Raw genomic sequence first — 115343 nt, forward strand, 5'->3', positions numbered from 1 at the left:
AACTTATAAAGGAAATCGGGAAAGACAATGTCATTGGCATCGCACGTACCCCTGAAAAGGCAAAAAATCTGGGCATTGAAATCCGTAAAGGAGACTACAACAATCGACAGGATTTCGATAGAGCCCTACAAGGGGTTGACACCGTTCTTTTGGTGTCGGGTATGGATAAACCCGGAAATAGAATTCAGCAACATAGAAATGTAATAGATGCCGCCAAGAAAAGCGGTGTTCAAAAGATAGTGTATACCAGTATCGTAGGAGATGAAGATAAAAACGCATTTAGCCCCATAGTACAAAGTAACAGGCAGACAGAAAAAGACATTCAAGAATCCGGTCTTCTATGGGCAATAGGTAGAAATGGAATCTACATTGAGCCAGATTTGGAGTATATGGACACCTATGTAAAAGAAGGTGAAATAAGGAACTGTGCGGGTGAGGGGAAATGTGCGTATACCAGCCGGGAGGAATTAGGGTCTGCCTACGCCAAAATGCTCATCGAAGAAAAACACAACGGCCAGGTTTTCAATCTTGTGGGCGAACCCATTACCCAGAGTGAACTTGCAAATAAAATAAACCAAGTTTATAATACGAATCTCAAATACAAGCCGGTTTCGGTAGAAGACTATGCAGCTGAAAGAAAAGAAGAATTAGGCGACTTTTTAGGAAGCGTTATTCCCGGTATTTATGAAGGAATCAAGAGTGGAGCAAATGATGTTCCTTCCGATTTTGAAAAAGCTGCCGGAAGACCCCATAAAACTGTTTTAGAGATGATTCAAAACTATATAAATTGACCAAAACCGGGAAGTACAAAGCTGTCTCTGTAGTATATAAACCCTGCAACTGAATAGTGAAGAAAAATGGTTTATTGAATATGAAACCGGAAGGATTTTTCAGGGACAGACTGGTGTCCATCATTGGCTATCGCTTTAAAGTAGATTCCCTGACTATGAGATTTGTTTGAATCTCTACAGTTTTCGTTGTAATATCGTTTTTAGGGTTTTCAATTTCGCCGATTAAAAATTTTACGGCGGTACGTCCTATTTTATTCCCGGGTTGATCTACAGTAGTGAGTTCCGGTTGGATTATGGTTGAATTTAACGAGTTGCTAAAACCTACTACCGCAATTTCCTCCGGAATTTTTATATTTAATTTATTGAGCGCTTTGATGGCCCCGATCGCCGCATTGTCTGTAATGGCAAAAATTGCATCCGGTCTTTTCTTCATGCTTAATAATATGTTTGCCAAACGCTCACCGTGAACCATTGAAATATCTTCAGTACTAAGAATTATCTTTTCATCGACAGGGAGAGCATGTTCCCGAAGAGCCCTCAAATACCCCTGATATCTTTTTTCGGAATTATAGGAGTTCTCGGTTTCTTTCATGATGGCAATACGTGTTTTTCCAAGATTGATAAGATGTTCAACCGCATTAAAAGCTGCTTCTTCCTCATTGATTACTATTTGGGTACAGGGAACTTTATTTGATACTTTATCAAAAAGTACCATAGGTATGCGATTTAAAATTCCCAATATTTCATCTATATGGGTGGTCTTTCTTGCCAATGACATTAAAATTCCATCTACCCCAAATTGGGTCATGGTATTCAACATTTCAATCTGCTTTATTTCATTGTTCTTGGATTCTGAAATTATTACACGATAACCCTGAATTTCTGATTCTGCCAGTATACCTTCCAATATTGTAGATGTGAATAAATGGGAAATGCTAGGCACTATAACCCCTAATATATGGGTTTCCTGTGATCGGAAACCTCTTGCAAACAAATTTGGCGCATAGTGCTTTTGCTTTGCCAACATTTTTACATTCTTTTTCGTTTCCGAATTTATATCGGGGTGGTCGTTCAGGGCTCTTGACACCGTTGAAATAGACAATCCAAGCTCCTCGGCAAGTTCCTTTAAGGTAGTATTTCTTTTTTTACTCATTTATATATCACACTAAAATTGCAAACGTTACCGCAAACGTTTGCATAAGTTTTTTGCAGTTTTTTTGTAAAAACACTATGCGATTCACATAATTTTAACTCCATATTAGCAATTTAACAATTTTAGAGTTGAACTAAATATTAAAATTCAATAATCATGAAGAAAATTATTTTTTTAGTCATTGGTCTATTAATGGGTACGGGAAGCTTTGCTCAGACCGAAATTACGGGGACCGTAACGGACAATTCAGGGGTGCCTATCCCTGGAGCAAACATTCTTATTGTAGGAACTACTTTTGGAACCACATCAGATTTTGATGGTAACTATAATTTTACGGTGGATATCATAGGAAGCCAAATTCTAAGGGTTTCATATATAGGGTTTTCAACTTCAGAGAAAACCATAGAACTCGACGGAACTTCTATAAATGTAGATTTTGTGCTTCAATATGGTGGTCAACAATTAGATCAAATTGTATTGACAGCTTCTAGTACGTTCAGATCACAAAAGCTAGCTCCCTTGTCCATTAGTTCTTTGAAAATGACCGAAATAACAAAATTATCAGCTAACAGCCAGGCTGATATCCTTAGAAGTGTTCCCGGTATTACTGCGGAAGGTGGCGGTGGGGAAACTGCTACCAATATTTTTGTCAGAGGTCTGCCCTCCGGTGGACAGTACGTGTTTAATCCATTGCAATATGATGGTATGCCCCTGATGAGCACTTTCGGGTTAAATTCTTCTGCTCATGATGTATATGCAAGACCAGACATAGGCTTTAAAGGCGTTGAATTTGTTCGGGGTGGGGCCGCAATATTATATGGAGCAGGTTCGGTGGCCGGCATAATTAACTACTCCAGTAAAACAGGGGATACCAATCCGGGTAATATCTTAAACCTGGAAGTTGCTGATCAGGGAAGGTTAAAAACAGATTTCTACAGTGGTGGCAAATTAGGAGGGGAAGACTCCAATACATTTTATGCTTTCACCGGGTTTGTACGTAAAGACCGGGGACCTATTGAAACAGGCCTTACCACCAGGGGTGTCCAGTTTAGAGGAAATATTAAGAAAAAGTTTGATAAAGGCTCGTTTATGTTGCATGGTCAATATATTAACGATAATGCACAATTCTACCTTCCTTTGCCACTAACTGGTGGAAGCAGGGAACGTATTGCCGGTAATGATGGAGAACCTGTAGAGCAATTGCTTACAGGTGAGTTAGCCAATACGTCTTTCAAAACCCCTGGCGGAGTATATGAAAGTCCTATAGCTGATGGGGTGTCAACTACAGGTGGGTACTTGATGGGAGACTTTAATTATGATTTTGAGGACGATCTTCGTTTAAAAGCAAAGATGAGATATGCCAATTATGATCATAATTTTGCACTGTATGTTGGTGGTAGTGGAGATAACGGGAATCCTATTACTTTGGACAATTATGTAGAAAGCATAGCTCCCGGCAATCAGGGCTATACCGCATTATATCAGGGAGGTGCAGGTTCGCAGATCAACGGTTCAGACCTGGTTATAGATAATTTACATGTAGATAGATTACGGCCGATGACAGATTACTCCGGGGAGGTTTCCATGATTAAAACCATTACTACTGCTAATGATGGAAGTCATAATATTACCCTGGGAAGCTTTGTAGCGCGCACGGAAGCTGAAGACATAAATTACCAATATCGTGTTTTAACCGAGTTCAATAATAATCCCAGATTGGTAAACCTTAGTTATACCGATGCCGCTGGGGATAATGTCATCTATTCGGAAGGTGGGCTTTACAACAGGATAGGTCAAACGGCCAATAACTTCCTTTCACAAAATAGATTAGCCTTTTATCTTACAGATGAAATGATTTTCGACCGATGGAGATTTGATGTTGGCTTTAGGTGGGAGTATACGGAAGGAGAAAATAATAGAGGCGGTATTTACTCGGAAACTGTCTATGATAATCCCGAATTGACAACAGGCTTAAGTGATGTACAATCTGCTGACGGTGCATTCTTAAGAACTAAAGTAAGAGCATCAGATTGGGCTTTGGCTCTTGCCGGCCTATACGAACTCACCGAAACTACTAATCTCTACGCGAATTTTTCAAGAGGATATTTTTTTCCACAATTAAGGGGTTTTGCACCGGTAGCCGGAATAGAAGAAAGTATTTATGAACCTGAAAATATCAATCAGTTTGAGCTTGGTGCCAAATTTGGCAATGAGAAACTCTCAGGATCTATCGCAGGATATTATGTAGGCCTTAAAGACAGGGTTCAAATTATTCAGGCAATCGAGGAAGGCCGTCTGGTAGATCAAACGCGGTCTGAACAAAACACAAAAACCATTGGTATAGAGGCTACCTGGGATTATAGAATTACCAATACTCTAAGTTTTGTAGGTAGTGCTACTTATCAGGACCATGAAATAACTAAAAATATTGACGTCGATTTAGTAAATGGGGGTTCTACAGAAACCAACGTTGGTAACAAATTGGGCAGGCAACCCAACTTTCTGGGAAATGCAGGATTATACTTTGATAACCAAAAAGTTGACGCCAGTTTTAACCTTAACCACACAGGAAAGAAATTCACCGATAATGTGAACACCATCGAGCTGGATGCTATTAATATTGCCCGTATTGGAGCGGGATACACCTTTGGTAAACCTGATAACGATGAATCGTTACGGATAGGCTTTTCAGTATTTAATCTTTTTGATAGTAGCGGTATTACTGAAGGAAATCCAAGGGCGGGAGCCACAGGCCAGAGTGAACAGGACTTCTTTGTGGGGAGGCCCATATTACCAAGAAGAGCTTTCGTAACGGCAACCTTTAATTTCTAAACAAGTTAAGTTAGTATTTTAATTCATATATGCGTTGGAAGTTCATGCTTCCAATGCAACCTTAACCATATAACTATGAAAGAAAATTTAATCAATAGCGCGATTGATGTTTTAGACGCCAATTTTCAGAAGGGCGGCTTTACCATACCAAGCGAGGGACTTTATCCTTTTCAATGGAAGTGGGATTCCGGTTTCATTGCCATTGGGTTATCCCATTATAATATAGAAAAAGCAAAAGCCGAAATTAAAACCCTGCTAGATGCTCAATGGGAAAACGGGTTTATTCCCCACATTGTTTTCCATAATGAAAATAAATCTTATTTTCCTGGAGCCGATTTCCATAGGTCTGAACTACACCCTTTATCCTCTAAAAAATTTAAATCAACGGGCATGACACAACCTCCCGTGACGGGCTTCGTCTTACAGGAAATGTATCGAATAGCTGAAGATAAAGAAGATATGCTGAATTTTATTAAAGACAATATTGATAAGGTCTATCAAAACCATGGTTATTTTTATAAGCATCGTGACCCGCAGGACGAGGGCCTGATGTACATCTACCACAACTGGGAATCAGGCACCGACAACTCCCCGGTTTGGGATGATATCTGGGATACTATGAACCCTCCGGAATATAATTTTGAACGAAAGGATACCACCCATGTCGATGCTTCCCAACGCCCTTCAAATCGAGAATATGACCATTATTTGCATATTATAGAAATCGCTAAGGAACATAACTATGACGACGCGAAAATAGCCGAATTATCTCCTTTTCTGGTTCAAGACCCGCTTTTCAACGCGATGTTGATCAAATCTAACCAGGCATTACTTGAACTATACGAATTAATTGGAGGAAAAGAGGCTGAAAAACTGAACCTGAGACAATGGCAGAAAAAAAGCATTAGTAGGTTCAATCAAAAATTATTCAATAAAGAATTGGGTGCCTATGTACATTACGACCTGAGAAACGAAAAAGCTATTCCTCTTGTTTCATCATCCTCTTTTTCACCACTTTTTGCTGGGATACCTGACCAGGAAAGGGCTGAAATTTTATTGAAAACAATGTTGGATAAATTTGGGGGAGATGATAAATACCTATGTGCTTCCTTTGACCCCACCGATGAAAGGTTCGATCCAAAAAAATACTGGAGAGGCCCGGTTTGGATCAATATGAACTGGTTGCTTTACTACGGTCTTAAAAATTATGGATTTGCGAAAGCTGCAGAACGTATTAAGGCAGATTCTGTGGAATTGATTGAACGAGATGGATTTTTTGAATATTTTGACTGTCGAAAAGAGACCGGAGAATCAAAAAGAACCGGATATGGGGGAAATAATTTCTCCTGGAGTGCCGCACTTTTGATAGATCTTTTGAAGAATTAACAATCATATTTATTTCAATAGGGAAAGTGTTTTTTTCAGAAGAGTATAATCCTGAAAAAAAGTTTTCACCATTCAACCCGTAAATAAATTATTTTAGTGAAATACCTGAAAAATAGTAGTGTTGTAGCCATCAGGAGCAATTTATTTTAAAATAAGATAAACCAATGAATTATTTAGATTACATCGTTATTTTCGTTTATCTGGTCGGTTTTTTAGGCCTTGGCTTTCTATTCAAAGAAAATAATAGCTCTGGAGATTATTTTCTGGGGGGAAGAAAAACTTCCTGGCTACCCTTAAGTCTTTCCGCTATGGCCACCCAGCTTTCGGCCATTAGTTTTGTATCGGCTCCTGCTTTTGTGGGTCTAAAAGATGGGGGTGGTATGCAATGGCTCACCTATGAATTCGGGGTACCCTTAGCCATGGCATTTTTATTGATCGCCCTGTTGCCCACCCTTTACAAATCTGGAATAATCAGTGTTTATGAATATCTGGAAAAACGTTTCGATGCTTCTTCAAGATTGCTTATAAGTTTTGTTTTTCAGATTAGCAGATCGGTGGCTACGGGGGTGATGGTCTATACCATGGCTTTGATCCTGCAGGCTACCATTCAGTTAGATTTTTGGATATCGATACTAATCATTGGCCTTATTACCATGATCTACTCTTTCCAGGGAGGAATGAAAGCGGTTATTTGGGGCGATGTAATTCAAATGAGCATTCTCTTCCTGGGCATTATCATCTGTTTATTTTATGGATTTAGTGAACTTGGCGGTTTGGATAATTTCCTAACCCATGTAGACCAGGATCGGATTACCGCTATCGACTTTAATAAATGGGGATTTAACAATGCCGATGGCAATGATGAATTTGGTTTCTGGCCGATGGTTATCGGGGGCTTTTTTCTATATGCTTCTTATTATGGAACAGACCAAACACAATCGCAACGATTGTTATCCTCAAGCAGCATGTCTAATTTGAAGAAATTGATGATGGCCAATGGTTTGCTACGGTTCCCTTTTACATTAACCTATTGCATTATGGGTCTTGTTTTAGGTACCTTATTAATGCAGGATGTAGGTTTTCAGGAACAAATAGAAAGCGTTTACCAGGCCAATATTTCTTCTTTGCAAGGTAAAAAAGCTGATTTGATGGTGCCGGTCTTTATCATCAAATATTTGCCCAATGGGGTTATTGGAATATTAATAGTTGCAATTATGTCGGCGGCCATGTCAACCTTAAGTTCTACGGTTAATTCCCTTTCAGCTGTTACCATGGAAGATTTTGTGAAACGTTTTAAGCCTGGTATGCCAGATATGAAGTATGTCTTCTATTCAAGGTTGTTATCTATATTCTGGGGACTCGTATGTTTGTTCTTCGCTTTTTTTGCGGGTAATATCGAAGGGACGGTTATTGAAGTTATCAATAAGATCAGCTCCGTTTTTTACGGACCTATTTTGGCTGCGTTTATCCTCGGTATTCTTACTAAAAAGACCCATGCACTTGGTGCCAATATCGGGATTGTAGCAGGGGTGTTATTCAATATCTATTTATGGTTGTATGTGCCCCAGATATTTTGGTTCTGGTGGAATGCCCTGGGTTGCGTGGTGACCATCCTAATAGCTCTCGCAGTAAGTTATACCGTTAAAAGAAAAATCAACGAAGGCCTGGAGGTGGTTTATTATTCCGGTAAAAAGGAGGTTTTGATCCTGGTGGGTTACTTTATTGCCATTGTTTTGTTCAGCTGGTATTTCCCTCATCTTTTAAACTAAAAAACTTCACTATGAAATTCGTAATAGCCCCCGATAAATTTAAAGGTTCCCTCACCGGTTTTGAATTTTGTGATGCCGTAGAGGAAGGTTTAAGTATGGTATTTCCAGATGCCGAAATCTTAAAAATGCCCCTGGCCGATGGCGGCGATGGCACCATCGAGGTCGTTAAACACTATCTAAAGGGTGAAAAGATAATGATAACGGCCAACGACCCATTGTTTCGCCCTATTAAAGCTTCTTATTTATATTCCGCTGAAAGTAATGTCGCCTATGTAGAAATGGCAGAAGCATCGGGCCTTAATTTACTTAATAAGCAGGAGAGAAACTGTCTGTACACTTCAACCTTCGGTACAGGGGAACTTATTCTAGATGCATTAAAAAAAGGAGCGAAGGAAATTATTGTTGGGGTTGGTGGAAGCGCTACCAACGATGGCGGTATGGGAATGGCAAGCGCATTGGGTTATCAATTCTTAGACAAGAATGGTCGGGAATTGAAACCAATTGGTAAAAATCTGGTGGAAGTGGCAAAAATAGATACCTCAAATGTACCTCGTAAACTGCAGGAGGCTAAAATTAAGGTGGCCTGTGACGTTTCAAATCCCTTTCATGGAATGAAGGGAGCGGCAAAAGTTTATGCCGCCCAGAAAGGGGCTTCCTTAGAAGAAATTGAAAGCCTGGATAAAGGCTTACGAAATTTTTCAAAAATTATAATGGAAAAGTATGCCATTGAACTTCAAAAGATAAAGGGTTCTGGAGCTGCCGGTGGTATTGGTGGTGGGGCTATTGTTTTCCTTAACGGTAAATTGAACTCGGGTATAGAAATGATTAAGGAGCTCGCTAATTTTGATATAGCAATTAAGAATACCGATTGGATTATAACCGGAGAAGGAAAACTTGATGAACAAACATTATCCGGAAAAACAATTAATGGGGTTGTAAAGTCTGCTAAACTCAATAATACTCCCGTAGCCGCCTTTTGCGGATCCATTGATCTCTCCATTGAGCATCAGCAGAAATTAGGAGTAATTTATGCAACTTCAATTGTCCAGGGCGTTTCTAATTTGGACCAGGCAATGAAATTTAGCTTTCCTAATCTGGTTTATACAACATATAACTTTGCGAATTTTTTAAAATTTACTTATAAGGGAAATTACATCCGTTAAAATTTGTTTTTTTTACTTGAACTATTTGGACTTGTTTGGAAGAATTGAAAAATAAAGGGAGGGAATAGCAAGAGGGTAACGGGCAAAGCCACGTTACAATCCATTTCCCCTTAGTTTTGATTTCATTTAATAGTAAATAGCGATGAATCGTATGAAATAAAAAAATCCCTTCAAACTTTTTTACTAAAAAATGCTCACAGCCCTGTAAAATCGGTGAAATTTTTACTAAAAAACATCATTTTTAGAAAATAATTCTTACGAATTGTATGGGATATAATATCAAAGAACTTATTGGAAATGTTAGTAGATTTTAGTTAACAATAAAGAACGTTTACCACATTTCTTTCATTTCGCTAAATGCTACATTTCAGAAAAAGAGGTTCACTAAAAAAGTCTTGGACAAGAGCCAAAAAGTTATTAGTAAAATCACTGTAAATATAAGGTTGCAAAACTTTTTGACTCAAGTCCGCCAGATTTGAGTACAACCCTATTGGATAAAAAATTATCCCGATCTGCATTTCAATATCTTTCTACCTATTCTTGCCTTACCTTTTGATTCTAAAGAAACAGGATTTGAAATTAGCGGCCTGCATAAAGCCGCTTTGCTTTTTATAAGGCCTTTCCTAATTCCAATTCCTGAAATGGAATGGAATCAAAAGGTAAGGCGTACAGCTCTGAAAGAAGTAAATAAAAATAAGTTGAAAAAATCCTTTTCATTTAATCTTACTATGTTCTTTCATAGATAAATGAACCACTATGGACTCAAAGTCCATAGTTTCTGGGTAGTGACTTAAAGTCACCGCTACGGTCAGTCTTCCAAAATGAAATTTGTATTCTCCCCATCGTCTGGTCTTCGATGATGCTCTAGATATTCATTGACCATCTCATCAGTTATATTTCCTGTGCTCCAACAGCCATAACCGATAGCCTAGAAATGCCTTCCCCAGTAACGTTGCTTCAAGACTGGGAACTCTTGTTGAAGTTTCCGAGAACTTCTTCCCTTTAACTTCTTCACCAGAGTACTCACACTTATGAAAGGACGATATTCCACATGCATATGGACGTGATCCTTTGAAACCACACCTTTTAGGATCACAACATCCTCAGCTTCACAAATCTGGATCAAAAGGTTACGGCATCGAATCTTAATGTCCCTTATTAAAACGGGATAGCGATACTTGGTGCTCCATACAATATGTGCACTCAAACATGTTACCGTATGTCCATTACTTCGTTGATGGTCCGGCATAACATCAAAGATACACGTTTTTAGAAGCTAAAGCGAAATGCACTAAAGTGCATAGTTTTAACTATTTTTGAGACCAATAAAAAGGAAAATGCCCCAGGTAAAAAAAGTAAATGAAGTTAGCTAAGGTTTATCCTTAAACATCTCCTTTTTCATTGCAACCACCGGGAGCAATCAAGATTGTGCCCACAGGCACACATCTTGCATTACTTTCAATTCTGAAGCACCAATATTGAAATTGGAACAAATCCTTTATGGGCTAACCTTCTTTTCTGACCTTAACATTTTTTCATAGAACAAACATAAGTCTTGGGTTCCTTTGCTCATATGGTTATTTTCATTGTCAGTTTCTACCTCTATTTTACTAATAGGGGTCATCATATTCAATAGTACTATTTCTGGATCAAAACTTTTTAATCCTTCAGGAGTGATGTCCAATATAATGGCAATCTTCCGTATGGTAGTTTCATCAATACAGGTGCGTTGCTCAATTTTACTTACGGCTTGTTTGCTAATTCCACCTAATGATTTACCTAATACAGCCTGGGACAGCCCCCGCAATTTTCTAATCCTTTCAATCTTGTGCCCAATACCCATAGTCCGTTTTTCTAAAAATTTTAATTAATGACTTTCCTAAATTTTTCTTTTTCACAGGCCAACAATCGCTTGTAAAGCTCAACGATTTTCGCTTCTAAGTCCATCGTAATATTTTCTTGTTTGGAAATGGGAAAAACCTGTTCATCTGGATAATTGATTACCTTGAACATTTTTGCCCTATCAAAATTCTTGATGAAAGAAGCTGTGACCTCCAGGGCATCGGCAATATCGATTAAAAGGTCCTCGTTTATTTTATGGCATTTTTCAAGTGCTGAAATAGCAGTTTGATTTAAACCCAAAGTCCTGGCCAGGGCATCTTGCTTGAGGCCCTTTAGTATCCTGATTGTCGCAATGTTATTTCCAATACTCATTGTATGATTTTCATTGTTGACATCTTTGAATTGCTATAGCTTTATTTTATTCCTTTCCAATAAATTTTTCAATAGTTCAAGAATGTGTTTCTGGGTTTCTAACAGTTCTTTTTGCAATATGATATCTTTTTTCCCGTGATTGCTTTGGACAACATCGAGGGGTTTGTTTGGGTTGGATAACTTATTATTTAATTCCTTGTACTGCAAAATATATAAGGGATCGCATTCCATTATTTCAGCTATTTCCACCAGTCGATTTAAGGTAATATCAGTAATGTTATTCTCTATATTACAGTATGCGCGTGTAGATATACCCAAGCAACTTGCCACATAGCTTCTTTTATAATTTCTTTCTCTTTCCCGTATTTCCTGGATGTTATCACCTATTTTCATAATCAGGGTATTTTGATTTACTATGTAAATAAATAACCCGAAATCCTTTTAGCGAACCAATATGAATTGTATCCTACCAAAAATGGATTGTTTTTTACCAAGCCGGAATGAAATAAAAAGATTGATTATATTTGATATTATGACAACAGCTACCAAACCCAACCATATAGGCAGAAAAATTGCCCGCATTCGTGAACTTCGGGGAATGAAACAGGAGACCCTCGCTGAAGAATTAGGCATTAGCCAACAAAGCGTTTCCCACTTGGAACAAAGCGAAACTTTAGATGACGATAGAATTGAAAAAATAGCAAAGGTTCTAGGTGTTTCTAAGGAAGCTATTGAGAATTTCTCAGAGGAAGCAATTTTAAACATTATTGGTAATACATATAATGTTGATAATTCCTCAGCCGTGAATTATGGTTGTACAATTAATCCATTAGAAAAACTTCTTGAATCTTACGAGGAAAATAAGAAACTTTATGAGCGTTTGGTCCAGGCGGAGAAGGATAAAGTTTTATATCTCGAAGAGCTTTTGAAGAAAAAATAATTTTATATTTTTCATAATTGAAAAGCCTTGTCGATATTTTTCGATGAGGCTTTTTATCTACCGTATTTCCTTTATCCTTTCCGAAGTCATTGTATAATTGTTTAAATCTATTTGAGCTTTTCTTAATAGAAAAGGAGGTCATTTATTGTTAGGAGTTAAGGATGATGGCACGGTACAGGGAATAATTGAGGATTGTGTGCAGGATATCAATAATAATATTGTAATGATGGCTAACAATCCCCAAAAGCTTGGAATCAGATTCTATTAGAGCACACCTTTGAAAAAGTCACCGGAATAGCAATGTGATCCTTGAACATACAAAAATTGAAACTATCTTACTTAAAATTCAGCCTCTTTAAATCTTTCTGATGTTTTCTTTTTATTAATTTTACCGAATGCAAAAATACTTTTGGTGGTTAATTACCTCATTTTCCACTGATTTTTTTAATAGGTTAAATTTGCCATCAAATGTTTGAACTTGGTAAGCTTTACATTCCAACCCAATTGGTTTTTGATCCCGTAACTAAAACAATATCCTTCAGAATGTCTGAAATTTATTCTGAAGCTTATTTTGATAAGATTCAATATTCGTTGGAACTGAAAATACTGGGTTCTGAGGTGGTCATCTCTTATTATGGAGAGGATGATACTTACCTGTTTCAGGTTTTAAACCTGGATGAGGATTGTATTGCCTGTGGCTCGCTCGAAAATGCAAGCCTCGGTGCCATTCAGGAAAAAGCTTTAAAGGTGCTACAAGGATATATGTTAGATCCAAAAAAAGAACTATTCCATCTTTTTAATGAGATGGAAGGGGAATTTCCGATAAATTAATCAGGGCTAACGAAAGCCTTACGGTAGCCCCAATAGATCCTTTTTTATGAGTTTGGCTTTTTCTTCTTTGCCATTTTTTCTTCCAAATTGGCAATATCGCTGCTGAGTTTTTTTTCCAGTACCCTCGCATAGATTTGCGTGGTAGATAGCTTGGAATGTCCTAAAAGTTTTGAGACCGTTTCAATCGGTACGCCGTTAGACAGGGTCACTGTGGTCGCGAAGGTATGCCGAGCAACATGAAAAGTTAGCTTTTTATTTATTTTTAGTTTACCAGCAATTTCCTTTAAATACTGGTTCGTTTTCTGGTTAGAATACACCGGAAGAATATAACCAGAGCATGCGCACTGGTCTTTATATTTTTCAATGATCTCCATAGCTTTTGGAAGAATAGGAATTTTAACCGGCTGTTCTGTTTTTTCTCTTGCCGTAAATATCCATTTTCGGCCATCGATTCCAAAGACAATATTTTCCGGTTTTAAATTCTTTGCGTCAATCCAGGACAAACCTGTGTGGCAGGCAAATACAAAAACGTCCCGTGTTTGCTGCTGAGTTATTCTTCCAAACTGGTATGCTTCCAGCTTTTCCAATTCATCCTCACTTAAAAAAGCTCTTTCAGCTTTCTTAAACTTCAATTGAAATTTAGCAAAGGGATCTTTATCTACCCATTCCAGTTTCTGAGCAAGGTTAAGCAATTTCTTTAAACGCTCCAGGTGCTTCATTACACCATTATTAGTGAGAGCCTTTCTATCTCTTTTTGGTTTGTAATTTCTGAGAAAATGCTCAAAGTCGGTAATAAACTGGTAATTGATCTGTTTCAGGAAGATATCCTCGCTTTTAAATCTTGCCTTTAAAAATTTGTAGAGGTATCGTTCTGTGGTGTAATAATTTTTCATGGTTCCGTACTTCAAAACATTTTTCATATTCTTAGTATGGTAATCCAATAATTCAGAAAGCTTTTTAAAAGAATCATCTGCACCTAAATAACGGGCTTTGATCATTCCTACATTTAATAGCTTGTTTTCGTTTTGAAGCTGGCGGAAGGATTCATAAATTTTGTTGTAAACCCGATCCAGGGAATTATTTACCTGGATGCTTTCTGCGCTACACCCTCTAAGACGACTTTTGCGCTCATCCCAGAGATTTAAGGTAATTCTACGTTGTAAACTTAGTTCTACTCGCTCTCCATTTAGGGTAATTCTGGCATAAAGGGGAGCCTTACCATTTTTGGCTTTGCTGGATTTTGGGATAAAGACAATCCCAAAGGTCACCGAATTTCTCATAATACTCGTTTTCAAGGTTAAACAAATGCGTGAAAACGAAAGTCAAATCAACTGTTAGGGCAAATAGCCCTAAATAATAAGAGGTCACCGAATCGGACTCATTTTATATGATTTCCCATCAAATTCTATGAGTGACCAAAAACGACAAAACCTTGATAATCATAAGATTAACAAGGTTTTGATGCCATTTGATAATGGTCTTGGTCGGGGTGGCAGGAAGCTTTTGAGGCTTCTTCAGCCTTCTAAAACCGCGACTTCGTATCTTAAATTCTGGATATATTCACCGAATCATTCACTAAACTAGAAAGAACTATAGGACTAATATAATTTGATCGTCTTTAGTGTTATAAAGATATAAAATTTAAAAGAAATTAAAAATGCCTCTATCGACCTTGCTTTATCATCGGAACGGTCTGAGATTGTTTTGAGGTTTTCTGTTCGGTTTCTGATGAGCCTATCAAAAAAGTAAATAATAAAATTAATATTAGTACAAACACCCATAAATAATTTTTTTTAAACCACTTGAAAAATGATTTAAATCTGAAAGGATGATAAATTTCCTCAAAAAACTCTGCCTTCAAAACCATTAAGTCTTGTTCAAATTGGTCCTGAACTTCTCCACAGAAATTTCCGGCATCTAAGTACCCCACACAACAATCGTATGTAGAGTTAATATAATCGGTTAAATTATTGGCCGTTTTAGGATACGGCTTGGAAACGAGTAAAATAAAATTGAATTCTAATTTTCTTTTTTTAAGCGCCAACTCTTCAAAAAGTAACGTTTTATTCTCTAAAGAAGTGTCTTTAGATATCTGTTCTCCAATTGAAATCGTATCGGTTAATAATTCCCCAAAAAAATTATTTATAGAAGAAATATTTGGTTCCAATACCATTTTCATATACCATTCTTGAGAATTTCTCTTCCTTTCAACTATAGAGTCAAGTAATCTGCCTATAAGAAATAGCGAAATTAAAACAGTGGAGCTAATTAAACTTGGCAATATTAAATCGCTATCAATACCAAGAATGTTTAAAATACCGCTAATAATCACTTACTTAAATTACTTTTCTTAAAAAGCGAAAAGCTATTGCTTTTATTCATGGTATTTCTTGCATTACGCAGGGCATCCTCAATATGTCCCTTTAATATTTTCTCTATAACAGGATTATCTTCCTCTATTTTAAATTTATATTTTTCCTTAAACTTTTCAGATCCTAAAGTTTTAATACTTGGGAAAAATAAACCTAGAAAAAATGATGGATTTATAGAACTTGTCCCTTTGGGAATAATAACGTTAATGTTTTCCTCAGAGGTATCTACACTATCCAAATCTAGTTTTTCTCTCACAGATTTCCCCTGTGGCCTCCCAGTGAACAAGGTGCTCTTTCCACTTTTATATTTAGCTAAATCTATGATCATTTCCTAATCTTTCTCTCTAAATGTGATTTATTTATATATAATTTTACGACTAAAAAAGTTCCTGGAAAAGAATTTTGTAATTTTTTAAGATGAGAATTACTTGGGGGCAAATTTAAATCATTATTTTCATTTAATGCCATTACATCAATACCCTTAATGGTTTTAGGTCTAAGCTTATGATCACATTTCAGAAAAACATCCCCTGAATAAACTAATAAACTCGGCTTTATATTTTTATCCTCTTTAACATAATCTCCTAAATTTATAAACGACTTAAGTATTTTCATAGTACCTGTACCTCGATCTTCATTTTCATAATTTAATCGGCTTATTCCCTCTTGAAGAGCATATAAGGTAAACATTTCTTCCTTACCAAAAAAATTATGACCATTCATTTGAGTTTTTACCTCCTCATACATTTCTTCCATTTGACGATATGTTTCTTTGTTAAGATTTTTGTTGTTTTCAAAACCTGAATAAATAGAATAACCAAAATTTAAAAATGCTAGATTTATTTCACTTACAAAATCGTCATCAACATTGTTATTTTCAGATTGGAAAATGTTTCCGCTTACATACCACGTATCAAACTCTGAATGATCCTCCGCATTATTTAAAATTTCGGAAATAATTCCATCTAAATAGGCTGAATTGTCTGTATCTAAAGAAAACCCATGTTGTTTTAAATTATTATTAATATAATTTCTTATCATTGTTGCAGCAGGTCCTTTTTCGTTCTCCATATAACTCTTTTTAGTTTTTTGTCCACGGATAAAATTTAGTGTAGAGAATGGTTTAAAAAAAGCTTTTGTTGCCTTTGCTTCGGGAAGTAAATAACCAGCCATCAACCTTAAGTTAACATCATTAAATTTTGAAGGTTTTATATATATATCAGGTCGTGTTTTCTTTATTCTTAAACTGTTGTCTAGTTTTTCAAAAAAATCGGTATATTCAATTAGAATTACCAGTAGGAGAAAAATACACGAATAATCGACTTCCTTACATTTAGTAAAATCTATTGTTACCGATTTTCCTTTAAAAAATGTAATAGATTGACGGATTTTCGTAATTGTTTTAAAAGACGAAGAATGGAATTTTTCTAATACAAAATGTTTTGGAATGACAATTTCAGATGAAGGAGATTCACTTTCTCCTATGCCGTTTTTATTTAAAAAATTATCTAGAGGAAAAGTTTTTCTAGCAATGAGTTTATCTTCATGTTTTAATAAACCTATATCATTATAATAATTGGGTTCTAGATCATATAGTCCATGATATCGTTTATTTCTTTTTCGTTTTTTATTTTCCCTTTTAAAATTTCTTTTCTGACCATTCTTATACTTAATCTTATTTTTAATTTTTTTCAAATTATTTAAAATATAAATTTGTGAAATTCAATTTCCAGGTTACTTTTTCAACAATTTCTCCAAATAAGCAACTTTATCCTTCTCAGCCTGAATCAAACGCTCATAAAGTTCTACAACCTTATCTAAAGGGTTAAAATTACAAATGTTGTGCGGCCCAATTGGACCTTGATTTATACTATTATCACTAAAATTATTGAAATAATTAAAGACAGCATCATCTGAAAAATTCTCTATAGCTTCTTTAGTTACTCCTAAAACTTTAGCCACACTTTCCAGTTTTTCGTCTTCCAGGGTTTCACTTTTTTCAAGGCTGGAAACACTTTGTTGGCTAATGCCTAGTTCTTCGGCAAGGGTTTCCTGTTTCATTCCGCGTAGTTCACGAATGCGGGCAATTTTGCGCCCTATATGGTTGGGTTTGGTAGTTGTTGTCATAATCTCAAAGTTAAGAATTCATTTTAAAGTTTTAAGACATTTCGTAAGTGGTAATTTACAGGCTACCGGCTGTATTTTACAAGTAAGCCTGGTTCGGCACGAGGACTAATTTTCAGAATTTGATGCCAGAATCACTAAAATTATCGGGTTAACAATGAAAATTTCTGCCCATAACTCCAAATATATAGAAAATGCATCAAAACCAGTTACGGAAACCGTATTCGCAGAAATAAAAACTTTTAAATCATTATAGTTATGAAAATCGAAAACATACCGCAGCCCTTAGTGAAGAGCCTCATAGAAATAATCAGGTCGTTGGTAAGGGTTCATTCCATTTACTGGATTGGCGCAACTAAAAACGACAGTTCATCGAGCTATTTGTTTAATTCAGAAGGGAGAGACAAGTTTAACCAACAGTATGAATTCACATTACTTGTAATCAGCTACGCAGAAATACGCGATCCCAAAACTTTTATGGGCGAGGTGTTTAATAAAATGAAGGAGCAGGTGAAATTATATAGCATCCATTATTCCTATAATGATATTAAAAGGCGCTTAGAAGCAGGCGATAATTTTTTAAGTCGGGTGCTTTTGCCCGGGAATTGTTTATTTCAGGAAAGTCCTTTATCCCTAACAGGCTATTGTTACCACCCCAGGAAATTTGAAGAAATTAAAAAGGTATGGGAGTTTAGATTGAACAGGGCAGCTTACTTTGAAGATAAAACAGATACTATAGATATGGTGAATGATGAAAGTGCAAGGATGGTATTGGTAAGCCAAAATATATTGCAAACCTGTACTGCAATCATCTGGGTTTATTGGGAATGGAAACCCCATTATTTTGAGCTCGACCTGCTTTTAAACCTTTGTAAAAATTTTAGCAAAAGCCCACGTATAGTTTTGCCAAAAAAATCGTTCACTTCAAAAAAGGTGTATAGCCAGCTCTGCCATGCACAGTATAATAGCAATTTTAAAACGGTAGATGACGTAAGCATGGAAGACAGTGATTATGCCAGCAATTTAGCCGAACGTTTTTTAAGAAGCGTTCGTAAGGAAGGAAATAAAAAACTTAAGGAACTTGAACTTCTGCATAATGCAGAAATTAAAAATGATACCTAACGCAAGATGTGTGCCTGTGGGCACAATCTTGATTGCTCCCGATGGTTGCAATAAAAAAGAGATGTTTACGGGGAAAAGTCCAAATTAGAACAATTTACTTTTTTCATCTTAAGCATTTTCCTTTTGCTGTTGAGAAGTAAAAATATTGTAGATCAGGAAGAATAGGTCATTCTGCTATTTTTATTTACTTCTTTCAGCGCCATCGCATTACCTTTTGATGCCATTCATCTTCAAGCTTTGAAATTATAGAGGAGTTATAAATAGCTTATTAGCGGTTTATGCACTCCGGTTAATTTCAAAGCTTGTTTTTTAGCAGCAAAGGGTAAGGTGAGGTAAGAAGGATTTTAAAAGAAACTCTGAAATCCTGATCGGTGAATTTTAGTTACTGCCTGGCGGACTTGAGTTAAAAAGCTTTTGGGAATATCTTATTTACCAATTCATCTTCAAAGCTTTTTATCTCGTGTCCAAGACAATTTATAATGAACCTCTTTTGCTGCAATGGAGCTAATGCGAAGTGAAAGGAAAAGTGGTGAATGGGTTTGAATTTAAGTTTTCCGTGAAATTTGTCGCAAAAAACCACCTATTTACAGGGGGTGCGAGAGAATTTGTCGCAAATTCCGTGAAAAATGACAGAAGGAAAATACATATTTAATTGAAATTCAATGTATTGCGATTCAGTAACATCGCACAGCGTGTTACCCTCTTGCTATTCCCCCTTAGTTTTGCAATGTTGTTTATCTAGAGATATTTAAAACATTATAAGTTTCCGTTTTTATACTGATATTATCCTGGAAATATCCATAACTAATTCCAAATAATAACCATCAGTTAAGGGGTAAATTATACTATATTCAAAGTTTTAAGAGTTATACTTTATTTGATAAAATCTTTTTTCAGTTTTTTTGGGACAGGCATCAGATGGAAATTAAGGTTTTAAGACCTATTAATGGGAGTTCAATACATCCTTTTGGTTAAAAGAAAATTTCAACATTTTAAAGGGTAATTGTATATAAACATATAATTATCCTTTTCTTTTAAAGATAACGAAAATTTCGCCTAGGTTATTCATAGGTCTATTTGATTCAAGGGATTATTAAAAAACTCACATAAAGTTTTATTTCGGCAAGTTCCAGACAGGACATCCACCTCTTGGCAATGGCTAGAGGAAATTCAGAATAAATACCAAAAATGCAGTATTCGAGAACCTTAGGTATTTTTACGTGGAAAGAGGTAACGGGAATTAATCCCGTGTCTCCTCTCTCATTCATTTAAAATACCTCGCTAAATTAAAAATGGATTTAATTATTCGTTTTTGCTCACCACCCCGGTCTGGTTAAGAGCCGCTTTCAGGCCGTGGGCGAGTTTCTCGGCTGGGCCCACTCCCCAATAATGTAGAAAGAATATTCTTGGTTCTTCATGCACCATGTGATTATGTAATGCCACTACTTCAATGCCGTTTTCTACAAGGGCTTTTATAACAGGGGCAACTTCATCGGCAAGCATGGTAAAATCTCCTGCAACAGCAGCTTTTTCTGGAGTCCCCTGCCAGCTGGCCCAGGTATTAAATCCCATAAAAGTACTAACAGAAGCTTCCTGCTCCCTAAGGTCAACATCTGGTCGCCCTATTGTAATCTTATAAACTCCATTGTTAAGATTACCTGAATGTCCTATAATATTATCTATTCTATCAGTATTCAGCGTATTCTCGACTTCACTAGATTCGGAAGCTGCAGGATTCCCACCACGCACTTCCACAACCTTATCGAATAAAGCTTTTACTTTTTCTGCAAGTACTCCTTCTTCACCCATACCTCCAATATGCATGTACATGACATTGGGATTATTCCTCACAAAATGATTATGGATAGCGGTAATAGTCAATCCCTGCCTTATTACTTCTTGTTGTACCGGCAGCAAATCATCTTCAGTCACCACTATATCGCCCATGACCATTGCTCCGTCTTTAACAGGTGAAAATGCTGCCCAGCTGCCTAGTCCCATCGGGGGGATGATTTTAAAACCATCGACCATTATCTCTAGATCATTTTGGGGAACTACTACTTTATATTCCCCATTGTTTTCCGTGCCCTCAATGCCAATAACCTCCTGGATAGCTGTAATATTCAGGGGATGCGGCTCCATATCTTCCTGTTGTTCGATCTCCTTTTGTTTTTCAGAAGATGGGCGAGAACTGTCAGCATTCTCTTTCTTACCGTCATTGCCATTGCACGAAAGCAATAAAAGAACTGTTGAAATCAATACGTATTTAATTTTCATAATGCTTGTTTTATGTTTTAAATTCTTCTAATCAATCTAATATTTTTATACTGAAATTATCAAAGTAAGTTATAGCATCTGCTTTGGTCCATAGCCCCACCTTACCAGCTTTAGTGAATGTAGTATATTTTACTTTGAATAACTCTTTATTATTCAAATAGATGGTAAATCATCACTTTCACTATTAATTCCATGCTGTTCCAGCTATCACCTAAAGAAGGAACATCTAAGGCGTAGGTTTTTCCTTTTCCTACAAGGAGCAAATCTGTGCGTTTGCCATCTTCTACTTTGTACACACCACGTTATCTTCGAGTGTATTTGCCCGTACTACATAATAATTGTTTTTATCCATAAAACGCCACCCTTGTCGTGATTTGCCGGTTACACCTTTTAAACGTACCCTAAGTGCCATATCCTTTGTTATTATGCTGTCATTGACAATAGGGTTACAGCACATAATCAACCTAATTCCTTAAATATGAAGAAATAGATGATACCTGATAAAACACTGATCAGGATAGTTTTCAGCATATCCCATTTCAAAATGAAATATACAAAAGAGGCTATTAGAGCAATAATTAATGATCCAATATTAACTGTGCTCCATTCGGGAATCAACCACCTTGCTCCGTACAGATATTTTTCGTTAACCTCAGAGAAAAGGGTGTGGATTGCAAACCAGACACCCAGATTAAGTACAACCCCTACTACGGCAGCTGTAATTCCTGAAAGTGCAGTGGTTAAACTTTTATTGCCCCGAAGGTATTCTATATAAGGAGCGCCTGTAAAAATGAATAGAAAGCAAGGTATAAAGGTAACCCATGTAACCAGCAGGGAAGCTAAAATTCCAGCTGTTATGGGATCGAGAGAGCCGCTTAATCTATAGGCTCCCATGAAGCCTACGAACTGTACCACCTGTATCAGCGGACCCGGCGTAGTTTCGGCCATACCCAGTCCATCCAACATTTCACCGGATTGTAACCAGCCATAATCTTCAACCGCTTTTTGAGCGATATAGGCTAATACAGCATAAGCCCCTCCGAAAGTTACAACGGCCGTTTTACTGAAAAATAGGCCTTCCGAGAAGAAAATATTTTCGACCCCAATCACCAGGCCAATGATCAATAGTGGTAGAGACCATAGCGTTAGGAAAATAAAAATGGTTTTTAATGTTTTTTTTAAAGACGGCCTTACGGGTTGGATTTTGCTGTCAATCAAGGCATTTTCATCATTATCCTTGTCTTTATCTCCTTCAGCTAAGTAATGGCCTTTAATGACATGGAATTTTTCTTCCCAAAATTTTCCGCCAATAAAACCTGTCAATCCCGCTGCTACTATTATATAAGGAAAATCTACCTCAAAGAAAAATATAGCTATAAAGGCCAAAGCCGCCAAAACAAACATGACCTCATTTTTGATGGCCTTTTTACCTATTTTAATGACGGCACCAACAACTATGGCTAAGACGGCAGGTTTAATACCGAAGAATATAGCTTCGACAATACCAACATCTCTGTAAGCAGCGTAAAGAATACTGAGAATTAGTATTGAAACAAATCCAGGTATTACAAATAAAATACCTGCAGTTAACCCCCCTTTCGTCCTATGCAGCAACCACCCAATATACGTGGCCAGCTGCTGGGCTTCCGGCCCAGGCAGCAGCATACAGTAATTGAGCGCATGTAAAAAGCGGTTCTCACTTATCCATTTTTTTTCTTCGACCAGAATTTTATGCATCACCGCAATCTGCCCGGCAGGTCCACCAAAGCTATAAATGGCTACTCTAATCCATACTTTTATGGCTTCTTTAAAGGGTAATTGTTCCATTAAACAATTTTTATGGCATTATTATATCGTTCTGCTACATTATCCCAATTAATGATATTTAAAATAGTATCGACAAAATCCCCTCTTTTATTTTTGTGTTTCAAATAATATGCATGCTCCCACACATCAATAACCAATAACGGAATTACGCCCCACTGGGTCAGTTTCTGATGATTCTCACATTGCAAGATGGTTAGCGATCGGGAAAAGGGTTGATAACCCAAAATACCCCAGCCGCTTCCTTCTACGCCTTTGGATACTTTTGCTATATATACTTGGAGCTTTTCAAATGAGCCGAAATCTTTTTCTATCTGTTTCAATAGTTCTGCTTTGGGCTGTGTTTTTTTATTGGAAAGGTTTGTCCAGAAAATGGTATGTAGCACGTGGCTTGAAAAATGATACGCCAGTTTGCGTGTCCACAAATCAACCTGGTCTAAATCTCCTGACTTTAGGTGTTCTTTTATTTTAATCAAATCTTTGTTTGCACCTTTAACTGCTCCACCATGATGAAATTCATAGTGTAAGTGAAGTGTTTCTTCGTCCATATGTGGTTCCAAAAATGTTTTGTTGTAAGGAAGTGATTTCTGGATGAAGTTACCGTTTTTGTCGACCAACTTATCTATTCCATTTTCAGTCACATTCTGCGAAAAAACATTGTTAGTAGGGAGTATGGTTGCTCCACCTAAAATTGCTGAGTTCCTTAAAAAATCTTTTCTGTCCATAATTTTTTCTTTTATATGATTAAAATGCTATTCCTACTTGAAAACCAAAAGTTACTGGAAAAAGGTAAATCATTACCGAATCTAAACGGAATGGGCGTAGCGAGGAAATAAGTTACTTTTTCCTTTTTAATTATAGGTCTGTTTATAACGGCTGTAAAACCATAACGGCCGTTGGTATTGAATGCAAGCCTGGTTAAAAAATTAAAACCTCCAATGTTTCGGTAGATAACACCTGGGTGAAAAAGTAATCCGGTTACCCTACTCGCACGATCATTAAAAGAAATCATAGGTGCAAACTCGATACTGTAAGCTATTTTGTCCCTCTGAAGAAAATTTATACCAACTGGAAAGCCTACTGTATAAATGCCATCAAAATTAAAGTGTTTCCCGTCTTTTGTTATAGTGGCAATAGGATGCATAATACTAAAATAGTTTTTTATTTTAGGATAATTTGTTTCTTTATTTTCTACCTGTGAAAAAACAATTTTAGGGGTTAAAAAGGATAAAAGCAAAATAAGAATGATTTGGTTCCCGGCTCTGTTCATTATAGTTTCATGATTTTATTATATGCAAGTATATGAATGGAATCTGTAGAAATTTGGGAAGCTGATTGGTTACCCGAAATTCACTTCAAAAATGTGCAATCCTTCTTCTTCATAATAATGAAGTCCCCATCCACTCGTTTCAGCTACCTTTAGAGCAATGGCTAATCCCAACCCCCAGGTATTGGGATTACTGGATTGTTTGTAAAAACGGCTGAACAATTTATCCTTCTCTAATACTTTTCCTATTTCTTGCTTTTGCCCGGTATTGGCAATAATGAGCTTGTTTTCCATTATTTGAACGCTTACCATTCCATTCTCAATATTATGCAGAAAGGCGTTTTTAAGTAGGTTCTGTATCAGTATCTCCGTAAGCATAATATTTCCCTGCACTATCAAGCTATCTCGTGTTTCGGCTTTCACCGATATATTCAAGGCGGCTTTATGTTCTTCATAAAATTCCATGGATCGGCTTAAAATTGTTTTAATATCAACCTGTTCCGAAAGGATAAACTGCCGGTTTTCGATTTTAGATAAGAGCAACAGAGTTTTACTCAGTTTTTTTAAGCGTTGTGTTGAACCGATAATGCCTTCCAAAATTTCCGCCTGCTTTTTTGAGAGTTCAGCCTGCCCAATGAGTGCCTCCAGCCTTGACTGGATAATGGACAAGGGCGTTTGCATTTCATGTGAAGCGTTTTCAATAAATTGCTTCTGGCTTTGAAAGACTTCAGTATTTTTTCGGACCAGCTCATTCACAGCTTCATTCAGCATCCGGAACTCATCAATATTTGTAGATGGTAATTCAGGTATTTTCTCTTTATCAAAGCGCAAAAGCCGGAGCCTTTCGAGCATTTCAAAAAACGATTTCCATATTTTTTTGGAGATAATACGTTGGGTTAAGTAAAAAGAAAGCGCCAAGCCCATAAATAGGCTGCCGAGTGTAATGGCAATGGTACCTATCATTTCTCCCGCTTCCAGATGTGGCTTTATAATTTCCAGCCGGTAGTTATTATTGTGTAATTTCACATAAGCTGTAAGCTTTCGGTACTCATCAAACTCATCATCAACAGGCTCATAAATAAGAGTGTCAGTGTAGCTTTCATAGCTTTTCTGAAACACCTTCTTTTCAACAGGAAAAAAGGTAAAATCGTCTAGTGGGTTATCCTCTTTAAAAGGAGCTTCAGGATTATCTTCTAGATAAGCTAGCAAGTTGACTTTGCGGTTGTTCAACACTTCATCTACATTTTGAAGTACATTCCAGCTAAGTACCAAATAAAACAATATCGAAAAAATCCCGAACAAGACGAGGAAATACAGCATTTGAAGGCGGGATGTGTAGGTAAGCAGCTTCATAAAGCCTGAATTTGATAACCTACCCCATAGATGTTATTTATTTCTACTTGTGCCCCGGCATCTTTCAGCTTTCGTTTGAGGTTCTTAATCTGAGAAAACAAAAAATCAAAACTCTGGGCCTCATCTACATAATCACCCCATACGTACTCTGCGAGCGCCATTTTAGAAATAATACGTTTATTATTGTTAATGAGGTGGATGAGTATAGCATATTCTTTTTTAGTAAATGAGATTGGCGTAGAAAAGTTATCTATTCTCACTAGGTATTGGCCTAGGTCTATTACCATATTGGCAAAGCGGATAGGCTTATTGGTTTTAAACTGTTTCCTACGAATGACGGCTTTTATCCGGGCATTAAGTTCTGAAAAATAAAATGGTTTTATCAGGTAATCATCAGCTCCTAATTCGAGGCCAGTTAACTTATCATCTAGGGAATCTCTTGCAGAAAGAATAATAACACCATCAGTCTTATCTTCTTTTTTAAGAATTTCAAGAATTTCGAACCCACTGCCATCCGGTAAATTAATGTCTAGAATTAGACAGTCATAATCGTATAAATAAACACGTTCTTGGGCTGTTTGAAAGTTGCCAGCCGAATCATATAAATAGCCTTCTTTGGCCGCGAAATCCTCAAGGCTTTTTAACAGGTACGGTTCATCTTCTACAATCAGTAATTTCATGTTGATACAAAGTAAGAAATTAATTCTGTAGAAATACTGTCTGAGCAATATCTTCTTCGCTTCAGTTCGATCTCAAAATCCATTGGCAAATAAAAAAAATGATCGGCAAAGAACACAATAACAGCTGAATCACAGACCAAAGGTTTTTAATAAAACGCCTCCCAATTTATTAACCGGTAGAAAGTAAAAAATCTGAGCTAGGTCGATTCTTCAATTCATCTTTTTCTGCCTTTTATTTATTATTACCTGATCCAGATTAGAAATATCAGAACTGAGTTTATCCTCTAAAACCCGGGCATAAATCTGAGTTGTGGAAAGCTTGGAATGTCCCAGAATCTTAGAAACTGTTTCAATAGGTACGCCGTTTGAAAGTGTTACAACGGTTGCAAAAGTATGTCTGGCAGAATGAAAAGTGATTTTCTTTCTAACCCCTATGGATCGCATAATATCTTTCAGGTACTTATTCATTTTTTGATTAGAAATAACAGGGAAAATTACTTGAGAATCTTTAGAAAGATTTTCTTGGAGATATTTTTTAAGAATGTTATTTGCGGTATATAACAGAGGAATTTTTACAGATTGTTGGGTTTTCTCTCGCTTGGTATATATCCAATCCTTACCATCCATTCCCTTCACTAGTTGATCAGTAGTGAGTTCTTTTAAGTCGATATAAGATAACCCGGAATAGCAGGAGAATAAAAACATATCTTTTACCCGTTCTAGGGAAGGTGTGGTAAATTCCGTTTCTTCTAACTTATGAAGTTCCCAATCGGTTAAAAACTGTCGGTCATTTTTTTCGAACTTAAAATCATAACTTCGGAATGGATTCTTTTCCAGCCATTCTAATTTGATAGCCAGGTTTAGCAGTTTCTTTAAGCGTTCCAGGTGTTTCATTGTGCCATTTGTACCGCAGGTTTTTCTTTCTTTTTTAGCACGGTAATTTCTCAGGAACATTTCAAATTCTGTAATAAACTGGTAGTTGATTTGCTTCAGGTAAACATCACTGGTTTTCTTTTTTTTCTTTAAAAACTCCTGTAGGTATTTTGAAGTAGTATGGTAATTCTTCAGTGTTCCCCATTTCAGGACATCCTTCATCTTCTCATTATGATATGTTATAATGTCCTTGAGGGTTTTATGTTCTTCGTCCAAGCCCAGGTAAGAAGCCTTGACTTTATCGGCAGTGAGTAAATTATCTTTATCCAGAATGCTCTTTTGGGTGTCCAGCAATTTGGAATAGACCTGGTCTAAATAACTGTTTAGAATTTTAATTCGGGGAGAAGTTCCTTTTAGCCGTCCTTTAGAACTATCCCATTCATTCACTGAAGTTTTCCTTTTCAGGCTCATTTCAGCGCATTTTCCATTGACCGTTATACGCGCGTAAATGGATAATTCTTTTTTGTTCCGGTTAAGTCTTCTGGTAAAGAAAAGCACGGAGAATGTAGTAAAATGTGGCATTTTTAACGTCTTTAAGTGAAACAATTATTTGTAAAGACGAAAGTCAAATCAACCGTAATGTTCTTCTAAGATAGTGAAATGCTGGAAAGAATGTATTCACCGAATCATTCACTGGATAGGGTGATTTCATATGATATCAAATAACATCATAAAAACAAAAAACACTGAAAATCAATAGATTAACAGTGTTTTTATATCCGTTTAAGTACGGTTCGTCGGGGTGGCAGGATTCGAACCTGCGACCTCCTGCTCCCAAAGCAGGCGCGATGACCGGGCTACGCTACACCCCGAATAATTTAGCTTCGCTAAATATTCAAAATTCAATATTTCAAGTTCCGGATTCCTTTTTACTTAACGAACCAGGCACAGTTTATCCCGAATTCACTTCGGTGCTACACCCAAAAAAGAGCCAAGCTCTTGAATTCAAAATTTTAGATTCCAGATTACTTTATAGTAAATAGTTCGGGAACCAGCGGAGTTCGAGATTTAAAATCCAAAATTTGAGATTTAGGATCTTAAATTTTAAATTCCTGTAGCGGAGAGTATGAGATTCGAACTCATGCGACAATTGCTCGTCGACAGTTTAGCAAACTGCTCCATTAACCACTCTGGCAACTCTCCTTAAATGAACTTGGCAAATAATTTTGCGGTTGCAAATGTAACTTTTACTTCCAAACCTTCCAAACCATTTTCAGCTTTTTTGACTTTAACTTAAGAATTATTTTACCCAAATCTTTTAAACTTCAGAATTTCAATTTAATAGCGATTTTCCAATTTAGAATTTAAAACCTAAACGTATTCCTCCCCAGTTTTGTAATGTACCGGTGCGAAATTCTTTGGTAATAAAACTACGCGTATATTCTAAATATAGAAACCCCGCTTTTAATACCAATCCGTAGTCGACCTGAGCCTTTATTTTGTAGATATCATTGAAAGGAATGGTATAGGGGTTAGAATTATTAAAAAGCCCTCCCTGAAGGCTAGCGTCATAGCCTACAACTATTAACTTGGGGTTGTGATAAAAATAAAGTTGAAATTTCCCTGGTTGATTTTGGTTTAATACAGATTTAAATACACCAAGTGTACTCGTGTAACCTATGGACGCATCTGTAAATAAGCTGCCAACTCTCAAACCCAAATCGGAATACACCGTCACAAACTTACTTAGTTCAAATAGTTTCTTTTCATGATTTAATTCATAATTTATAATAACATCGTTATTCACCTGATTTCTCCAGCCATAAGGCACCCAATTACCCGTGGCTTCATGTATGAAAACCTGGCCCTCCTCACCGTAAGCGAGAGGTCCTAAAACCCCTAAACTCAAGGAGGAATAAAGTACTGATTGTTTCTTGTGATTGATGTTCAATTGAAAGGACTTAAGATATAATGCAGCGGCAAAAGGCCTTTCACCATATCTAATTTCCTTACTGCTTATCACTTCCGGGGTAAATGCTGCCTGTTCTATAGATATTCCATTAATCTTATTTTCGGAATAATTTAAAAATAAATAGTTAACTGGATTTTTTTGAAAAATAGGATCAGCAATCTCAAGACTTATTCCCTGGGTATAATTATCATCGGAGTGTGCGAAAAAATCATTATCGAAACTAAGTCTGAAGTAAGACTCCTTTAAAATATGTCGATGGATTCCATTATTTTCAATCTTCTGTGCGGTAATACTGTTGGAAAACAACCCAAGAATTAGCAAAAGAATGGTAAAATATATTTGATTGAGAACCTTCAAAAATTTGAGCTAATTAATTTTATCGAACACTATGAGGTCATGCAAACCTTTTAAAGCTTTTTCATGATTACGCACAAATGGATTTTTTTGATCCCAAACATAACCCGCCAGCACTGAACAAATTTGGCTTTTAAATTGTTCATTTTGGTTGTGGTGAAAGAAAATTTCCTGAAGATCCCCATTATACCAGGCTTTTACATAGGTAGAGAAGACATCTACACCTTTCTGAATATATTCTGAATATTCTTTTTCCCAGTTTATTAATTTTCCGCTTAATTCTCTTGCTGCCAGTTTAGCTGAAAGTAAACCGGTTTCTGTGGCAAAAGCAACTCCGGAGGAAAAAACCGGATCTAAAAATTCCGCAGAATTGCCCGTTAATGCAAATCCTTCTCCGTAAAATTTTTCAACGCTTCTGGAGAAATTTTGCTGCATCACAGGATCAAAAAGAAAATTTTCATCATGGAACCTCCCTTTAAAATTCTTCGAAGTCTTCAACATTTGTTGAAACACATCTTCGCTATTTTTAGTATTAAAATTTTCAAACCATGAATTCCTGCCCACGAACCCCAGACTGGAAATTCCATTAGAAAAAGGAATATACCAAAACCATACACCGGTCTCAATGATTTCAAAAACGATTTGTTCTCCCTGAATGCCTTCTGGCCGATTGCTTTCTTTTATTTGCGTAAAAATAGAGGAATGATCCTGAAATTTTGGTGGTTTATTCAAACCCAGATAATCGGCTAAGACCCTGCCATTTCCACTGGAATCAATAATAAATTTGGCTGTAATTTCAGTCATTTGGCCCAATTTATCTTCTATAACAATCCTCCAGTTTTTATCATTTCTCACTAAAGATTTTATTACAGTTTCAAAATATATTTTAGTGCCCTTTCGTTGGATCTCTTCAGCAAGAACATGATCAAAATGATCTCTGGGCACCTGCCACGTCCAATCCCAGCCATTTCCAAATTTGTTGCTGAAATCAAATTCTACCAACTGATCATTTCTCAAAAAACGGGCGCCATATTTCTTTTGATAGTCCTGTTTTTGTAAAACATCCAGGAGTCCTGCTTCTTCAAAATTATCCATACACCTTGGTATTAAACTTTCACCAATAGCATATCTTGGAAATTTTTCCTTTTCAATCATCAAAACTTTATGCTCAGTTTGCTGCAAGTAACCGGCAGCAACCGCACCTGAAGGACCCGCTCCAATTACCATAATATCGGTAAATTCCTGCTTCATTAAATTTTAATTCTGTCTAAATATACTACATTTGTTAAAAGCTTTAACAGCGAAAATATTCCCAATTTCGATTAGTTTCTGATTATGCTTGAATTAAAAAATCCCCTTGATTTTTCTGAATTTTCCCGTGTTGTTTTTGATAATGAGGAAATTAAAATAGATAAAGCAACTTTAAATGTGATAACCGAAAGTTATCAATTCCTTTCAGAATTTTCCAAAAATAAGGTGATTTATGGCGTTAATACTGGTTTTGGGCCAATGGCCCAATTCCGTATCGAAGAGAGTGACACCAAACAACTTCAAAAAAACTTAATTAGAAGCCATACGGCAGGTTCTGGGGAAATTTTATCCCCATTATATGTAAAGGCACTCATGCTGGCGAGATTAAACACACTTTCGTTAGGGAAGTCTGGAATAGACTTTTCAGTGATTGAATTATTGCAAAAATTAATCAATCTTGAAATCTATCCGGTGATCTTTGAACATGGTGGAGTAGGGGCTTCCGGAGATTTGGTACAACTAGCTCATCTCGCTTTGGTATTAATTGGGGAAGGAGAGGTTTTCTATAAAAGTGAAAGGTCAAATACTGCTGAAGTTTTTGAAAAACTTCACATTGAACCTGTCCAAATCCATATTCGGGAAGGCCTTGCTTTGATGAATGGAACTTCAGCCATGACTGGAATTGGCCTGATCAATTTCAAATATGCTGAACGATTATTGGATTGGAGCATCTTCTGTTCAGCCGTGATTAGCGAAATTGTACAAGCCTACGATGACCATTATTCTCTGGAACTGAATGAATCAAAACTTCATAAGGGCCAGCGAAAGGTGGCTGAAAAAATGAGAAATCATCTTGCAGATTCCAAACTTACCCGGGACAGGACGGAGCATCTTTATGGGGAAAACCAGGATCAAAATAAAGTTTTTTCTGAAAAGGTCCAGGAATATTATAGTATTCGTTGTGTACCCCAAATACTGGGGCCAGTTTATGACACGTTGAAAAACGCAGGAAAAATTCTAATGGAAGAAATAAACTCGGCCAATGACAATCCTATCGTGGACGTAAAAACCAAACATGTGTATCACGGCGGAAATTTTCATGGGGACTATATTTCTCTGGAAATGGATAAAATGCGGCTTGCCGTAACCAAAACTTCGATGCTCGCAGAAAGACAATTGAATTATCTTTTAAATTCAAAACTGAATGATATTTTGCCCGCTTTTGTAAATCTTTCCACGTTAGGACTTAATTTCGGAATGCAGGGCGCTCAATTTACTGCCGTTTCCACAACTGCTGAAAATCAGATGCTTTCCAATAGTATGTATGTACACAGTATTCCAAACAATAATGATAATCAGGATATGGTGAGTATGGGCACGAATGCTGCTTTAATGACCAAAAAGGTGATCGATAATAGTTTTGAAGTGATGGCAATTCAAATGGCTACGATCATCCAGGCTTTGTATTATCTCGACTTCGGAAATAAGTTATCTTCTAAAACCAGGTCAAAGTTTAAAATATTAAATAAAATGATCGCCCCAATTAAAGAGGACCGACCTTTATATGCTGAAATTGCAGACTTAAAAGACTATTTAAAAGAAAACGATGCCTACTAAAAAGAAATATGCGCTCGTAACCGGTGGTTCTCGTGGGATAGGAAAGGCTATTTGCCTGCAACTGGCTTTAGATCTTCAATATCACATTTTATTAAATTTCCATTCAAATACTACCGCTGCAGAGGAAGTAAAGGCTCAAATCGAAAAACTAGGCCTTTCCTGTGATTTGCTGCCCTTTGATGTTTCAGAAAAAGAACAAACTGATCTGGCTATTCAGCAATGGAAAAATGAAAATCCCGATGCGCACATAGAAGTGTTGGTCAATAACGCCGGGATCACCAAAGACGGACTTTTTATGTTCTCGAATCATGAAGACTGGCATAATGTCGTAAAAACCAGTCTGGACGGATTTTATAATGTTACCCAAAATGTTTTAAAAGATATGCTGCGAAGTCGCTATGGCAGGATCATCAACATTGTCTCCATTTCCGGCTTAAAGGGAAATCCCGGCCAGGTGAATTATTCTGCCGCCAAAGGCGCGGTAGTTGCTGCAACCAAAGCACTCGCCCAGGAAATCGGGAAACGTAAAGTTACCGTAAATGCGGTGGCCCCAGGCTTTATAAATTCTGATATGACTAAAGATATTTCCGAAGAAAAATTTAAGGAACTTATTCCGTTAAACCGCTTTGGCGAACCCCGGGAGGTAGCAAATCTTGTAACTTTCCTTGCTTCTGAAAAATCTTCGTATATCACCGGGGAAGTGATCAATATTAATGGAGGCATATACTCGTAAGGCGCATGGCAATTTGGAAAGGTACATCCAGAGGGACGCTAACCGGCTTTAAGATCTATGTTTGGATCATTAAAACCTTTGGACTTTATCCGGCTTATTTCGTCTTATTATTTGTCGCAGCCTATTTCATTATTTTTTCCTTCAATTCCACCAAAAGCACTTATTATTTATTCCGAAAAAGATTGGGATATCCTCCTGTTGCCGCGGCATTAAATGTCTACTGGAGTTATTTTACTTTCGGAAGGATCCAATTAGACAGGATTGCCATTACTTCAGGCTTAAAAAAGAAATTTACCTTCGAATTTGATGGGATTGAATATATTCAGAATTTACTAAAGCAGGGGAAAGGCGGGATATTGTTAACCGCGCATATAGGAAATTTTAACCTGGCAAAACATTTTTTTGAAGAAAGACATGCTGAAGCAGTAGTGAACCTGGTCATTACAGATTTTGAACATCGCCAGATCAAATCCTATTTAGATTCTGTTACTGGAAAACCTGACGTAAAAGTAATCGTTCTGAAAGATGATCTCAGCCACATCTTTCACATGAAAAAAGCCCTGGAAAACAATGAGTTACTTGTTTTTGCGGCAGATCGGTTTTTGGAAAATTCTAAAACTTATGATGTTGAATTTTTGGGTAAAAAAGTAAAATTTCCTCATGGACCTTTTAAATTAGCGGGCAGAAATAAAATCCCGGTTTTGTTTGTGCATTTAATGCGCGAAAAGAATTTTCATTATCATTTTTTCGCCCGGCCTTATAATCCTGAAAAATTTACATCCAAAGAAATTTTAAAATCTTATCTTGAAGATCTTGAAAAGATGGTGAAAAAATATCCGCACCAATGGTATAATTATTACGATTACTGGAACGATTTTAGTTAATTTATGGCCGAAAATTTACTTGTACAACCCATTACTTCCAAAGAAGAGATCATTAAGCTGATTCCACAAAAAGAACCATTTGTTTTTGTGGATACGTTATACGAATACACAAATCTTACCGGTATAACCGGTTTCACCATTCCAAAGGATCAATTATTGCTTGATGGTGAAAAGCTTTCGGAAAGCGGGGTGATCGAGCATATGGCACAAAGCATGTCTTTACATCGTGGTTACCAGGGTTCACTTTCAGGACAAACCAAACCCAAAACAGGATTTATTGGGGTCATCAAAACTGTCGAAATTTTAGCCTTACCCAAAGTTGGGGAAACGCTGAAAACCTATGTGGAAATCCTCCATGAGATTATGAATGTAACTTCAGTTTCTGCCAGGACCGAAAATGAAAGGGGAGAAGTGATCGCTACTTCAGAAATGAAAACAGTGACTGTAGAATGACTCCCGGTTCTATTTCAAATTCCATAAAATTAAAAGTACGATTTCATGAGTGCGATCCTATGAAAATCGTTTGGCATGGGAATTATTATAAATATTTTGAAGAGGCCAGGGAAAAATTTGTCCGCCAACATGGTTTATCCTATTTAAATGTCGAGGAAAAAGGCTTTTATACACCTATTGTAAAAACTGAATGTGAATACCTTGCTCCTTTAAAATATGGCGATGAATTTGAAGTTTTCGTTACCTATGAGCGAACACGAGCTGCAAAATTGATCTTCCATTATGAAATTAAATTTGAGGACAAAGTAATTTGTAAAGCAAAAACCATCCAGGTATTTACCGATATGAGTAATAAACTGGTTTTATATCCGCCTGAATTTTTACAGGAATGGAGAAAGAAAATGGATCTATAAATGAAAAATTTCCTTTTAGCCGATTCTATCATTTCCCCGCTTGGCTTTGGAACTGAAGCTAATCTTGAAAATTTAAGAAATTCAAAGTCGGCGTTGCAGCTCCAACCTGCAAACAATCGATTTCCTAATGGCTATTACGCCGGAATAATTGATGAAGATGTTCTAGATGTGAACTTTGAAAAGATTGGAAAAATCAGCTCCTTAACCAAATTGGAGAAAATGATGATCCTGGCTATACAGGATGTTCTAAATTCCTCTGCGATAGACCTTGAAAATTTAGGATTGGTCATGGCCACCACCAAAGGAAATATAGATTTGATTACCTCAAATAACTTTGAAGGGGATCGAGTCCAGTTATGGAAATTAGGAGAGGTGATCGCCAGTTTTTTTAAAATTAAATCGAAACCTATAATCGTTTCCAATGCCTGTATCTCGGGGGGATTGGCAGTGAAAGTTGCTAATGACCTTATACGCGCAGGAAAATGTAAGCACGCATTGGTCGTAGCTGGTGATCTGGTTTCAGAATTTGTCATGGCTGGGTTTCAATCCTTTCAGGCAATTAGTCCGTTTCCCTGCAGGCCTTTTTCAAATGATAGGGCGGGTATTAGTTTGGGAGAGGCCGCTGCAGCTTTGTTGATTGGGCCAAAAGCTAATTCCCATTCGAATATTCAATATGTAAATGTGTGTACGGCCAATGATGCCAATCATATTTCCGGGCCAAGTAGAAATGGAGAAGGACTTGTCCAGGCCGTTTCCAGGGTTTTGGAAAATTCAAATTTAAAATCAGACTGCCTGGACTATATTTCTGCCCACGGTACTGCTACAATATATAATGATGAAATGGAAGCCATCGCATTCAATCGTTTGGGTTTACAGGAAGTTCCGCTAAATAGTTTCAAAGGCTATTACGGTCATACCTTAGGTGCTTCTGCACTTATAGAAACAATTTTAACCAAACATGCTTTGCAAAATAACGAGCTGTTAAAATCTTTAAATTATACTGCAGCGGGAGTTTCAAAATCATTAAAAATCATTAAAGAAAATTTTAAAACAGATTTGAAACTTGCCTTAAATACGGCTTCCGGATTCGGAGGATGTAATTTGGCGATGCTCTTAAAAAAGGAAATTTGAACGATCTTTATATTCAAAATAATTTGGTTTGCCGCTCTTCTGAAATTTGGAAGAATAAGGCATTATTTTTTAAATCTGAAGAAAACGATGATCTCAAAGCCTTTCTGAAAAAAGCCTATCAATATATAGAAATGGATTATCCAAAATTCTTTAAAATGGACAATCTTTCAAAACTGGCAATTTTAAACTTTGAAATTTTAATACAAAATGAAAAGATTCAAGATCCGGCGCTGGTCTTTGCCAATTCAAATTCCAGTCTGGATACCGATCAAAAATTTCAAAAAAGCACAGCAACTTTTGCCTCACCGGCATTGTTTGTTTATACGCTGCCCAATATCATGTTAGGCGAGATCAGTATAAAACATACACTAAGATCTGAAAACATTTTTTTGATCAGTAAAGAGTTTAATCCGTCCCTTTATACCCAGTATGTTTCTCAACTTTTTCAGGATAAAAATATATCTGAAACGGTTTGTGGCTGGGTAGATTTGCACAATAGCGAATATGATGTACTTTTGTGCCGAATCACCCGAAACGGTGAAGTGAAATTTACGGAAGAGAATCTGCAAAAATTATATGATCAGCCCCATGAGTGATTTGCATATAGAGTTGAAAGCGAGTATTATTGAACAGCTTAACCTGGAAGATATAAACCTGGACGAGATCGAAAATGATGAACCGCTTTTTGGAGACGGCCTTGGCTTAGACAGTATTGATGCCCTTGAGTTAATAGTTCTTTTGGAAAAGGATTATGGCATTAAGCTAAATGATCCCCAGCAGGGAAAAGAAATTTTCAATTCCATTAATACGATGGCAGCCTTTATTGAAAAAAATCGAACAAAATAGTTTGTGATATTAATTGGAAAAGCCCTTATTAATTGCCAAATTAGGCCACAATTAATTATCAAATTATAAATGAAAGGAATCGCCGTAACAGGAATGGGAGTAATTTCCAGTATCGGTCATCATCTTTCTGAAAATTTAGAGGCTTTATCCAGTTCAAAATCAGGGATTTCTTTTCCCGAAATATTACAAACCACGCATACGCATTTACCGGTTGGCGAAATAAAATTCAATAATACTGAATTAAGTGAAATTCTGAATTTACCAAAAACGCAGGCCTATACCCGCGCTGCGTTACTGGGAACCTTTGCGGTTAAAGAACTCCTTAAAAATCTTGGATGGGAAAAATTTCCCGAAGAAACCGGTTTTATTTCCGGGACAAGTGTGGGAGGTATAGATGCTACAGAGAAACATTTCAAACAGTATGCTGCAAATTCAGAAAATAACCGTTTTATCCAGGCGCAACACCCCGGTTTTACTACTGAAAAAATTGCGGAGTATTTTGAATTGAATTCTGTTGTAACCAATATAAGCACGGCCTGTTCCTCCTCTGCAAATGCCATTCTGGTAGGAGCAAGGATGATCCAGTGCGGGAGATTAAAAAGAGTGATTGTAGGCGGTACAGATTGTTTAACGAAATTCACCTTAAACGGGTTCAACAGTTTAAAAATCCTTTCTTCAAATCCCTGCAAACCTTTCGATGATCGAAGAGATGGATTAAACCTGGGCGAAGCTGCAGCATATTTAATGCTGGAAGCAGATGATTTAGTTCAAAATAAACCTATTGCCAGGATTTCTGGTTTTGGAAATGCAAACGATGCCTTTCACCAGACTGCATCTTCGCAAAATGGAGAGGGTGCTTTTTTAGCCATGGAAAAAGCGTTAAAGATAGCAGGATTGGAAAAATCACAAATCGATTATATCAATGCTCACGGAACCGGCACCCTGAATAACGATCTTTCTGAAAGCATGGCGATACAACGATTTTTTGGCGAAGATATTCCGCTTTTTAGTTCTACGAAAGCTTATACAGGTCACACCCTGGGAGCTGCCGGTGCACTGGAAGCTATCTTCAGTATTTTATCAATTTCAGAAAATAAGATTTTCCCTAACTTAAATTTTGCTGAAGCTATGCAAGAAACCGGATATTCGCCGGTAAGCATAATCAGAAAAGCTAATTTGAGACACGTTCTTTCTAATTCCCTGGGATTTGGGGGGAATTGTACCTCTTTAATTTTCAGCAAAGATGAATAGGGTTTTTATAAATGGTATCGCTTCAATTTCAGCACAGGAAGATGCTGTTGTGGAAAATGGAAATGTTGCCCTTTATTCAGAAAATAATATTGCGGCTCTTGATAAAAATTATAAATCCATTATTGCCCCCATGATGCTTCGGCGAATGTCTAAAGCGGTAAAAATGGGTCTATGGACTTCCCTAAATGCTCTTAAAGAGGCAAAAATTGAAATTCCGCAGAATATCATATTTGGAACCGGGAAAGGTTGCCTGCAGGATACTGAAAAGTTTCTGGTTCAAATGCTGGACTCCCGGGAAGGATTGTTAAGTCCCACTTCCTTTATCCAGTCAACTCATAATACAATTGGCGGCCAGATCGCCTTGCATTTAAAGTGTAATGCTTATAATATGACCTATTCCCAGAATTCCAATTCCTTTGAAACTGCAATATTGGATGCGATGATGAAAATAGGATCAGGGGAATCGGAGAATGCCCTGGTGGGTGGAGTAGAAGAAAACGCAGACATTATTACCGATTTTGAGAATTTTGACGGGCAGTTAAAACAGGAAAAAATCAGCAATCTTGTTTTACTAAATTCAACTACTTCGGGAACAATTATAGCAGAGTCTGCCCATGCATTCGTTTTCACTTCTAAACCGAATAAGGCTTATGCAGAATTGTTAGATGTGGAAATTAGATTGAATTGTGAATTGGAAAATCTAAACTCATGGATTTTCCAATTTTTGGATACGTATAAATTGACTTCAAAAGATATTGGTTTTGTGATAATGGGCAATAATGGGGATGCACGTTATGACAATTATTATAAGGCACTTCAGGATTCAATATTTAAAGAAACTCCGCAAATTGCGTATAAACATTTGGTGGGGGAAAATAATAGCATTTCCTCATATGCCCTTTGGCTTGCTTCCCAAATTTTTAAATTGAATAAAATTTCCGAAGTTTTTAAATTGAACGACATTGATATGGTAAACCCGAAATATGCACTAATTTATAATCAATATTTGGGAAAAAATCACAGTTTGATCTTATTGGAAAATGCCTAAACATAAGTCGGTTAATATCATCACCATAATTTGCCTAATCCTGGTAATCATTGCCAACCTGATCTTCAAAATTTCGATTTACTGGGTATTTGGGCCCCTTTCCTTGTATGTTTTGTTGATGCTGTTTTTGTCTACCAATATTCAGCTGAACTATTTTGTAAAAGCCTACCATAAGAACCCGGCATACCCGGGAAAAAATATCGCCCTAAGTTTTGATGACGGGCCCGTTCCCAATACGTTGAAGATCTTAGATGTTCTGGATCAACATTCGGCAAAGGTGGCCTTTTTCTGTGTTGGAAAAAATATTCAGCGATATCCGGAAATATTTAAAGAGATCATTTCCCGGGGGCATGTGGTTGGTAATCACACTTATTCCCATACAAGGACTATGGGGATTCTAAAGGCTAAAAAAATTGTTGCAGAAATAGAACAATGTGATGCTGTAGCCAATAAAGTTGGCGGGGTGAAGTTAAAATTATACCGCCCACCTTTTGGGGTTATTAATCCAAAGATAAAAAATGCCTTGGAAAAGACCGGGCATCAGGTTATAGGTTGGAGCGTGAGGCCTTATGATGCCGTTACGACTTCAGCAGATACCATTCTAAACCGCATCACTCGAAAAGTAAAATCTGGCGATTTAATTATTTTACACGATCCCCCGGCTAAAACCCCGGAATTGTTGGAACAATTATTGGTTAATTTAGAAAAACAAAATTTCGGCGTTGTGAGGCCCGATGTATTATTTGATATCAATGCGTATACTTAAAATATTCCTTTTGCTGTTCAGTTGTGGACTGCTAGCTCAAAATGTTGAAATGACACCTTCTGAAAAGGATGCATTTCAGCATAAAGTTTTAGAAAAAGCCGGTAAACTTGAAAGTCTTTCTGCAGATTTTGCCCAGAACCGATCAATGGAAATGATGGACGGAGAAGCGGAAAGTAAGGGAAAAATCTATTTCATGGCGCCCAACCAATTAAAATGGGAATACCACCAACCTTATAATTACCAGTTGCTTTTCATAGATTCGAAACTGTTTATTGCGGATGGGACCCATTTCCAGGAAGTAGATATGTCTTCGAATAAAATATTCGAGAAAATGGGCGATATGATCTCGGGAAGTATGAACGGAAAAATTCTGAGTGCTGAAAAAGATTTTGCGGTCACTTATTATAATAAAGAAAAACCTGTGGCCAAACTGATCCCTAAAAATAAAAAACTTTCAGAAATGGTCAAAGAGATCTGGATAAGTTTTGACGCGTCTCATTTGATCACTAACGTTAAATTAATTGATTCTTCGGGCGATTTTACGGAAATTGCTTTAAAGAACATCAAATTGAATCAGCCCATTGCCGATTCTGTTTTTAAACATTAAGAAAATACATGTATGGTCTTAGATAATTTTTATTCGGTAAAAAGTTCAGTAGAAAATAATGGTTTTCATATTACCGAAGTGGAAATTAATAAAGGCCACGAATTATATAAGGGGCATTTCCCAAATCGCCCGGTCACTCCGGGGGTTGTTTTAATGCATCTTTTTAAGGAAGAAGTCGAACGTATTTCTAACAAAAAGCTTCAGTTAGTCCGGGCTAATAATGTGAAATTTACTGCTGTTTGTGATCCAAATAATGATCCAAATTTAATTTTGGAATCTGAAATTGAAGATGCTGGGGAATTCTTTAAGCTTAAAGCAATAGCTAAGAACAAGAACGGTATTGTATTAAAAATCAATTCTTTGTATCAGTAAATATAGCCTAATTCCCTTCGTATGGTTTCTCTGAAAATTAGTAATACTTTTGCTGAAATTCTTCCGTGGAAAACCAGCCAATTTTTCAAACCAGATTTGCGCAATTAAATTGCTGTGTGATTGTTCCAACCTATAACAATGGCAGTTCCCTACAGGAATTTTTGACCAATTTAAAAATTTACACGGATAGTATTATCGTTGTAAATGATGGCTCAACCGATGAAACCGAAGAAATTCTTAAAAACCATCCTGAACTTCATCACCAAACACATTTAATAAATAAAGGTAAAGGATCTGCCCTTCGCACAGCCTTTAAATATGCCCAAGAGCTGGGGTTTGATTACGCGATAAGTATAGATTCAGACGGGCAGCATTATCCAGATGATCTGAATGTTTTTCTTATTGAATTGGAGAAAAGAAAAGCTTCAGGGCCTCCACTTTTACTGGTAGGTGACCGTAATATGGGACAGGATGATATCCCGGGAAAAAGCAGTAAAGGCAATAGATTTTCGAATTTCTGGTATATGGTGGTTACCGGTGAAGAATTAAATGATACCCAAAGTGGATTTCGGTTGTATCCTTTGAAAATAGTGAATTCCCTGAAATTGATTACCTGGAAATTTGAGTTGGAAATTGAAGTGATCGTAAAAGCCTGTTGGAAGGGTGCTGAAGTCAGGAATATTCCTATAAAAGTATTGTATCCTGAGGGCCGGGTAACCCATTTTAGGCCTTTTTGGGATATCGTACGCATAGTAGTGCTTTATATGTGGTTCGTTTTGGTGTCGTTTTTTTATATCCATCCTAGAAATAAGTACAGGGATTTTAGAAAAAAAGGCCTCAGAAAGTTCTGGAAGGAAGATGTCCTGAAAAGTGAAGAACCTGCATATAAAAAGGCCGGTGCCATTGCCTTGGGGGTTTTTGTGGGGATTTCACCATTTTGGGGTTTACATACGTTGCTGGTTTTTAGTCTGGCCGCGACTTTCCGCCTGAATAAAGTCCTGGCGTTTTTATTCAGTAATATTAGTATCCCGCCGCTTATTCCTTTTATTATTTATGCCAGCTATCAAATGGGTTCCTTGATTACCGGGGAAGGATTTAATTGGAATCTAAAATTAGATCATTTTAAATCTGGGAAGGATGTTTTTGAAGGTGTTTGGCAATATGTAATTGGAAGCTTATCCCTGGCAATTATCTCTGCAATTTGTCTATGGATCGTTTTTTATTTTTTATTTTCGGTACTTAACCAAAAGAGGGTGGTAAAACCTTGATGCCGAATTTCTTTCTGAATATTTATAAATTTCTTCTTGGCCGGAAAATTCTTGGGGGCATCTTTCTTTTTATATATGCCGCGCTCTGTACTATAGTTGCGCTTCAAATCAACTTTGAAGAAGACATTACCAAATTAATCCCTACTGGAGATGATCAGGAAATTTTAAAAAGGGTTTTACAGGAAACCAGTTTTAAGGATAAAATCATCCTTACAATTTCCGCGGAAAATGAAAACAATGAACCCGATTCACTGGTTGCCTATGCAAATGAACTCACGGAAAGTTTTGATGCTGAGTTTTCAGAGTACATTAGGGAAGTTCAGGGGAAAATAGCTGATAGGGAGATCAATACCGTTTATAATTTTGTTTATGACCATCTTCCCGTTTTTCTAAATGAAGCCGACTTTGATATTATTTCCCAAAAAATTGAAAGGGACTCTATCCAGTCTGAAATTTCTTCAGGATACCGGCAGTTAATGGCACCAACAGGTATTGTAACCAAAAATTATTTTTTTAAAGATCCTTTGGGTTTTACAGGTCTTGGACTTAATAAATTGCGGGAACTTCAGGTTGGTGAAAACTTCAGTATTTATAGGAATTACCTGATCACAAAAGACCGTCAACATATCATTATTTTTATTGATCCAAATATAAGTGCTGCGGAAACCGGAAAGAATGAAAAGTTCATTACACTTCTGGATCAGAAAATCGCGGAATTAGATCGAAAACATCCCGGCATTAAAGCTGAATATTTTGGCGGAGTCCTTTACGCGTTGGCCAATGCGAACAGGATCAAATCTGATATAAACAAAACTTTGGGCATCGCTTTGGGATTATTATTAATTCTTCTGCTCTATGTATATCGAAAACCATTAGTCCCGGTCATACTTTTTCTTCCCACTCTCTTTGGCGGATTAACCGGTTTAGCAGTATTGAGCATCTTTAAAGAAAATGTTTCTGCTATTTCATTAGGGATTGGGGCGGTTCTCCTGGGTGTGACCTTAGACTATGCCCTTCATATTTTGACACATTACAGGAATAATCAAAATCCACATTTACTTTTTAAGGAAATAAGTAAGCCTGTTTTAATGAGCAGTATTACAACGGCAATTGCTTTTTTATGCCTGACTTTTGTAAATAGCGAAGCGCTGTTGGATCTTGGGATCTTTGCGGCGGTAAGTGTATTTTTCTCCGCTATCTTTGCCCTCATTTTAGTTCCATGGCTTTATAATCCTAAAATTTCCCTGCTTACCCGGGAAACTTTTATCGATCGTTTTGCTGCTATAGATTTTTCTAAATATAAGTTCCTGGTTTATGGAATATTAGTAATTTTTGTAATCTCTTTATTCTTCTTTCAGAAAGTTAAATTTAATGAAGACCTTAATAATCTTAATTATCAACCTGAAAAAATAGTTCAAAAGGAAAAACGAATTGAGGGCATTGCCGGGCAGACCGGTAAAAATATCTATCTGGCTACTTATGGACGAAATTTAGATGAAGCCTTACAGATTAATAATCAGCTATATACGCAATTAAAGGAGCTTGAACAAAGAGATGAGATCAATAGTTTTAGTAGTGTTGGCGGGGTGATTTTGTCTAATGTGACACAAAATTCCCGTATCGAGAGATGGAAAGAATATTGGAGCGTCGAAAAACAAGATAATCTTAAAACTAATCTCATTGAAACTTCTTCCCATTATAGTTTTAAACCGGAAAGCTTCAATCAATTCTATGAGCAGTTACAAAAGGATTTTTCAAGTATTGGTTTACAGGAATATAATGCCGCGGGCGCTTTTTACCTGGATGATTTTATTTCTGAAAGTGAGGATTTTGCGGTGGTATCAAGTTCAGTAAATATTCCGGAAACTAATTCTGAAAAGATTTTTGAAAAATTTAAAGATCAGGAAGGAATCCTTGTCCTGGATAGGAAAGCGCTAAATGAAAGCTTTTTAAGCCAGCTGAAAGATAATTTTAACAATCTTATTTATATTTCTATTCTCGCAGTTTTTCTAATTTTATTGATCAGTTACCGAAATATTGAATTGAGCCTTTTTACGATCCTGCCTATTGGCATCACATGGTTTACCGCCCTTGGGATTATGGCAATTTTTGAAATTCAGTTCAATGTTTTAAATATCATTATCTGCACTTTTATATTTGGTTTGGGGCTGGATTATAGCATATTTGTGACGAACTCCTTTTTAAAGGAGTATGAAACGGGTAAAAAAGATTTAAAAACCTATCAAACCTCCATTTTAATTTCGGTGATCACTACCTTATTGGGAATGGGAGCGTTAATTTTTGCCAGGCACCCGGCATTAAAGTCAATTTCAATAGTTTCGATAATTGGAATTTTAACCGCTGTTCTGGTTAGCTTCACTTTACAAGGTTTCCTGTTCAGAAAATTAGTTTTCGATCGAATAGCTTTAGGTAAAAAGGTATATTCATTTCAATTGCTGAAAGGTTTCAGAAAGGAACCTAAAACTGAAACCTTGTATAATAAAAAGAAGGTTTATAATGATTACCGGTATAAATCAGTTTTCGGAAAAATAAAAAAAGCTTTTAAAATTCAACAGGAACGCTACTTGAAGCTAAGCAGTTTTCTAAAAGAGGAGGAAAACGTGGCTATTCTCAATTCTAAATGTGGATTGTTGGCCATATTTCTTTATTATAAATTCAGAAATATGGAAATTACGGGATATGAACATGATCGCGAAGATTTGAGGATTGCCCGGCAAATTGCAAAAACCAAAAAACCGAATTTAAATTTCACTTCTAAATTAAAAGACATTAAATCTTCTGAAGTTTTTATCGTTCATGGCCATTTTGATTCCCTGGATGAATTAAAGGATGCCATTTCAAAAACGGCTAAAAAAGTAATCTTTTTAGAATCTGATAGTAACAGCAGATGGCTCTTAGATCTTAATTTTGAACTGGAATACCGGCAGAATAAATTGCTGGTCTATGCGAAAATGACCTGATGAAGTACTGGTATTTACTAAGTGTAATTTTAATAATGCAGGCCTGTGGCGTAAAAAAATCCATGCGGCAAAAACCAGATATATCGAGCATTGAACAAATTGATACCAACCGAATAAAACATAGCGAAACTCATTATTCTCTGGGAAAAAATAGTCTCTATCAAAACAAATTTGGTATTTGGGAATTATATCTGGAAGGCAGTCCGCTGGAAATGGGTATTGCAAATGGAAACCTTAGCCGGGAATTAATCCATCACCAGGAAAATGCCTTTATGGGAAAACTGGAAAATATGGTGCCTTCCGAAGTGTATCGGGATTTTCTCAAAAAAACGGTAGCCTGGTTCAATCGCAAAATGTATTTGCATGTTCCCGAAGAATACAAACAGGAGATTTATGGCGTTTCCAGATATGCTCTACCAAAATATAATGATTTTGCCCCTGCCTATATTCGTATGCTCTATTTTCATGGGGCTCATGATATTGGCCATGCCTTGCAGGATCTTATGCTGGTGGGCTGCACAAGTTTTGCTGCCTGGGAAGAGAAAACTGAAGATGGTGAATTGCTTATTGGAAGAAATTTTGACTTTTATGCCGGTGATGAATTTGGGAGCCAGAAAATCGCCGCTTTTTATAATCCGGATAAAGGCAATAAATTTATGATGTATACCTGGGGCGGTATGATTGGCGCGGTGAGCGGGATGAACGAAAAGGGAGTTACCGTAACCATCAATGCCGGAAAATCTAAGATCCCTCTAATCGCCAAAACACCTGTCACTCTGGTTGCCCGTGAAATATTGCAATATGCTGAAAATACCGAAGAGGCGATAAAAATTGCCAAAAAGAGGGAAGTATTCGTTTCCGAATCTATTATGGTGGGAAGTGCTTCTGAAAAAAAGGCAATCCTCATTGAGGTTTCCCCGCACGATTTAGGGGTTTACGAGGTTGGAAATTCCAGTCAGCTTATTTGCAGCAATCAATTTCAAAGTAATACCTACAAGAACGATAGGAGGAATAAAAAAACTATCGAAGAAAGCCATAGTAATTATAGATTTCAGAGGATGACCGAACTTATTTCAGAAACTCAAAAGATCACCCCGGAAATTGCTGTTTCAATCCTTCGGAATAGAAAAGGAGTAGAAGGGGAAGAGTTGGGGATGGGAAATGAAAAGGCGATCAACCAGTTATTGGCGCACCATGGGATTATTTTTCAACCGCAAGATAAAAAAGTATGGGTATCGGCTAATCCTTACCAGATGGGAGCGTTTGTGAGTTATGATCTGGAGGAAGTATTTCAGAAGTTTCAAAAAGGAAATGTTCCGGCAAGCGTGATGAATGAAGAAAGCCTGATTCCGGAAAGTGATTTTATTCACACATCAGCATTCAGTAACTATAAAAAATTCAGAAAACTGGAGCAGGAAGTAAAATTAAAACTGGAGCATAAAATTTTAATTTTAGAAGCAAAAGCTATGCAACTAACCCGGTATAATCCTGAATTTTGGGAGTCCCATTTCCTGGCGGGCAGGATCTATTACCAGCATAAATCCTATAAAAAAGCCTATCAGAAATTTCTGACTGCTTCAGAAAAGGTTATAACTACCATGCAGGATGCAAAGGAGTTGCAGAAATTTATTAGAAAAACCAGGCGAAAATTATAAGATGCAGGATTTATATTTTCAGGATAAAGATTTTATTAAAAAAAAGCAATGGCAGTTCCTGCAAGAGCAACTGACTTATACCCGGAAAAATTCTCCATATTATCAGAAGCTTTTCAAAGATTTAAACTTTAACGCTAAAAAGATTTTCGATTATTCTGATTTTCAAAAACTGCCCGTTACTACGAAAGAAGACCTGCAGCGTTTTAATTCTCAGTTTTTAAGCGTTCCCGAGGAAGATGTGATCGATTACGTGACCACTTCCGGGACTCTGGGGAATCCAGTGAATTTTATGTTGAATGATCATGATCTGCACAGGTTGGCCCAGAATGAATTTGAAGCCTTTAGAATGGCCGGAGTTACAAAGCAGGATAAAGTTATTATAACTACCACATTGGATCGCAGATTCATGGCCGGAATGGCTTATTTTCTGGGGTTACGTAAACTCGGTGCGGGAATTATTCGAAGTGGAAGTGGTTTGCCTTTATTACAATGGGACAGCATTCAGCGTTTTCAACCAAAATATATCGTCGCGGTTCCTTCTTTCCTATTAAAACTTGTTGACTATGCCGAAGAAAATGGCATCGATTATAAAAACTCTTCTGTAAAAGCGGCAGTTTGTATTGGCGAACCTTTGCGAGATCCCAATTTTGAATTAAATGCTTTAGGAAGAAGGATCAAAGAGAAATGGAATATCGAATTGTTTTCCACCTATGCCAGCACCGAAATGTCTACGGCTTTTATGGAATGTGAATTTCACCAGGGAAATCACGAATTAAGCGATTTGATCTTTTCTGAAGTTCTTGACGATAATGGAAATCAGGTAAAACCAGGAGAAATTGGGGAACTGGTGGTCACGCCCTTGCAGACCCAAACGATGCCGCTTCTACGTTTTGGAACGGGGGATATGTTGAGTTATACTGAAAGCACCTGTAAATGCGGGAGGCAAACAAAAAAACTCGGTAGTGTAGTAGGGAGGAAGCGCCAAAAGATAAAATATAAGGGCACGAGTATATACCCACAACATATAATAGAGGTTTTAAATAATTATGGAAAGCTCGAATTATTTGTGATAGAGGCCAGGAAAGATGATTTAGGAAATGACCTTCCGGTGATACTCATTGCCGATAATAGATTTGATAAACTGCAAAGGGAATTAAAGGAATTGTTTCAGGCCAGGCTGCAGGTAATCCCAAAATTTGAAAAGCGGACGCGAAAAGAACTGGAAAAATTAAGCTTTCCAAAAGATTCCAGAAAGCAGCAAATCTTTTATGATCTAAGAACTTAGACCTTTTCGCAAAAAATGACGATTAATTTATTGTGTAGATCTGTGGTGAAAAAAATATAATCTTTCCCGCCATCTTTTATCCTAAATTTTTTCCGAATATTCTCTACGGAATCTGGAAAATTTCGCGTGGTGATATTCGCTTTTTTATTCTTTAATAATAACTTTAATTCTGAAGGTTTATATTCCTTTATATCAATTATTTGAAAACTTCTCCCGGGAAATATTTTTAAATTTTCTGAAGTGAATAAATGTGAATGTTGGTGTAGTTTTTTTGTTCCTGTTTTTTGAGAGATCAAATTGAACAATCCGCTTTTTAAGATTGCGGAATTTGGTTCGTATAAATAATTTTGAGGAGGGGCCAATTCGGGGGTTATTAGATTTTGCCCTGTCGTTCCCTTAAATTTTTGTTCCCCATTTTTCTCCATATTTATGGTGATGATTTTCGGTTCTCTTTGCCAGCCTTTTTCCAGGATCCATAACAACTCTTTAACTTCATTCTTAATTGCTACAACATGAATTTCCTTTACATGCTTTAACTCCTTTAATCCTGCCTGAAGATCCAGGAGTGGAGAGGTTTTAACTAATAGTTTATCGGTTTTTTTGAAGATGGCGGCTAAATTATTCACCAGGTTTGGTTCACAATCTTCCAGTTTAAAAACTTTACCTCCTGTGGCATTCCGCCTTGCCGGATCTGCATATACCCAATCAAATTTATCCTTAGATTGAAAAAGGACTTGAAGGGCATCTTCTTTTTCAACCCTAATATTTACAGCATTTAGGCTATTGAAATTATGACTGGCAATTTTCGCAAGATCTGCGTTGAGCTCACAATAGATAAAGCTTTCAAATTTTTTTGAGATAAAATAGGAGTCAATCCCCAGGCCCCCGGTTAAATCTATTCCCATATTTCCTTCAATTAATGAGGCCTTGTAAAGGGCTGTAAGCTCAGAAGATGCTTGTTCCAAATTCAATTTGGGAGGAAATAGAATATTTTCCGTATAAAAAAATAGCGGAAATTTTTTTTCAGAGATCTTTAGTCCCTGGACTTGCGTAGCGAGTTCCTGAATAGATACTTCAGGAAATGGGCTGCCTTTTAAGATCAATAAAGACAGATCGATTTTAAGGTTTTTCCTGATAAATTTTTGAACATCTTTCCGGAAAATCGTTTCATTGACCATAGAGTTTCTATAGATCCCTGGTTAGCCTTTTTACGATCTTATACTCGCTTAAAGTTTCTTTTGCAATCACTTTCAATGCAGTATAAAAAGGAATAGCAACTACCATTCCTGCAATTCCGAATAATAAGCCCGCAATTAAAATAATAAGAAATATTTCCAGGGGATGGGATTTAACGCTCGCCCCAAAAATAAGGGGTTGGGAAATAAGGTTATCGATAAGCTGACAAATGGAATAACCCAACATCACAAATATTAATCGAGGTACGATAATCGTACTAAAATCTGCTCCCAGATTGCTGGAAATTACAAATAATGCCATTAAAACCCCAGCGATTATCGGGCCCAGATAGGGAACCAGGTTTAAGAATGCGCAAATAAAAGCGATGGCAATAGGATTCTGGACTTCAAAAACCGAGAGCAAAATGGTATAGAGAATAAAAAGTACCATAATTTGCATAGTTAACCCCACAAAATAACGGGATAGCAGCAATTTAATTTTATTGAAAACCCGCTGAAACTTTTGCTCCTCCCCATAATTGGCAAAAACAAGGATACTGTTGAGCATTAATTTGCTGTCTTTTAAAAAGAAAAACGAAATAAACATGATCGAGAAGACTGCCACCAGGGTCGCTCCTAATATCCCGAATACATTATTTAAAAATTCTGGGATCAGGCTTAAATCGAAACTTTGTACAAATTCACTACGCTCTACCGCCTCGATCAGGTTAATCTCATCAACACCAAGATAGGTGTTGATTTGATCACTAAGATCATTGACGTCACTCTTAAAGGCTTCAATATCAATTTGCCCAAGATATTTGCTCTGTTCCACAATAATGGGAACAAACACATAAATAATACCTATAAAAATGGCCAAAACCATTGCCAGTACTATAATTACAGCAATTTGATTGGGTATTTTTAAGCGTAAACGTAAAAAAATAACAATGGGCCGGCCAACAAGTGCAATAACTGCGGCAACAATTACATAAAGGATCACCGATTGGATCTCGTATAAAAAGTAGACGGAAATTAAAATAGCGAGTATTATTCCCGCTGCTCTTAATAATCCGTTGGCCAGTTGTTTTGAATTCACAGCGTAAATATATTATTTCTTACGAAACTCTTTGATTGCTTTTGAAATTTCATACAATCCAATTGCCACAGATTGTGCCACATTCATACTGCTATTTTCCCCGAACATCTCAATATGACAAATTTCGTCGGAAAGGTTTAAGAGCTTTTCTGAGATGCCATGTCTTTCATTACCTGCAATTAAAACTATTTTTTCCCTTTCCTGTAATACTATTTCTGAAAATGTTTTACTTCCCTGGGTAATCTCCAGGGAGATAATTTTATAATTATTTTGTTTTAAAACTTTTAAACTATTTTTTGCATTATCCTCAAAATCAATTTTAACTGTATTTTGAGTATTTCTTGCAGTTCTTTTTAAACGGTTGCTGTTTAAATTCGGAAAATTTTCAGCAAAGATTATTTTCTCAATCCCGAATGCATCAGCAAGCCTTAGAAGACTTCCTGCATTTGCTTCACTAAAAATACGATCGGCGAAGAGGATTATAGGAAACTCTGTTTGTTTAAAATTTATTTGTTCGTGGGATAGTTGTTTGCTCAATTTTCAAAAGCATATTTAAGGATATTGGCTCCCATTTTTAAAGCTTTTTGACGTACCTCTTCCGGATCGTTGTGCACTTCAGGGCTTTCCCAGCCGTCACCCAGGTCGCTTTCGTAGGTAAATAAGAGTACTAACCTGTTATCTTCAAAAATTCCGAAGGCTTGTGGTCGTTTCCCATCATGTTCATGAATCTTGGGCAAACCATCAGGAAAATTATAAGCTGTTGAAAAAATTGGATGATTCACAGGAACTTCGGTTAAATCTTTCTCCGGAAAAAGTTTTTTAATCTCCTTCCGAATATATTCATTCATTCCATAATTGTCATCGATGTGTAAAAATCCCCCGCTTAAAAGATAATTCCGAAGATTCTCAATTTCCTGAGCATTAAATACCACATTCCCATGCCCGGTCATATGTATAAACGGAAAACGGAAAAGATCAGGATTTCCCGGTTCAACTGTTTCCGGTTTGGAATTAATCTTTGTATTTAAATTTGCATTGCAAAAACTGATAAGATTAGGGAGTGCAGTGGGATTGGAATACCAGTCACCGCCACCATTATATTTTAAAACGGCAATTTCCTGAGCATTTACGCCCGAAAATGTGGAAAAAATGCATCCAATAATTAAGTAAAGCCAATGTTTCATGACACTTTTTCATTTGCCAAAGCCACCGTGTGACAGGCGACAATTGCGGCAGTTTCCGTTCTTAATCTACTATTGCCAAGGCTTACCGGTTTCCAGTGGTTTTGCAAGGCCTGCTCAATTTCCGTTAAACTGAAATCACCTTCCGGACCTATTAAAATTACAATTTCAGTTTTTGGAGCTACTAATTCCTGAAGGTACTTCTTTTCCATTCCCTCCTCACAATGAGCGATGAATTTATTGTCACCAAAACGATCCATAGTGATAATTTCTGAAAAATTCAGCGGTTCATTCAATTGGGGAATCCTGGTATGAAGGGACTGCTTTAACGCACTTTGCAGAATACGTTCAAACCTGTCAAATTTCACAACTTTTCTTTCACTGTGCTCACAGATTACTGGTGTGATCTCATGGATGCCGATTTCCGTGGCTTTTTCCAAAAACCATTCATAGCGGTCGTTCATTTTGGTGGGAGCAACCAGTAAATGCAAATGATATTCAGGTTCCGGAGACATTTCCGAAGAAATTATTTTGGCCAGGCACTGTTTAAGATCTGCTTTTACAATTTCCGCATCGATGATCAGGCCTTTACCATTGGTGATTTTTAAAATATCACCTTCAGATTTTCTAAGCACTTTGTGAATGTGCCTGCTTTCTTCCTTTGGAAAAATAATCTGTTCGTCTTTTTTAGAAATATCCGGATGATAAAAAAGCTGCATATTAAATTTTATATCTTGAATTCGCGGTGGCTGAAAAATCTGCAAAATCCTTTTCTAAAAACTTATAATATCCGGCGATACCAATCATTGCGGCATTATCTGTAGTATATTCGAATTTGGGAATAAAGCATTTCCAGCCATATTTTTTCTCAGCATCCTGTAGCGCATTTCTAATCCCACTATTAGCAGAAACCCCACCACCAATAGCCACCTGCCTGATTCCGGTTTCTTTAACCGCTTTTTTCAGTTTATGCATCAAAATATCTACAATTGTATACTGGATAGAAGCACAAATATCTTCCAGGTTCTTTTCTATAAATTGAGGATCTTCCTTTAGCTGCTTCTGAATAAAATACAGCACCGCGGTTTTAAATCCGCTGAAACTAAAATCGAGCCCGCCAACTTTGGGTCTGGTAAAGGGGAAAGCCTTTGGATTTCCTTCTTTGGAATATTTATCGATCAATGGACCGCCGGGATAGGGTAGTCCTAAAATCTTAGCGCTTTTATCAAAAGCTTCCCCAACCGCATCATCGATGGTCTGGCCTATTACCTCCATCGTAAAATAACTGGTCACCTTTACAATTTGCGTGTGCCCGCCACTAATAGTCATGGCCAGGAATGGAAAAGTAGGTTTATCAAATTCCTTTTCATCAATAAAATGAGCGAGGATATGGGCCTGCATGTGGTTAATTTCAATGAGAGGTATTCCCAGGCCAAGCGATAACGACTTGGCAAATGAGGTTCCTACCAAAAGTGAACCCATTAATCCCGGGCCACGGGTAAAGGCAATGGCATGCAATTGCGATTTATCCATATTTGCTTTGGACAATGCCTGGTGAATCACCGGGACGATATTTTGCTGGTGCGCCCTGGAAGCGAGTTCGGGAACCACACCACCATATTGTTGGTGCACTTCCTGGGTGGCAACAATATTGGATAGAATTTTGTCGTTGGTTAGTACAGCCGCCGCCGTATCGTCGCAGGAAGATTCAATTGCTAAAATGTTAATTTTTTGATCCAACATCAGAAATATTTGGGCATAGAAGTTGTAAATTTGTTGCAAAGTTAAAACATAATAACGTATCAAAAAATTTCTGAAAATAGTCTCAAAAACAGTGGTTGTGCTGCTTTTGCTGTTCATTATTTTATTGATCGTGTTTTCTATTCCTTCCGTTCAAACTGGCGTGGCCCAAAGGATCACCAATTCCCTTAGAGATAAAAACGATGTAAATATTCAAATTGGACGGGTTTCCCTGAGCTATTTTGGTAATGTAAAATTAAATGATATTTATATTGAAGACCATCATCAGGATACACTTTTAACCGCTTCCCAGGTAGAATCTTCGATCTTAAGTTTCGTAAATCTTATTAACAATTCTCCAAATTTGGGTGCAACCCGAATCGATGAATTGAATATGCATATGAAACGTTATAAGAATGAAGAGAAGGATAATCTTGGTGTTCTTATCCAAAAATTGAAGAAAGAACCCACCGGTGATCCTTCCCATTTTGAACTGCATGCCGATAATGTTCAAATTTTAAATAGTCGTTATAGTTATTTTGATCAAAATCTTGATAAAGAAGATGTTCTAATTATTGAAAATCTTAATGTATTTGCCAGTGATCTCCGCATCAACGATGTGAATATTGATATCGATATCGAGTCGATGAGGGGTTATGAACACAGGAATATAGACATTAGAAATCTGGCCACCAATTTTCATTATGATCCTGAAAAGATGAATTTGGTGGATATGGAACTGGAAACTCCGGGTTCTTACATCATGGCCGATGTTTATTTTGATTATGAACTTTCTGATTTTTCAGATTTTGAAAATTTGGTACAGGTGCAGGCAAATTTTAGGGAGAGTGTGATTTCCATTGATGATCTTCGGTCTTTTTATGATGGCTTTGGCAACGATGAATTGATTCGCTTTAAAACAGAATTATCCGGGACCTTAAATGATTTCAAGCTGGAAAATCTGGATTTAAGAGGAATGGACCGCAGTAATGTAGATGGCGATATTCGTGTAGTTGGAGCATTTTCAGAAGGTGCCAATTCTTTTAAATTGAATGGGGATTTTAGGGATTTAAATACGAATTATTACGATTTGGTGAATTTTCTCCCGGGTGCTCTTAAGGGGAAATTGCCCAAAACACTTATCGATTTTGGGAACCTGCACCTGGAAGGTGAAGCTGAAGTGACCAAAACTTCCTTTGATGCAGATATTGTCGTAAATACACAATTGGGTTCGGCTACAGGGGATTTTTATGTGAACAATTTTAATAATTCGGCCACAGCGACCTATAAAGGCAAGCTTATTTTCAGGAATTTTAATATCGGGAGGCTTTTAGATAATCAAAAATTGGGTAAAACTTCCTTTAACCTGGATTTCGACGGAAAGGGTCTTGATCAGCAAAATTTAAATACACAACTAAAAGGAAATATTTCCGCTTTTAATTTTAATAATTATCAGTATACCGATATCAACATAATTGGGAACCTTCGAAATCCGGTTTTTAACGGATATTTTATGTTCAACGATCCCAACCTTCAGATGGAATTTAATGGTTTGGCAGATGTTTCCGAAGAAATTAATGTGTACGATTTTGAAGCTTCCGTACAGTACGCAGATTTGAATGAACTAAATTTTGTTACCCGCGATACCGTTTCCGTATTTAAAGGAGACGTGATCATGAACATGCGGGGAACCAATATCGACGACGCTTTTGGGCAAATCATGCTTTTGAATACTTCCTATAAAAACCAGAATGACCTGTATTATTTTGATGATCTTACCGTAAAATCAAGTTTTGAAGATCAGGTAAGGACTATTAATATCAATTCCCCAGATGTGATTAGTGGGGAAGTAACCGGTATTTTTAAACTGAAAGAAGTGGGCGACCTTTTTCTTAATTCCATTGGAAGTATTTATACCAATTACGAGCCAAAAACAATCACTACCAATCAATATATGCAGTTTGATTTTGATATTTATAATCAAATTGTTGAAGTTTTTTATCCTGAGATCGTACTTGCCCCCAATACTTTTATCCGCGGAAGAGTGGAATCTGATGAAGCTGAATTTAAACTAACTTTTAGATCACCAAGAATTGATTTATTTGATAATATGGCTGAAGCGATCAACCTTCAAGTAGATAATACCAATCCCATCTATAACACCTTTTTCGAAGCTGATACCGTGGCTACCCCATATTACAACTTTTCAGAATTCAGTTTAATTAATGTAACGCAAAGCGATACGCTTTTTATTCGATCTGAAATGAAGGGTGGAAAATCGAATAACGATCAGTTTAATCTGAACCTTTATCATACGATAAATGAAGAAAGTAAATCGGTTGTGGGAATCCAAAAGTCTGATTTCACCTTTAAAGACAACACCTGGTTCCTGAACGAAACAAACAACCGCAGTAACAAAATAGTTTTTGATAATAAATTTCGTGATCTGGTGGTAGATTCCCTTACCATGAGCCATGAGAATGAGGAAATAAGGCTAAGCGGTGCGCTTCGCGATACCACCTACAAAGACTTTAAAATGCAATTTTTGAATGTGGACATTGGTAAGATCACTCCGGAAATAGACAGCCTTGACCTTGCGGGTACGCTAAACGGAAACCTGGATTTATTACAGGAAGACGGGGCTTATTTTCCAAATACCAGTATGACCATTGATGAGCTAAGGATCAACGATACTAATCTTGGAGACCTCTCGCTGGATGTTAGAGGCAATGAGGATCTGACCAATTATGAGGTGAATGCGACCATAACCAAAGAGGATTTCGAAAGTTTAACCGCAACCGGTAATATTGATGTGAGTGGTGCCGAATCTACTATCGACCTAAATGTTAGTCTGGACCGGTTAAACCTCGCGCCATTTAGCCCGCTGGGAAAAGATGTGATAACCGATATCCGGGGGTTTGCAAGTGGTGATGCCAAGGTTACAGGAAATTATAAAAATCCCGATTTTTCAGGAAAACTTACCTTAAGACAAAGTGGTTTAAAAGTTCCTTATTTGAATGTAGATCTCGATTTTAGAGATGATGCCACGGTTAATCTTACACAGCAACAATTCAACTTTGATAATATTCGGGTAATCGATACGAAATATAATACCCGCGGAATCCTGGATGGAACGATCTCACATCAAAACTTTTCAAAGTGGTTTCTTGATCTTAATATTACATCAGACCGTTTATTGGTTTTGGATACGGAAGCTACGGATGATGCACTTTATTACGGAACGGCTTTTATAGATGGCGAAGCAACGATCAAAGGTCCTACAGATGAATTGGTGATTGAAGTGAATGCGGAAACTGCCCGTGGAACGATTTTTAAAATTCCTCTTAATGATACCGAATCTGTAGGGGATAATTCTTTTATCCACTTTTTAAGCCCTGAAGAGAAAGCGGCAAGGCTGGCAGGAGAAGAAATTGAATTACCAGAGGTAAAAGGCCTGGAATTGATATTTGACCTTGATATTACTAATGATGCAGAAGTTGAGGTAGTGGTAGATCAAACCAGTGGCAGCACCCTTCGTGGTCGCGGTGCGGGAAGTTTGCTTTTGGAAATAAATACCAATGGGAAATTTAATATGTGGGGTGACTTTATTGTCTATGAAGGTGTATATAATTTTAAATATGCCGGGCTGGTTCAAAAAGTCTTTAAAGTAGAATCTGGAGGTAGTTTAAACTGGGATGGAAATCCAACGCAGGCGCAATTAGATGTGAGCGCGGTGTATTCTTTAAATGCGAACCCTGCGGTATTATTGGAAAATCCTTCTGTAAACCGGAAAATTCCTGTAGATGTGATCATTAACCTTCAGGGTGAAATTGAACAACCGGACATTAGTTTCGACATTGACTTTCCCAATGCCAGTTCCACCGTAAAATCTGAATTGCAATACCGTATCGACGACCGTGCGAGTAAGGAACTTCAGGCTTTATTCTTAGTAACCCAGGGAACTTTTTATAGTGAATTTGGCCTTCGCGGTGCGGCTATTTATGGAACACTGGCAGAAAGGGCTTCGAGTTTGGTAAATGATATATTTTCAGATGAAGACGGGAAATTTCAGGTTGGGGTGAATTATGAGCAGGGGGACAGAACCCCAGATCAGCAAACTGTGGATAGATTCGGATTGACCCTTTCCACACAAATATCAGATCGTGTGATCATTAACGGTCAGGTTGGAGTTCCCATTGGAGGGGTTACAGAATCTGTGATCATTGGTGACCTTGAAATTGATTTTCTTTTAAATGAAGATGGTTCACTTCGTGCGACTATTTTTAACCGGGAAAATAATATCCAGTTTATTGGGGAAGAAATAGGATTTACACAAGGTGTGGGACTTTCGTATTCTGTAGATTTTGATACTTTTAAGGAACTCATCAGGAAGATTTCCAATAAAGAACTTGCTCAAAGCGAAGCTGAACAGGAGGAAGAGAATTCAGCTAAAACAGCGGCTCCGGAATTTATTAATTTCACTACCAAAAATTAGAATTATTCCTGTTAGAATTATTCTGTAAGTCTTCTCTTGTAATGTCTAATGTCTAATGTCTTTAGTCTATTGTCTTTAGTCTTTAGTCTTTAGTCTTTTTTCAGGTTTCAAATTGTTCTGTTCAACAAATTAACTCCTCCAGATTCCAGTTTCCGGTTTTCAGTTTCCGGTTTCCAGCTTCCAGATTTCCAAATTAGCACATTTTCAAATTGATTCATTAATTTACCATGATTCATTGCTACATTAAATTAGATTTGTAGTTTTAAATTTCAATTAGAAAATCTAAATGGGAAAAAAAGTTAGAAGAATAGGCGTAATGACTTCCGGTGGCGATTCACCGGGAATGAATGCGGCAATAAGGGCCGTAGTGAGAACCTGTGCATATTATCATACAGATTGTGTGGGCTATTATCGCGGGTTTCAGGGGATGATTAATGGAGAGTCGGTTAGTTTAAACGCAAGGAGCGTTAGAAATACGATTAATCTTGGAGGAACCATTTTACAATCGGCACGTTCCAAGGAATTTATGACCGAAGAAGGTCGCGCTAAAGCCGCAGCAAATCTTCGGGAAGCAGATGTGGATGCCATGGTTTTGATTGGTGGTGATGGAACTTTTCGAGGGGGACAGGTTTTTAGCAAAGAGCATAATATTCCAATTATTGGCGTACCGGGAACAATCGATAACGACATTAATGGAACTAATTTCACCATTGGGTATGATACCGCCTTAAATACTGTAGTTGAAGCCATCGACAAAATTCGGGATACCGCGAGTTCACATAATAGACTGTTCTTTGTGGAGGTGATGGGTCGGGATGCCGGTTTTATTGCTTTAAATACGGGGATTGGCGCAGGTGCTGAAGAAATATTGATACCCGAAGAGAACTTAGGTCTGGATAGGCTTTTGGATTCTTTGGAAAGAAGTAGAAGGGCAGGGAAAACTTCAAGTATTGTAGTTGTTTCTGAAGGGGATAAAACGGGTAAAAATGTATTTCAGCTGGCGGAATATGTAAAGGAAAACCTACCCTTTTACGATGCTCGTGTAACTGTTTTGGGGCATATCCAACGAGGAGGAAGGCCCAGCTGTTTCGATAGGGTTTTGGCCAGTAGATTATCGGTTAGGGCCGTAGAGCTTTTACTGGATGGAAAACGGGGCCTTATGGTTGGAATGATAAATAATGATATTGAATCCTGTAATCTGGATGAAGCACTAAAAGGAAAACATACAATAAATAAAGATCTTTTAAGAATTTCTGAAATCTTATCTACCTAATGAAAACAATCGCCATAATTGCTCACGATGGAAAAAAGCCTGAAATGGTTCAGTTCCTAAATGGAAACAGGGATATTTTACAGCATAAAAATATTAAACTCATCGCCACCGGCACCACAGGTTCCAAGACTGAAGCCGCGGGTTATGAAGTGGAAAAATTACTTTCCGGACCTTTGGGGGGCGATGCTCAAATTGCCGCGAGAATTGCCGAGAAAAAAGTGGATATGGTGATCTTTTTCCGGGATCCGCTGGATAAACATCCACACGAACCAGATGTATACATGCTGATGCGTTTGTGTGATGTGCATAATGTCCCGTTGGCAACAAATCCTGCCACGGCAAAACTTCTGATCAAAGGCTTGTAATGTAATTATTCCTTTAGTGCGATCGCGCTAATTTCCACATTCACAAACTTCGGTAAATTTGCCACTTCTACAGTTTCCCGGGCTGGAGCATTTTCCGAAGAAAAATATCTTCCATAAACCTCGTTTATTTTTCCGAAGTTGTTCATGTCACTTATGAAAATTGAAGTTTTTACCACCTGGTCTAAAGTTAACCCGGCTTCGGTTAAAATGGCTTTTAGATTTTCCAGCACCAGGGTGGTTTCCTCTTCAAGATCATCAATTTTTAAATCCCCGGATTTTGGATCGATGGCGATTTGACCTGAAACATATAAGGTGTTTCCTGCAAAAATCGCCTGGTTATAAGGTCCGATAGGAGCAGGGGCATTGTTGGTTTTAATTATTTTTTTCATATTTCAACTTTTTTAATTTTTCCTTTATTTTCCAGGTTCAATTTTCAAATTGCCACATTTTCAAATAATATTAAAGCGTTCTGTCGCGCTCCCGTCTTTTTTCATATTTTATATCCTGAAGCATAGACGATTTAATTCTAATTAGGAAGTTCCATTGTTTTCTTTGCCCAAACGGAACCCAGTTAAAGCTCATTTGCCAGCTGTTCAAATCCCGGAAAAACCGTAACTGTGTATAGGTAAAACCTGTATTCACTACATCATATCCCGAGCTGAAGCCTACTTTCCATTTTGGGGAGAGTTCCACATTCCCGCTAAACATAATAGAATGCGCAGAAATTTGATCCTGCCGGGCAGAATTGATATAGTTTAAAGAATAGGCAAGTCTTACATCCCAAGGGATTTTATAATTATACCAGCCGTTTTCATTTTCATCCTCATCACCTTCAAAAGGGTCTTCATCAAATAACTCGCCATCCGGGCCCATACTCTTCCCAAAAAGATCATCGGTTCTCCCCCCATTTCTATAGGTTTCGTCGTCCAAAGGATCGGCATCATCTTCCTCGTCGTCACCACCTTCAAAATCTTTATTGGAGAAATTGTATCCAAAATTTACGCTACCATTGGTTAATCTGAAAAGACTTCCTCCATTTTCAATATTTAGCTTGTCTATCCTTCGGTTATTATTATCGAGCGCGTAAACGTCCAGGTTCCCCCCAAAGTTGATATTTAATTTTTTATCTAAAAGGGGAATAGATCCACGTAAAGAAAGTGGTGCAAGTTTTAAATCGTCCCCGGCAAGGTTATAACTTGTTCCTACGCTGAAGTTGTTTAAAAAAGTAATCTTTTTCGGTTCAGTGGCTGTACTGTCTTTATCCCGCACTTTTGCTTCCAGGGTATTGCTTATGCTCAAACCAATCGAGCTTCCAAATCTATTGCCGGGGGCACCATATAAGGTGCCGTCAAACCTTGAAAAATCTACCAGTTGAATATCATCCACATCATCACCCGGTCTTAAAATTTCATAGGTATCATAATATCTATCAAATCCCGGGTTGATATTATAACTTATAGAAGGCCGCATCACATGCCGGACTGCCTGTATTTTTTTATCACTCCCAAAGTTCTTCTGGCCATATACGGTAGTTCCCATACTCGCACTAAAATTATAAGTGCGATACGAGTCAAAACCATTAATTGTGTCTATAACTTCCGTGTCCAGAACAGGATCGTAGCTGCGATCAAAAGTTCGCCCAACCCAGGTTTCTTCATAGCTGGTGCTTGTGCTAACACTTAAGAATTTAAATACTTTGAAGTTGGTAGAAATTGGAATGGAATGTTGTGCACCCAATCTTGCATCCTTAAACATTTCAGGTTTAAAGAATAAGGAGTCGGTTGTGTTTATTTGATTTTCCCCTCTTAAACTATACTGAAAATTGATATTTTCAAACAATCCTTTTTTTGCCCCAATTTTAGGTTCAAAAGGATAAATCCTGGTCATGCTCAACTGAAGGGTGGGCAGACTCATATTGATAGACTGCGTCCTGGTGTTTTGCGAATGCCGTGCTGCTAAACTCAAGTTCACCTGTGGCTCGCCCGCAAAAGTTTTACTATAGGAAACCGATGAACTTAAGGTGTTATTTAAAAAATTACCGGTGTTGGATTGATTGATACTCTCCTGATAATATTCACTACTACCCAGGTTTACCGAAGCGGCAAATCTTGAACTTGGATTTGCTTTGGAATCCTGGCTATGTGACCATCGAATATTATATGTGGATCGTTCATTGAAATTTGGAAAACCGCGTTCACTATTATATAATTTCTCATAACGCACGCTCACATTTCCGCGGAATTTATAGCGCTTGGCATAACTGGAAGCTCCTTCCATGTTGTAAGATCCATTGGTGTAGTAACTTCCCAGCATTAAAAGATCGGCGTAATCGCTAAGGGCGAAATAATAACCACCATTCTGAAGGTTATAACCATACTGACTGTCTCCGGGAGACGGAATGATAAAACCAGAGGTATTTTCATCGGTCATGGGAAAATAACCAAACGGAAGGGCTAGGGGAGTAGGTACATCAGCAATGTACATATTCACAAGACCGGTAACAATCTTTTTGTCCGGCACAAATTTGATCTTCCGGGCATAAAAGTAATATTCAGGATTATCCACATCTTCAGAAGTGGTAAAACGCACATTCCGCATAAAATATACTGAATCATTTTCCCGCTTGGTCACTTCACCCTTTACGTTAAAACTGGCTTCCTGTGTTCTCGAGTTATACACCAAAGCCCTTTCCGTATCAAAATTAAACCGAATGGAATCTGGCTCAATGGTCCTCTCTAATTGTGTAAAGCTTGGTTTTTGCGTATAAACACCGGCTGTATCTATAATTCCATAAGCAAATACCTCATTCTTGTTATTGTCTATAATAATAAGACCGGCTTCAATAGTCATATCACCATACACAATTTTTGCTTCGTTATATAAATACATCTTATTTTCACGAGGGCTCAGCCTCATATAATCTATAGCGGTATAGGTTACAATATCGGTTAAGAAAGTAGGTTTTTTAAGAGTATCCACTTTAACCGTATCACGTTGTTCTAATTGCTGGGAAATTTCCTCACTATCTAGTAATGGAGCGATAGTGTCGGTATCAGATTGTACCGGAATAGAGTTGTTTTCCCTCTCCTGCGAGAAAGAATTTAGGCCAAAGAAAAGCGTGAAGATCAGGCAAAAAAGAGTATTGGGAATTTTTGTTTGCAATGCTTTAATGGCTATTTTTGTCAGGATTGGCTTGCTTTTTGCAAATCCAAAATTACATATATTTTTTCAGCTTAGTTTTGGAGTCTGGAAAAAATAGTAATTAAAATATTCACCCCAATATTGCGTTAGCTTTCTATGAGAACGAACTTAACTAAACTTTTCGTATTCACAAGTCTTATCTTTAGTGTTTTCCAAACCATACATGCATCTGAAATCCCGGCAAACCTCGATAAATTCATCGTTGTTTTGGATGCCGGTCACGGTGGAAAAGATCCCGGGAATATGGGAAATGGTTATAAAGAAAAAGATATAGCCCTAAGTATTGTTCAAAAAATAGGGAAGAAACTTGAAGCTTATAAAGATATCGAAGTAGTTTACACTCGTAAGACCGATGTTTTCGTTGAACTTTTTGAAAGGGGAAAAATTGCCAATAATGCCCATGCCGATCTTTTTGTTTCTGTACATTGTAATTCACATAACAGCCAGGCCAAAGGAACTGAAACGTTTGTTCTTGGTTTGAATAGGAGTGACACCAATTTTGATGTGGCCAAGCGGGAGAACTCGGTAATATATCTGGAGGAAAATTATGAAGTCACTTACGAAGGTTTTGATCCTAATTCTCCGGAATCTACCATTGGCCTTACCATTATGCAGGAAGAATACTTAGATCAAAGTATTTTATTGGCAGATCTTATTCAGAAGGAATATACCAATAAACTGAAAAGATCGAACCGCGGGGTTAAACAAATGGGGCTTATTGTACTTCACCAAACTTATATGCCCAGCGTTTTAACTGAAGTTGGGTTTCTTACCAATAATGAAGAAGGAAGATATTTGAACAGTAGTGCAGGGCAGGATAAAATGGCAAATTCTATCGTAGATGCCATTATTAATTATAGCCAGACCATCAACTTACATACCCTGGAAGATATTACAAAGAATCATCCTATTGCTACCACGGAAATTCCCAACGCAACCTCTGAAATTTACGAAAATGTGACTTTTAAGGTGCAATTAGCCGCAGGCTCCAAAAAATTGGATACTAAACCATATAATTTTAAAGGTTTAAAAAATGTGTCCAGATTGAAAGAAGGAAGTCTTTTTAAATATTATTACGGGGAAACTTCAGATTATCTAATAATACAGGATATGCACCGCGAGGCTGTTAACAAAGGTTATTCCACGAGTTACATCGTTGCCTTTCGGGATGGTAGGAAGATTACGGTTAATGATGCGTTAAAATCTAAGCTCAATTAGAACTGCTTTTCTATTTTTATTTCTAAATTTGTGCTTATCTTTTTAAAAAATTAGCTTTTGAAATATTCCAGAGAGGTCAAAACTGCCTTGCTAGCCATTGTAGCAATTGTTATTCTTGTTTTTGGTTACAGCTTCCTGATGGGAAAGAACCTCTTAACTACAGACCGTACTTTTTATGCCGTTTATGATGATGTGGAAGGTTTGTCGCCTTCTTCTGAAGTGACTATTAACGGTCTTCGTGTAGGACAGGTCACCAAGATCGATTTTATTGAGGACGGCTCAGGTTCTCTTGTGGTGAAATTTTTGGTGAAAAATGATTTTCCCTTTACAGATGATAGCCAGGCGCTAATCTATGGGGGTAATATCATAGGAGGAAAGTCACTCGCTATCATTCCTGAATATGGCTCTAATGCTTCTTTAGCCAAATCTGGGGATACCCTCAAAGGAAATAAGGAAGAAGGTATTATGGAACTGGTGAACGACCGGTTAACACCTCTTCAGAAAAAGCTGGAAAATACGATCGTAAGTATAGATTCCATGCTTACCGCGGTTACTCAAATCCTGAATGATTCTACCCGAAATAACATTAGAAGTACTTTTAGGAATCTGGATCAAACCGTTATGTCTTTTAAAAATACGGCGAATGGATTAGAAGGGATTGTAAGTGGAAATTCTGAAAAACTGGACAGGACTTTCACCAATCTGGATGAGATGTCTACCAACTTCAATAAGTTTTCAGATACACTAACCAGTATGAACATTAGCAAGATCACTTCAGATCTTGAAGGGATGATTGCCGACTTCAAAGGGATTTCAGAAAAACTGAATAGCAAAGAGGGTACGGCAGGTAAATTGTTGAATGACGACACAGTTTATGAAAACCTTAATCGTGCTACCAAGCAAATGGAAGAACTTATCCAGGATATTAAATTGAATCCAAAAAGATATGTTCACGTCTCGGTATTCGGCAAAAAACCGGGTGATTATGATCCGCCAAAGGATTCCCTAAAATAACCTAACATGCAAATTGTTGCGCAGATTTTATTTGTTCTTGTACTTATAGCAGGGATAGGCTTTTTTGTCAGAAATATCAGGCGTCTTCTTAGGAATATTAAGCTGGGCCGAGAAGTCGATCGAAGCGATAATGCCGGCGAACGATTTGCGAAGATGGCTAAAATAGCCCTGGGGCAAAGTAAAATGGTGCGACGTCCCATCGCCGGGATTCTACATATTATTGTTTATCTGGGCTTTATAATTATCAATATAGAAGTACTGGAAATCATGATCGATGGAGTTTTTGGCACCCACCGTGTGTTTGCTTTTATGGGTGGATTTTATAATTTCCTTATCGCTTTTTTTGAATTTTTTGCACTTTTAGTTTTTGTAGGAGTGGTAATTTTTTGGATCCGAAGAAACTGGAGACACGTTTATCGCTTTATGGGAAGGGAATTAAAAGGCTGGCCAAAAGATGATGCCAACTATATTTTATACTTTGAAATGGTGCTTATGGCACTTTTTCTCACCATGAACGCTGCAGATTATCAGTTACAACTCAACGGCGTGGCACATTATGCTTCTGAAGCCGGAATTTTGGGTAGCTTTCCGGTTAGTGGGTTTATTTCTCCTTTATTTGATACACTATCTAATCCAACACTTATCATAATTGAAAGAACCGCATGGTGGTTGCACATTGCAGGTATTTTATTTTTCCTGAATTACTTATATTATTCCAAACACCTCCATATTTTACTTGCTTTCCCTAATGTTTATTTTTCAAAATTAACACCTCAGGGAAAATTTGATAATCTGGAATCAGTTCAGAAAGAAGTCGCTTTAATGATGGATCCTAACGCCGATCCCTTTGCCGCACCTGCTGAAGGAGTTGAGGAAGGAGAACCGGAAAAGTTTGGAGCTTCTGATGTTTTTGACCTAAATCAGATTCAGCTATTGAACTCCTATACCTGTACAGAATGTGGTAGGTGCACCGCCGAATGTCCTGCAAATCTTACGGGAAAGAAATTATCCCCTCGTAAAATTATGATGGATACACGCGACAGGCTAGAAGAAGTAGGTGAGAATATCAATAAAAATGGGCAGTATGAAGATGATGGAAAACATTTATTAGACGATTATATTTTAAGGGAAGAGCTTTGGGCCTGTACAACCTGTAATGCGTGTGTCGAAGCATGTCCAATTGGTATAGACCCGCTTTCTATTATTTTGGATATGAGAAGATATTTGGTAATGGAAGAGAGTGCGGCACCCAATGAATTGGCAATGGCCATGACTAATATAGAGAACAACGGAGCTCCCTGGCCTTATAATCAAATGGATCGATTAAACTGGGCTAAAGAAAATAAATAAGATTAAATCTTTACTTCATACGAATACATCTAAAGCATTATGGCAGAAGCGTTAAAAGTCCCAACAATGGCAGAGTATCTTGCGGAAGGCAAAAAACCTGAAGTTCTTTTTTGGGTAGGTTGTGCCGGAAGTTTTGATGATCGCGCTAAAAAAATAACCAAAGCTTTTGTAAAACTTTTACACGAGGCTAAGGTAGATTTTGCCGTTTTGGGGACTGAAGAAAGTTGTACGGGAGATCCTGCAAAACGGGCAGGGAATGAATTTCTATTTCAAATGCAGGCTGCGACCAATATTGAAGTTCTAAACGGATACGAAATTAAAAAGGTGGTAACTGCCTGTCCGCATTGTTTTAATACTATAAAGAATGAATATCCGTCCCTTGGAGGAAATTATGAGGTGATGCATCACACACAATTTCTTAAATCGCTGTTGAATGAAGGCCGCCTAAAGGTTGAAGGTGGAAAATTCAAAGGCAAGAGTATTACTTTTCATGATCCATGTTATTTGGGAAGGGCCAATAACGAATATGAAGCTCCCAGGGATCTCTTAAGAAAACTGGAAGTTGAACTGGTAGAAATGCGTAAATGTAAACGCAACGGACTTTGTTGCGGTGCAGGTGGCGCACAAATGTTTAAAGAACCGGAACCCGGGAATAAAGATGTAAACATCGAACGTACCGAACAGGCTATGGAAGTCCAACCTGAGATCATAGCTGCAGGATGCCCTTTTTGTAACACCATGATGACCGATGGGGTGAAAAACAAACACAAAGAAAACGAAATTGCTGTAATGGATGTTGCGGAAATGATCGCCAATGCGCATGATCTGTAGAGGAAAGTGGTTAAGCTCTAAGTTGAAAGTTAAAAGTTTGAAAGTTCTTTCAGGTTTTAAATTTCAAATTGCTCCGTCCCCACACTCATACATTGCTACATTGGTATATTAATTCATTTTCAAATTAATACATTGCTCCATGGTTATATTTCCAAATTGCTTAGATTTGTAACAACTCAATAGTAGCCTAAATCATGTTAGTACCCTTTAATGAATTGCCAGATGAATCAAGAGTATGGATTTATCAGGCGAACCGCTCTTTTACTGAGGAAGAAGTAACAGAAATTTCTCAGAAACTGGATCGATTTATCGAAAAATGGACTGCCCACGGTGCGAGCCTAAAAGCTTCCTATGATATCAAATACCGGCGTTTTATTACGCTTGCCTTAGACCAGCAAATCAATGCTGCTTCAGGATGTTCCATAGATGCTTCGGTACAGTTTATTCAGCAATTGGAAAAAGAATATAGCGTAGATTTATTGGATAAAATGAACGTTTCCTATAAACAGGGAGAGTTCATTGCGCATAAGAGCCTGGCAGATTTCAGAAAAATGGCCAAAGAAAAAGCGGTTTCCCCTAAAACCATCGTGTTCAATAATCTCGTAAATAATAAAGCAGAATATCTTTCAGACTGGGAAGTACCTGCATCTGAAAGCTGGCACAAACGTTTCCTGAATTAATGAAGTTGAAGAAGTCCCTGAATTTTTATCATTACATCTTACTATTTTTTATTTCCACTACCTGTTTTTCCCAGGTTAAAAATCCATTATTTGTTGAAGATCATGCTGCCCAAAAAAAATGGGTAGATAGTATCTATGACTCTATGAGTTTGGAGGAAAAGGTGGGCCAGCTTTTTATGATGAGCATCTGGTCTAAAAATGCCAATGAAGCGGATAGTATTCGGAAACAAATTTCTCAAAATCATATTGGCGGACTTATTTTTTCAAAAGGGGGACCGGTACAACAGGCGCAACTGACTAATGAATTTCAGCAAATGTCCAAAGTGCCTCTTCTTATTGGAATGGATGCTGAATGGGGCCTTTCCATGCGGTTAGACAGCACATTTGCCCTGCCCTGGAATATGACCCTGGGAGCTATTCAGGATAATAAACTGGTTGAAGAAGCCGGGGCGGCTATTTCCAGACATACAAAAAGACTGGGGGTGCATTTTAATTTTGCCCCGGTGGTAGATATAAATACCAATCCAAATAACCCAATTATTGGGAACAGGTCTTTTGGGGAACAGAAGATCAACGTTACTGAAAAGTCAATGGCTTTTATGATGGGGATGCATCGTGAAGGAATCCTATCCAGTGCGAAGCATTTTCCGGGTCATGGGGATACCGATGCCGATTCACACAAAGTCTTACCTACGATCTCTTTTTCTGAAAAACGTATCGATAGTATAGAATTATATCCTTATCGAAAACTTATTCCCGAAGGTTTAAGCAGTGTTATGGTGGCACACCTTAATGTTCCCAATCTTGAACCTATAGATGGGAAACCTGCATCACTTTCAAAAACCATCATTACTGATCTTTTAAAAAAAGAATTAGGCTTTAACGGGTTGATCTTTACTGATGCCCTCAATATGAATGGTGTCTCACGAAATAAAGCAAAAGGAGAAGTAGACCTGGAAGCATTTCTTGCGGGAAATGATGTTTTGTTAATGAGCGAAGATGTAAATACTTCAGCGAAGAATTTTTTAAAAGCGTATAAAAGTGGAATTATTAGCGAAGATCGATTAAAACTTTCCGTAAAAAAGATTCTTTACGCCAAGTATAAAGTGGGATTAAATGATTTTCAACCCATTTCTACCACTTTTCTTTACGAAGAACTGAATAATGTTCGGGATTCAACTTTACTGGGTAAATTATTTGAGCATGCCATCACACTGGTAAAAAATAATAAAGGGGTAATTCCGGTTAAAAAGCTTGAAAATAAGAAGATCGCTTATGTGAAATTTGGTGATGATGATGGTACGGAATTTTTGCAGAGCTTAAAGAAATATACTGTAGTAGATTGGATAAAGTCAAAAGAATTGCCTGAATTACTGGGTAAATTAAATGCCTATGACCTCGTAATAATTGGCCACCATAAATCTGATAAAAATCCGTGGGCTTCCTATAAATATACCAAACAGGAACTATTCTGGCTAAATGAGATAACCCAAAGGAACAAGGTGATTTTAGCAGAATTTGTACGGCCCTATTCCTTGTTGGATGTGGCCAGCTTTTCGAATATCGATGGGATTTTAATGGCTTATCAGAATAATCCGGTGGCTCAGCAAAAAGCTGCACAAATTATTTTTGGGGCATTAGAAAGCAAAGGAAGATTACCGGTTAGTATTAAGAATGAATTTCCGGCAGGTACGGGATATAACACCAAAGCTTTAAATCGCCTGGCCTACGGCACACCGGAAAGTGTTGGGATGAATTCAGCAAAACTTAAGAAGATCGATAGCATTATCAAATATGCCATAAATGAAGAAATGACCCCAGGCGCTCAAATTTTAGTTGCAAGAAAAGGCAGGGTATTCTATCATAAAAATTTTGGCTATCAAACCTATGAAAAAAAAGAGGAAGTAACCGATTCAACCATTTATGACCTGGCTTCCTTAACCAAAATACTGGCAAGCCTTCCCCTGGTAATGCAACTGGATGAAGAAGATGTTCTCAGTTTTGATACAAAACTGGGTGAAATGTTTACTTCGTTTCAAAATTCCAATAAAAAAGACATACGTCTTCAGGACATGTTAATGCATTATGCGCGTTTGCAGGCATGGATCCCGTTTTATATTTCCACTTTAGATCCTAAAACGAAGGGTCTTTCCAGTCAATTTTATAGTAATCACGCTTCAGAAAACTTTAATACTCAGGTAGCAAGGAATATGTTTATTCAAAAGGATATTGGCGATACGATCGTGGGTACCATTCGAAAAAGCAGCCTTGAAAAAAGTTTATCTTATAAATACAGTGACCTTCCCTATTATTTGCTGAAGTACTATCTCGAGGCATATTTTAATTCCTCTTTGCAAAATGTGACCCAGCAGAAATTATATCAACCATTAGGTGCAAATTATACCGGATACTTACCATTAACAAGGTTTGACACCTTACAAATTGCCCCGACTGAAAATGACAAACTCTGGAGAAAGCAAGTGATTAGAGGATTTGTTCATGACCAGGGTGCGGCCATGCAGGGTGGAATTGGTGGTCACGCCGGATTGTTCAGCACAGCAAACGACGTTGCCAAAATTATGCAGATGTATTTAAATGGGGGTAGATACGGGGGGATAGATTTTATAAGACCTGAAACTGTCGAAAAGTATAATACCTGTTATTATTGTAATAAAGGTGTAAGGCGGGGAGTGGGCTTCGACAAACCACAGCTGGGTAAATCTGGCTCTACCTGTGGTTGTTTGGCCATGTCGAGTTTTGGACACACCGGCTTTACCGGGACTATGGCCTGGGCAGACCCGGTTGAAGAAATTGTTTACGTATTTTTGTCTAATCGAACTTTTCCTGACTCCAATAACAGGAAGTTAATTCGCGCAGATATTAGGTCTAAAATCCAGGAAGTGATTTACGGGGCCATAGATTTTTAGATAAGAATTGAGCCATGAAATCTGGCCAATAACCAGAGGAAGTATTGGCGAAGAGCATCTAACCATTAATAATTTAATAGATTAAACAAATGAAAATAGCCATTGTTTGTTATCCCACATTTGGGGGTAGTGGGGTAGTAGCGACTGAATTAGGACTGGCCCTTTCAAAAAGAGGGCATGAAATCCATTTTATTACCTACAAACAACCGGTAAGGCTGGAGCAAATTTCCAGCAACATTCGTTTTCATGAAGTAAATGTCCCGGAATACCCGTTGTTTCATTACCAACCCTATGAGCTGGCACTTTCCAGTAAACTTGTAAACGTGGTAAAGCGCTACGGGATTGAACTATTGCATGTACATTATGCAATTCCACATGCATATGCCGGTTTCATGGCGAAGAAAATGCTCGAGGAATCTAATATTGTGATTCCCATGGTTACTACCCTTCACGGGACAGATATCACCCTGGTGGGAAATCATCCTTTTTATAAACCTGCAGTAACTTTCAGTATCAATAACAGCGATTTTGTTACTTCGGTTTCTGAAAGTTTAAAAGAAGACACCCTCAAATTATTTGAAATTCGCAAGGAGATTGAAGTTGTTCCCAATTTTATTGATGTTACCAAATTCAAGCAAAAAGGTTTTACAGATTGTCAGCGTGAATTGATGGCTTATGATGATGAAATGATTATTACCCACGTGAGTAACTTCAGGAAAGTAAAAAGGATAGATGATGTGGTCAAGATTTTTTATCAGATTCAGAAAAAAGTAAAATCCCGTTTGATGATGGTAGGAGAAGGCCCGGAAAGGGCTCCCGCTGAAAAATTGGTCAAAGAGCTGGATATTAGTGATAAGGTTTTATTTTTGGGGGAAAGCAATGAGATCGATAAAATTCTGTGTTTTTCAGATCTTTTCCTGCTTCCTTCTGAAACAGAAAGTTTTGGTTTAGCGGCTTTAGAAGCAATGGTCAATTCGGTTCCGGTAATTTCTACGAATACCGGTGGTCTTCCGGAAGTTAATCAAGATGGGGTTTCAGGTTATCTACACAATATTGGAGATGTAGATGCAATGGCCAAGAGTGCCCTCAGTATTCTTGAAAACAGTGAAACCCTGGATAAATTTAAAAAACAGGCAAGGGAAGTGGCTGAGAAATTTGATATCAATCAAATTGTTCCCATGTATGAGGATATCTACAACAGGGCTTTGATAAATGCATAAAAAAAGCGGAGATTGATTCTCCGCTTTTTAATTTTAAAAAATTTCCTTAGAATTGATATCTAATTCCCAAAGCGATATCGGGTGAAAAACTGTTATGATCATCATAGTCTGAAAAACCAATTTCCGGTCTAAAATCCAGGGATAATAAAAGGGGAATATCAAAATTGTATTCAATACCCACATCTCCAGCGATTAATGCAAAAATCCCATCGTGACGATCAAAATCTTTACGATTATCATCATAATTACCAATACCTGCACCGGCACCCAGGTACCAGTTAAAACCACCTTCGATATTCCATACCCATTGGTAAAGACCAACTAGTTTAAAAGAATCGTAATAAGTGTCGTTTCTCCAACCAAGATCTAGTTCTAAACGATTGTTGTCACTAAGACCCTTTTGATAGGAAACTTCAGCACCATAACCATTTCCGCCCCCAACTCTTAGACCAATGGCATTATCAGCAATTTGTTGCGCGTTCATAGTGTTAAAAAAAACAGCGCCAAAGATAAGGGCTGCCATGAGAACTAATTTTTTCATTTTGATTTGATTGTTTGATTAATATTTAACAAATTTAAATTGAAATCCCATACGATAACGTGGGACAAACCAAATCTATTGTTAATATTAATTAAAACTCTGTTAAGCGAAAATGCCTGATTTCCGCTAAATTTGGGTATGATTAAGAAGAAAGAACTCGAAAAGCTATCAACTCAGCTAGAGGGTAGTTTACATATTGATGACCTGCGCCGAAGTATATATGCGACCGATGCTTCGGTTTATCGTGTAATGCCACAAGCGGTATGTTATCCAAAAACTGAAGAAGATCTTAAAAAGCTTATAATTTTTGCTACGGAAAATAAGACTTCATTAATTCCCAGAACTGCCGGAACTTCCCTGGCAGGCCAATGTACAGGGCCGGGAATTATTGTGGATGTTTCCCGAAATTTTACTGAAATAATTGAAATCAACTCCAAAAATAAAACGGTCACCCTGCAGCCCGGAGTAATTCGCGATGATCTAAATAGATTATTGGAACCACATCATCTATTTTTTGGACCTAATACTTCAACTTCTAACCGGTGTATGATCGGGGGCATGGTGGGAAACAATTCCAGCGGGACTACTTCCATCAAATATGGAACTACCAGGGATAAAGTGGTTTCCATAAAAGGCTTTTTAAGCGATGGATCTAAAGTGGAATTTAAAGATCTTTCCAAAGATGAGTTTCAGAAGAAATTAGAGCAGAACGATCTGGAGGGCGAGATATACCAAAAAATTTACGCTCAGCTTAAAAATACCGAAAATCAAAAGGAAATCATCGAACAGTTCCCACCGGAAAGTCTGCACCGCAGAAATACGGGATATGCCATTGATGAATTGTTGCATTCAGAAATTTTTGAAGAATTCAATATGTGTAAACTGCTTGCAGGAAGTGAGGGAACTTTAATGTTCATGACTGAAATTACTATTAAAGTTGATGACCTCCCTCCGGTGAAATCTGCCATGGTTGCAGCACATTTTAGCAGTATAGAGAATTGTATGCAGGCGGTGGTGCCCGCAATGAAACATTCTCTGTTTACCTGTGAAATGATGGATAAGATCATTTTAGATTGTACCAAACAGAATATTAAATACAATGAAAATCGTTTTTTTATAGAAGGCGATCCTCAAGCTATTTTGATGCTCGAACTTCGTGCAGATGATGAAGAAAACCTTATAGAACAAACAGAAGAACTTTTAGAAACTCTGAAGAATTCCGGTTTATGTTATGCATTGCCGGTGCTAACGGGCGATCAGATAGATCTGGCTTTAGAATTGAGAAAAGCCGGCCTCGGACTTTTAGGGAATATGGTTGGTGATAAGAAGGCCGTTGCCTGTATTGAAGATACAGCCGTAGCCATTCCTGTACTGGCAGATTATATCCTGGAGTTTACTGAAATAATGCGAAAATATGAACAAAAAGCAGTCTATTACGCGCATGCCGGTGCCGGAGAAATTCATTTAAGGCCCATACTTGATCTAAAAAAATCTGAAGATGTAAAGCTTTTTCGCAGTATTACCCATGATGTAGCGAAATTAGTGAAAAAATACAATGGTTCTTTAAGTGGGGAACATGGCGACGGGAGGGTTCGCGCAGAATTTATTGAACTAATGATAGGTTCAAAGAATTACGCGCTTTTAAAAGAACTGAAATATACCTTTGATCCTAAAAATATTTTCAATCCCGGGAAGATCGTCGATGCAGATGCGATGGATACTTCCTTGCGTTACGAGCCAGATCGCCAGGAACCCGAGATAGAAACCTTGATGGATTTTTCAGATTCTGAAGGGATTTTGCGTTTAGCCGAAAAATGTAACGGGAGTGGGGATTGCAGAAAATCTGTGGAGGCAGGTGGGACCATGTGCCCAAGTTATAGGGCGACAAAAGATGAAAAAGACACCACTCGTGCCAGGGCCAATGCTTTAAGAGAGTTTTTGACCAATTCAGAAAAGGCCAATAAATTCGATCATCCCGAAATTAAAGAAGTGATGGATCTTTGCATTAGTTGCAAAGGTTGTAAAAGTGAATGCCCTTCAAATGTAGATGTAGGCGCTTTAAAAGCGGAATTCCAGTATCAATATTATAAAAGTAACAAGCCGAAACTTCGGGATAAACTTTTTGCCAATATTACCCATTATAACGGAATCGCTGCAAAAACCCCGGGAATTTCCAGGTTTTTTATGACTAACAGGTTCACTTCCGGAGTGATGAAAAGTTTCCTGGGAGTGGCTTCACAACGAGAACTCCCGGCAGTTGGGAAAATCACACTTTCAAAATATTATCAGAAGAATAAGGATCGGCTAAAGGTTTCCAATCCCATAAAAACTGTCTATTTGTTTAATGATGAATTCACGAATTTTCTGGATACGGAAATTGGAATGGATGCATTAGAGCTTTTATTCCGTTTAAATTACCAGGTTGAAATTGTTGCACATCCTGAGAGTGGCCGAAGCATGATCTCCAAAGGTTTTTTGAAGGAAGCAAAAAAATGTGCTGATCAAAATGTGGCAATTTTCAAGGATCTTATTTCTGAAGAAAAACCTTTGATTGGTATTGAACCTTCAGCTATCCTAAGTTTTAGGGATGAATATTTACGTTTGGCCGATGATAAAAGTTCCGCAGAAAAAATTGCCAAAAATGCCTTTATCGTTGAAGAATTTTTAAAACAGGAGATCGCTTTGGGCAATATAAAAGCAGAACATTTTACTTCTGAAGAAAAAACAATAAAGATCCATGCGCATTGCCACCAGAAGGCGCTTTCAAATTCTGCCCGTACTTTCGATATTTTGAATCTTCCGGTAAATTTTAAAGTTTCGATTATTGCTTCGGGCTGCTGTGGAATGGCGGGCTCGTTTGGATATGAAGCTGAACATTATGAAGTAAGTATGAAAATTGGGGAACAATCTTTATTTCCGGCGGTTAGAAAAGCCGAAAACACGACTATAATTTCAGCAAATGGCACGAGTTGCAGGCATCAGATTTTTGATGGAACAGGAAGAAAAGCGCTTCATCCCATTACTATTTTAAAAAATGCTTTAAAATAACTGTCTATATCCGTTTATTGTCATAAATATTTATCGCGTCATCCTGAGGCCAGTGATAAAAAGTTTTATCTAACGCAGGAAATTGACGTATTTTTTAGAATATCTAATGAGATGCTGAAACAAGTTCAGAATGACGGCAATTCTAAAGATCAGTATCGTCACCCTGAACTGGTTTCAGGGTCTATATTACTCTATATTACGCAAATAACTTAAAATACGTCAATGGTAATTTTATTTGACTCCGTCGGATCCTCGATTTCAGGGTAGAATGACGTTTTTTATCCCTTTATGATACTTTACGGAGAATCAAAAAATAACTTTCATTTTTTTAACCTGTCCCCTAAAGAAGAATTTTTAAATTTACAACAAGTAACCTACTTAACTTGATTATGGCAAAAATTCTGATTATTGATGATGATAAAGCGATTGGTCAAATGCTTCAGGATGTTTTGGAGTTTAGGGACCACTTCTCCTATATTTTAACAGATCCTGCAAATTTGCATGAATTTACTGAAGGAAAAGAGATCGACCTTATTCTGCTGGATAAATTTATTTCCAATACCAATGGAACGGAGATCTGTAAGCAACTAAAAAGCGATCCAAATTTGGGCCATATTCCTATCATTATGATGTCTGCTATGCGCGATGCTGAAGAAGAGTGCCTGGAAGCAGGCGCGATTGACTTTCTGCCTAAACCATTCGATATTGATGAATTGGTAAATAGAATTCAAAAACTCGTGGAGAAAAATTAAAAATCAGGCAGATTAATTTTAAACTGCCTTACGGTATTTTACTGATACTTGTGAAGTATATATTAAATGGATTTCAATTTTTAAATCTGTCCTTAAAAAATTACATTTGTTCAAAATCGCTTAAATGGCAGGAAATTCCTTTGGTAAAATCTTTAAACTCACCACTTTTGGTGAATCTCACGGAGTAGCAATTGGTGGTATAATCGATGGTTGTCCTGCCGGCTTAAAGCTGGATCTGGAGAGTATTCAAAATGATCTGGATAGGCGGAGACCCGGCCAGTCTGCAATCGTAACCCAACGGAAAGAGCCGGATACGGTTGAATTTTATTCGGGAATTTTTGAAGGTGTAACTACGGGAACCCCTATTGGTTTCGCCATTAAAAATGCCAATCAAAAATCTAAAGACTATTCTCATATTAAGGATGCCTACCGGCCTTCCCATGCCGATTATACCTATGATGAAAAATACGGGGTGCGCGATTATCGCGGCGGGGGCAGGTCATCAGCACGCGAAACAGCCTGTAGGGTAGTGGCCGGAGCAATTGCCAAACAAGTACTTTCAGATTTGAAATTTAACGCGTATGTTTCCGCAGTTGGTGAAATTGAATTACATAAAAAGCTTCACGAAATAGACTTTTCAGAAACAGAAAAAAATCCCGTGCGCTGCCCGGATGCTGAAACTGCTGCGAAAATGGAATCGTTTATAAAAGAGGTTAGGGGAGATGGGGATACTGTAGGTGGTGTGGTGAGCTGTGTGATCAAAAATGTCCCTAAAGGCCTGGGCGAACCTGTCTTCGATAAACTTCATGCTGAATTAGGCAAGGCCATGCTTTCCATCAACGCTGTGAAAGGCTTTGAATATGGCAGCGGATTTGAAGGCACAAAAATGCGGGGAAGTGATCATAACGATCATTTTAATACAGATGGTTCTACCAAAACCAATTTAAGTGGCGGTATCCAGGGAGGCATTTCCAATGGGATGGATATTTATTTTAAAGTGGCCTTCAAACCTGTCGCCACATTAATGCAAAAACAAACGACCATCAATGCTGCCGGGGAAGAAGTAGAAATGCAGGGCAAAGGGAGACATGATCCCTGTGTGGTTCCAAGGGCCGTTCCTATTGTAGAAGCGATGGCGGCACTGGTAATAGCCGATTATTTTCTTCAGAATAAAGCTTCAAAAATTTAATTTCAGAAAACTAAGCATGAAAAAAATAGCACTGCACTGGCAGATTTTATTAGGAATGGCTGCCGGGATCATCTTTGCCCTGATTATGACAAATTTTTCATGGGGATCAGATTTTATCAGTGACTGGATTAAGCCTTTCGGAAACATATTTATCAATGCGCTTAAACTAATTGCCGTCCCATTGATCCTGGCTTCTTTAATAAAAGGGATTTCAGACCTTAAGGATATTTCCAAGCTATCCAAAATGGGAACCCGTACAATCCTAACCTATATCTGTACAACGGTAATTGCAGTTTCAATTGGCCTGGTCCTGGTAAATGTCATAGCCCCGGGAAAAACAATTTCTGATGAAACCCGTAGCGATTTGATCACCAGTTATGAAGGAGATGCCAATGTGAGGATTTCAGATGCGCAAAAACAGAAAGATGCCGGGCCTTTGCAGGCTTTGGAAGATCTTGTTCCCAGCAATATCTTTGGTGCTGCCAGCGATAATTCCAATATGTTACAGGTTATTTTCTTTGCTATTTTCTTCGGAATTGGCCTTATTCTAATCCCTGAAAAAACGGCAAAACCGGTTAAAGATTTCTTTGATGGTTTTAATGAGGTGATCCTGAAGATGATCGATTTGATTATGCTTGCTGCACCCTACGGTGTTTTCGCGTTATTAGCGGCCTTAGTCGTAGAATCCCCCAGCGCCGATCTATTTGCAGCTCTTGCCATGTATGCCTTAACAGTGCTTATAGGTTTAGCTATAATGATTGGGGTGTATATTTTACTGGTATGGGTTTTTACCAAAAATACTCCGTCTTTTTTTATCAACGGAATTGCACCTGCACAACTACTGGCTTTCTCAACAAGTTCCAGTGCAGCAACTTTGCCTGTAACTATGGAAAGGGTGGAAGAACATATGGGGGTAAGTAAGGAAGTTACCAGTTTTGTCCTTCCCATTGGTGCCACGATCAATATGGATGGAACCAGTCTTTATCAGGCGGTTGCGGCAGTTTTTATCGCCCAGGCATTTGGAATGGATCTCTCCATAGGAGCACAGTTAGGAATTATTGCTACGGCTACTTTAGCCTCGATAGGTTCAGCTGCGGTACCCGGCGCCGGAATGGTTATGTTGGTGATCGTGCTTGCCCAGGCAGGAATCCCTGAAGCTGGTTTAGCTTTGATCTTTGCGGTAGACAGACCTTTAGATATGTGTAGAACCGTTGTAAATGTTACCGGTGATGCCGCCGTATCCCTAATGGTAGGAAAATCGGTAGATATGATGGGCCCTCCAAATGTGAAAGAATGGGATGACGATTATCATCCCGAAAATAATGAGGAAGTTGTAGAAACTTCTTCGGAAAAGATTTAATCTATAAATTTGGCTTTCAACTCCGGGCTAGGGATCATGCACTGATCTTTTTTGCCGTACCATTTGTAACGATTTTTGGCAACGAAATCGTAGACCCCATCCCGAATGCCCTCCGGTAGGAACAGCAGATTTTTTAGCGATTTATAACCTCCGGATAAATCGCGGCTTATTTCCAAAGCAGCAGTGGATTTTTTATAATAAGCCACTCCGGGTTCAATTAAAACAATAGAATCCAGTTCTTCAGGATCAAGGTTTCGCTCTTCGAGCATTTTTTTTCCAAACTCACTTTGTAGGGATGCAAACCTAAAAATATCATTTTTATCGTGTTTAATGATTGTCTGAATAGCGCTATTGCACAAATTACAAACCCCGTCAAATAAGACAATTTTTTTACCCGTAAGTTCCATCACTATTTTTTTGCAGATTGCACAAGTTCCAGTTGCTCCACCCCAACCGACGTTGTAAAAATACCATAATTTACAATGGCTTTGCCTTTTTCAAGGGAATCAATAGAGCCTACAGCCTTACCGTCTTCCAACCTTACCCGATCACCAATTTTTAATTTTTGTTTCGGTTTATTGGCTTCTTTTTGCTTTATTTCCTGATCTTTTTTCTTCTTTTCAACCTTCTCTTGTCTAATTGGAGCGATCTTTTTTTCAACTTCATCTTTTAATTGTCGCTCTTTAGCCTTTTTGGCCTTTACTTGTTTGGTGTTTTCTTTTTTTCGTTTGGAATTTTCAATTTCCACCAGTTTTAAAAGCTCCCCAATTAAATCGCTCTTTTTCTTATTTTGAAAGTACTTTTCACTAAGATCATCAACTTTCTGGCCGAGATATACCAGCCGCTGATTCGCATCATATAATTCCTGATAACTCTCCAGTTTCTGCTGAATTTTAGAATTAATCAGATTTAATTTATCCTGTTCTTTCGAGGCTTTTTGTTCTTTTTCTTTTAGAGAGTCGGTTGTTTTTCGAAGGTCTGAGCGCTCTTTTTGTAATTTGGCAATACTTCTATCAAAGAGGATCTTGCCCCGCTCTACCTTTTTCTTCGATCTATTGATAAGGCTGTAAGGGATCCCATTTTTTTGGGCAACTTCGAAGGTAAACGAGCTGCCGGCTTCCCCTGCCTGAAGTTTATAAACAGGTTCAAGTGTTTGGCTGTCAAACATCATATTGGCATTGCTCATTTCCGGTAATTCCCCGGCCAGTTTTTTAAGATTTGCGTAATGCGTGGTTAGGATTCCGTAGCTTCCTTTTTCATAGAAAACTTCCAAAAATGTTTCAGCTAAAGCCCCTCCCAATTCAGGATCGCTTCCTGTACCAAATTCATCTATTAAAAAAAGCGTTTTATCGTCACATTTCCGCAGAAAACGATTCATATTTTTCAGCCTGTAACTATAGGTGCTCAAATGATTTTCAATGGATTGATTATCCCCAATATCGGTCAAGACCTTTCTAAAGAAACACATGCTGCTATATTCATGAACAGGTATAAGCATTCCACTTTGGAGCATCACCTGTAACAGACCTACGGTTTTAAGCGTGATCGATTTTCCACCGGCATTGGGACCGGAAATCACCATAATCCGGTTATCCTGTTTTAAGGAAATACTTTGCGGAAATGTTTTTTCACCTTTCTTTTTATTACTAATATATAGTAGTGGATGATAGGCATCTATTAGCTGAAGTTCCCTGTTTTTCGAGAGTTTTGGAAGTATTCCATTGATCTTTTCAGCATATTTTGATTTTGCTGCGATCACATCAAAATCACTTAATAATTCCTGATATTCAATCAAAATTTCCCTGTATGGCCTGGAAAATTCGGTAAGCTCTTTTAAGATCCTTTTTATTTCTTCTCTCTCCTCGTATTCAAGATTATTTAGTTCCCTGGTATAATGATGTGTTGCCTCGGGCTGGATATAAACAATACTTCCGGTTTTACTATTACCTAAAATCCCGCCCTTTACCTTGCGGCGGTACATAGATTTAACGGCCAGTACACGAACATTTTCCACAACACTTTCCCTAATTTCGTCTAAATATCCATAGGAATTATTGGTAGTAAGCGCAGCATTAAAACTTGAATTGATCTGGCCTTTTACCGAGTTAATGCTTCGGCGGATATTTTGTAGAAGGGGAGAGGCATCTTCTTTCATTTCCCCAAATTTGTCAATTATAGCGTTGATCTTATCAGATAAATGCGTGTCAAAATCAAGATGGCTTACCGTTTTTTTGAGGGTAGGATAAATTTCCCCATGCTTCTGAAAATATTTTAAATGCGCATTCACCATTTCAGTAATGGCAGAAATTTTTCTGAATCCGGAAATTTCTACTACCGCGCCTTCCAGACCTAAAAGTTTGATTTCCTGAGAGATATTTTCAAAACCATGGTTGGGAATAGGTTTTTCCTGATTCTTAGAGCTTACATATTCATGGGTTTGCTTAAGACCAAAAACTGTTTCATTTCCCGAGGGATAAGGTTCTATCCCCAAAGCTTTCTCCTTCCCCAATCCGGTAACGCATAACTCGCTAACCTGCTGTCGTACTTCGGGAAATTCGAGATCTTCCAGGCTCTTGGGGCTTATTTTAATCATATAATTTTTCCTACTTTTGAGGCATTACAAAGTTAATTAATCTCATGAACGTAAGGATACATCCAAGCTGGAAAAAAGAACTGGAAACAGAGTTTAAAAAGGAATATTTCAAAAATCTTACCGCTTTTGTAAAAAATGAGTACACTGAATTTAAATGTTTTCCTCCGGGAAAAGAAATATTTTCAGCTTTTGATCATTCTATTTTTGAGAATACCAAGGTGGTCATCCTGGGCCAGGATCCCTATCATGGAATTGGCCAGGCAAACGGCTTGTGTTTTTCGGTGCATGATGGTGTGGCCACGCCTCCTTCGCTTATGAATATTTTTAAGGAAATTGAAAATGACCTCGGTAATCCTATCCCAAAATCCGGGAATCTTGAACGCTGGGCAAATCAGGGAGTTTTATTGCTGAATGCCACCTTAACTGTGCGTGCACACCAGGCTGGATCACATCAAAATAAAGGCTGGGAAATCTTTACCGATGAAGTAATAAAACTGATTAGTGATCGAAAAGAACATGTAGTTTTTTTACTGTGGGGTGGATATGCCAAGAAAAAAACAAAATTGATCGATACTTCCAAACATCTGGTTTTATCCAGCGGGCATCCTTCACCTTTAAGTGCCAATCGTGGCTACTGGTTTGGCAATAAGCACTTCAGTAAAACAAACGAGTATTTAGCGGAAAATGAAAAAACACCTATTGAGTGGTAATTTAGAACCTATAACCCAGGTTCACCATAAACTGACCAACAATTTCCGGAGAATTATCATGAAGTAAGTTCCTTCCAATACCGGCACTAACATCCAAAAGGAATCCTCCTGAAGAAACAAATTTGCCGCCTAATCCAAAACCAATAGCAAAGTCGGTATAATCATCGCTATCTCTGGTTTCTATGCCGGTATCATAATCGTAATAATAATTGTAATTATAATTCCCGGAGGATAACATGCCAAAACCATGGACATAAAATCCGCGTGCATATTTGGAACTAAAAAAGTGCTTATATTTCCCGGTAAGCGACAGGTCTTTATAATAGGCTCCATCAGCATATTCCTCATTTTTAAGATAGAGAAAACCTTCAACCGCCCAGGTAGAATTTGCGTTGATTATTCGTTCATAGGTGATATCAACGATTCCAAAAGCTACCAGATTAAAGGCATTTATACTTAATTCATTTCTACCGTATTCATTGTCTTTTATTTCTGACTTATCGGTTTCTTCCTGGGATGTAACTGAGTGAGTGATAATTGAAATTAGCAAAAGGGCAAGAATCTTTTTCATAAAGCTTAGATCTAAAATTTAAGCCAAATTATGAATAATATCCAGATAGTCAACTTTTCGATCAATAAGTTTTAAGCGCATTAATTGTTCCTGGACTTTGTAAATATCTTGCTTAGAAATCTGCTGTTGGCTCCATTCAGTGATTTTCAACCATTTACGGATATCTTCCATTTTTTGTCCGTAACGTTTTGCCAATAATCCCACAACACCAGTTTTGTTCTTAAAATTCCTGCTTTCAGCATTTAATATTGAAAGCACTCTTTTTAAAGCTTCCGGTTCATTTTTAATAAAATTCTTTCTCGCAGCGATCACAAAGCAGGGCCACGGGGTAGGGCAATCGCCAAGCCTTCTAAAAGTTCCATTATCAACCAGTGGTTTAGTGGTAAAATGTTCCCACATAAAATATTGCGCAGTATTATTTTGTAAAGCCTTAATCGCACCATCCAGATTATTGACGATTTCAAATTGCAGGTCATCAATATTCCAGCCTTCATTTTCGGCATTTACATAAGCCATCAAATGCGAACCGCTTCCTTTACGACTTATCGCGGCTTTTGTATTTTCTAAGTCTGCAAGTTTGGTAAATTCAGATCCAGCTGCGACATGGATTCCCCAGATTAACGGACTTTTAATAAAATTTTGAATAATCCTGGATTCGTTACCATTGATAATATCACGGGTAATACCTTCAGTTAAAATTACAGCGACATCTGTATGGTTTTCCCTCAAAGCCCTACACATAGCTCCGGTTCCCTGTGGCACATCGATCCATTCCAAATTGATACCTGCATCACTAAAATGATTATTTTCATTAGCAATATGCCAGGGTAAATTAAAATGTTCCGGGACACCGGCTACTCGAATCGTCTTCATGTGGTATGTTTTTCTTTCAGATAATCATAAATCGCATATTGAGAGCGAATTTTCTTTTCTTTCGGCTTTCTTTTTACATATTCATTTTTTTCTTCAGCATCCTGAATTCTCGCCTTCACATTATCTTTTAACTGGATCTCGAGAATCTCCTTGAACTCTTTCTGAATATCTTTATCCAGGATTGGGGAAATCACTTCAATTCTTCTTTCCAGGTTACGGTTCATCCAGTCTGCACTACCATAGAACATCACTTCCTCACCACCATTTTCAAAAATATAAATCCTACCATGTTCTAAAAATCTATCAACTACGCTGGTAATATAAATATTTTCGCTCAAACCTTTAATTCCCGGAATAAGACAGGTAAAGCCCCGAATAAGGAGCCTGATTTTCACTCCGGCCTGGCTGGCTTTATATAACAGCTCAATCATTTCATCATCTTCGAGACTGTTCATCTTCGCCGTGATCTTCGCTTTTTTACCATCCCGGGCATTTTCAATTTCATTAAAGATAAGCTTCATAAATTCCTGCCTGGTGGAAAATGGAGAGATCAATAAGTTTTTTTCCCGCGGAATAATAAGTTCGCCTTCAAGCACTTTAAAAAGCCGGTGCAGTTCTTTGGTAATATTTTTATTCGCTGAAAAAATGGCGTGATCGCAATAAATTTCAGAAGTTTTACTATTGAAGTTTCCGGTTCCTATATAGCTATAACGCATTAATTCATCACCTTCCTGCCTGCAGACCAATAGAATTTTGGAATGTACTTTCACTTTTGGAAAGCTATAAATAACATTGGCCCCTTTTTCTTCGAATTTTCTACCCCAGGTAATATTGTTCTTTTCATCGAACCTTGCTTTCGCTTCCACAAATACGGTTACTTGTTTTCCATTTTCCAGCGCTTTCATTAGGGAAGAGGTAAGGTCTGATTCATCAGCCACCCGATAAAGGGAAATTTTGATCTCGGTAACCTCCGGATCCTTGGCGGCCTGCTCTACAAACCTTTCCACGTAACTAAAAGACATATAAGGAAAATGCAGGGACTGGTCTTTTTTCGCGATTACTTTAAAGTAATCCTTGCTCTTTTCCAGGGTTTTATGGGGAAGTGCAGGAAGTTTTTCATATTGTAATTTTTTATTATTTGTAGGGTCAGGGAAAGAAAAGAAATCTTTGAAATTATGATACTTACCGCCAGGCATCATATCAATTTTGCCCAATTTCAGCAGTTTTCTAATTTTCTTCTGAATTTCCTTGGGCATGGCCGCATCATAGAGAAGACGCGTGGGTTGCCCATCGGTTCTTTGTTGCAGCGATTCGTAAATCTTTTCAGCTAAAACCCCGGTATAAATATCATCAAGATATAATTCAGCATCTCTGGACAACTTTATTTCATAAATACCGGTGATCTTTTTCTTCGGAAATAATTTATGGGCTTCATGCCTAAGGATTTCATCGGTATACGTAATATTGTTTTCGCCTTTAACGCCTTCCATCATTAAAAATCTGCCACATTCCTTCACCGGGATATTTACAACAGCGAGTTCATCTTCATTTTCAAAACTGATCAAAAAATACAGCACTGAATTTTCCAGAAACAATTCATTCTCATTATTTAAATCCAGGAAAATCGGGTTAATATGCTCTTTGATCTTGTTTTCATAGTAGGATTCAACAAATTTGATATGCGCTTTTTTAAAGTGCTCACAGTCCAGAATAAAAATACCATTTTCAGCAAGTTCCGGGATGATTTCATTATTATAGATCTCGCCGAATTTATTTTGCTGATTTTTTACTTCTTCGATAATTTCTTTGGTGATTTTAGAAGGGCGGAGGGCAAGTTTTTTCCTGATACTTTTCTTTACCCGTTTAATCTGCCGAAGTTGGGAAACACGAACCCGAAAATATTCATCAAGATTGGAGGAAAAGATCGCTAAAAATCGAATCCTTTCGTAAAGTGGATTTAGTTTGTCTGCGGCTTCCTGAAGAACCCTTTCATTAAAACTCAGCCAGTTTAGATCTCTATGTCTAAAACGGTCATCATTAGGTTGCGGCATGGAATTTTCAGTTTACTTCAAAAATACAAAGACCAGGGTGGGGATGTAATTAATTAATTGTTAAATAAGGCTGGCTAGCTAACCAGTTTTTCCAATGAATATTGAATAAGATTCTCCATAAGTTTACCGGGATCCTTTGAAAATTCACCAGTTTCCCGATTAGCTACAACGGCATTCATAGAAACGGCTTTATGGCCCAGTAGTTTGGACATTCCATAAATCCCACTGGTTTCCATTTCCAGATTGGTGATCACCTGGCCGTTAAAAGCGAATTTATTTAATCGCTCATTCATTTTTTCATCTGCTAAGGAAAGTCTTAAAACCCGGCCCTGCGGACCGTAAAAACCAATATTTGTAGCAGTAAAACCGGGAATTGTTTGGGAAGAACTCATTTTTTGGATTAAATCCTGATCGCCTTGAACTACATAAGGTTTTGCTTTTTTAGAAGACCATTGCGTTTGCTCAATAAAAGCATGGGCAAAAGATTCGTCAAGAAAGGCTGAAGCATTGTAGAAATGCATGAGTCCGTCGAAACCTATTGCTTTTTCACTCACCAGGAACGAATCAACAGGAATTTCATTTCGAATAGAACCTGTGGTACCAATTCTTATAATTTCAAGACTAGTAAGCTCTTCTTTGATTTCCTTTTTTTTTAGATCGATATTCACCAAAGCGTCTAATTCTGTAAAGGCGATATCAATATTATCGGTTCCCATCCCCGTAGACATCACGGTAATGCGTTTACCCGAATATTCCCCGGTGTGAATGGTGAATTCGCGTTTTTGTTTTTTTAATTCAATGCGGTCAAAAAGTTTCGAGATTTGGGTGACTCGTTCAGGATCACCTACGGTAATAACAGTTGGAGCAAGCTCCTCGGGAAATAAATTTAGGTGGTAAATAGAACCATCACTGTTAAGTATAAGTTCTGAAGGTTTGAAACTCATTCTATAATTTTAATAAACGGTGCGATTCAGAATCATAAAGAAAATCATACATTTTTGCCCCACCAAAATATTCTTCATTTTTCAGGGTTCTATAAAAATTTTTCTTGGCATTAAGCACCTGTTGACCGCTTTCGGTCAATTCAATTTTATTTGGCTGCACTTCATAAAACATTTCAAGTTTATTTAAAAGGCGTTGCATCTGGTGATCACTATAACCGTAATATCCCTGATATTCCAAAGAATAACCTAACAGGTGATTTCTATTGCAGATGTTTTGATTTTGAATAAGTTTCAGAATATTTCTTTCCAAGCTGTTAATCCCTGTTTCCGTATTCGGAAAACGCTCTACATGCGCCCTGATACAACTGGATAAATATTCAAAATTCGATTTTGTTTTTATCAGCGGTTTTAATTTCAAGGGATTATTTCCGCAGTACAGCTCCCATATTAAACGGGCAATTTCAAGGTCATCCTCATTCAATTCAATCCGGTTATCAAAATGATTGGAAAGTTCCTTTAAACTTAACTGGGATAAAGGTTTTAACTCTTTTTCTCCTTTTAACTTCCGGCTACATACCAATGAAACGGGAACATTTTCTTTATTTTCCCCAATAAAATTAATTGCCGCCAGCATATTTAAATGACAAAAAAGGTCGAACTCAAACCAGAGGACCACTTTATCATAATCATTGTAATCCCTTAACTTTTCAATTTCTGAAATAAACCGATCTTCATAATGCTGATCACTAATTTCGTAGGTTTCATATAGAAATTTTTTCCGCTGGCTGAAGAATTCTGCATCAATCGTTTTCCTGGTTGGCCCTTCACAAAGTAATTCCCTCCAAATAATGACTTTTCCTTCCAGATTTAATTCATTCATTTGAGAAGCAAGGCTGTCTCCGTTTACGATATGCAGGGTACTTTTATCCATAAAACTTCTTTGATTTAAAAAAACGTATTAAAGTTATCCTCCAATACGTTTTACGTTATATCCTTCATTTTTTAAAAGCTGCATAATTTTTTCGCGATCATCTCCCTGAATAATTATTTCGCCATCTTTGGTAGAACCACCCACTCCGCATTTTTTCTTGAGTAGTTTTCCCAGACTGATTAGATCTTCTTCGGTACCTTCAAAACCTTTTATGATAGTAACAGTCTTCCCTCCACGTCCTTTATTGCTAAAGTGAGCTTCCAGCCTTTGTTCTTCTGGTTTCAAATAATCCTTATGGGTATCTTCAGCATACGTATTTTCATCAAAATCATCGTTTGTGGAAAAAACAAATCCGCCTAAATCCTCCAGTCCCAGTTTCTTTTTTGCCATAATTATTTTTTAGCCAGACCTATCTCTATAAGACGCTGATTCAAAAATTCTCCTGCGGAAATATCTTCATATTGTTTTGGATGATCTTCATCCATACATTCATCGAGACAATCCAATCGCATATCACTTCTGGGATGCATAAAGAAAGGAATCGAGTATCTTGGTTTTCCCCACTCCTCCTTTGGGGGATTGATAACCCTGTGAATGGTAGACCGTAATTTATTATTGGTAAGCCTTTCCAGCATATCACCAACGTTGATAACCAATTCATCTTCCTGAGGGATTGCATCAATCCACTCACCATCTTTTCTTAAAACCTGAAGTCCTCCGGTAGAAGCACCCATTAGAAGGGTGATTAAATTGATATCGCCATGTTCCCCGGCCCTAACCGCACCTTTAGGTTCTTCCTGAATAGGAGGATAATGAATAGGACGAAGGATACTATTTCCATTACTCGCCCAATGATCAAAATAATGCTCATCTAAGCCAATATAGATCGCCAACGCCCTTAACACGTATATCCCGGTTTTTTCCAGCATCCGGTAAGCTTCCATTCCCACATGGTTGAAATCTTTTAATTCTGAAACTTTTACATTTTCAGGATAGCTGTCTGATAGATTTGCATCTGCTGAAGGTTCCTGGCCAAAATGCCAGAATTCCTTTAAATCGCCTTCTTTTTTACCTTTTGCATGTTCTTTCCCGAAGGAAATATAACCCCGTTGTCCTGCCAGCCCTTCAATTTCATATTTTTGCTTGGTCTCTAAGGGCAATTCAAAAAAAGATTTTACTTCTTTATAAAGTTCTTCAACCAGATTCTCGCTCAAAAAGTGGTTTTTTAGAGCTACAAATCCTATCTCTTCATAGGCTTTCCCAATCTCATTTACAAATTTCTCTTTTCTTTGTGGATCATCTGAAAGGAAGTCGGCCAGATCAACACTAGGGATATTTTTCATTGCCATTTTGTGACTGTTTTATGTATGTAAACACACAAAGTTAACCAAAAATAGGGGATTCACTAAGCGTTTATAATTTTCTTGGCAATATATAAAATTGGTTACATTTGAGAGGAAAATTAATTTGTATGCTCTTTAAAAGCTCTAAAAAAAGCAGGATCGATTATTCAAATTTTGATCTGGGTAAGGAAACACTTCTGGATCTATATAAATCTATGCTGAAGCCAAGGATGGTGGAAGAAAAGATGCTTATTCTGTTAAGACAGGGCAAGATTTCCAAATGGTTTAGCGGCATTGGGCAGGAGGCCATTTCAATTGGAGTTACCAAAGCTTTAAATGAAGATGAATATATTCTTCCCATGCATCGAAATCTTGGCGTTTTTACAAGCAGGAATATACCCCTTTCCCGTCTTTTCGCCCAATGGCAGGGCAAAGCTTCCGGCTTTACCAAAGGCAGGGACCGCAGTTTTCATTTTGGCACTCAGGAATATAAAATTGTGGGCATGATCTCACATTTGGGTCCGCAGTTAGGAGTGGCCGATGGAATCGCCCTGGCAAATAAAATAAGGAAAGAAAAGAAAGTAACCGCTGTATTTACCGGAGAAGGCGGTACCAGCGAAGGTGATTTTCACGAGGCATTGAATATCGCCGCCGTATGGGATCTTCCGGTTTTGTTCTGTATCGAAAATAATGGTTACGGACTTTCTACTCCTACGGCAGAACAGTATAAATGTAAAGATCTGGCAGATCGTGGCCCGGGTTATGGAATGGATGCACATATTATCGATGGGAATAATATTCTGGAGGTTTACGCAAAGGTTTCTGAAATCGCCAGGGATATTCGTGAAAATCCAAGACCTGTATTGTTGGAGTTTAAAACCTTTAGAATGCGTGGTCATGAGGAGGCCAGTGGAACTAAATATGTTCCCGAAAATTTAATGAAAGAATGGGAGGAAAAAGATCCACTTGAAAATTTTCAGAAATTTTTAAAATTTGAAAATATCCTTTCTTCGAACCAGGAAAAAGAATTTCGGGCAGAAATTTCTTCGGAAATAAATGAAGGCCTGGATATTGCTTTTACTGAAAATCTGGTAAATTTTAATGAAATAGAAGAGTTAAATGATGTTTATAAAGAATTTGAATATCAGGTAGTTGAAGAAAATTTAGAAATAGAAAACGTTCGTTTTATAGACGCGATTTCAGATGCTTTAAAGCAATCTTTATTAAAACATGAGAACCTGGTTTTTATGGGGCAGGATATCGCGGAATATGGTGGGGCTTTTAAAATTACAGAGAGTTTTCTCGAAAAATTTGGCAAAGATCGTATTAGGAATACGCCCATATGTGAGTCGGCAATTATAGGCGCGGCTATGGGTTTGTCCATCAACGGCATGAAAGCAATGGTGGAGATGCAATTTGGAGATTTTGTAAGTACAGGTTTTAATCCTATCGTGAATTACCTCGCCAAAGTAAATTATCGCTGGAACCAGAATGCAGATGTGGTAATCCGCATGCCCTGTGGTGGTGGTGTAGGAGCCGGTCCGTTTCACAGCCAGACCAACGAAGCCTGGTTTCTAAAAACCCCCGGCTTAAAAGTGGTATATCCTGCATTTCCCTACGATGCGAAAGGATTGCTAAATACTGCTTTTAATGATCCCAACCCGGTACTTTTCTTTGAGCATAAGGCTTTATATAGAAGTATCCGCCAGGATGTTCCAAAAGATTATTTTACCATTCCTTTTGGCAAGGCCAGTTTAATTAAAAAAGGGAACGATATTAGCATTATAACCTATGGCGCAGGAGTGCATTGGGCTTTAGAGACTATTGCACAGCTAAATTTGGAAAATGTGGATCTTATTGATCTTCGGTCCCTTCAACCTTTGGATATACAAAGCATTATAGATTCTGTTAATAAAACCGGGAAAGCTATTATTCTGACAGAGGATTCCCTAATGGGTAGTTTTGCCTCTGAAATCGCAGCTATAATCAATGAAAATTGTTTTGAAAAACTGGATGCCCCCGTATTTAGAGTAGGGAGTATGGAAACTCCAATTCCATTTGCCGCAAACCTTGAGAAAAACTATTTACCCAAATCCAGATTTAAAGAGAGATTAGAGGAGCTAATGCAGTATTAATAAGGATTTGTGATTTGATTAAACTTTTTAAGATTTCTTAACAAACTCGTTGTTAAAGTATTAATAATCTTTTGTTGAAGCTGTGGTGCTGGTGTAATTTAGATTCAACTAATCAATTAAAATTTAATATTATGATACGTCTCATTGTTATTTTTCTGATCATCGCTTTAGTAGCCGCCATATTTGGTTTTGGTGGACTTGCTGAAGGTTTTGCAGACATTGCGAAGATCATTTTTTATATCTTCTTAGTCTTATTGGTAATTTCACTGCTTAGCAGATTATTTAGAAGATAATATTTAAAAAAGTCATACCTGTCCAATATGTTTTGTTTGAACATAAAACATATTGGATTTTTTAATTTAAAATCAAATCTATCATGAAAAAAATTGCACTTTTAATTACGCTTGCGCTCTTCATTGTTTCTTGTGGTTCTACTACCAAAGTTGCGAAAGAGGCACGTAAAACTTTTGATGGTGAGTGGACCTTAACCAGTATAACTTACCCCAATAATCCAGGAAACTTTAATGTAACTTTGTTTAACGAGGCCACAGCCTCATGTTTTCAGGGAAGCACCTGGAATTTTGTTTCCAATAATAACCGTGGCACGTATAATGTAAGTGGTACTGGTTGTGATGCTACCACAAATAATTTTATTTGGTCTATAGATGAAGAAAATACACCCACGGGTGAATATGATTTTCTTCTAAAACCAACAGATGAAAAATATAAATCTACGACCGGAAACCAGGGATTTAGATTGAACCTTCAATCTGTAACTGAAAATAATATGGTTTGGGAACAAACAGTAAGTCTGGATGGATCTCCATTTACCATTAGAATGAATTTTACTAAATAACAAATTAAACTTAGATACTTATGAAACTTGTAATAAACAGAATGTTTGCCATTTTATTTGCTTCCGTGCTATTGTTCGGTTGTGAAGCGACCAGAAATGCAAATAACAAACAAAAAGGCGCGGTGATTGGTACTACTGGTGGAGCCGTGATAGGCGGAGTGATTGGTAATAACGTAGGAAAAGGTAATTCTGCATTAGGAGCGATCATTGGTGGTGTTGTTGGTGGTACTGCCGGTGCGATTATTGGTAACCGCATGGATGAGCAGGCCAAGAAGATCGAGGAAGAAATTCCCGGAGCTGAAGTTGAAAGAGTTGGTGAAGGTATTAACGTAACCTTTGACGAAACTAGTGGTGTCTACTTTGATACTGAGAAATACAATATCAACGCTAAATCTCAGGCAACTTTAAAAACCCTGGCTGATATCTTTAAAGAATACCCAGATTCCAATATTCTGGTAGAAGGACATACAGATGATACAGGTTCTGAAAGTTACAACCTTACCTTATCTAAAAACAGGGCCCAGGCAGTGACAGGATATTTAGTAGATAATGGAATCAGTAAAGGTAGGTTTACCACTAAATGGTATGGGGAAGCTCAACCAAAATATGACAATACCACCGCTGAAGGCAGGGCTAAAAACAGACGTGTGGAGCTAGCCATTGTGGCAAATGAAGAAATGAAAGAGAAGGCTAAAAAAGAAGCCGAAATGCAGAACCATGAAGATCACTAATCAATATTAGTTTTATATAATCAATCCCGGAGAGATCCGGGATTTTTTTTATCCTTTTTTATATCTTCATCAGGTGAATAAAAAAGTTGCTATTCTGGGTGGAGGCCTTGCCGGACTAACGGCTGCCCTACATTTATCCCAAAACAATATTTCGGTTAGTTTATTTGAAAAGGATCCTTACCCCAGGCATAGGGTGTGTGGAGAGTATATTTCCAATGAAATAATGCCCTATCTGAATGAACTTGGGGTTAATCTTCAGGCTGAAAACCCGGTTCTCATAGATCGACTTCGATTTTCAAATAAATCAGGAAAAGAAATTTGTTCCCCTTTAAAAATGGGAGGTTTGGGGATCAGCCGATATAGGTTAGATTACTTGCTCTACCAAAAAGCTATCGAATCTGGCTGTGAAGTGCAGCATGCTACAATTACCCATGTTGAATTAAAAAATGATCTTTTCAATATTTCTACTGAAGAAGAACAATTTGAAGATTTTGATATTGTCCTTGGAGCATTCGGCAAACGATCTATCCTGGATAAAAATTTAAACCGGAAATTTTTTCACGAAAATTCCGGATGGCTCGGTGTAAAAGCGCATTACCACAATTTAGATTTCCCGGATAATGAGGTACAGCTGCATAATTTTAACGGCGGCTATTGCGGACTTTCAAAAACAGAAACTGGCGCTATAAATGCCTGTTATCTTACCAGTTTTAAGAGTTTCAAAAAATACCGGAATACGCAGGATTTTAAAAGATCGGTGCTGCAGGTGAACCCAAAATTGGATGCATTCTTTCAAAATTCTGAAATGATCTTTGATAAAGAATTGACAATTGCCCAGATAAATTTCAGCAAAAAATCTCTTGTTGAAGCTCATATTTTGATGGTTGGCGATGCCGCGGGTTTAATTCATCCTTTATGTGGCAATGGAATGGCCATGGCGATTCATTCCGCAAAAATAGCTTCTGAAGAAATTCTGGAATTTTATAAATTCGATTTAAGCAGGGAAGAACTTGAACATAATTTTCAGAAGAAATGGAAAATGGCATTTAGCTCAAGAATGCGCTACGGCAGGATTTTACAGAAACTTTTATTAAATGACCGTCTTACCTCGATGTCTTTAAATACCTTGAGTGCGTTCCCGGGCATGCTCCCAAAAATTATTAAAAAAACCCATGGGCATTATGTTCAATAAGCATGATTTTAAGTTTAGATCGAAAGAAGCTGAAATCATGGATGATTTTGATCTACAGGGTGAAGAGCTAACACGAACGCTTCAGGACCTTGAAAATATCAATACCTGGCTCGGCGGAAATAAGATCACCATTGAAGGGATCAAATTTTTACTGAAAGATCTGGATAAGGATAAAAAGTATAGCATCGCCGATGTGGGTTGCGGGAATGGATCGGTTTTACGGGAAATTATGCATTGGGGTAAAAGGAATGGATACCAATTTGAAGTGATGGGTATCGATGCCAATCCTCATGCCATCGCCATCGCCAGGGAATTATCTAAAAATGAGGAGCAAATAAGTTTCAGGGAATTGAACATTTTGGGGGAAGAATTTAAAAATTTGAAATTTGACATTATTTTATGCACCTTAACCCTGCATCATTTCGATGATCAAAAGATCATTCAGATTTTAATAAGCTTTATTCAGAATTCTAAAATAGGGGTCGTAGTTAATGACCTCCATCGAAACAAAGCTGCCTATGAATTGTTTAAATTGTTCTGCGGCGTTTTTGTAAAAAACAAAATTGCCCGAAAGGATGGCCTTATTTCCATCAAAAGAGGTTTTAAAAAAGAAGATCTGAATAAATACAGTGCCCAGCTAAAGAAGGTAAAGCATACTATTCATTGGAAATGGGCATTTAGATATCAATGGATCATGAAAAAGAAAAAGATGAATGGTTAGAATTACCAGAGTAGAAAAAGAATTACCCCAGTATTCAAGAAAAACTGAAGATATTATTCCCCTGGTAGAAGAATGGCTGGGAGACCAGGAACCTCGATTTAAAAGGAAGATTGTAAAAATTTTTGAAGGCGCTGGGGTTGATAAAAGATATTCCATCATGTCTCCGGAAGATGTTTTTACGGCAACTTCTTTTGAAGACAAAAATAATATTTATATCCGTGAGGTTAAAAAACTGGGAAAAACTGTTTTAAAAAAGTCGCTGGAAAATGCCGGGTGGCAACCTGAATCACTGGATTTTATTATTACGGTAAGTTGTACCGGGATCATGATCCCCTCACTCGATGCCTACCTAATTAATGATCTAAAACTTAAACAAAACATTACCCGGCTGCCCGTCACAGAGATGGGCTGTGCCGCGGGAATTTCAGGAATGATCTATGCCTATAATTTTCTAAAATCCAATCCCGGAAAACGCGCAGCGGTCATTGCGGTAGAAAGTCCCACGGCTACTTTTCAGCTGGATGATTTTAGTATGGCAAATATGGTGAGTGCGGCTATATTTGGGGATGGTGCTGCCTGTGTTTTACTGTCTTCGGAAGAGGATGCGAAGGGGCCAAAAATTTTAGGTGAAGATATGTATCATTTCTATGATGCCTCACAATTAATGGGTTTTGATCTCACCAACCACGGACTTAAAATGATTTTGGATCCTGCGGTTCCTGAAACCATTGCTTCTCACTTTGAAAACATTATCTTTCCCTTCCTGGAGAAGTATGATTCCAGTATCGAAAAAGTAGACTTTTTGATCTTTCATCCCGGTGGAAAAAAAATAGTTCAAACGGTTTCTGATCTTTTTGGTAAATTAGGGAAGAACATTGATGATACACGGGAAGTATTAAAACTATATGGAAATATGAGCAGTGCCACGGTTTTATATGTTCTGGAAAGATTTATGAATCAAAATCCTGAGGCGGGAAAACAGGGCGTGATGCTCAGTTTTGGCCCGGGATTTTCCGCTCAAAGAATATTATTGGAATGGTAAAAGAATTTTCAGATCAAAATTATTGGGGATTAATCCTGGGCGGCAGCAGCGGCCTTGGCTATGCCAGCGCAAAAAAACTGGCCAAACACGGGATGAATATCATCATCATTCATCGTGACCGCAGGGGCGAAATTCCGGAAATAGAAGAAGATTTTAATGAAATAAGAAAATCTGGGGTTGAATTTAAAAGTTTTAACTCAGATGCTATTCAGAAAGAAAATCGTGAAAGTCTAGTTGCAGAAATTCAAAGCCTGCTGGGTGAAAATGGTAAAATTCGCACCCTGCTTCACAGTATCGCCAAAGGCAATTTAAAACCCATGACCGGCCCGGATAACATACTGGAAAATGTGGATTTTAGGTTAACCGTAGATGCTATGGCTTTGAGCTTATACGACTGGACGCAGGAAATATTCAAACGAAAATTGTTCGCAAAGGATGCCAGGATCATTTCTTTTACTTCTGAAGGGAATATAAAAGCATGGAAAAATTATGCCGCTGTATCTGCTGCTAAAGTAACTTTAGAAGCCTTAACCAGAAGTATGGCACTGGAATTTGCGCCTTATGGGATTAGGGCGAATTGTATCCAGGCAGGAATAACGGTCACACGTTCTTTCCAAATGATCCCGGGAAATGAAACTTTACGGGTACATGCATTAAAGCATAATCCCTTCAAAAGGTTAACGGTGCCAGATGATGTTGCGAATGCGGTTTATCTTTTAAGTAAAGATGAAGCCAGTTGGATCACGGGCACGATCATTCCGGTGAATGGCGGTGAACACCTCATGTAAGTTATGTGTCAAAAATTAAAACCTACAGATGTTATATCAAAACTTCCATATGCTAAACCTTTTCTGTTTGTTGATGAACTGACTTTTCTTTCTGAAAATAAAGCCGAGGGCAATTTTCATTTTTTACCGGAACTTGATTTTTATAAAGGTCATTTTAAAGATAACCCGGTGACCCCCGGAGTGATTTTAACCGAATGCATGGCACAAATAGGCCTGGTCTCTTTGGGGATTTATTTGCTTTCCGATTCTGAAAATATCAAAAATCTGAAAATTGGATTAACTTCTACTGAAATTGAATTTCTAAAACCGGTGTATCCTGATGAAAAGGTGCAGGTTCTTTCTGAAAAGATCTATTTCCGGTTCAATAAATTGAAATGTAAGGTTCAAATGCTGGATTCAGAAAATGATGTTGTGTGCAGGGGCAGCATTGCCGGAATGATTTTAAACAACTAATGGAAAATTCACAAAGGGTTGTGGTTACAGGAATGGGCGTGGTCGCTCCCAATGGCGTTGGGCTTACTGAATTTGAAGCTTCCATTAAGTCGGGCAAAAGTGGGATTCGATTTTTTAAGGAATTAGAAGACCTTAATTTTAGCTGCCAGATAGGAGGGAAGCCCAATATCCCGGAAGCTTTATTAAAGGAATATTTTTCCCCGCTCCAATTGCGCGGACTCAATTCCAGCGGAATTATTTACGGGGTCATGGCAGGAATGGATGCCTGGAAAGATGCAGGCTTAACAATTGATCCCGATTCAAAATCTCCTGATTGGGATAATGGTATTATTTTCGGGACGGGAATTTTAGGAGTAGATAAATTCAGGGAAGCCATTCATTTGATCGATGCCGGGAAAACCCGAAGGCTGGGGAGTACCAGTGTACTCCAGACCATGGCCAGCGGCATAAGCGCTTATCTCGGGGGGATATTAGGCTGTGGCAACCAGGTAACTACCAATTCTTCTGCTTGTACTACCGGAACAGAGGCCATATTAATGGGTTATGAAAGGATAAAATCTGGGAAAGCAACACGAATGTTGGTTGGAAGTTGCAGTGATCATGGACCTTATGTTTGGGGTGGTTTTGATGCGATGCGAATCCTGCCGGGTACCTATAACCAAAATCCGGAAGAAGCTTCCAGGCCTATGAGTGAGTCGGCTGCAGGCTTTGTGCCGGGAAGCGGAGCGGGTGCACTTTTACTGGAAGATTACGATGCTGCCATAAAAAGAGGTGCCACAATCTATGCAGAAATTTTGGGCGGAGAGGTAAATAGCGGCGGGCAAAGGGCAGAAGGCAGTATGACCGCGGCAAATAATGAAGCTGTAATAAGGTGTATTCAAAACGCGCTGAAAAATTCAGGAATAAAAGCAGAAGATATAGATGCTGTTAATGGCCATCTTACCGCAACCACCCGGGATGCGGTAGAGATTGAAAACTGGAAAAAAGCTTTGAGTAGGAATCATGATAATTTCCCTTATATCAACTCTTTAAAAGGTATGACGGGACATTGTTTAAGTGCTGCCGGTTCTATTGAAAGTGTGGCCGCAATTCTTCAGCTTCAGGGAAATTACATTTTCGGCAATGTAAACTGCAACAATATTCATCCTGAAATTCTTGAAAAAATTGATCATTCCAGCATTCCGCAGAAAACAATCCAAAAAAAGATTAAACATCTTATAAAAGCCAGTTTTGGTTTCGGAGATGTGAACGCAGTTGTTATCTTTAAAAATATAAATGATCAAAATGACTGACCAGGATATTATCTCCAGACTTAAACATATCGTAAAACCTTATGTGCAGCGTGAAATAGGTATGCAGGATTTCAATAAACAAACAGATTTTTTAAAAGATCTTGAGATCAATTCCGCCAATTTAGTGGATGTGGTTTTAGATGTTGAAGACGAGTTCGGTATTGAAGTAGATAACGATTCCATGCAAGGGATGCTTAGGGTGGGTGATGCGGTTAATATCATCAACAATAAAAAATCTATCCAATGATAGGAAACGACCTGGTTTCTTTAGAAAGGCTGGATCAAAAAAAAGCCGGGAATCCCCGGTTTCTACAAAAGATATTCACCCCCAGGGAACAGGAAATCATTCAGATTTCTGAAAATCCCGATTTACAATTATGGCAATTTTGGTCTGCCAAAGAATCGGCCTATAAAGCCCATCAACGAAAGTTTCAGCTGGCTCGAAAATTTAATCCTCTAGATTTTGCAGTTGACCCAAATAATTTTACGGTGAAAATAGGGGATTCAGTATATCCGGTCATTGTTCAGAAAATTAAAAGTTTTATCTATTCTAAAACTGTATTTACATCTATCCAAAAATTTCAAACATTTTTTTCTGAAGGAAATAAAATTCCTTCCGAAGATATCATTGAATTGATTGGTTTAACTGCTGATTTTCAAATTGTAAAAAATCATTTAGGAATCCCTTCCTTACATCAAAAATCAAGTTCCCGGGAATATCCTATTTCAATAAGCCATGAAGGGAAGTTTAGCTCGTTTTTAATTCCGTTAATTAACTATTAAAAGCCGTTAAACATTTTAAAAGGGGGATGTTGTCCCGAAACCCATTTTGTATCTTCAAAGAACAAAACAAAAATTAGAAATTTATGAAGACAGTAGATAAAATGGAGATCCTGCACAGCCAAAGTGCTGAATTTATTCAAAAGAGCGAATCAGGTAAATTTTTAAAATTGATCCCGGATACTTTTATAATAAAGGGGGATGAAGTAGATGGGGTTCAAAATCAGGCCTACGCCTTAAGACATCTTAACCGTAGGGATATGATTCTAATTGATGTTGTGGAAAAATCCACCAAAAATGCCGTAAAAAAACTGATAGAGGAGGGCTACAATATAAAAGGTATTTTAATTACCTGCGATACCATTTTGAAAACTGCCTATGCCGATCTTAAAACAATTTCTGAAGATGCCGGAGGTGCGCCTATTTATGCACACCCACGAAATAACTTTAAAGATACGTTTAGAACTAAAGATATAACCGCAAAAGATCAAATCCTTACGAGTTTTGGAATTAATATTTTTGACCTCCCCGGGAGCGATGGAGCTTCGGTAGTTGTGTATAGCGATTTTAATGATGGGATGTTATTTCCAGGGGAAGATGCCGTCGGATCTAATTATGATACGGAAACTTCTACTTTTTCCAGACCGGAAAAAAAGAACTCCAACAACGACTATGGACTGGCAGAAAGCTGGGCTGCATTTGATACTGAATTTACCTATTTGTTTCCCCGAAAAGGAAAACCAGGTTTTAATCTGGAAGAAGGGAACCAGATCGATATTATAAATACACTGGGAAAAAGTTAATTTTCCACAAGTAATTAATTTTCGAAAGGACTGTTTTAAAGATTTTGACTGGCCACGATTGTTTTGAATTCAGCAAATCCGCCAGGGAACCAACTTCTTGCGAACAGTCTTTTTATTTGTCCTCCTCTTCGAGATCTTCCTTGGCCTCTTCCTTAGCTTCTTTGGTTTCCTCAACATCTTCCGTCGAAAGCAGCGGATGTTCATCTACTTCCAGGCCAACGATTAGAATTACGTTTACTACCGTACCATAAAGCATCATGACCACCGCAATAAAACCTCCGCCTAAAATGGAAGCCATGCCCAGGCTCAAATAATAAATCGCCTCATACCAGCCCGTACTAACTTCTTCAGACTCGCTTATAGGGAGGTTAAGCATTAAAAAAGTGATGACCGTCACTACCAGCAATATGATATTCGATTTTGCGATCATCAGTAAATTTTTATAATGCTGGTTGGTGAGTTTATTATTGGATGACCTACTAATCCCCAGAAGCGTAAGCATAAGCGCCAGAATTGTCGTACATCCTAAAATAACCGTATTGCAAAGCATGTTTATTCCAGACAGGGAATTTTGAAGTAATTCCAGGGCTTTATATCCGGAAACCTGACCCAGAATAAAAGTTCCTGTTCCCATTACTACAGTTGAAACTATACCCCCAACTGTTGCGCGTTTTACAATTGCATTCATAAATTTCGGTAAATATTACTAGATGAACAAAGGCTTTAAAGGCTCTGTTAATTTTAAGGTTGTGTTAATCGTACTAAAATTTCGGGCAAAAGATAGTAATTTAATAATTCAAATTTCACAAGAATGACTAAACTCAACGTTACACAAAAATTAATAAAAGAACACCTCTTAGAAGGCGAAATGCTGGCCGGAAAGGAAATAGGTATAAAAATAGACCAGGCCTTACTTCAGGATGCTACCGGCACCCTGGTACAATTGGAGCTTGAAGCAATGGGTTTAAAAAAAGCTCAAACCGAAGTCGCCGTGCAATACGTAGATCATAACCTTCTACAAACCGATTTTAAAAATGCAGATGATCATTTATTTCTCCTCTCTGCAGCTCAAAGATTTGGCCTCTGGTATAGCAGGCCAGGAAACGGCGTAAGCCATCCCGTGCATATGCAACGTTTTGGGAAACCGGGCAAAACCATGATAGGATCTGATAGTCATACCCCGGCGGCAGGTTCGCTGGGAATGCTGGCGATTGGAACCGGCGGTCTGGATGTGGCCGCAGCAATTGCGGGACAACCTTATTTTGTAAAAATGCCTGCGGTCATGGGGGTAAAACTAACCGGAAAATTACCAGACTGGGTAAGTGCCAAAGATGTGATCCTTGAAATGTTGAGGAGATATGATGTAAAAGGAGGCGTGGGGAAAGTTATAGAATATTATGGTGACGGGCTGCAACAGATGAGTGCCATGGATCGTCATGTGATCGCAAATATGGGCGCTGAACTGGGCGCAACTACTACTGTTTTCCCTAGCGATGAGGAAACTAAAAGATTTTTAAAATCTCAGGAGAGGGAAGGGGATTGGAGTGAATTAAAAGCCGATGAAGGCTGCTCCTATGATTTTGAGGATGAAATAATCCTTGATGATTTGATCCCGCTTATTGCGCTGCCTACCAGTCCCGGAAATGTAGTTCCGGTTCGCGAAGTAGAAGGGAAGCCGATAAGTCAGGTGGTCATTGGATCTTCTGCCAATCCCGGGCTGCGGGATTTTTGGATGGCCGGCGCGATTGTAAAAGATAAATCTGTGAACAATGATGTTTCCCTGGATATTAACCCTACTTCCAGGCAATTGATCCAGAATATGATCGATAATAAGGCTTTTGCCAATTTAATAAAGGCAGGGGCAAGGTTTCACCAATCAGGTTGTATGGGCTGTATCGGAATGGGGCAGGCACCTGCCAGTAATACCATCAGTTTAAGGACAATGCCCAGAAATTTTCCGGATAGGTCCGGGACCGAAGATGATCAGGTTTATTTATGTAGCCCGGAGACGGCAGCTGCTTCAGCCCTTACCGGAAAAATTACCGATCCGCGTGATTTGGAAAAACTCTACGGAATGAGTTACCCACAATTTGAAAAACCTGAGATTGAGATCATTAATACTGATATGCTGGTGGCGCCGCTGGAAGATGGAACGGGCGTGGAATTGAAAAAAGGACCCAATATTCAGTCTTTACCACATATTGATCCCATCCTTAATGATTATGAAATCCCGGTATTATTGAAAATGGGGGATAATGTTTCTACTGATGAAATTTTAAAAGCGGGCGCTGAAGTATTGCCTTTCCGAAGTAATTTGCCGGAGATTAGTAAATATTCCTTTACCGTAATCGATGATACTTTTTATGATCGGGCAATGAAGGCCAAAAATGATTTTGGGGGGCATATCGTTGTGGCCAAAGACAATTATGCTCAGGGATCGAGTAGGGAACATGCGGCATTGGCCCCTAAATATCTGGGACAGGTAGCGGTTATTGCAAATTCTTACGCACGTATCGCCTGGCAAAACCTGGCGAATTTCGGGATCCTTCCGCTGGAATTTATCGATATAAAGGATTATGAAAAAATAGAACAGGGGGATAAAGTAAAATTTAGCAATCTTACCCGGGATGTGATTAGCAGGAATGATATTAAAGTGATCGTTGAAAAGCAAAACGGGAAGAGGGAAGAATTCCTGACCAAACATACTTTGAGTGACCGGCAAATAGATATTTTAGTTAAAGGAGGGATTATCAATGACTTTAAAGAAAAACTGGATCAGAAAAATTTAAAAGCTTAACCAACTTGAATTTAAAACAAAAGAAAACCCTCTCGATAGAAGAGGGTTTTTTTCTTAGGGAAAACGAATTAATTAATGTGTTTTCATTTTCGCTTTGCGTTTATCCAGCTGCCTGTCTAAATCCCTTGTAGTTTCTGCTATAGAAGCTTCAAATGAATTCTCATTAGATTCGGCAAAAATTTCCGGACCCGGAGCGCTTAAACGCACTTCGGAAATATAACCGTTGGGCTTTTGATTTTCATCTATTTTAAAATACACATTCGCCCTAACGATCCAATCGTATTTGTTTTCTAATTTGTCAAGTTTTTTCTGGGCAAATGCTTCTAGTGATTCATTTTTAGAAATATTCACGTATTCAAATATGGCTTCCATATAGTTAAATTTAAATTCAGCCCAATTAACCTATTTGCAACTGTTTTACCAAAGATCTTGGTTAAAATTGGGAATTATTTAGCACATTTTTTAGACTTGTCTTTAATCTGAATAATCAAGTTTTAAATTACTGTGAAAGCCTTTAGCAAGCTCACTTTATATTGTATTTTTAATAAAATACTTATACAAATGGACTTACCACAAAAGATGATGAGAGAAGCAATAAAACTTGCCAGAAAGGGGAGGGATATTGATGGGGGCGGACCCTTTGGTGCGGTGATTACCAAGGGTGACCAAATTATTGCAAAAGCCTACAATCAGGTTGGGAAAGGAAACGATTGCACGCAACATGCTGAACTACGGGCAATTCAAGCTGCCTGTCATAAATTGGGAACTGATGGATTGAAAGGTTGTGTGTTGTATACAAGTTGTGAACCCTGTATGATGTGTCTTGGAGCAGCATATTGGGCAGATTTCGATTATATTTATTTCGGCGCATCTGCTGAAGATGCCAAAGAAAATGGATTTCTATATTCAGATATGTATTATAATTCCGGAAATGAAGCAAGGCACTCGGAATTTAAAATGATCCAGATGTACCGGGGATTGGCCCTGGAAGTGTGGAAGTAAAAAAATTCCGAAGAACCAACCTATGGATGATAAAAAAAATCAGGAAAAAGAAAAGCAAAAAAAAGAAAAGCAGGACCGGATCGATCACGAACTGGATAAAAAGGGCGATGAATCTACCGAAAAAGATGAAACCACAGATAAAAGTCATGGTGATATTCTTAAGGAACAGATCATGCAGGGTTGTGAAACCTACGATAGAAGCGGAAGCAGCATTTTCCTAAGTTCAATTACCGCGGGGCTGGAGATTGGATTTAGTTTTTTAATGATCCTTGCTTTATTCAGTTTTCTGGAAGCGAAGCTTGCTGAAGATGTAATTTTTAAACTTATTTCTTTGGTTTACCCGCTGGGTTTTATTTTGGTCATCCTGGGTCAATCTATACTTTTTACGGAACAGACGGCTTTATTAACCCTTCCCGTACTTAATAAAAAAAGATCGATTTATAGTTTATTCAAGATTTGGGGAATTGTGATCTTCGGGAATCTTATTGGCGGAATGTTGATTGCATTCACCCTAATATGGCTTGGGCCAAGATTGGATATTTTTGACGAACATGCCATCGCAGCTATTGGGGAGCATGTGGTTGATTTTCCGTTAATGACGGTATTGGTAAGTGGTATTCTGGCTGGTTGGCTTATGGGCCTTTTATCCTGGCTGCTAACTTCGGCCAAGGATACGGTGAGCCAGATCATCATGATATTTTTAATTACCGGGATGATGGCTTTTACCGGTTTACACCACAGTATTATTGGAAATATTGAAATTTTCGCCGGGATGCTGGTTTCTTCAAAAATAAGTTTTACCGATTATGTGTATGTGGAATCTATGGCCATTCTGGGAAATGCCATAGGCGGCGCAGTTTTCGTAGCCCTTTTAAAGTATCGTGCCTTTGTTTTTAATGTAAAAATGCCTTAACCATAATAGCCTCAAACAAATGTTTCATACTGTATGAAGAGACCTGAATTTGGCAAAATTTACACCTATTGAGATCAGGATTATCTGTTAAAGGAAAACTAATCGCTGTCGTTGCTCAAAGATGAATCCCTAAATTAGAGGTTCACAAAAACTAATATTATGGCTGAAGAGAAGAAAGACGACCACACAAACTGGCAGGAAAATGCAGCCAGGCCATCCAATTTCAATAGAAAGGATAATGATTTGGAGAAAGATGGTGACGGAAATTTAAAGATCAAAAAGGATCGGGGAATTTCTGATGAAGAAGATGAAATGATCCAGGATACGCTGGATTCTTTAGAAGTAGGCGAAGATGAAGAAGAATAAATTAAAATATTTTCCTTTTCTGCTTATTGCTGTCTGCGCAATATTTATTCTTTCCTGCGGAACGGGAAAGGATAAATATTCTGAAGCAGAATATGCGAAATTGCGGGAGCTTATTGAAAATGAGAGTTTCGAAATATCCCATCTTTGGGCTTTGCCTTTGCGGGGCGGACAGGTAAACCTTATTGGAAATCCCAATTATATTAGGATTTACCATGATAGTGTAGAGGTAGACCTTCCATATTTTGGGGTGCGACAAATGGGTGGTGGCTACAACAGCACGGCTGGTTTTGAATATAAAGGCACACGGAAAAACTTCGAAATGAAGGAGAACCAACGAAACGGTGGACTCGTTTTAAAATTTGAGACCATCCAGGATAGTGAAACCGTAGACTATATTGTAACTTTATTTCCTGAGGGTAAGGCAAATACTCAAATTATAAGTGCACATCGCGATAATATTTCTTTCCAGGGAACTTTTGATCAATATAATAGAAAAGACTAGGATCTTCAGGATTTTAGCAAATAAAGATAGTACTGGAAATAATGTTTTTTGGACATCTTAATTACAGAAATAAAGAAGGAGAGGGTTAGTTTGGAAAGTATTTAGCATCTTGAATTATTTTCGCTTCTATTTCTAAACATAAGTTATTCGAAGCTTTTATTATAACCTCTAATCCTAATAGTATTCACTTTTTTTAAGTTTTCAGGGCTTCGCAAAAGAAACTGTATCATAAAAATTGTTTTTGAATAATTTAAGCGGTCCAGCGGTGTTACTTTAATTTGCATAATATTTTTCTCATCCAATAGAAATTTATTTGCATCCTCATTGATGATATTTCCATCTAAGCTGAAGATCACAATATCTTCATTTTTAATATCGGTAAATTTTAATTGTATTTCTTTTAAACTGATAAAAGCAGGTGTATAGGTGCTTATAGTATTCAGAATTGCTTTTGCGGCATATTTTCGGTTCTGGAAAGTAAAACTTTTTATTTCAACATTGATAGAATCGATATTTTCAGAGTTTATGCTAATAAGTGCTTCCTGGTTTACATACCTGCCATTAACAACTCCAAGGAATTGATTTTGCGAATTTTCAGAATAAATTATTTTGGGGATCGTATCATTTGCTTTGTAAAGTGGATTCACTAGTTGAATGGTGTCATTTTGGCCCTGAGCGATTCCAGAAGTAATGAGAACCAAAAAAAATATTGAGAGAATTTTCATTTTCTAAAATTAAGGGTGCAAAGTTTCCAGTTTGAAATCCAATTAGCTGAAAGTTAATTCATAATTAGGTTTATTTTCAATATAAGTCAGGAATTTCTTTAATTTTAAATATTACTTAAATTCAATAGTAAGGGGAGTAATTGACCATTTGACTAATCATCAAAATATTCTATTTTACATAATATAAATTATGGTTCAAATATAACATAAAGAGTAGATCGGTGAATACCACTGTATTTGATATAATTGCAGATTAATCACCCTTTTTGTGTTTATGCTTTTTTAAAGGTGGATAATCTTTCTTTTTGTCAGGAGAAACTCTTCTTCTTTTGTCTAATGAGCCATCATCTTTTCTTGGTTTTGGCCCAGATTTAATTGCTTCAATTGTAATCATAAATTTCTGTTTATTAATTTGATAATAGTTTTGAAAACCAATCTAAAATTCTTCTTAGAACTGATTTCTTAGCCTGCTTTATTTCTAAATTGTTGTAATAGGCTTCTCTTTTTTTCGCTTCTACTTCTCGACCAGCAATGATTTCATTTTCGTTCCAATCATATGACCATTTAATATTTCCATCAGTAATCCAGTAGTGTGACCTACAGGGTAATTGCCAATTACCAATTGAAGGATATAAAGTGGGAATATTATTTACTTCCTTGAAAGACCATTCAGATGGGTCTAATGGAGTCATTATTTTATTTTTACAACCACATGGACATAAATGACCAGCAATACCAAATTCTTCAGAAACATATAGTATTTCTTGCTCTAGGTCTTTTGGTAAATACTTAACTTTTAGTAGTTTAATTTTTTCCATTCTCCCCTACTAGATTTACTCCATCTACATTAAACAGCATGTGGAAGTAAGAATTGTCATCTAAATAAAAACCTCTTATTTGTTTATACTTAATAACCGCTAAACACGCATTTAAAGCGTTAAGCTCTGAAATTTGAATATTACTTTTATAAACATCATCTGGAATATCACTCAATGGAGCTAGCCTTTTATCTATAATACTTTGCGCAGATTCAACAGGAAAATATGTACACCGAAGTATGCCACTTATTAACCCAGTATCTTTGTCTAATCCCATGCCCACATCTATAAATGGAATTTTCAGTTTTACCAGTAAATCAAATATTTCGCTTCGAGAATCTCCACTATCTACACACACAAAAGCAAAAGTAACTCCAGTCAAATCTTCATCTGAATCACAAGTAATATAATTTGGGTAAATATTTACATTGTCACGGAAATTTTGATAACGGTTTTTATAAACCTCTGTTTTTCTTTTACCTAACTCATCTTCATTTAATTTTCCTGGCGAACGGAATGCATTATGAACATGATACCAATCTCCATCGAACCCTTTAATTTCTTTAACTGGTGTTTTAACTAAAAAATCTAAAATGTAAGAACCTGTTCCGCCAAGTCCAATAATCGCAATTGTATCCTTTTCAAGTTTAGCACTTAACTCTCCTATTTCTGCCCTACTTGTTAGAGTATCTCTAAACTTAAATACAGATTTAGTATTTTCATCAACTACTTTAAAAGTATAAGGGTTAGCATCAAATTTATCCATTGCTGGACCTGAAATAATAGTAACATAATTTTCAATTTTATCGAACCAATCGTTAAATCTACCACTTGGTGGTTTATTAGAAAAAGACCTTTGAACAACTAAATCTTTAGATGCCAAATGAACTGATGTTGCACCACCACCAAGGTTACTAATTGGCTTTCCGTTTAATTCATGAGGATGACTACCACAAAAGAATATTTGGTGGTCTCTCATGCTTATTTTATTTTGGTTAATAAAATTTACTATTGAAACTATTGCACCAATTTGAAGATTTCCATTATTGTCTAGATAAGGGATATCTCTAACAACAAGATGATTGTTATCTATTGATAATGCATATCCCTTTTTTAATAATCTTTCAATATCCTCATTATTTTCTGCTAAACTTACTATCATTTCTATTTAAGATTGTCCAGTATGTTTCACTTTATAAGTCATTCCTTCTTTTACTCTAACTTTTCCACCTGGAGATAAAATTCCAGTTGGTTTATTTCCTTGTCCTCTTTCATAAGTAACTGAATAAGTTCTTTCTGGATGTTGCGGAAAATCCGGAAATGCAAGTGTAACCACTTCATCATAAGTGAGATTATTCTTTTCTTCTTCATGAGGAGTTCCATTAACAATAATGGTTACCTTTTTTGTTTTTTCGTCTTTTGTTAAATTTGAGACCATAAGTTTATTTTTTTTGCTATTAAACAATATTTTATGGTACAAATAAATGAAGACATGGCGCAACCCATATGCGCCATTAATTTTTTTAAGATAATTTGTAATTTTCTTTAGCTTTATCAAAATTAATTCGAAATATATCTTTAATTTCATTAGGTGAAATCACCCTTGCATGACTGCAATAACTATAGATTTTTGAAAAGAATTCATATGATGGCTTAACTGTAACTTTTAAAATTAGTTCCTTTTTTGTGTCCTTCAGAATTACTTGAGTTGGATGAATTGGTAGTGTTTTGAGATAGTGACCTTGTTCGGCATCAAACGAAATAGTTACTTCAACAGGGGCATCTTCAGAAACAGTGATACCAAATGAATATTTAAAATACTCCGCACTGTTAAATTTTATTTCCTCAAAAAAGTCTTCGGTTGATGAAACATTTTTAATTCTATCTAATGCGAATGTTATATAGCTATTGTGCTTAATATTAAAAGCTATTAAATACCACATCAATTTATCTTCTTTCAATAATATCGGTTTAATTCTATGTATTTTAGATTCTTTACCAAATCTTTCATATTCCACTTCAATAATATTCCTTGACGAAATTGCCTTTAACAAATCAACTATAAATTCTATTCCTGAAATTGGAGGGTGTGTTTCAGGTTCAATTAAATTTTTTAATTTAAATAGCTTTTTTCGTTCTTTAGAAATATTTGAGCTCTCTATAACTTTCTTCATGGCTTGTGATATATCTCTGAAAACAGGATAGCCTTGATATTGATTAATTGTTTTTGCATAAAATAGTAGCGCATCTATTTCTCCATCTTTTAACTCTAAAGCAGTAAAAATCTCCTTTGGTATTCCTGTACTATACCACTTTTTTTCTTTTTCATCGTTTTTAATGCCTAAATTTCTTCCAAAAATTGCGTCGTCATCTCTTAAGTCCTCAAGGTCTTTTTGAATGGTTCGATAACCAGCATCTATTCCACTGTTTAAGCAGGCCTGATGAATATGTTTAGAGGTAAAACTTCCTTCTCTACTCAATATTTTTAAGATAACCCTATATCTTTTTAACGCTTTTTGATTATCCGCCATTATGCAATAATTTCTTGAAAATGTTCATAAAGCATCACCATCGCCAATGTGTCCAACTCACAATATTTTAATAATGCAGAAGTTATTTGTTCTACTTCAGATGGAATCATATCTGTATACTGCAACTTACCATATGCTGTTAGTGCTGCTCCACCATCATTTATATCTTCAATGTCAGATATCGAGTGCTCAATTTCTTCTTCTGTCCAATCGTCAAATACGGGAGGAAGATGTTTGTAAGGATTAATAACTTTATCTTCTTCTTGGACTAACCACACAAAGTCGGTAGGGAAGTTAGTAGAGGTTAATGAGATTTTATGAATTGGATTTGAATATTTGTCTTTTAAAAAACTACTATTATTGAGAGCTGCAGGTAACAAATCCTTTAATGAATTTGAACCATTTGTCAGAGGGTTAAAATAAAAGTTTTTTGCTATAATCCAAAGGTCAACCATATCTCTATCTCCCTGCCATTTTCGTGCGCTATTTCCCGTTGAATGTGAGATGCTCTCAATAAAATGAATTAAGGAATCTTTATCCTTTTCATCAGATTCCAATAATTGTACATGAATTGCATTTAAAATAGTGTTTTCGTGATTATGGAATCGAAAAATTGTTCCATTGTCGCTTTCAAGTGCTTTTTTTAATTCTCGTATAAAATCAAAGTTTGGAAAGTAAGCAGCTTTATTGCTAATATATTGGTTTGAATGCTCAATTTTACCATCTTCATAATAAGTATGATGAGAAAACTGAAAGGCAATTTGCTCATACGGTCTTCTAGCTTTAGAAAATGGCAAAGCTGCTGTGCATGTTTCGAAATCAATAAAATGTAAAGGAAATACCCATTTATTCATTTCTTCCTTTAATCCATCTTTATCAACGTAAATAGAATTATCATCATTTATTGCTTTTCCTATTTGAATCCAAGCTCTTTCACTATCTGATAGTTTTCCAACCCCTTCTTTGTACCCAATGTCTTCCTGATTCAAACTTTCAGCAAAAATCGAATTGTTACTAAACAGTTTAACTGATTTTGACCAGTGTATTCCACTAATATCAAACAAACTAGTTTTCTCAAAATCTTTATTATTCCATTTATTTTGTTTTTCAAAACATTCATTAAAGCCAGATTTCAGTCCTTGTTCTATATCCTCATCTGAAGTTCTAAATTCACACTTATTACATGCCAAGTATGAGGTCGGCGCATTCATATATTTGTCATTAATATAAGTTTCTTTAAAATTTTTTATTGAATCTGTTAAAACCAAACTTTTACCATAAGTATGTTGACCGGTTTCTATTCCTGAAATGATATCAGTAATTTCAATCCTACCTAAAACAGGATTACCTAAATCATCCTTGGATTTAGCTAACACCCTTACACCAGTTCTGTTATCAGTTAATTTTGTAATTCTAAAGAGTTGATTTAGACCATCTATTGAGGCCTTTTTAGATTTATCCGCCATCATAATAAATGATTTTATTTCAAATTCAGGATAGCATAGTTGTATTACATGCTTTTGAAAAGCTATATCGAATAAATATGGTTGCCAAGAACTTACTAAACCTCCTGTTTTTCCAACAAGGGTATTTTCGTTGACTGGATCATATGATTTGGATTTGACCTCAATTAATTCAATTATATTTCCTTTTTTAACAAGTATATCTGTTCTAATAAACAGTCCGTCAACTAAAAAAGCAGCTTCGTATATAATGACATTTTCTTTTTTCAATAATTCTTTGGTTTGATTCCAATGCTTTTCATAATCCCAATCTTCACCTTTTAAAAGATGTCCATCGGGATAATATAATCTTGCGAGTTCTTCAACTTGGAAACCGCCTTTTGCAAGTGCTTCTAAAAATGGATTTGCATTTTTCTGATTGGCATAAACTTTTTTACCCGTGTAAAATAATTTGTTTGGACATTCAAGACCAAGCTTGAATCTTGATTTAGATAATACTCTCATAATTTTGATTATAGATTTTAGCCATAGTTTATAAACCACAGTTTATTTTATTAGCTAAATAATTATTGGGAGAATAATTGTTTTACCAAATATAATAATATTGTAAGAATTTATTTTATGGAAAACCATAAAAGTAAGATTATTAGTGATTTATACACATTCCCACTCCCCTCCTATCCTTTGACTCCGCTCAGGATCGCTTCGGAAAAAGAGAGTCTCAACATTTTTAAAAAAACATTTGAGAAAAAAATCAAAATTCTTTGATATCGCCTTGCCCAGGCTGGCCCGTTCGCAAAAAAAATCTCTAAGACCCTTAGCATAACGCTCTACCCTACCTGAGCGAAGAGAGCCTTCGACTCATACTTCGCTCCGGGCAGGCAGCACGCAGAACACTATATTTCAAATATATTTATATTGTAAAAAAGGCGGATTACATTTTTTTAACACCTGTTTTAGTTAAGCTATTATGCCTTAACCCCTTAATACTCCTTACCTGCTTTGGGTTCAACCAAAATGCATACCTTGCGATGCCCAAATTTTTATAATGAATACCTATTGTAAGACCATTACACTCCTGCTTTTTTGTTTTTTATTCTGTTCCCAGCATACATTTGCCCAGGAAATTATCCAAGGTAGGGTTGTCGATGAGCATCAAATAGCGCTGCCATACGTTTACATTACTGTAAAGGGAACGAATACAGGAACAACCACAGATTTTAAGGGAAATTTCAGTTTAAAATTACCCAATTCTGATGCTGTAACCTTAAATGTAAGTAGTTTAGGTTACAAATCTCAGCAGGTAGTGATAAGGGCTCCTGGTGAATCGGTTATAATCACCTTACAAACCGATGTGAGTCAGCTGGATGATGTGCTCATTACCGCCAACCGAAAGAGCCAACCTTCTCAAAAGGTGGCGCAGAGTGTAAGTGTGATCACCGCCAAGGAAATAAGGAGATCTGGGGCTAAAGAATTTAGGGACTATGCTTCAGGTATTCCTAACCTATCTTTTGGGACTCAGGGTGGCGATGGTGGCGGCCGGCTTTCAAACGAAATTAGCATTCGGGGAATTTCAGGTTTTAATACTACGGCCATGTATTTAAATGGTGCCCCACTGCCGGAAAACATCAATCCGAATCTTATTGATATCTCCAGAATAGAAGTACTTAAAGGGCCACAGGGAACTTTGTACGGCTCGGCAACGATGGGTGGCGCCATAAAATTGGTATCCAATCAACCAGATCCATCTAAAGTTTCCGGTTTTATGGAAGGTGAGCTGGCCCATGTTAAAGAAGGTGACCGGGATTACAATCTTCAGGGCTTATTAAATATTCCTCTTACGGATAAGCTGGCCTTTAGAGGCTCTGGCTATTATAACTTTCAGAGTGGTGTGTATGACCGGGTGGTTAACCAGGATATAGAATGGTTAAACAAGGACGCGATCTTAAGGGAAGATTTTTATGGCGATCCCGAAGATTATTTTGGCAATCCCTTTGCCATTGAAACCAATGCCTGCGAAGGCTGCACTCGTGAGGATAAAGAAAATGTAGATGACAAAGTTCATTATGGCTTGAATGCAAATCTAGGTTTTTACCCGACGGATCATTTATCTTTTATTGCGACGCTGATCCATCAGAATTTAAAAGGGGAAGGATATGATTTTGCCGAGACCGATGTAGACTCATTTATACAAAACAGCAATACCGGCCTGGAGGAAAGTTTTAAAGATAAATGGACCAATTACAGCCTACAGGCAGCCTTCGAAACTTCCCTGGGAAATTTTGATGCGAGTATCAACTTTCTGGACAGGGACAATTTTGAAACGGAAGATGCTTCAGATATCAATACCTATTATTGGATCGCCTATGAAAATGATCCCGGCGTGGAGCCCCTGGAGTCTATCTGGGCTGCTACCACCCACAGGAATATTGAAACCGAATTATTTCAGCAGGAAATTCGCTTTAATTCAGATCTTGAAGGAGCATTTAATTTTTTAGCGGGGATATTTTATAGTTCAAATAAAGAATATTGGGATTATAAGGACAATAGTAAAGGCCTGGCAACTTACCTCCTCTCAGATAACGTCTATTATGAAGGGGCTTATTGGGGCGAAACGGAAGCAGATTATGCCTTTATCCTGAACAACAACAATTTGCCCTGGTATACCTATGAGGGGGACTTTAAGAATACTGAATTCGCCCTGTTTGGTCAATTTTATTATGAGCTTGTACAGAAATTAAAATTTACCCTGGGACTGCGTTACTTTCATGCCACCTCCCAAATGGACATCGATGAAAATGGTGCCGACTTTGGCTTTGTAAACCAGCCTTATCAAAGGGATTTTTCAGAAGACGGGATCAATCCAAAATTCAATTTAACCTATACTATCGATAAGGATAAACTCCTGTATGCCACGATGGCCAGAGGTTTTAGAAAAGGCGATGTTAATGAGTTACTTCCTTTATTCGTCCTGGAAGAACTGGAGGAACTCGATGGTGAATTTGTAAGGGAATATGAATCGGACTATCTCTGGAATTACGAATTAGGCCTTAAAAGCACCTGGCTTGACGGTAAAGTTATTGCGAATATAGCACTGTTTTATAACGACTGGGATAATCTTCAGCAATATAGGTTACTTCCATCGGGATGGGGCTATACCGCTAATGTAGGATCGGCACATACGGCTGGCCTGGAAATAGATTTTAGAAGTAAATTATCTAAAAACTTTGAATTTGGTTTTGGGTTAGGCCTGCTTGATGCCGTTATAGATGAGGGTAGTTTAACGCTTACCGCCTCTGAAGGAGATAAAATCCTTAATTCCCCTAAGGTCACTGCAAATTTGCATACCACCTATAATAAAGTGCTAAATAACCATAATAACCTGTATGCTACAGCAAATATACAGTACGTGGGTGAGCGTTTTGGCACTTATGATTTGGAACTGGAGCCAGAGTTGGTATTTCCGGACTATGCCTTGTTAAATGCAAGAGTGGGTTATATATTTTCAAATGTGGATGTTTCACTCTTCGGAAGAAACCTCACCAATAAACAGGCGAACTTTGGAAACATACAATCCTTTGGGGCTATTTTACCGGGCAGGCAGCGTTATGCTACGAATAGGCCTATTTCCGTGGGAATAAACATGAAATATTCGTTCTAGATCCACGATGTTGGTTTTTAGAATTGCCATCATGCTGTCCCGAAAGCTATCGGGATGTTTCAGCATCTCATTAGATATGCTAAAAAAAGTCAATTTCCTATGCCAGATTGAACTTTTTATCACTCCTACCATTGACATATTTTTATTTGGTTATGTATCAGAGACCCTGAAACCAGTTCAGGGTGACGATGCTGGTTTTTAGAATTGCCGTCATGCTTTCCCGATATTCTTATGGATTACCCAAGAATACATTAGATATGCTAAAAAACGTCAATTTCCTGAAATCGAAGATTCAACGGAGTCAAATAAATTACCATTGACATATTTTAACTTATTTGCGTTATAGACCCTGAAACCAGTTCAGGGTGACGATGTTGGTTTTTAGAATTGCCGTCATGCTGTCCCGATAGCTATCGGGATGTTTCAGCATCTCATTAGCTATGCTAAAAAAAGTCAATTTCCTACGCCAGATAAATTTTTTATCACAGGTCACAGGGTGACGAGATAAATATTATGACAAATAAAAAATTTCTTGAAACCGACTATCCCTGCCTGCGGCTGGCAGGCCCGAGGCAAGCCGTAGGGGTACCAGCCTGCCGGCTGGCAGGTTTCGCCAGTTTCATTTTGGCCTCTGGGCCAAAAACCGAAATTTTGTATTTCCCCTCACCCAGAACTGCGAAAAGCAGTTCTGACCTCTCCCAAAGGAGAGGTGAAGAGGAAACCCCGAGGCTGAACCGTCGGGGAATTTTATACATTAAATAAATAACAGTTTTCAGAAATCTTAGTCATATTGTTTTATGTGGGGAGGGGAATTTTTATAAAGCGCCTGTTGGATTTTAGTTAAAAGAATATCCTTTTTTAAGGGCTTGGCAATATGACCTACAAAACCAGCTTCTTTTGTTCTAATCCGGTCTTCCTGGGCAGCAAAAGCAGTATGCGCAAGCATGGGTAAATCTGGGGCAAAAGATATAATTTCCCGACGCGCTTCAAAACCATCTTTAAAAGGCATTTTTATATCCATGATAACAAGATCTATCTCGCTATTGGTTTTGCAAATTTCTACCGCCTCAATTCCATTTACAGCCCGTATGCTTTTAAAACCCATATCTGTAAGTAGTTTTTTTATAAGCATAAAATTTATGTTATCATCTTCTGCAACCAGGATTAATTTTTGAGAGGGGTCTACAAAGTCCAGGCTTGGACTGCTATTATATGTATCGGGAGTGTCATAAGCTTCCT

Annotated in this window: 107 protein-coding genes, 2 tRNA genes and 1 pseudogene (1 of these 110 running past the window's edge); 59 read left to right on the top strand and 51 right to left on the bottom strand. The window is 37.4% G+C overall.

Translation table 11 applies throughout. The annotated features are described in order from the left end of the window. Positions 1-791: SDR family oxidoreductase (locus tag DHD80_RS11945; RefSeq protein ID WP_251741415.1), on the top strand; the 791-nt coding region annotated here is incomplete at its 5' end. A 127-nt stretch (positions 792-918) separates the two neighbouring features. Here the strand turns inward: DHD80_RS11945 and DHD80_RS11950 are convergent. After that, positions 919-1944, bottom strand: coding sequence for a LacI family DNA-binding transcriptional regulator (locus tag DHD80_RS11950; protein ID WP_251741416.1), 1026 nt, complete (start codon positions 1942-1944; stop codon positions 919-921). A gap of 156 nt (positions 1945-2100) precedes the next feature. On the opposite strand from DHD80_RS11950, the gene DHD80_RS11955 reads away from it, so the two are divergent. From DHD80_RS11955 to DHD80_RS11970, 4 genes are all read left to right on the top strand, one after another. Continuing rightward, positions 2101-4776 carry a TonB-dependent receptor gene (locus tag DHD80_RS11955; protein ID WP_251741417.1) on the top strand — a complete coding sequence of 892 codons (2676 nt, stop codon included), beginning with the start codon at positions 2101-2103 and terminating at the stop codon, positions 4774-4776. 75 nt (positions 4777-4851) lie between these two features. Beyond that, positions 4852-6162, top strand: coding sequence for a trehalase family glycosidase (locus DHD80_RS11960; RefSeq protein WP_251741418.1), 1311 nt, complete (start codon positions 4852-4854; stop codon positions 6160-6162). A 164-nt stretch (positions 6163-6326) separates the two neighbouring features. Then, positions 6327-7931, top strand: a complete 1605-nt coding sequence (locus tag DHD80_RS11965) for a sodium:solute symporter (RefSeq protein WP_251741419.1) — start codon at positions 6327-6329, stop codon at positions 7929-7931. Between the two features lie 11 nt (positions 7932-7942). After that, on the top strand, positions 7943-9094 hold the full coding sequence (locus tag DHD80_RS11970; RefSeq protein ID WP_251741420.1) for a glycerate kinase: 1152 nt from the start codon (positions 7943-7945) through the stop codon (positions 9092-9094). Positions 9095-9902: 808 nt separating this feature from the next. Here DHD80_RS11970 and tnpA read toward each other — a convergent pair. From tnpA to DHD80_RS11990, 4 genes and pseudogenes are all read right to left on the bottom strand, one after another. Beyond that, positions 9903-10343: pseudogene (gene tnpA / locus DHD80_RS11975) on the bottom strand (IS200/IS605 family transposase). Between the two features lie 249 nt (positions 10344-10592). Beyond that, positions 10593-10937, bottom strand: coding sequence for a helix-turn-helix transcriptional regulator (locus DHD80_RS11980; RefSeq protein WP_251741421.1), 345 nt, complete (start codon positions 10935-10937; stop codon positions 10593-10595). 20 nt (positions 10938-10957) lie between these two features. Continuing rightward, positions 10958-11308, bottom strand: coding sequence for a helix-turn-helix transcriptional regulator (locus tag DHD80_RS11985; RefSeq protein ID WP_251741422.1), 351 nt, complete (start codon positions 11306-11308; stop codon positions 10958-10960). 33 nt (positions 11309-11341) lie between these two features. After that, entirely contained in the window at positions 11342-11701 is a 360-nt protein-coding gene (locus tag DHD80_RS11990) for a helix-turn-helix transcriptional regulator (protein ID WP_251741423.1), read from the bottom strand. A gap of 139 nt (positions 11702-11840) precedes the next feature. On the opposite strand from DHD80_RS11990, the gene DHD80_RS11995 reads away from it, so the two are divergent. Then, a complete protein-coding gene (locus tag DHD80_RS11995; RefSeq protein ID WP_251741655.1) occupies positions 11841-12248 on the top strand; it encodes a helix-turn-helix transcriptional regulator in 408 nt (135 codons plus the stop codon). 468 nt (positions 12249-12716) lie between these two features. Next, positions 12717-13079, top strand: a complete 363-nt coding sequence (locus tag DHD80_RS12000; protein WP_251741424.1) for a hypothetical protein — start codon at positions 12717-12719, stop codon at positions 13077-13079. A gap of 44 nt (positions 13080-13123) precedes the next feature. Here the strand turns inward: DHD80_RS12000 and DHD80_RS12005 are convergent, their stop codons facing one another. From DHD80_RS12005 to DHD80_RS12025, 5 genes are all read right to left on the bottom strand, one after another. After that, positions 13124-14359: a site-specific integrase gene (locus tag DHD80_RS12005; protein WP_251741425.1), complete on the bottom strand. Its 1236-nt coding sequence runs from the start codon at positions 14357-14359 to the stop codon at positions 13124-13126. A 383-nt stretch (positions 14360-14742) separates the two neighbouring features. Next, positions 14743-15411 carry a hypothetical protein gene (locus DHD80_RS12010; protein ID WP_251741426.1) on the bottom strand — a complete coding sequence of 223 codons (669 nt, stop codon included), beginning with the start codon at positions 15409-15411 and terminating at the stop codon, positions 14743-14745. After that, a complete protein-coding gene (locus DHD80_RS12015) occupies positions 15408-15779 on the bottom strand; it encodes a hypothetical protein (RefSeq protein WP_251741427.1) in 372 nt (123 codons plus the stop codon). Before DHD80_RS12015 ends, DHD80_RS12010 begins: the two co-directional genes overlap by 4 nt. After that, positions 15776-17146, bottom strand: coding sequence for a hypothetical protein (locus tag DHD80_RS12020; protein WP_251741428.1), 1371 nt, complete (start codon positions 17144-17146; stop codon positions 15776-15778). The genes DHD80_RS12015 and DHD80_RS12020 overlap by 4 nt, the downstream gene beginning before the upstream one ends. Positions 17147-17185: 39 nt before the next feature. Further along, on the bottom strand, positions 17186-17578 hold the full coding sequence (locus DHD80_RS12025; protein ID WP_251741429.1) for a helix-turn-helix transcriptional regulator: 393 nt from the start codon (positions 17576-17578) through the stop codon (positions 17186-17188). A 255-nt stretch (positions 17579-17833) separates the two neighbouring features. Here DHD80_RS12025 and DHD80_RS12030 point away from each other — a divergent pair, with 255 nt between their 5' ends. After that, on the top strand, positions 17834-18697 hold the full coding sequence (locus DHD80_RS12030; RefSeq protein WP_251741430.1) for a hypothetical protein: 864 nt from the start codon (positions 17834-17836) through the stop codon (positions 18695-18697). Between the two features lie 1302 nt (positions 18698-19999). Here DHD80_RS12030 and DHD80_RS12035 read toward each other — a convergent pair. The 13 genes from DHD80_RS12035 to DHD80_RS12090 form a co-directional block, all read right to left on the bottom strand. After that, entirely contained in the window at positions 20000-20974 is a 975-nt protein-coding gene (locus tag DHD80_RS12035; RefSeq protein WP_251741431.1) for a DUF1259 domain-containing protein, read from the bottom strand. A 149-nt stretch (positions 20975-21123) separates the two neighbouring features. Beyond that, entirely contained in the window at positions 21124-21270 is a 147-nt protein-coding gene (locus DHD80_RS12040; protein WP_251741432.1) for a hypothetical protein, read from the bottom strand. Next, positions 21258-21386, bottom strand: a complete 129-nt coding sequence (locus DHD80_RS19910; protein WP_279347034.1) for a hypothetical protein — start codon at positions 21384-21386, stop codon at positions 21258-21260. The genes DHD80_RS12040 and DHD80_RS19910 overlap by 13 nt, the downstream gene beginning before the upstream one ends. Positions 21387-21433: 47 nt before the next feature. Beyond that, on the bottom strand, positions 21434-22801 hold the full coding sequence (gene chrA / locus DHD80_RS12045; protein WP_251741433.1) for a chromate efflux transporter: 1368 nt from the start codon (positions 22799-22801) through the stop codon (positions 21434-21436). Next, a complete protein-coding gene (locus DHD80_RS12050) occupies positions 22801-23523 on the bottom strand; it encodes a superoxide dismutase (protein ID WP_156282556.1) in 723 nt (240 codons plus the stop codon). Before DHD80_RS12050 ends, chrA begins: the two co-directional genes overlap by 1 nt. A gap of 11 nt (positions 23524-23534) precedes the next feature. Continuing rightward, entirely contained in the window at positions 23535-24068 is a 534-nt protein-coding gene (locus DHD80_RS12055; protein WP_251741435.1) for a hypothetical protein, read from the bottom strand. 69 nt (positions 24069-24137) lie between these two features. Continuing rightward, positions 24138-25418 carry a HAMP domain-containing sensor histidine kinase gene (locus DHD80_RS12060; protein WP_251741436.1) on the bottom strand — a complete coding sequence of 427 codons (1281 nt, stop codon included), beginning with the start codon at positions 25416-25418 and terminating at the stop codon, positions 24138-24140. Next, positions 25415-26098, bottom strand: a complete 684-nt coding sequence (locus DHD80_RS12065) for a response regulator transcription factor (protein WP_008615540.1) — start codon at positions 26096-26098, stop codon at positions 25415-25417. Before DHD80_RS12065 ends, DHD80_RS12060 begins: the two co-directional genes overlap by 4 nt. 210 nt (positions 26099-26308) lie before the next feature. Next, entirely contained in the window at positions 26309-27553 is a 1245-nt protein-coding gene (locus DHD80_RS12070) for a site-specific integrase (RefSeq protein ID WP_251741437.1), read from the bottom strand. A 215-nt stretch (positions 27554-27768) separates the two neighbouring features. After that, a tRNA-Pro gene (locus DHD80_RS12075) sits at positions 27769-27843 on the bottom strand. Positions 27844-28089: 246 nt separating this feature from the next. Then, positions 28090-28174, bottom strand: a tRNA-Ser gene (locus DHD80_RS12080). 154 nt (positions 28175-28328) lie between these two features. Next, complete coding sequence (locus DHD80_RS12085) at positions 28329-29300, bottom strand: lipid A deacylase LpxR family protein (protein ID WP_251741438.1); 972 nt, start codon at positions 29298-29300, stop codon at positions 28329-28331. A gap of 9 nt (positions 29301-29309) precedes the next feature. Beyond that, a complete protein-coding gene (locus DHD80_RS12090; RefSeq protein WP_251741439.1) occupies positions 29310-30548 on the bottom strand; it encodes an NAD(P)/FAD-dependent oxidoreductase in 1239 nt (412 codons plus the stop codon). A gap of 84 nt (positions 30549-30632) precedes the next feature. Here DHD80_RS12090 and DHD80_RS12095 point away from each other — a divergent pair, with 84 nt between their 5' ends. The 17 genes from DHD80_RS12095 (at position 30633) to DHD80_RS12175 (ending at position 47858) form a co-directional block, all read left to right on the top strand. Further along, complete coding sequence (locus DHD80_RS12095) at positions 30633-32165, top strand: aromatic amino acid ammonia-lyase (RefSeq protein WP_251741440.1); 1533 nt, start codon at positions 30633-30635, stop codon at positions 32163-32165. Continuing rightward, on the top strand, positions 32155-32898 hold the full coding sequence (gene fabG, locus DHD80_RS12100) for a 3-oxoacyl-ACP reductase FabG (RefSeq protein ID WP_251741441.1): 744 nt from the start codon (positions 32155-32157) through the stop codon (positions 32896-32898). The genes DHD80_RS12095 and fabG overlap by 11 nt, the downstream gene beginning before the upstream one ends. A 5-nt stretch (positions 32899-32903) precedes the next feature. Then, positions 32904-33782 carry a lipid A biosynthesis acyltransferase gene (locus tag DHD80_RS12105; protein ID WP_251741442.1) on the top strand — a complete coding sequence of 293 codons (879 nt, stop codon included), beginning with the start codon at positions 32904-32906 and terminating at the stop codon, positions 33780-33782. A gap of 3 nt (positions 33783-33785) precedes the next feature. After that, positions 33786-34235: a hypothetical protein gene (locus DHD80_RS12110; RefSeq protein WP_251741443.1), complete on the top strand. Its 450-nt coding sequence runs from the start codon at positions 33786-33788 to the stop codon at positions 34233-34235. Beyond that, the gene (locus DHD80_RS12115; protein WP_279347035.1) at positions 34232-34648 is read left to right on the top strand and encodes a thioesterase family protein; all 417 of its coding nucleotides are present in this window, start codon (positions 34232-34234) and stop codon (positions 34646-34648) included. Before DHD80_RS12110 ends, DHD80_RS12115 begins: the two co-directional genes overlap by 4 nt. After that, entirely contained in the window at positions 34649-35779 is a 1131-nt protein-coding gene (locus DHD80_RS12120; RefSeq protein ID WP_251741445.1) for a beta-ketoacyl synthase N-terminal-like domain-containing protein, read from the top strand. Continuing rightward, on the top strand, positions 35776-36375 hold the full coding sequence (locus DHD80_RS12125) for a hypothetical protein (protein WP_251741446.1): 600 nt from the start codon (positions 35776-35778) through the stop codon (positions 36373-36375). Before DHD80_RS12120 ends, DHD80_RS12125 begins: the two co-directional genes overlap by 4 nt. Beyond that, positions 36368-36625, top strand: a complete 258-nt coding sequence (locus DHD80_RS12130) for a phosphopantetheine-binding protein (protein ID WP_251741657.1) — start codon at positions 36368-36370, stop codon at positions 36623-36625. The genes DHD80_RS12125 and DHD80_RS12130 overlap by 8 nt, the downstream gene beginning before the upstream one ends. 69 nt (positions 36626-36694) lie before the next feature. Further along, complete coding sequence (locus DHD80_RS12135; protein ID WP_251741447.1) at positions 36695-37876, top strand: beta-ketoacyl-[acyl-carrier-protein] synthase family protein; 1182 nt, start codon at positions 36695-36697, stop codon at positions 37874-37876. Then, positions 37869-38924, top strand: a complete 1056-nt coding sequence (locus DHD80_RS12140) for a beta-ketoacyl synthase chain length factor (protein WP_251741448.1) — start codon at positions 37869-37871, stop codon at positions 38922-38924. Before DHD80_RS12135 ends, DHD80_RS12140 begins: the two co-directional genes overlap by 8 nt. Further along, the gene (locus DHD80_RS12145; RefSeq protein WP_251741450.1) at positions 38917-39690 is read left to right on the top strand and encodes a polysaccharide deacetylase family protein; all 774 of its coding nucleotides are present in this window, start codon (positions 38917-38919) and stop codon (positions 39688-39690) included. The genes DHD80_RS12140 and DHD80_RS12145 overlap by 8 nt, the downstream gene beginning before the upstream one ends. Then, positions 39677-40297 (top strand): outer membrane lipoprotein carrier protein LolA, encoded by a 621-nt coding sequence (locus DHD80_RS12150; RefSeq protein ID WP_251741451.1) that lies wholly within the window; start codon positions 39677-39679, stop codon positions 40295-40297. Before DHD80_RS12145 ends, DHD80_RS12150 begins: the two co-directional genes overlap by 14 nt. Before the next feature lie 12 nt (positions 40298-40309). Beyond that, positions 40310-40669, top strand: a complete 360-nt coding sequence (locus DHD80_RS12155; RefSeq protein WP_251741452.1) for a hydroxymyristoyl-ACP dehydratase — start codon at positions 40310-40312, stop codon at positions 40667-40669. Between the two features lie 65 nt (positions 40670-40734). Then, a complete protein-coding gene (locus tag DHD80_RS12160) occupies positions 40735-41937 on the top strand; it encodes a DUF2062 domain-containing protein (protein ID WP_251741453.1) in 1203 nt (400 codons plus the stop codon). Beyond that, on the top strand, positions 41937-44918 hold the full coding sequence (locus tag DHD80_RS12165; protein WP_251741454.1) for an MMPL family transporter: 2982 nt from the start codon (positions 41937-41939) through the stop codon (positions 44916-44918). The genes DHD80_RS12160 and DHD80_RS12165 overlap by 1 nt, the downstream gene beginning before the upstream one ends. Further along, positions 44918-46573, top strand: a complete 1656-nt coding sequence (locus DHD80_RS12170) for a C45 family peptidase (protein ID WP_251741455.1) — start codon at positions 44918-44920, stop codon at positions 46571-46573. Before DHD80_RS12165 ends, DHD80_RS12170 begins: the two co-directional genes overlap by 1 nt. A gap of 1 nt (position 46574) precedes the next feature. Continuing rightward, positions 46575-47858: an AMP-binding protein gene (locus DHD80_RS12175; protein ID WP_251741457.1), complete on the top strand. Its 1284-nt coding sequence runs from the start codon at positions 46575-46577 to the stop codon at positions 47856-47858. Here DHD80_RS12175 and DHD80_RS12180 read toward each other — a convergent pair. Genes DHD80_RS12180 through tsaD form a run of 6 tightly spaced genes read right to left on the bottom strand, consistent with a single transcriptional unit; the run spans position 47855 to position 53056 of the window. Continuing rightward, the gene (locus DHD80_RS12180) at positions 47855-49036 is read right to left on the bottom strand and encodes a class I SAM-dependent methyltransferase (RefSeq protein WP_251741458.1); all 1182 of its coding nucleotides are present in this window, start codon (positions 49034-49036) and stop codon (positions 47855-47857) included. The genes DHD80_RS12175 and DHD80_RS12180 overlap by 4 nt on opposite strands. Before the next feature lie 7 nt (positions 49037-49043). Beyond that, complete coding sequence (locus DHD80_RS12185; protein WP_251741459.1) at positions 49044-50132, bottom strand: AI-2E family transporter; 1089 nt, start codon at positions 50130-50132, stop codon at positions 49044-49046. Positions 50133-50144: 12 nt separating this feature from the next. Next, on the bottom strand, positions 50145-50669 hold the full coding sequence (locus tag DHD80_RS12190) for a TrmH family RNA methyltransferase (RefSeq protein WP_251741460.1): 525 nt from the start codon (positions 50667-50669) through the stop codon (positions 50145-50147). Beyond that, positions 50666-51316 carry a DUF4159 domain-containing protein gene (locus tag DHD80_RS12195; RefSeq protein WP_251741468.1) on the bottom strand — a complete coding sequence of 217 codons (651 nt, stop codon included), beginning with the start codon at positions 51314-51316 and terminating at the stop codon, positions 50666-50668. Before DHD80_RS12195 ends, DHD80_RS12190 begins: the two co-directional genes overlap by 4 nt. Next, positions 51313-52032, bottom strand: coding sequence for a 16S rRNA (uracil(1498)-N(3))-methyltransferase (locus tag DHD80_RS12200; protein WP_251741469.1), 720 nt, complete (start codon positions 52030-52032; stop codon positions 51313-51315). The genes DHD80_RS12195 and DHD80_RS12200 overlap by 4 nt, the downstream gene beginning before the upstream one ends. Position 52033: 1 nt before the next feature. Further along, complete coding sequence (tsaD, locus tag DHD80_RS12205; RefSeq protein ID WP_251741470.1) at positions 52034-53056, bottom strand: tRNA (adenosine(37)-N6)-threonylcarbamoyltransferase complex transferase subunit TsaD; 1023 nt, start codon at positions 53054-53056, stop codon at positions 52034-52036. A gap of 97 nt (positions 53057-53153) precedes the next feature. Here tsaD and DHD80_RS12210 point away from each other — a divergent pair, with 97 nt between their 5' ends. From DHD80_RS12210 to DHD80_RS12220, 3 genes are all read left to right on the top strand, one after another. Beyond that, positions 53154-57548 (top strand): translocation/assembly module TamB, encoded by a 4395-nt coding sequence (locus tag DHD80_RS12210; RefSeq protein ID WP_251741474.1) that lies wholly within the window; start codon positions 53154-53156, stop codon positions 57546-57548. Between the two features lie 286 nt (positions 57549-57834). Then, entirely contained in the window at positions 57835-58821 is a 987-nt protein-coding gene (pfkA, locus tag DHD80_RS12215; RefSeq protein WP_251741476.1) for a 6-phosphofructokinase, read from the top strand. Then, positions 58821-59186 carry a methylglyoxal synthase gene (locus tag DHD80_RS12220; protein ID WP_251741477.1) on the top strand — a complete coding sequence of 122 codons (366 nt, stop codon included), beginning with the start codon at positions 58821-58823 and terminating at the stop codon, positions 59184-59186. The genes pfkA and DHD80_RS12220 overlap by 1 nt, the downstream gene beginning before the upstream one ends. Positions 59187-59191: 5 nt before the next feature. On the opposite strand, the gene DHD80_RS12225 is transcribed toward DHD80_RS12220, so the two are convergent. Continuing rightward, positions 59192-59575 carry a RidA family protein gene (locus DHD80_RS12225; RefSeq protein WP_251741479.1) on the bottom strand — a complete coding sequence of 128 codons (384 nt, stop codon included), beginning with the start codon at positions 59573-59575 and terminating at the stop codon, positions 59192-59194. A gap of 70 nt (positions 59576-59645) precedes the next feature. After that, positions 59646-62348, bottom strand: coding sequence for a putative LPS assembly protein LptD (locus DHD80_RS12230; protein ID WP_251741480.1), 2703 nt, complete (start codon positions 62346-62348; stop codon positions 59646-59648). A gap of 135 nt (positions 62349-62483) precedes the next feature. On the opposite strand from DHD80_RS12230, the gene DHD80_RS12235 reads away from it, so the two are divergent. From DHD80_RS12235 to bshA, 7 genes are all read left to right on the top strand, one after another. Next, entirely contained in the window at positions 62484-63605 is a 1122-nt protein-coding gene (locus DHD80_RS12235; RefSeq protein WP_251741481.1) for an N-acetylmuramoyl-L-alanine amidase, read from the top strand. 57 nt (positions 63606-63662) lie between these two features. Beyond that, positions 63663-64619 carry an MlaD family protein gene (locus tag DHD80_RS12240; protein WP_251741482.1) on the top strand — a complete coding sequence of 319 codons (957 nt, stop codon included), beginning with the start codon at positions 63663-63665 and terminating at the stop codon, positions 64617-64619. Positions 64620-64625: 6 nt separating this feature from the next. Next, positions 64626-65969 (top strand): (Fe-S)-binding protein, encoded by a 1344-nt coding sequence (locus DHD80_RS12245; protein ID WP_251741483.1) that lies wholly within the window; start codon positions 64626-64628, stop codon positions 65967-65969. A gap of 39 nt (positions 65970-66008) precedes the next feature. Continuing rightward, positions 66009-66800: a (Fe-S)-binding protein gene (locus DHD80_RS12250; protein WP_251741484.1), complete on the top strand. Its 792-nt coding sequence runs from the start codon at positions 66009-66011 to the stop codon at positions 66798-66800. 194 nt (positions 66801-66994) lie between these two features. Further along, positions 66995-67480 (top strand): ABC transporter ATPase, encoded by a 486-nt coding sequence (locus tag DHD80_RS12255; RefSeq protein WP_251741485.1) that lies wholly within the window; start codon positions 66995-66997, stop codon positions 67478-67480. Continuing rightward, positions 67480-70407, top strand: a complete 2928-nt coding sequence (locus DHD80_RS12260) for a glycoside hydrolase family 3 N-terminal domain-containing protein (protein ID WP_251741486.1) — start codon at positions 67480-67482, stop codon at positions 70405-70407. The genes DHD80_RS12255 and DHD80_RS12260 overlap by 1 nt, the downstream gene beginning before the upstream one ends. Before the next feature lie 89 nt (positions 70408-70496). Next, positions 70497-71627: an N-acetyl-alpha-D-glucosaminyl L-malate synthase BshA gene (gene bshA / locus DHD80_RS12265; RefSeq protein WP_251741487.1), complete on the top strand. Its 1131-nt coding sequence runs from the start codon at positions 70497-70499 to the stop codon at positions 71625-71627. 46 nt (positions 71628-71673) lie between these two features. On the opposite strand, the gene DHD80_RS12270 is transcribed toward bshA, so the two are convergent. Then, positions 71674-72168 (bottom strand): hypothetical protein, encoded by a 495-nt coding sequence (locus tag DHD80_RS12270; RefSeq protein ID WP_251741488.1) that lies wholly within the window; start codon positions 72166-72168, stop codon positions 71674-71676. 138 nt (positions 72169-72306) lie between these two features. Here DHD80_RS12270 and DHD80_RS12275 point away from each other — a divergent pair, with 138 nt between their 5' ends. The 4 genes from DHD80_RS12275 to DHD80_RS12290 all read left to right on the top strand — a co-directional run bounded on the left by DHD80_RS12275 (position 72307) and on the right by DHD80_RS12290 (position 78517). Further along, complete coding sequence (locus DHD80_RS12275) at positions 72307-75216, top strand: FAD-binding and (Fe-S)-binding domain-containing protein (RefSeq protein WP_251741490.1); 2910 nt, start codon at positions 72307-72309, stop codon at positions 75214-75216. A 389-nt stretch (positions 75217-75605) separates the two neighbouring features. Further along, on the top strand, positions 75606-75968 hold the full coding sequence (locus tag DHD80_RS12280) for a response regulator (RefSeq protein WP_251741491.1): 363 nt from the start codon (positions 75606-75608) through the stop codon (positions 75966-75968). Between the two features lie 124 nt (positions 75969-76092). Beyond that, positions 76093-77157, top strand: coding sequence for a chorismate synthase (gene aroC / locus DHD80_RS12285; RefSeq protein WP_251741493.1), 1065 nt, complete (start codon positions 76093-76095; stop codon positions 77155-77157). Between the two features lie 16 nt (positions 77158-77173). Further along, the gene (locus tag DHD80_RS12290) at positions 77174-78517 is read left to right on the top strand and encodes a dicarboxylate/amino acid:cation symporter (RefSeq protein WP_251741494.1); all 1344 of its coding nucleotides are present in this window, start codon (positions 77174-77176) and stop codon (positions 78515-78517) included. On the opposite strand, the gene DHD80_RS12295 is transcribed toward DHD80_RS12290, so the two are convergent. Together DHD80_RS12295 and DHD80_RS12300 are read right to left on the bottom strand one after the other, a co-directional pair. Continuing rightward, a complete protein-coding gene (locus DHD80_RS12295) occupies positions 78514-78924 on the bottom strand; it encodes a thiol-disulfide oxidoreductase DCC family protein (protein ID WP_251741496.1) in 411 nt (136 codons plus the stop codon). The genes DHD80_RS12290 and DHD80_RS12295 overlap by 4 nt on opposite strands. A 2-nt stretch (positions 78925-78926) precedes the next feature. Beyond that, complete coding sequence (locus DHD80_RS12300; protein WP_251741497.1) at positions 78927-81110, bottom strand: DNA mismatch repair protein MutS; 2184 nt, start codon at positions 81108-81110, stop codon at positions 78927-78929. A gap of 44 nt (positions 81111-81154) precedes the next feature. Between DHD80_RS12300 and DHD80_RS12305 the strand changes: the two genes are divergently transcribed. After that, positions 81155-81820: a uracil-DNA glycosylase gene (locus tag DHD80_RS12305; protein WP_251741499.1), complete on the top strand. Its 666-nt coding sequence runs from the start codon at positions 81155-81157 to the stop codon at positions 81818-81820. A gap of 1 nt (position 81821) precedes the next feature. Here DHD80_RS12305 and DHD80_RS12310 read toward each other — a convergent pair whose 3' ends face one another. The 7 genes from DHD80_RS12310 to DHD80_RS12340 form a co-directional block, all read right to left on the bottom strand. Beyond that, positions 81822-82391 carry a hypothetical protein gene (locus DHD80_RS12310; RefSeq protein ID WP_251741500.1) on the bottom strand — a complete coding sequence of 190 codons (570 nt, stop codon included), beginning with the start codon at positions 82389-82391 and terminating at the stop codon, positions 81822-81824. An 18-nt stretch (positions 82392-82409) separates the two neighbouring features. Further along, a complete protein-coding gene (locus tag DHD80_RS12315; RefSeq protein WP_251741503.1) occupies positions 82410-83264 on the bottom strand; it encodes a substrate-binding domain-containing protein in 855 nt (284 codons plus the stop codon). Continuing rightward, complete coding sequence (gene ppk1 / locus DHD80_RS12320) at positions 83261-85315, bottom strand: polyphosphate kinase 1 (protein WP_251741505.1); 2055 nt, start codon at positions 85313-85315, stop codon at positions 83261-83263. The genes DHD80_RS12315 and ppk1 overlap by 4 nt, the downstream gene beginning before the upstream one ends. Positions 85316-85389: 74 nt before the next feature. Further along, a complete protein-coding gene (locus DHD80_RS12325; RefSeq protein WP_251741507.1) occupies positions 85390-86259 on the bottom strand; it encodes a nucleoside phosphorylase in 870 nt (289 codons plus the stop codon). Position 86260: 1 nt separating this feature from the next. Further along, complete coding sequence (locus DHD80_RS12330) at positions 86261-87190, bottom strand: DUF1835 domain-containing protein (RefSeq protein ID WP_251741509.1); 930 nt, start codon at positions 87188-87190, stop codon at positions 86261-86263. A gap of 33 nt (positions 87191-87223) precedes the next feature. After that, positions 87224-87580, bottom strand: a complete 357-nt coding sequence (locus DHD80_RS12335) for a translation initiation factor (RefSeq protein ID WP_251741511.1) — start codon at positions 87578-87580, stop codon at positions 87224-87226. A 2-nt stretch (positions 87581-87582) separates the two neighbouring features. After that, entirely contained in the window at positions 87583-88533 is a 951-nt protein-coding gene (locus DHD80_RS12340; RefSeq protein WP_251741660.1) for a 2-oxoglutarate and iron-dependent oxygenase domain-containing protein, read from the bottom strand. Positions 88534-88748: 215 nt separating this feature from the next. On the opposite strand from DHD80_RS12340, the gene DHD80_RS12345 reads away from it, so the two are divergent. The 13 genes from DHD80_RS12345 to DHD80_RS12405 all read left to right on the top strand — a co-directional run bounded on the left by DHD80_RS12345 (position 88749) and on the right by DHD80_RS12405 (position 99326). Next, positions 88749-90668 (top strand): dehydrogenase E1 component subunit alpha/beta, encoded by a 1920-nt coding sequence (locus DHD80_RS12345; RefSeq protein WP_251741661.1) that lies wholly within the window; start codon positions 88749-88751, stop codon positions 90666-90668. A 131-nt stretch (positions 90669-90799) separates the two neighbouring features. Continuing rightward, entirely contained in the window at positions 90800-90961 is a 162-nt protein-coding gene (locus tag DHD80_RS12350) for a DUF1328 domain-containing protein (RefSeq protein WP_251741514.1), read from the top strand. 83 nt (positions 90962-91044) lie between these two features. Then, positions 91045-91524 (top strand): lipocalin family protein, encoded by a 480-nt coding sequence (locus DHD80_RS12355; protein WP_251741516.1) that lies wholly within the window; start codon positions 91045-91047, stop codon positions 91522-91524. A 20-nt stretch (positions 91525-91544) separates the two neighbouring features. After that, a complete protein-coding gene (locus DHD80_RS12360; protein ID WP_251741518.1) occupies positions 91545-92255 on the top strand; it encodes an OmpA family protein in 711 nt (236 codons plus the stop codon). A gap of 73 nt (positions 92256-92328) precedes the next feature. Then, entirely contained in the window at positions 92329-93447 is a 1119-nt protein-coding gene (locus DHD80_RS12365; RefSeq protein ID WP_251741521.1) for an NAD(P)/FAD-dependent oxidoreductase, read from the top strand. Beyond that, on the top strand, positions 93437-94168 hold the full coding sequence (locus tag DHD80_RS12370; protein WP_251741522.1) for a methyltransferase domain-containing protein: 732 nt from the start codon (positions 93437-93439) through the stop codon (positions 94166-94168). Before DHD80_RS12365 ends, DHD80_RS12370 begins: the two co-directional genes overlap by 11 nt. Beyond that, complete coding sequence (locus DHD80_RS12375) at positions 94161-95210, top strand: type III polyketide synthase (RefSeq protein ID WP_251741524.1); 1050 nt, start codon at positions 94161-94163, stop codon at positions 95208-95210. The genes DHD80_RS12370 and DHD80_RS12375 overlap by 8 nt, the downstream gene beginning before the upstream one ends. Beyond that, positions 95204-95998, top strand: coding sequence for an SDR family oxidoreductase (locus tag DHD80_RS12380; RefSeq protein WP_251741527.1), 795 nt, complete (start codon positions 95204-95206; stop codon positions 95996-95998). The genes DHD80_RS12375 and DHD80_RS12380 overlap by 7 nt, the downstream gene beginning before the upstream one ends. Before the next feature lie 3 nt (positions 95999-96001). Further along, entirely contained in the window at positions 96002-96451 is a 450-nt protein-coding gene (locus tag DHD80_RS12385) for a hydroxymyristoyl-ACP dehydratase (protein WP_251741529.1), read from the top strand. Then, the gene (locus DHD80_RS12390) at positions 96451-97743 is read left to right on the top strand and encodes a beta-ketoacyl-[acyl-carrier-protein] synthase family protein (protein WP_251741531.1); all 1293 of its coding nucleotides are present in this window, start codon (positions 96451-96453) and stop codon (positions 97741-97743) included. The genes DHD80_RS12385 and DHD80_RS12390 overlap by 1 nt, the downstream gene beginning before the upstream one ends. Further along, a complete protein-coding gene (locus DHD80_RS12395) occupies positions 97736-97990 on the top strand; it encodes a phosphopantetheine-binding protein (protein WP_251741534.1) in 255 nt (84 codons plus the stop codon). Before DHD80_RS12390 ends, DHD80_RS12395 begins: the two co-directional genes overlap by 8 nt. Then, positions 97987-98526 (top strand): 4'-phosphopantetheinyl transferase superfamily protein, encoded by a 540-nt coding sequence (locus DHD80_RS12400; RefSeq protein WP_251741536.1) that lies wholly within the window; start codon positions 97987-97989, stop codon positions 98524-98526. The genes DHD80_RS12395 and DHD80_RS12400 overlap by 4 nt, the downstream gene beginning before the upstream one ends. 83 nt (positions 98527-98609) lie before the next feature. After that, positions 98610-99326: a hypothetical protein gene (locus DHD80_RS12405; RefSeq protein ID WP_251741538.1), complete on the top strand. Its 717-nt coding sequence runs from the start codon at positions 98610-98612 to the stop codon at positions 99324-99326. 112 nt (positions 99327-99438) lie between these two features. On the opposite strand, the gene DHD80_RS12410 is transcribed toward DHD80_RS12405, so the two are convergent. Continuing rightward, positions 99439-100014 (bottom strand): hypothetical protein, encoded by a 576-nt coding sequence (locus DHD80_RS12410; protein WP_251741540.1) that lies wholly within the window; start codon positions 100012-100014, stop codon positions 99439-99441. A gap of 123 nt (positions 100015-100137) precedes the next feature. Here DHD80_RS12410 and DHD80_RS12415 point away from each other — a divergent pair, with 123 nt between their 5' ends. Then, positions 100138-102123 (top strand): aconitate hydratase, encoded by a 1986-nt coding sequence (locus DHD80_RS12415; RefSeq protein ID WP_251741542.1) that lies wholly within the window; start codon positions 100138-100140, stop codon positions 102121-102123. 72 nt (positions 102124-102195) lie between these two features. Here DHD80_RS12415 and DHD80_RS12420 read toward each other — a convergent pair whose 3' ends face one another. After that, the gene (locus DHD80_RS12420) at positions 102196-102495 is read right to left on the bottom strand and encodes an HPF/RaiA family ribosome-associated protein (RefSeq protein WP_251741545.1); all 300 of its coding nucleotides are present in this window, start codon (positions 102493-102495) and stop codon (positions 102196-102198) included. Between the two features lie 189 nt (positions 102496-102684). Between DHD80_RS12420 and DHD80_RS12425 the strand changes: the two genes are divergently transcribed. From DHD80_RS12425 to DHD80_RS12440, 4 genes are all read left to right on the top strand, one after another. Continuing rightward, on the top strand, positions 102685-103125 hold the full coding sequence (locus DHD80_RS12425) for a nucleoside deaminase (RefSeq protein ID WP_251741548.1): 441 nt from the start codon (positions 102685-102687) through the stop codon (positions 103123-103125). Positions 103126-103147: 22 nt separating this feature from the next. Then, the gene (locus DHD80_RS12430) at positions 103148-104038 is read left to right on the top strand and encodes a formate/nitrite transporter family protein (protein WP_251741550.1); all 891 of its coding nucleotides are present in this window, start codon (positions 103148-103150) and stop codon (positions 104036-104038) included. 159 nt (positions 104039-104197) lie between these two features. Then, positions 104198-104404: a hypothetical protein gene (locus DHD80_RS12435; RefSeq protein ID WP_251741552.1), complete on the top strand. Its 207-nt coding sequence runs from the start codon at positions 104198-104200 to the stop codon at positions 104402-104404. Next, a complete protein-coding gene (locus tag DHD80_RS12440) occupies positions 104391-104906 on the top strand; it encodes a DUF4251 domain-containing protein (protein ID WP_251741555.1) in 516 nt (171 codons plus the stop codon). The genes DHD80_RS12435 and DHD80_RS12440 overlap by 14 nt, the downstream gene beginning before the upstream one ends. 143 nt (positions 104907-105049) lie before the next feature. On the opposite strand, the gene DHD80_RS12445 is transcribed toward DHD80_RS12440, so the two are convergent. The 7 genes from DHD80_RS12445 to DHD80_RS12475 all read right to left on the bottom strand — a co-directional run bounded on the left by DHD80_RS12445 (position 105050) and on the right by DHD80_RS12475 (position 110947). Then, positions 105050-105631 carry a hypothetical protein gene (locus tag DHD80_RS12445; RefSeq protein WP_251741557.1) on the bottom strand — a complete coding sequence of 194 codons (582 nt, stop codon included), beginning with the start codon at positions 105629-105631 and terminating at the stop codon, positions 105050-105052. Positions 105632-105884: 253 nt separating this feature from the next. After that, a complete protein-coding gene (locus DHD80_RS12450; protein ID WP_251741559.1) occupies positions 105885-106025 on the bottom strand; it encodes a hypothetical protein in 141 nt (46 codons plus the stop codon). 13 nt (positions 106026-106038) lie between these two features. Next, positions 106039-106449, bottom strand: coding sequence for a DUF6527 family protein (locus tag DHD80_RS12455; RefSeq protein WP_251741561.1), 411 nt, complete (start codon positions 106447-106449; stop codon positions 106039-106041). Then, positions 106436-107611 carry a ThiF family adenylyltransferase gene (locus tag DHD80_RS12460; protein WP_251741563.1) on the bottom strand — a complete coding sequence of 392 codons (1176 nt, stop codon included), beginning with the start codon at positions 107609-107611 and terminating at the stop codon, positions 106436-106438. Before DHD80_RS12460 ends, DHD80_RS12455 begins: the two co-directional genes overlap by 14 nt. A gap of 6 nt (positions 107612-107617) precedes the next feature. Then, positions 107618-107887 carry a multiubiquitin domain-containing protein gene (locus DHD80_RS12465; protein ID WP_251741566.1) on the bottom strand — a complete coding sequence of 90 codons (270 nt, stop codon included), beginning with the start codon at positions 107885-107887 and terminating at the stop codon, positions 107618-107620. A gap of 85 nt (positions 107888-107972) precedes the next feature. Next, on the bottom strand, positions 107973-108980 hold the full coding sequence (locus DHD80_RS12470; RefSeq protein ID WP_251741569.1) for a WYL domain-containing protein: 1008 nt from the start codon (positions 108978-108980) through the stop codon (positions 107973-107975). Further along, a complete protein-coding gene (locus DHD80_RS12475) occupies positions 108980-110947 on the bottom strand; it encodes a DUF2779 domain-containing protein (protein WP_251741571.1) in 1968 nt (655 codons plus the stop codon). Before DHD80_RS12475 ends, DHD80_RS12470 begins: the two co-directional genes overlap by 1 nt. Before the next feature lie 544 nt (positions 110948-111491). Here DHD80_RS12475 and DHD80_RS12480 point away from each other — a divergent pair. Next, positions 111492-114104, top strand: coding sequence for a TonB-dependent receptor (locus tag DHD80_RS12480; RefSeq protein ID WP_251741573.1), 2613 nt, complete (start codon positions 111492-111494; stop codon positions 114102-114104). Between the two features lie 781 nt (positions 114105-114885). On the opposite strand, the gene DHD80_RS12485 is transcribed toward DHD80_RS12480, so the two are convergent. Continuing rightward, positions 114886-115343 carry the end of an ATP-binding protein gene (locus DHD80_RS12485; protein ID WP_251741575.1) on the bottom strand. The gene runs 1687 nt beyond the window's last position, so the window shows 458 of its 2145 coding nt (coding positions 1688-2145); its start codon lies beyond the right edge, outside the window; it ends in the stop codon at positions 114886-114888.

The organism is Gramella sp. AN32 (assembly GCF_023718305.1).
Lineage (GTDB): Bacteria > Bacteroidota > Bacteroidia > Flavobacteriales > Flavobacteriaceae > Christiangramia > Christiangramia antarctica.

Bases quoted from the DNA above. Each gene is read 5' to 3' on its own strand.
- DHD80_RS11950 (WP_251741416.1), bottom strand. From the start codon at position 1,944: ATGAGTAAAAAAAGAAATACTACCTTAAAGGAACTTGCCGAGGAGCTT.
- DHD80_RS11955 (WP_251741417.1), top strand. From the start codon at position 2,101: ATGAAGAAAATTATTTTTTTAGTCATTGGTCTATTAATGGGTACGGGA.
- DHD80_RS11960 (WP_251741418.1), top strand. From the start codon at position 4,852: ATGAAAGAAAATTTAATCAATAGCGCGATTGATGTTTTAGACGCCAAT.
- DHD80_RS11965 (WP_251741419.1), top strand. From the start codon at position 6,327: ATGAATTATTTAGATTACATCGTTATTTTCGTTTATCTGGTCGGTTTT.
- DHD80_RS11970 (WP_251741420.1), top strand. From the start codon at position 7,943: ATGAAATTCGTAATAGCCCCCGATAAATTTAAAGGTTCCCTCACCGGT.
- DHD80_RS11980 (WP_251741421.1), bottom strand. From the start codon at position 10,937: ATGGGTATTGGGCACAAGATTGAAAGGATTAGAAAATTGCGGGGGCTG.
- DHD80_RS11985 (WP_251741422.1), bottom strand. From the start codon at position 11,308: ATGAGTATTGGAAATAACATTGCGACAATCAGGATACTAAAGGGCCTC.
- DHD80_RS11990 (WP_251741423.1), bottom strand. From the start codon at position 11,701: ATGAAAATAGGTGATAACATCCAGGAAATACGGGAAAGAGAAAGAAAT.
- DHD80_RS11995 (WP_251741655.1), top strand. From the start codon at position 11,841: ATGACAACAGCTACCAAACCCAACCATATAGGCAGAAAAATTGCCCGC.
- DHD80_RS12000 (WP_251741424.1), top strand. From the start codon at position 12,717: ATGTTTGAACTTGGTAAGCTTTACATTCCAACCCAATTGGTTTTTGAT.
- DHD80_RS12005 (WP_251741425.1), bottom strand. From the start codon at position 14,359: ATGAGAAATTCGGTGACCTTTGGGATTGTCTTTATCCCAAAATCCAGC.
- DHD80_RS12015 (WP_251741427.1), bottom strand. From the start codon at position 15,779: ATGATCATAGATTTAGCTAAATATAAAAGTGGAAAGAGCACCTTGTTC.
- DHD80_RS12025 (WP_251741429.1), bottom strand. From the start codon at position 17,578: ATGACAACAACTACCAAACCCAACCATATAGGGCGCAAAATTGCCCGC.
- DHD80_RS12030 (WP_251741430.1), top strand. From the start codon at position 17,834: ATGAAAATCGAAAACATACCGCAGCCCTTAGTGAAGAGCCTCATAGAA.
- DHD80_RS12035 (WP_251741431.1), bottom strand. From the start codon at position 20,974: ATGAAAATTAAATACGTATTGATTTCAACAGTTCTTTTATTGCTTTCG.
- DHD80_RS19910 (WP_279347034.1), bottom strand. From the start codon at position 21,386: ATGGCACTTAGGGTACGTTTAAAAGGTGTAACCGGCAAATCACGACAA.
- chrA (WP_251741433.1), bottom strand. From the start codon at position 22,801: ATGGAACAATTACCCTTTAAAGAAGCCATAAAAGTATGGATTAGAGTA.
- DHD80_RS12050 (WP_156282556.1), bottom strand. From the start codon at position 23,523: ATGGACAGAAAAGATTTTTTAAGGAACTCAGCAATTTTAGGTGGAGCA.
- DHD80_RS12055 (WP_251741435.1), bottom strand. From the start codon at position 24,068: ATGAACAGAGCCGGGAACCAAATCATTCTTATTTTGCTTTTATCCTTT.
- DHD80_RS12060 (WP_251741436.1), bottom strand. From the start codon at position 25,418: ATGAAGCTGCTTACCTACACATCCCGCCTTCAAATGCTGTATTTCCTC.
- DHD80_RS12065 (WP_008615540.1), bottom strand. From the start codon at position 26,098: ATGAAATTACTGATTGTAGAAGATGAACCGTACCTGTTAAAAAGCCTT.
- DHD80_RS12070 (WP_251741437.1), bottom strand. From the start codon at position 27,553: ATGCCACATTTTACTACATTCTCCGTGCTTTTCTTTACCAGAAGACTT.
- DHD80_RS12090 (WP_251741439.1), bottom strand. From the start codon at position 30,548: ATGAAGCAGGAATTTACCGATATTATGGTAATTGGAGCGGGTCCTTCA.
- DHD80_RS12095 (WP_251741440.1), top strand. From the start codon at position 30,633: ATGCTTGAATTAAAAAATCCCCTTGATTTTTCTGAATTTTCCCGTGTT.
- fabG (WP_251741441.1), top strand. From the start codon at position 32,155: ATGCCTACTAAAAAGAAATATGCGCTCGTAACCGGTGGTTCTCGTGGG.
- DHD80_RS12105 (WP_251741442.1), top strand. From the start codon at position 32,904: ATGGCAATTTGGAAAGGTACATCCAGAGGGACGCTAACCGGCTTTAAG.
- DHD80_RS12110 (WP_251741443.1), top strand. From the start codon at position 33,786: ATGGCCGAAAATTTACTTGTACAACCCATTACTTCCAAAGAAGAGATC.
- DHD80_RS12115 (WP_279347035.1), top strand. From the start codon at position 34,232: ATGACTCCCGGTTCTATTTCAAATTCCATAAAATTAAAAGTACGATTT.
- DHD80_RS12120 (WP_251741445.1), top strand. From the start codon at position 34,649: ATGAAAAATTTCCTTTTAGCCGATTCTATCATTTCCCCGCTTGGCTTT.
- DHD80_RS12130 (WP_251741657.1), top strand. From the start codon at position 36,368: ATGAGTGATTTGCATATAGAGTTGAAAGCGAGTATTATTGAACAGCTT.
- DHD80_RS12135 (WP_251741447.1), top strand. From the start codon at position 36,695: ATGAAAGGAATCGCCGTAACAGGAATGGGAGTAATTTCCAGTATCGGT.
- DHD80_RS12140 (WP_251741448.1), top strand. From the start codon at position 37,869: ATGAATAGGGTTTTTATAAATGGTATCGCTTCAATTTCAGCACAGGAA.
- DHD80_RS12145 (WP_251741450.1), top strand. From the start codon at position 38,917: ATGCCTAAACATAAGTCGGTTAATATCATCACCATAATTTGCCTAATC.
- DHD80_RS12150 (WP_251741451.1), top strand. From the start codon at position 39,677: ATGCGTATACTTAAAATATTCCTTTTGCTGTTCAGTTGTGGACTGCTA.
- DHD80_RS12155 (WP_251741452.1), top strand. From the start codon at position 40,310: ATGGTCTTAGATAATTTTTATTCGGTAAAAAGTTCAGTAGAAAATAAT.
- DHD80_RS12165 (WP_251741454.1), top strand. From the start codon at position 41,937: ATGCCGAATTTCTTTCTGAATATTTATAAATTTCTTCTTGGCCGGAAA.
- DHD80_RS12170 (WP_251741455.1), top strand. From the start codon at position 44,918: ATGAAGTACTGGTATTTACTAAGTGTAATTTTAATAATGCAGGCCTGT.
- DHD80_RS12175 (WP_251741457.1), top strand. From the start codon at position 46,575: ATGCAGGATTTATATTTTCAGGATAAAGATTTTATTAAAAAAAAGCAA.
- DHD80_RS12180 (WP_251741458.1), bottom strand. From the start codon at position 49,036: ATGGTCAATGAAACGATTTTCCGGAAAGATGTTCAAAAATTTATCAGG.
- DHD80_RS12195 (WP_251741468.1), bottom strand. From the start codon at position 51,316: ATGAAACATTGGCTTTACTTAATTATTGGATGCATTTTTTCCACATTT.
- DHD80_RS12200 (WP_251741469.1), bottom strand. From the start codon at position 52,032: ATGCAGCTTTTTTATCATCCGGATATTTCTAAAAAAGACGAACAGATT.
- tsaD (WP_251741470.1), bottom strand. From the start codon at position 53,056: ATGTTGGATCAAAAAATTAACATTTTAGCAATTGAATCTTCCTGCGAC.
- pfkA (WP_251741476.1), top strand. From the start codon at position 57,835: ATGGGAAAAAAAGTTAGAAGAATAGGCGTAATGACTTCCGGTGGCGAT.
- DHD80_RS12220 (WP_251741477.1), top strand. From the start codon at position 58,821: ATGAAAACAATCGCCATAATTGCTCACGATGGAAAAAAGCCTGAAATG.
- DHD80_RS12225 (WP_251741479.1), bottom strand. From the start codon at position 59,575: ATGAAAAAAATAATTAAAACCAACAATGCCCCTGCTCCTATCGGACCT.
- DHD80_RS12235 (WP_251741481.1), top strand. From the start codon at position 62,484: ATGAGAACGAACTTAACTAAACTTTTCGTATTCACAAGTCTTATCTTT.
- DHD80_RS12245 (WP_251741483.1), top strand. From the start codon at position 64,626: ATGCAAATTGTTGCGCAGATTTTATTTGTTCTTGTACTTATAGCAGGG.
- DHD80_RS12250 (WP_251741484.1), top strand. From the start codon at position 66,009: ATGGCAGAAGCGTTAAAAGTCCCAACAATGGCAGAGTATCTTGCGGAA.
- DHD80_RS12255 (WP_251741485.1), top strand. From the start codon at position 66,995: ATGTTAGTACCCTTTAATGAATTGCCAGATGAATCAAGAGTATGGATT.
- DHD80_RS12260 (WP_251741486.1), top strand. From the start codon at position 67,480: ATGAAGTTGAAGAAGTCCCTGAATTTTTATCATTACATCTTACTATTT.
- bshA (WP_251741487.1), top strand. From the start codon at position 70,497: ATGAAAATAGCCATTGTTTGTTATCCCACATTTGGGGGTAGTGGGGTA.
- DHD80_RS12270 (WP_251741488.1), bottom strand. From the start codon at position 72,168: ATGAAAAAATTAGTTCTCATGGCAGCCCTTATCTTTGGCGCTGTTTTT.
- DHD80_RS12275 (WP_251741490.1), top strand. From the start codon at position 72,307: ATGATTAAGAAGAAAGAACTCGAAAAGCTATCAACTCAGCTAGAGGGT.
- DHD80_RS12280 (WP_251741491.1), top strand. From the start codon at position 75,606: ATGGCAAAAATTCTGATTATTGATGATGATAAAGCGATTGGTCAAATG.
- aroC (WP_251741493.1), top strand. From the start codon at position 76,093: ATGGCAGGAAATTCCTTTGGTAAAATCTTTAAACTCACCACTTTTGGT.
- DHD80_RS12290 (WP_251741494.1), top strand. From the start codon at position 77,174: ATGAAAAAAATAGCACTGCACTGGCAGATTTTATTAGGAATGGCTGCC.
- DHD80_RS12295 (WP_251741496.1), bottom strand. From the start codon at position 78,924: ATGGAACTTACGGGTAAAAAAATTGTCTTATTTGACGGGGTTTGTAAT.
- DHD80_RS12300 (WP_251741497.1), bottom strand. From the start codon at position 81,110: ATGATTAAAATAAGCCCCAAGAGCCTGGAAGATCTCGAATTTCCCGAA.
- DHD80_RS12305 (WP_251741499.1), top strand. From the start codon at position 81,155: ATGAACGTAAGGATACATCCAAGCTGGAAAAAAGAACTGGAAACAGAG.
- DHD80_RS12310 (WP_251741500.1), bottom strand. From the start codon at position 82,391: ATGAAAAAGATTCTTGCCCTTTTGCTAATTTCAATTATCACTCACTCA.
- DHD80_RS12315 (WP_251741503.1), bottom strand. From the start codon at position 83,264: ATGAAGACGATTCGAGTAGCCGGTGTCCCGGAACATTTTAATTTACCC.
- ppk1 (WP_251741505.1), bottom strand. From the start codon at position 85,315: ATGCCGCAACCTAATGATGACCGTTTTAGACATAGAGATCTAAACTGG.
- DHD80_RS12325 (WP_251741507.1), bottom strand. From the start codon at position 86,259: ATGAGTTTCAAACCTTCAGAACTTATACTTAACAGTGATGGTTCTATT.
- DHD80_RS12330 (WP_251741509.1), bottom strand. From the start codon at position 87,190: ATGGATAAAAGTACCCTGCATATCGTAAACGGAGACAGCCTTGCTTCT.
- DHD80_RS12335 (WP_251741511.1), bottom strand. From the start codon at position 87,580: ATGGCAAAAAAGAAACTGGGACTGGAGGATTTAGGCGGATTTGTTTTT.
- DHD80_RS12340 (WP_251741660.1), bottom strand. From the start codon at position 88,533: ATGAAAAATATCCCTAGTGTTGATCTGGCCGACTTCCTTTCAGATGAT.
- DHD80_RS12345 (WP_251741661.1), top strand. From the start codon at position 88,749: ATGCTGAAGCCAAGGATGGTGGAAGAAAAGATGCTTATTCTGTTAAGA.
- DHD80_RS12350 (WP_251741514.1), top strand. From the start codon at position 90,800: ATGATACGTCTCATTGTTATTTTTCTGATCATCGCTTTAGTAGCCGCC.
- DHD80_RS12355 (WP_251741516.1), top strand. From the start codon at position 91,045: ATGAAAAAAATTGCACTTTTAATTACGCTTGCGCTCTTCATTGTTTCT.
- DHD80_RS12360 (WP_251741518.1), top strand. From the start codon at position 91,545: ATGAAACTTGTAATAAACAGAATGTTTGCCATTTTATTTGCTTCCGTG.
- DHD80_RS12370 (WP_251741522.1), top strand. From the start codon at position 93,437: ATGTTCAATAAGCATGATTTTAAGTTTAGATCGAAAGAAGCTGAAATC.
- DHD80_RS12375 (WP_251741524.1), top strand. From the start codon at position 94,161: ATGGTTAGAATTACCAGAGTAGAAAAAGAATTACCCCAGTATTCAAGA.
- DHD80_RS12380 (WP_251741527.1), top strand. From the start codon at position 95,204: ATGGTAAAAGAATTTTCAGATCAAAATTATTGGGGATTAATCCTGGGC.
- DHD80_RS12385 (WP_251741529.1), top strand. From the start codon at position 96,002: ATGTGTCAAAAATTAAAACCTACAGATGTTATATCAAAACTTCCATAT.
- DHD80_RS12390 (WP_251741531.1), top strand. From the start codon at position 96,451: ATGGAAAATTCACAAAGGGTTGTGGTTACAGGAATGGGCGTGGTCGCT.
- DHD80_RS12395 (WP_251741534.1), top strand. From the start codon at position 97,736: ATGACTGACCAGGATATTATCTCCAGACTTAAACATATCGTAAAACCT.
- DHD80_RS12400 (WP_251741536.1), top strand. From the start codon at position 97,987: ATGATAGGAAACGACCTGGTTTCTTTAGAAAGGCTGGATCAAAAAAAA.
- DHD80_RS12405 (WP_251741538.1), top strand. From the start codon at position 98,610: ATGAAGACAGTAGATAAAATGGAGATCCTGCACAGCCAAAGTGCTGAA.
- DHD80_RS12410 (WP_251741540.1), bottom strand. From the start codon at position 100,014: ATGAATGCAATTGTAAAACGCGCAACAGTTGGGGGTATAGTTTCAACT.
- DHD80_RS12415 (WP_251741542.1), top strand. From the start codon at position 100,138: ATGACTAAACTCAACGTTACACAAAAATTAATAAAAGAACACCTCTTA.
- DHD80_RS12420 (WP_251741545.1), bottom strand. From the start codon at position 102,495: ATGGAAGCCATATTTGAATACGTGAATATTTCTAAAAATGAATCACTA.
- DHD80_RS12425 (WP_251741548.1), top strand. From the start codon at position 102,685: ATGGACTTACCACAAAAGATGATGAGAGAAGCAATAAAACTTGCCAGA.
- DHD80_RS12430 (WP_251741550.1), top strand. From the start codon at position 103,148: ATGGATGATAAAAAAAATCAGGAAAAAGAAAAGCAAAAAAAAGAAAAG.
- DHD80_RS12435 (WP_251741552.1), top strand. From the start codon at position 104,198: ATGGCTGAAGAGAAGAAAGACGACCACACAAACTGGCAGGAAAATGCA.
- DHD80_RS12440 (WP_251741555.1), top strand. From the start codon at position 104,391: ATGAAGAAGAATAAATTAAAATATTTTCCTTTTCTGCTTATTGCTGTC.
- DHD80_RS12445 (WP_251741557.1), bottom strand. From the start codon at position 105,631: ATGAAAATTCTCTCAATATTTTTTTTGGTTCTCATTACTTCTGGAATC.
- DHD80_RS12450 (WP_251741559.1), bottom strand. From the start codon at position 106,025: ATGATTACAATTGAAGCAATTAAATCTGGGCCAAAACCAAGAAAAGAT.
- DHD80_RS12455 (WP_251741561.1), bottom strand. From the start codon at position 106,449: ATGGAAAAAATTAAACTACTAAAAGTTAAGTATTTACCAAAAGACCTA.
- DHD80_RS12460 (WP_251741563.1), bottom strand. From the start codon at position 107,611: ATGATAGTAAGTTTAGCAGAAAATAATGAGGATATTGAAAGATTATTA.
- DHD80_RS12465 (WP_251741566.1), bottom strand. From the start codon at position 107,887: ATGGTCTCAAATTTAACAAAAGACGAAAAAACAAAAAAGGTAACCATT.
- DHD80_RS12470 (WP_251741569.1), bottom strand. From the start codon at position 108,980: ATGGCGGATAATCAAAAAGCGTTAAAAAGATATAGGGTTATCTTAAAA.
- DHD80_RS12475 (WP_251741571.1), bottom strand. From the start codon at position 110,947: ATGAGAGTATTATCTAAATCAAGATTCAAGCTTGGTCTTGAATGTCCA.
- DHD80_RS12480 (WP_251741573.1), top strand. From the start codon at position 111,492: ATGAATACCTATTGTAAGACCATTACACTCCTGCTTTTTTGTTTTTTA.